Source organism: Ahrensia kielensis DSM 5890, from assembly GCF_000374465.1.
In the GTDB taxonomy this organism is placed as follows: domain Bacteria; phylum Pseudomonadota; class Alphaproteobacteria; order Rhizobiales; family Rhizobiaceae; genus Ahrensia; species Ahrensia kielensis.
The window spans coordinates 175,127-290,469 of the sequence record NZ_KB894528.1 but is presented as its reverse complement, the minus strand read 5'-3'; the positions used below and the strand labels follow the sequence as shown (position 1 = coordinate 290,469).

101 protein-coding genes (1 of these 101 cut by a window edge) are annotated in these 115,343 nt (G+C 48.4%); 44 read left to right on the top strand and 57 right to left on the bottom strand.

Features of this window, described 5'->3' with window-relative positions; translation table 11 throughout:
• The 3 genes in view from C504_RS0101330 to rsmA are tightly spaced (at most 12 nt apart) and all read left to right on the top strand, a layout consistent with a single transcriptional unit that may run on beyond the window.
• A protein-coding gene (locus C504_RS0101330) for a SurA N-terminal domain-containing protein (protein ID WP_018687495.1) crosses the window boundary here: on the top strand, positions 1 to 47 show its end. The gene continues 904 nt to the left of window position 1, outside the view; the window shows 47 of its 951 coding nt (coding positions 905-951); its start codon lies off the left edge, out of view; the stop codon is at positions 45 to 47.
• A gap of 12 nt (positions 48 to 59) precedes the next feature.
• On the top strand, positions 60 to 1,100 hold the full coding sequence (gene pdxA, locus C504_RS0101325) for a 4-hydroxythreonine-4-phosphate dehydrogenase PdxA (protein WP_018687494.1): 1,041 nt from the start codon (positions 60 to 62) through the stop codon (positions 1,098 to 1,100).
• The gene (gene rsmA, locus C504_RS0101320; protein ID WP_018687493.1) at positions 1,093 to 1,935 is read left to right on the top strand and encodes a 16S rRNA (adenine(1518)-N(6)/adenine(1519)-N(6))-dimethyltransferase RsmA; all 843 of its coding nucleotides are present in this window, start codon (positions 1,093 to 1,095) and stop codon (positions 1,933 to 1,935) included. The genes pdxA and rsmA overlap by 8 nt, the downstream gene beginning before the upstream one ends.
• Here rsmA and gmk read toward each other — a convergent pair whose 3' ends face one another.
• The 7 genes from gmk to fabD form a co-directional block, all read right to left on the bottom strand.
• On the bottom strand, positions 1,936 to 2,595 hold the full coding sequence (gene gmk, locus C504_RS0101315; protein WP_018687492.1) for a guanylate kinase: 660 nt from the start codon (positions 2,593 to 2,595) through the stop codon (positions 1,936 to 1,938).
• Positions 2,596 to 2,605: 10 nt separating this feature from the next.
• Entirely contained in the window at positions 2,606 to 3,508 is a 903-nt protein-coding gene (locus tag C504_RS0101310) for a YicC/YloC family endoribonuclease (RefSeq protein ID WP_018687491.1), read from the bottom strand.
• A 42-nt stretch (positions 3,509 to 3,550) separates the two neighbouring features.
• Entirely contained in the window at positions 3,551 to 4,759 is a 1,209-nt protein-coding gene (mltG, locus tag C504_RS0101305; RefSeq protein ID WP_018687490.1) for an endolytic transglycosylase MltG, read from the bottom strand.
• Positions 4,760 to 4,882: 123 nt separating this feature from the next.
• Positions 4,883 to 6,151 carry a beta-ketoacyl-ACP synthase II gene (gene fabF / locus C504_RS0101300; RefSeq protein WP_018687489.1) on the bottom strand — a complete coding sequence of 423 codons (1,269 nt, stop codon included), beginning with the start codon at positions 6,149 to 6,151 and terminating at the stop codon, positions 4,883 to 4,885.
• A 52-nt stretch (positions 6,152 to 6,203) separates the two neighbouring features.
• A complete protein-coding gene (locus C504_RS0101295; protein ID WP_018687488.1) occupies positions 6,204 to 6,440 on the bottom strand; it encodes an acyl carrier protein in 237 nt (78 codons plus the stop codon).
• A gap of 121 nt (positions 6,441 to 6,561) precedes the next feature.
• A complete protein-coding gene (gene fabG / locus C504_RS0101290; RefSeq protein WP_018687487.1) occupies positions 6,562 to 7,299 on the bottom strand; it encodes a 3-oxoacyl-[acyl-carrier-protein] reductase in 738 nt (245 codons plus the stop codon).
• Between the two features lie 19 nt (positions 7,300 to 7,318).
• On the bottom strand, positions 7,319 to 8,266 hold the full coding sequence (gene fabD, locus C504_RS0101285) for an ACP S-malonyltransferase (RefSeq protein WP_018687486.1): 948 nt from the start codon (positions 8,264 to 8,266) through the stop codon (positions 7,319 to 7,321).
• Between the two features lie 250 nt (positions 8,267 to 8,516).
• On the opposite strand from fabD, the gene C504_RS0101280 reads away from it, so the two are divergent.
• Together C504_RS0101280 and C504_RS0101275 are read left to right on the top strand one after the other, a co-directional pair.
• Complete coding sequence (locus C504_RS0101280) at positions 8,517 to 10,325, top strand: methyl-accepting chemotaxis protein (RefSeq protein WP_026317116.1); 1,809 nt, start codon at positions 8,517 to 8,519, stop codon at positions 10,323 to 10,325.
• Between the two features lie 191 nt (positions 10,326 to 10,516).
• Entirely contained in the window at positions 10,517 to 10,783 is a 267-nt protein-coding gene (locus C504_RS0101275) for a hypothetical protein (RefSeq protein ID WP_156815819.1), read from the top strand.
• 13 nt (positions 10,784 to 10,796) lie between these two features.
• Here the strand turns inward: C504_RS0101275 and C504_RS16985 are convergent, their stop codons facing one another.
• A complete protein-coding gene (locus tag C504_RS16985; RefSeq protein ID WP_041951477.1) occupies positions 10,797 to 11,708 on the bottom strand; it encodes a nucleoside hydrolase in 912 nt (303 codons plus the stop codon).
• A 307-nt stretch (positions 11,709 to 12,015) separates the two neighbouring features.
• Between C504_RS16985 and rpsF the strand changes: the two genes are divergently transcribed.
• The 9 genes from rpsF (at position 12,016) to C504_RS0101225 (ending at position 20,527) form a co-directional block, all read left to right on the top strand.
• Positions 12,016 to 12,423, top strand: coding sequence for a 30S ribosomal protein S6 (gene rpsF, locus C504_RS0101265; protein WP_018687482.1), 408 nt, complete (start codon positions 12,016 to 12,018; stop codon positions 12,421 to 12,423).
• Positions 12,424 to 12,425: 2 nt separating this feature from the next.
• Entirely contained in the window at positions 12,426 to 12,674 is a 249-nt protein-coding gene (rpsR, locus tag C504_RS0101260; protein ID WP_026317115.1) for a 30S ribosomal protein S18, read from the top strand.
• A 163-nt stretch (positions 12,675 to 12,837) separates the two neighbouring features.
• Positions 12,838 to 13,800: a YybS family protein gene (locus C504_RS0101255; RefSeq protein WP_018687480.1), complete on the top strand. Its 963-nt coding sequence runs from the start codon at positions 12,838 to 12,840 to the stop codon at positions 13,798 to 13,800.
• A 24-nt stretch (positions 13,801 to 13,824) separates the two neighbouring features.
• Entirely contained in the window at positions 13,825 to 14,448 is a 624-nt protein-coding gene (rplI, locus tag C504_RS0101250) for a 50S ribosomal protein L9 (protein WP_018687479.1), read from the top strand.
• 189 nt (positions 14,449 to 14,637) lie between these two features.
• Positions 14,638 to 16,161 carry a replicative DNA helicase gene (locus C504_RS0101245; protein ID WP_018687478.1) on the top strand — a complete coding sequence of 508 codons (1,524 nt, stop codon included), beginning with the start codon at positions 14,638 to 14,640 and terminating at the stop codon, positions 16,159 to 16,161.
• A 102-nt stretch (positions 16,162 to 16,263) separates the two neighbouring features.
• A complete protein-coding gene (gene radA / locus C504_RS0101240; RefSeq protein ID WP_018687477.1) occupies positions 16,264 to 17,670 on the top strand; it encodes a DNA repair protein RadA in 1,407 nt (468 codons plus the stop codon).
• A gap of 99 nt (positions 17,671 to 17,769) precedes the next feature.
• Complete coding sequence (locus C504_RS0101235) at positions 17,770 to 18,294, top strand: CvpA family protein (protein WP_018687476.1); 525 nt, start codon at positions 17,770 to 17,772, stop codon at positions 18,292 to 18,294.
• 5 nt (positions 18,295 to 18,299) lie between these two features.
• On the top strand, positions 18,300 to 19,766 hold the full coding sequence (gene purF / locus C504_RS0101230) for an amidophosphoribosyltransferase (protein ID WP_018687475.1): 1,467 nt from the start codon (positions 18,300 to 18,302) through the stop codon (positions 19,764 to 19,766).
• An 11-nt stretch (positions 19,767 to 19,777) separates the two neighbouring features.
• Positions 19,778 to 20,527, top strand: coding sequence for an SDR family NAD(P)-dependent oxidoreductase (locus C504_RS0101225; protein ID WP_018687474.1), 750 nt, complete (start codon positions 19,778 to 19,780; stop codon positions 20,525 to 20,527).
• A 66-nt stretch (positions 20,528 to 20,593) separates the two neighbouring features.
• On the opposite strand, the gene pssA is transcribed toward C504_RS0101225, so the two are convergent.
• The 4 genes from pssA to C504_RS16980 form a co-directional block, all read right to left on the bottom strand.
• A complete protein-coding gene (gene pssA / locus C504_RS0101220; RefSeq protein ID WP_018687473.1) occupies positions 20,594 to 21,433 on the bottom strand; it encodes a CDP-diacylglycerol--serine O-phosphatidyltransferase in 840 nt (279 codons plus the stop codon).
• 12 nt (positions 21,434 to 21,445) lie between these two features.
• Positions 21,446 to 22,144: a phosphatidylserine decarboxylase gene (locus C504_RS0101215; protein WP_018687472.1), complete on the bottom strand. Its 699-nt coding sequence runs from the start codon at positions 22,142 to 22,144 to the stop codon at positions 21,446 to 21,448.
• A 73-nt stretch (positions 22,145 to 22,217) separates the two neighbouring features.
• Complete coding sequence (locus C504_RS0101210) at positions 22,218 to 24,110, bottom strand: ABCB family ABC transporter ATP-binding protein/permease (RefSeq protein WP_018687471.1); 1,893 nt, start codon at positions 24,108 to 24,110, stop codon at positions 22,218 to 22,220.
• Positions 24,111 to 24,211: 101 nt separating this feature from the next.
• A complete protein-coding gene (locus C504_RS16980) occupies positions 24,212 to 25,843 on the bottom strand; it encodes a LysM peptidoglycan-binding domain-containing protein (protein WP_018687470.1) in 1,632 nt (543 codons plus the stop codon).
• A gap of 140 nt (positions 25,844 to 25,983) precedes the next feature.
• On the opposite strand from C504_RS16980, the gene C504_RS0101200 reads away from it, so the two are divergent.
• Positions 25,984 to 26,568 (top strand): LOG family protein, encoded by a 585-nt coding sequence (locus C504_RS0101200; protein WP_026317114.1) that lies wholly within the window; start codon positions 25,984 to 25,986, stop codon positions 26,566 to 26,568.
• Positions 26,569 to 26,581: 13 nt separating this feature from the next.
• On the opposite strand, the gene rarD is transcribed toward C504_RS0101200, so the two are convergent.
• The 7 genes from rarD to C504_RS0101160 form a co-directional block, all read right to left on the bottom strand.
• The gene (gene rarD, locus C504_RS0101195; RefSeq protein WP_041951476.1) at positions 26,582 to 27,490 is read right to left on the bottom strand and encodes an EamA family transporter RarD; all 909 of its coding nucleotides are present in this window, start codon (positions 27,488 to 27,490) and stop codon (positions 26,582 to 26,584) included.
• 95 nt (positions 27,491 to 27,585) lie between these two features.
• Positions 27,586 to 29,217, bottom strand: coding sequence for a citramalate synthase (cimA, locus tag C504_RS0101185; RefSeq protein ID WP_018687466.1), 1,632 nt, complete (start codon positions 29,215 to 29,217; stop codon positions 27,586 to 27,588).
• Entirely contained in the window at positions 29,214 to 30,179 is a 966-nt protein-coding gene (gene pip, locus C504_RS0101180) for a prolyl aminopeptidase (RefSeq protein WP_018687465.1), read from the bottom strand. Before pip ends, cimA begins: the two co-directional genes overlap by 4 nt.
• The gene (locus C504_RS0101175; protein WP_018687464.1) at positions 30,176 to 30,562 is read right to left on the bottom strand and encodes a VOC family protein; all 387 of its coding nucleotides are present in this window, start codon (positions 30,560 to 30,562) and stop codon (positions 30,176 to 30,178) included. The genes pip and C504_RS0101175 overlap by 4 nt, the downstream gene beginning before the upstream one ends.
• A gap of 67 nt (positions 30,563 to 30,629) precedes the next feature.
• On the bottom strand, positions 30,630 to 31,085 hold the full coding sequence (locus C504_RS0101170; protein ID WP_026317113.1) for a GFA family protein: 456 nt from the start codon (positions 31,083 to 31,085) through the stop codon (positions 30,630 to 30,632).
• 9 nt (positions 31,086 to 31,094) lie between these two features.
• Positions 31,095 to 32,495: a cysteine--tRNA ligase gene (cysS, locus tag C504_RS0101165; RefSeq protein ID WP_018687462.1), complete on the bottom strand. Its 1,401-nt coding sequence runs from the start codon at positions 32,493 to 32,495 to the stop codon at positions 31,095 to 31,097.
• A 365-nt stretch (positions 32,496 to 32,860) separates the two neighbouring features.
• The gene (locus C504_RS0101160) at positions 32,861 to 33,619 is read right to left on the bottom strand and encodes an SOS response-associated peptidase (RefSeq protein WP_018687461.1); all 759 of its coding nucleotides are present in this window, start codon (positions 33,617 to 33,619) and stop codon (positions 32,861 to 32,863) included.
• Positions 33,620 to 33,712: 93 nt separating this feature from the next.
• Here C504_RS0101160 and C504_RS16975 point away from each other — a divergent pair, with 93 nt between their 5' ends.
• The 9 genes from C504_RS16975 to C504_RS0101115 all read left to right on the top strand — a co-directional run bounded on the left by C504_RS16975 (position 33,713) and on the right by C504_RS0101115 (position 39,369).
• Complete coding sequence (locus C504_RS16975; RefSeq protein ID WP_018687460.1) at positions 33,713 to 33,934, top strand: hypothetical protein; 222 nt, start codon at positions 33,713 to 33,715, stop codon at positions 33,932 to 33,934.
• Between the two features lie 195 nt (positions 33,935 to 34,129).
• Complete coding sequence (locus C504_RS0101150) at positions 34,130 to 34,552, top strand: NUDIX hydrolase (protein WP_026317112.1); 423 nt, start codon at positions 34,130 to 34,132, stop codon at positions 34,550 to 34,552.
• A 158-nt stretch (positions 34,553 to 34,710) separates the two neighbouring features.
• On the top strand, positions 34,711 to 35,079 hold the full coding sequence (locus tag C504_RS0101145; protein WP_018687458.1) for a TIGR02301 family protein: 369 nt from the start codon (positions 34,711 to 34,713) through the stop codon (positions 35,077 to 35,079).
• Between the two features lie 111 nt (positions 35,080 to 35,190).
• Positions 35,191 to 35,454 carry a hypothetical protein gene (locus C504_RS0101140; protein WP_018687457.1) on the top strand — a complete coding sequence of 88 codons (264 nt, stop codon included), beginning with the start codon at positions 35,191 to 35,193 and terminating at the stop codon, positions 35,452 to 35,454.
• Positions 35,455 to 35,604: 150 nt separating this feature from the next.
• Positions 35,605 to 36,321 carry a hypothetical protein gene (locus tag C504_RS0101135; RefSeq protein WP_156815817.1) on the top strand — a complete coding sequence of 239 codons (717 nt, stop codon included), beginning with the start codon at positions 35,605 to 35,607 and terminating at the stop codon, positions 36,319 to 36,321.
• A gap of 100 nt (positions 36,322 to 36,421) precedes the next feature.
• Positions 36,422 to 37,264, top strand: a complete 843-nt coding sequence (gene ygfZ / locus C504_RS0101130; RefSeq protein WP_026317111.1) for a CAF17-like 4Fe-4S cluster assembly/insertion protein YgfZ — start codon at positions 36,422 to 36,424, stop codon at positions 37,262 to 37,264.
• Positions 37,257 to 37,883, top strand: a complete 627-nt coding sequence (locus tag C504_RS0101125) for an HD domain-containing protein (RefSeq protein WP_018687454.1) — start codon at positions 37,257 to 37,259, stop codon at positions 37,881 to 37,883. Before ygfZ ends, C504_RS0101125 begins: the two co-directional genes overlap by 8 nt.
• Entirely contained in the window at positions 37,883 to 38,419 is a 537-nt protein-coding gene (locus C504_RS0101120) for a tyrosine phosphatase family protein (RefSeq protein ID WP_018687453.1), read from the top strand. The genes C504_RS0101125 and C504_RS0101120 overlap by 1 nt, the downstream gene beginning before the upstream one ends.
• A gap of 17 nt (positions 38,420 to 38,436) precedes the next feature.
• Positions 38,437 to 39,369, top strand: coding sequence for a mechanosensitive ion channel family protein (locus C504_RS0101115; protein ID WP_245555087.1), 933 nt, complete (start codon positions 38,437 to 38,439; stop codon positions 39,367 to 39,369).
• 47 nt (positions 39,370 to 39,416) lie between these two features.
• Here the strand turns inward: C504_RS0101115 and nadC are convergent, their stop codons facing one another.
• The 3 genes from nadC to nadA are packed head-to-tail and all read right to left on the bottom strand — an operon-like array spanning position 39,417 to position 42,911.
• Entirely contained in the window at positions 39,417 to 40,289 is an 873-nt protein-coding gene (gene nadC / locus C504_RS0101110) for a carboxylating nicotinate-nucleotide diphosphorylase (RefSeq protein ID WP_026317110.1), read from the bottom strand.
• A 4-nt stretch (positions 40,290 to 40,293) separates the two neighbouring features.
• Positions 40,294 to 41,844, bottom strand: coding sequence for an L-aspartate oxidase (locus C504_RS0101105; protein ID WP_018687450.1), 1,551 nt, complete (start codon positions 41,842 to 41,844; stop codon positions 40,294 to 40,296).
• Positions 41,841 to 42,911 (bottom strand): quinolinate synthase NadA, encoded by a 1,071-nt coding sequence (nadA, locus tag C504_RS0101100; protein WP_018687449.1) that lies wholly within the window; start codon positions 42,909 to 42,911, stop codon positions 41,841 to 41,843. The genes C504_RS0101105 and nadA overlap by 4 nt, the downstream gene beginning before the upstream one ends.
• 216 nt (positions 42,912 to 43,127) lie before the next feature.
• On the opposite strand from nadA, the gene C504_RS0101095 reads away from it, so the two are divergent.
• A complete protein-coding gene (locus tag C504_RS0101095) occupies positions 43,128 to 45,113 on the top strand; it encodes a PhoX family protein (RefSeq protein WP_018687448.1) in 1,986 nt (661 codons plus the stop codon).
• Positions 45,114 to 45,249: 136 nt separating this feature from the next.
• Positions 45,250 to 46,485: an MFS transporter gene (locus C504_RS0101090; RefSeq protein ID WP_018687447.1), complete on the top strand. Its 1,236-nt coding sequence runs from the start codon at positions 45,250 to 45,252 to the stop codon at positions 46,483 to 46,485.
• Between the two features lie 175 nt (positions 46,486 to 46,660).
• On the opposite strand, the gene recO is transcribed toward C504_RS0101090, so the two are convergent.
• The 11 genes from recO to dapA form a co-directional block, all read right to left on the bottom strand.
• Positions 46,661 to 47,395 carry a DNA repair protein RecO gene (recO, locus tag C504_RS0101085; RefSeq protein WP_018687446.1) on the bottom strand — a complete coding sequence of 245 codons (735 nt, stop codon included), beginning with the start codon at positions 47,393 to 47,395 and terminating at the stop codon, positions 46,661 to 46,663.
• A gap of 18 nt (positions 47,396 to 47,413) precedes the next feature.
• Positions 47,414 to 48,346: a GTPase Era gene (era, locus tag C504_RS0101080; protein WP_018687445.1), complete on the bottom strand. Its 933-nt coding sequence runs from the start codon at positions 48,344 to 48,346 to the stop codon at positions 47,414 to 47,416.
• Positions 48,343 to 49,077 carry a ribonuclease III gene (gene rnc, locus C504_RS0101075; RefSeq protein ID WP_018687444.1) on the bottom strand — a complete coding sequence of 245 codons (735 nt, stop codon included), beginning with the start codon at positions 49,075 to 49,077 and terminating at the stop codon, positions 48,343 to 48,345. Before rnc ends, era begins: the two co-directional genes overlap by 4 nt.
• Positions 49,074 to 49,817 carry a signal peptidase I gene (lepB, locus tag C504_RS0101070; protein ID WP_018687443.1) on the bottom strand — a complete coding sequence of 248 codons (744 nt, stop codon included), beginning with the start codon at positions 49,815 to 49,817 and terminating at the stop codon, positions 49,074 to 49,076. The genes rnc and lepB overlap by 4 nt, the downstream gene beginning before the upstream one ends.
• Before the next feature lie 96 nt (positions 49,818 to 49,913).
• Complete coding sequence (acpS, locus tag C504_RS0101065) at positions 49,914 to 50,318, bottom strand: holo-ACP synthase (protein ID WP_018687442.1); 405 nt, start codon at positions 50,316 to 50,318, stop codon at positions 49,914 to 49,916.
• A complete protein-coding gene (locus C504_RS0101060; protein ID WP_018687441.1) occupies positions 50,315 to 50,947 on the bottom strand; it encodes a DUF2062 domain-containing protein in 633 nt (210 codons plus the stop codon). The genes acpS and C504_RS0101060 overlap by 4 nt, the downstream gene beginning before the upstream one ends.
• A gap of 182 nt (positions 50,948 to 51,129) precedes the next feature.
• A complete protein-coding gene (locus tag C504_RS0101055; RefSeq protein WP_018687440.1) occupies positions 51,130 to 53,385 on the bottom strand; it encodes a RelA/SpoT family protein in 2,256 nt (751 codons plus the stop codon).
• Between the two features lie 108 nt (positions 53,386 to 53,493).
• Positions 53,494 to 53,868 carry a DNA-directed RNA polymerase subunit omega gene (gene rpoZ / locus C504_RS0101050; protein ID WP_018687439.1) on the bottom strand — a complete coding sequence of 125 codons (375 nt, stop codon included), beginning with the start codon at positions 53,866 to 53,868 and terminating at the stop codon, positions 53,494 to 53,496.
• 159 nt (positions 53,869 to 54,027) lie between these two features.
• The gene (locus C504_RS0101045; protein WP_018687438.1) at positions 54,028 to 54,483 is read right to left on the bottom strand and encodes a GAF domain-containing protein; all 456 of its coding nucleotides are present in this window, start codon (positions 54,481 to 54,483) and stop codon (positions 54,028 to 54,030) included.
• Entirely contained in the window at positions 54,483 to 54,962 is a 480-nt protein-coding gene (gene smpB / locus C504_RS0101040) for an SsrA-binding protein SmpB (RefSeq protein ID WP_018687437.1), read from the bottom strand. The genes C504_RS0101045 and smpB overlap by 1 nt, the downstream gene beginning before the upstream one ends.
• Before the next feature lie 25 nt (positions 54,963 to 54,987).
• Positions 54,988 to 55,884, bottom strand: coding sequence for a 4-hydroxy-tetrahydrodipicolinate synthase (dapA, locus tag C504_RS0101035; RefSeq protein WP_018687436.1), 897 nt, complete (start codon positions 55,882 to 55,884; stop codon positions 54,988 to 54,990).
• Positions 55,885 to 56,147: 263 nt separating this feature from the next.
• Between dapA and C504_RS16970 the strand changes: the two genes are divergently transcribed.
• Together C504_RS16970 and C504_RS0101025 are read left to right on the top strand one after the other, a co-directional pair.
• Entirely contained in the window at positions 56,148 to 58,178 is a 2,031-nt protein-coding gene (locus C504_RS16970; RefSeq protein WP_169385070.1) for a lytic transglycosylase domain-containing protein, read from the top strand.
• 87 nt (positions 58,179 to 58,265) lie between these two features.
• Entirely contained in the window at positions 58,266 to 59,162 is an 897-nt protein-coding gene (locus C504_RS0101025; RefSeq protein ID WP_018687434.1) for an alpha/beta fold hydrolase, read from the top strand.
• A 189-nt stretch (positions 59,163 to 59,351) separates the two neighbouring features.
• Here the strand turns inward: C504_RS0101025 and C504_RS0101020 are convergent, their stop codons facing one another.
• Both C504_RS0101020 and C504_RS0101015 read right to left on the bottom strand, forming a co-directional pair.
• Positions 59,352 to 60,368 (bottom strand): porin, encoded by a 1,017-nt coding sequence (locus C504_RS0101020; RefSeq protein ID WP_018687433.1) that lies wholly within the window; start codon positions 60,366 to 60,368, stop codon positions 59,352 to 59,354.
• Positions 60,369 to 60,742: 374 nt separating this feature from the next.
• A complete protein-coding gene (locus C504_RS0101015) occupies positions 60,743 to 62,158 on the bottom strand; it encodes a helix-turn-helix domain-containing protein (RefSeq protein ID WP_018687432.1) in 1,416 nt (471 codons plus the stop codon).
• A gap of 154 nt (positions 62,159 to 62,312) precedes the next feature.
• On the opposite strand from C504_RS0101015, the gene C504_RS0101010 reads away from it, so the two are divergent.
• From C504_RS0101010 to C504_RS0100995, 4 genes are read left to right on the top strand one after another with little or no spacing between them, the layout of a single operon-like run.
• Complete coding sequence (locus C504_RS0101010) at positions 62,313 to 63,845, top strand: acyl-CoA carboxylase subunit beta (RefSeq protein WP_026317107.1); 1,533 nt, start codon at positions 62,313 to 62,315, stop codon at positions 63,843 to 63,845.
• Positions 63,846 to 63,856: 11 nt separating this feature from the next.
• Complete coding sequence (locus C504_RS0101005) at positions 63,857 to 65,848, top strand: acetyl-CoA carboxylase biotin carboxylase subunit (protein WP_018687430.1); 1,992 nt, start codon at positions 63,857 to 63,859, stop codon at positions 65,846 to 65,848.
• Complete coding sequence (scpA, locus tag C504_RS0101000) at positions 65,845 to 67,992, top strand: methylmalonyl-CoA mutase (RefSeq protein WP_018687429.1); 2,148 nt, start codon at positions 65,845 to 65,847, stop codon at positions 67,990 to 67,992. Before C504_RS0101005 ends, scpA begins: the two co-directional genes overlap by 4 nt.
• A 36-nt stretch (positions 67,993 to 68,028) precedes the next feature.
• Entirely contained in the window at positions 68,029 to 69,948 is a 1,920-nt protein-coding gene (locus C504_RS0100995; protein ID WP_018687428.1) for a propionyl-CoA synthetase, read from the top strand.
• A 26-nt stretch (positions 69,949 to 69,974) separates the two neighbouring features.
• Here C504_RS0100995 and C504_RS19050 read toward each other — a convergent pair whose 3' ends face one another.
• Positions 69,975 to 70,085 (bottom strand): porin, encoded by a 111-nt coding sequence (locus C504_RS19050; RefSeq protein WP_425393368.1) that lies wholly within the window; start codon positions 70,083 to 70,085, stop codon positions 69,975 to 69,977.
• A 509-nt stretch (positions 70,086 to 70,594) separates the two neighbouring features.
• On the opposite strand from C504_RS19050, the gene C504_RS0100985 reads away from it, so the two are divergent.
• The 8 genes from C504_RS0100985 to fumC all read left to right on the top strand — a co-directional run bounded on the left by C504_RS0100985 (position 70,595) and on the right by fumC (position 80,852).
• Positions 70,595 to 72,193 (top strand): ABC transporter substrate-binding protein, encoded by a 1,599-nt coding sequence (locus tag C504_RS0100985; RefSeq protein ID WP_018687426.1) that lies wholly within the window; start codon positions 70,595 to 70,597, stop codon positions 72,191 to 72,193.
• Between the two features lie 74 nt (positions 72,194 to 72,267).
• Positions 72,268 to 73,278, top strand: coding sequence for an ABC transporter permease subunit (locus C504_RS0100980; RefSeq protein WP_018687425.1), 1,011 nt, complete (start codon positions 72,268 to 72,270; stop codon positions 73,276 to 73,278).
• A gap of 2 nt (positions 73,279 to 73,280) precedes the next feature.
• Positions 73,281 to 74,189 (top strand): ABC transporter permease subunit, encoded by a 909-nt coding sequence (locus tag C504_RS0100975; protein WP_018687424.1) that lies wholly within the window; start codon positions 73,281 to 73,283, stop codon positions 74,187 to 74,189.
• A gap of 2 nt (positions 74,190 to 74,191) precedes the next feature.
• Positions 74,192 to 75,181 (top strand): ABC transporter ATP-binding protein, encoded by a 990-nt coding sequence (locus C504_RS0100970; RefSeq protein WP_018687423.1) that lies wholly within the window; start codon positions 74,192 to 74,194, stop codon positions 75,179 to 75,181.
• Complete coding sequence (locus C504_RS0100965; protein WP_018687422.1) at positions 75,181 to 76,146, top strand: ABC transporter ATP-binding protein; 966 nt, start codon at positions 75,181 to 75,183, stop codon at positions 76,144 to 76,146. The genes C504_RS0100970 and C504_RS0100965 overlap by 1 nt, the downstream gene beginning before the upstream one ends.
• Positions 76,147 to 76,461: 315 nt before the next feature.
• Positions 76,462 to 77,346, top strand: coding sequence for a formyltetrahydrofolate deformylase (purU, locus tag C504_RS0100960; protein WP_018687421.1), 885 nt, complete (start codon positions 76,462 to 76,464; stop codon positions 77,344 to 77,346).
• A 126-nt stretch (positions 77,347 to 77,472) separates the two neighbouring features.
• Positions 77,473 to 79,302, top strand: coding sequence for a dihydroxy-acid dehydratase (gene ilvD / locus C504_RS0100950; RefSeq protein ID WP_018687419.1), 1,830 nt, complete (start codon positions 77,473 to 77,475; stop codon positions 79,300 to 79,302).
• Between the two features lie 152 nt (positions 79,303 to 79,454).
• Positions 79,455 to 80,852, top strand: a complete 1,398-nt coding sequence (fumC, locus tag C504_RS0100945; RefSeq protein WP_018687418.1) for a class II fumarate hydratase — start codon at positions 79,455 to 79,457, stop codon at positions 80,850 to 80,852.
• A gap of 28 nt (positions 80,853 to 80,880) precedes the next feature.
• On the opposite strand, the gene C504_RS0100940 is transcribed toward fumC, so the two are convergent.
• The gene (locus C504_RS0100940; RefSeq protein ID WP_026317106.1) at positions 80,881 to 81,774 is read right to left on the bottom strand and encodes a LysR family transcriptional regulator; all 894 of its coding nucleotides are present in this window, start codon (positions 81,772 to 81,774) and stop codon (positions 80,881 to 80,883) included.
• A gap of 98 nt (positions 81,775 to 81,872) precedes the next feature.
• Here C504_RS0100940 and C504_RS0100935 point away from each other — a divergent pair, with 98 nt between their 5' ends.
• Positions 81,873 to 83,369, top strand: coding sequence for a CoA-acylating methylmalonate-semialdehyde dehydrogenase (locus C504_RS0100935; protein ID WP_018687416.1), 1,497 nt, complete (start codon positions 81,873 to 81,875; stop codon positions 83,367 to 83,369).
• 156 nt (positions 83,370 to 83,525) lie between these two features.
• Here C504_RS0100935 and C504_RS0100930 read toward each other — a convergent pair whose 3' ends face one another.
• The 3 genes from C504_RS0100930 to C504_RS0100920 form a co-directional block, all read right to left on the bottom strand.
• Positions 83,526 to 85,088 carry a sulfatase family protein gene (locus C504_RS0100930; RefSeq protein ID WP_018687415.1) on the bottom strand — a complete coding sequence of 521 codons (1,563 nt, stop codon included), beginning with the start codon at positions 85,086 to 85,088 and terminating at the stop codon, positions 83,526 to 83,528.
• A complete protein-coding gene (locus tag C504_RS0100925) occupies positions 85,085 to 86,977 on the bottom strand; it encodes a TRAP transporter permease (RefSeq protein ID WP_018687414.1) in 1,893 nt (630 codons plus the stop codon). The genes C504_RS0100930 and C504_RS0100925 overlap by 4 nt, the downstream gene beginning before the upstream one ends.
• Positions 86,978 to 87,047: 70 nt before the next feature.
• A complete protein-coding gene (locus tag C504_RS0100920) occupies positions 87,048 to 88,052 on the bottom strand; it encodes a TAXI family TRAP transporter solute-binding subunit (RefSeq protein WP_018687413.1) in 1,005 nt (334 codons plus the stop codon).
• 114 nt (positions 88,053 to 88,166) lie between these two features.
• Between C504_RS0100920 and C504_RS0100915 the strand changes: the two genes are divergently transcribed.
• Positions 88,167 to 89,075 carry a LysR family transcriptional regulator gene (locus tag C504_RS0100915; RefSeq protein ID WP_018687412.1) on the top strand — a complete coding sequence of 303 codons (909 nt, stop codon included), beginning with the start codon at positions 88,167 to 88,169 and terminating at the stop codon, positions 89,073 to 89,075.
• Between the two features lie 39 nt (positions 89,076 to 89,114).
• On the opposite strand, the gene C504_RS0100910 is transcribed toward C504_RS0100915, so the two are convergent.
• Complete coding sequence (locus C504_RS0100910) at positions 89,115 to 90,389, bottom strand: ribulose-bisphosphate carboxylase large subunit family protein (protein ID WP_018687411.1); 1,275 nt, start codon at positions 90,387 to 90,389, stop codon at positions 89,115 to 89,117.
• Positions 90,386 to 91,750, bottom strand: coding sequence for a four-carbon acid sugar kinase family protein (locus C504_RS0100905; RefSeq protein WP_041951523.1), 1,365 nt, complete (start codon positions 91,748 to 91,750; stop codon positions 90,386 to 90,388). The genes C504_RS0100910 and C504_RS0100905 overlap by 4 nt, the downstream gene beginning before the upstream one ends.
• Positions 91,751 to 91,880: 130 nt before the next feature.
• Between C504_RS0100905 and C504_RS0100900 the strand changes: the two genes are divergently transcribed.
• On the top strand, positions 91,881 to 92,708 hold the full coding sequence (locus C504_RS0100900) for a phosphogluconate dehydrogenase C-terminal domain-containing protein (protein ID WP_026317105.1): 828 nt from the start codon (positions 91,881 to 91,883) through the stop codon (positions 92,706 to 92,708).
• 83 nt (positions 92,709 to 92,791) lie between these two features.
• The gene (gene nanR / locus C504_RS0100895; RefSeq protein ID WP_018687408.1) at positions 92,792 to 93,517 is read left to right on the top strand and encodes a transcriptional regulator NanR; all 726 of its coding nucleotides are present in this window, start codon (positions 92,792 to 92,794) and stop codon (positions 93,515 to 93,517) included.
• A 5-nt stretch (positions 93,518 to 93,522) separates the two neighbouring features.
• Here nanR and C504_RS0100890 read toward each other — a convergent pair whose 3' ends face one another.
• The 15 genes from C504_RS0100890 to C504_RS18865 form a co-directional block, all read right to left on the bottom strand.
• The gene (locus C504_RS0100890; RefSeq protein ID WP_018687407.1) at positions 93,523 to 95,256 is read right to left on the bottom strand and encodes a D-apionate lactonase family protein; all 1,734 of its coding nucleotides are present in this window, start codon (positions 95,254 to 95,256) and stop codon (positions 93,523 to 93,525) included.
• Positions 95,253 to 96,269, bottom strand: a complete 1,017-nt coding sequence (locus C504_RS0100885) for a Gfo/Idh/MocA family protein (protein WP_018687406.1) — start codon at positions 96,267 to 96,269, stop codon at positions 95,253 to 95,255. The genes C504_RS0100890 and C504_RS0100885 overlap by 4 nt, the downstream gene beginning before the upstream one ends.
• Before the next feature lie 9 nt (positions 96,270 to 96,278).
• A complete protein-coding gene (locus C504_RS0100880; RefSeq protein WP_018687405.1) occupies positions 96,279 to 97,340 on the bottom strand; it encodes an ABC transporter permease in 1,062 nt (353 codons plus the stop codon).
• Positions 97,340 to 98,881 (bottom strand): sugar ABC transporter ATP-binding protein, encoded by a 1,542-nt coding sequence (locus tag C504_RS0100875; RefSeq protein WP_018687404.1) that lies wholly within the window; start codon positions 98,879 to 98,881, stop codon positions 97,340 to 97,342. The genes C504_RS0100880 and C504_RS0100875 overlap by 1 nt, the downstream gene beginning before the upstream one ends.
• The gene (locus tag C504_RS0100870; RefSeq protein ID WP_018687403.1) at positions 98,878 to 99,528 is read right to left on the bottom strand and encodes a DUF2291 family protein; all 651 of its coding nucleotides are present in this window, start codon (positions 99,526 to 99,528) and stop codon (positions 98,878 to 98,880) included. Before C504_RS0100870 ends, C504_RS0100875 begins: the two co-directional genes overlap by 4 nt.
• A 68-nt stretch (positions 99,529 to 99,596) precedes the next feature.
• Positions 99,597 to 100,544 carry a D-ribose ABC transporter substrate-binding protein gene (locus tag C504_RS0100865; protein ID WP_018687402.1) on the bottom strand — a complete coding sequence of 316 codons (948 nt, stop codon included), beginning with the start codon at positions 100,542 to 100,544 and terminating at the stop codon, positions 99,597 to 99,599.
• Between the two features lie 421 nt (positions 100,545 to 100,965).
• Positions 100,966 to 102,405, bottom strand: a complete 1,440-nt coding sequence (locus C504_RS18215; RefSeq protein WP_018687401.1) for a GGDEF domain-containing protein — start codon at positions 102,403 to 102,405, stop codon at positions 100,966 to 100,968.
• A 396-nt stretch (positions 102,406 to 102,801) separates the two neighbouring features.
• The gene (locus C504_RS0100855) at positions 102,802 to 105,870 is read right to left on the bottom strand and encodes an efflux RND transporter permease subunit (protein WP_018687400.1); all 3,069 of its coding nucleotides are present in this window, start codon (positions 105,868 to 105,870) and stop codon (positions 102,802 to 102,804) included.
• Positions 105,871 to 105,881: 11 nt separating this feature from the next.
• Positions 105,882 to 106,925 (bottom strand): efflux RND transporter periplasmic adaptor subunit, encoded by a 1,044-nt coding sequence (locus tag C504_RS0100850; RefSeq protein ID WP_018687399.1) that lies wholly within the window; start codon positions 106,923 to 106,925, stop codon positions 105,882 to 105,884.
• Positions 106,922 to 107,377 (bottom strand): MarR family winged helix-turn-helix transcriptional regulator, encoded by a 456-nt coding sequence (locus C504_RS0100845; protein WP_156815815.1) that lies wholly within the window; start codon positions 107,375 to 107,377, stop codon positions 106,922 to 106,924. Before C504_RS0100845 ends, C504_RS0100850 begins: the two co-directional genes overlap by 4 nt.
• 159 nt (positions 107,378 to 107,536) lie before the next feature.
• Positions 107,537 to 109,249 carry a glycoside hydrolase family protein gene (locus tag C504_RS16960; RefSeq protein ID WP_018687397.1) on the bottom strand — a complete coding sequence of 571 codons (1,713 nt, stop codon included), beginning with the start codon at positions 109,247 to 109,249 and terminating at the stop codon, positions 107,537 to 107,539.
• Positions 109,250 to 109,275: 26 nt separating this feature from the next.
• On the bottom strand, positions 109,276 to 110,457 hold the full coding sequence (locus tag C504_RS0100835) for a beta-barrel domain-containing protein (RefSeq protein WP_018687396.1): 1,182 nt from the start codon (positions 110,455 to 110,457) through the stop codon (positions 109,276 to 109,278).
• Positions 110,454 to 112,613 (bottom strand): type I secretion system permease/ATPase, encoded by a 2,160-nt coding sequence (locus tag C504_RS0100830; RefSeq protein ID WP_018687395.1) that lies wholly within the window; start codon positions 112,611 to 112,613, stop codon positions 110,454 to 110,456. The genes C504_RS0100835 and C504_RS0100830 overlap by 4 nt, the downstream gene beginning before the upstream one ends.
• The gene (locus C504_RS0100825; protein WP_018687394.1) at positions 112,610 to 113,995 is read right to left on the bottom strand and encodes a TolC family protein; all 1,386 of its coding nucleotides are present in this window, start codon (positions 113,993 to 113,995) and stop codon (positions 112,610 to 112,612) included. The genes C504_RS0100830 and C504_RS0100825 overlap by 4 nt, the downstream gene beginning before the upstream one ends.
• The coding region (locus C504_RS18865; protein WP_018687393.1) for an Ig-like domain-containing protein at positions 113,995 to 115,343 on the bottom strand (1,349 nt) is incomplete at its 5' end. The genes C504_RS18865 and C504_RS0100825, both read right to left, overlap by 1 nt.

Below are 115,343 nucleotides of genomic sequence, written 5' to 3'. Positions count from 1 at the left end.
AATATTTGGATGAATTGCGCAAATCTGCTCGTATTCAAAAACGCTAAGAAAGCGTACAATTGACCGACATTCACGCAACAACAGCGGGAGAAAATCCCAAGCCGCTCGCTGTTAGCTGCGGCGAACCGAGCGGTATTGGACCTGATGTTATTTTGGCCGCATGGACCATGCGCCAAGAACAGCAGCTCCCACCATTTTATGTTCTGGGAGATGCTGCGCAACTGGCTGCACGCGCTGCAATGCTTAAACTTGATGTGCCAATTCAAGAAACAAGTCCGCAAGACGCTTTGTCATATTTCTCATCCGCACTGCCGATTGTGCCGCTCTCATCAGCCCTTTCTGAACACCCCTGCGTTGCATTGCCGAGCAATGCTGCCGGTGTCATTGAAGCCATAGAGCGTGCGGTTGCAGATACGGTCAATGGTTTGGCATGCGGCGTTGTCACCGCTCCTATCTCTAAAAAACCGCTTTATGATGCAGGATTTAAACATCCGGGCCACACTGAGTTTTTAGCGGAACTTGCTCACAAACATTATGGCCAAACATATCTTCCTGTGATGTTGATTGCCGGGCCGCAGCTCCGTACCATACCCGTGACAATTCATATTGCGCTTAGCGACGTACCAACAACCTTGACGAAGGAAATGATTGTCGAAACAGCTGTCGCAACCGACATGGATTTAAAGGCACGTTTTCAGATTGCGCAGCCAAGGCTTGCCATATCCGGCCTTAACCCTCACGCGGGCGAAAATGGTGCCATGGGCCGTGAAGATATTGAGATTGTAGAACCTGCGGTAAAGGAACTTATAGCCCGCGGCATCAATGCTTTTGGCCCATTGCCTGCAGATACGATGTTTCATGCAAGCGCACGCGCTACCTATGATGTTGCTCTTTGCATGTATCATGATCAGGCGCTTATTCCGGCCAAAGCGCTCGGCTTTGATGATGCTGTGAATGTGACGCTTGGTCTTCCTTTTATTCGCACCTCACCCGATCATGGCACAGCATTTAGTCTTGCTGGCACAGGGCAAGCAAAGCCGGATAGCTTTATCGCGGCATTAAAAATGGCAGGACAAATGGCGGCATCATCAAATGTCTGAAGCTCTAGCAATTGATGGTTTACCGCCGTTACGGCAAGTTATTGATAGCCATGGTTTAGCGACTAAAAAATCGCTTGGGCAAAACTTCTTGCTTGATCTAAACTTAACCGGACGCATTGCGCGCACTGCCGGTGATTTATCTGAACTGACAATCATTGAAGTTGGCCCTGGTCCGGGCGGGTTAACCCGCGCCCTACTTATGCATGGCGCAAAGCAAGTGATCGCCATTGAGCGCGATAGCCGCTGCCTACCCGCTCTCGCGGAAATTAGCGATCATTATGGCGATCGGCTTAAAGTGATTGAAGGCGATGCATTAGAGGTCGACTTGGCTTCACTTGCCAGTGGCCCGACTGCGATTGTTGCCAATCTTCCATATAATATCGGTACACAATTGCTGGTAAATTGGCTGAGTGGGCCTGTATGGCCGCCTTTTTTCCAATCGCTGACGCTGATGTTTCAGCGCGAAGTTGCACAGCGCATTGTGGCAACGGCAGGCGATAATCATTTCGGACGTTTAGGCGTTTTAGCAGGGTGGCGTTGCCATTCTGAAATTGCTTTTGATGTTTCACCGCAAGCATTCTGGCCGCCGCCCAAAGTGACATCTTCTGTTGTGCATTTAACACCGCGCCAGCAACTTATTGAATGTGACGGTGCGGCATTAGAGATGATTACACGTCATGCCTTTGGTCAGCGACGCAAAATGCTTCGTCAAAGCTTGAAGCCAATTGGCGGGATTGCGTTACTCGACCGTGTCGGTATCGACGGTACAAGGCGCGCAGAAACACTCGAAATTGAAGAGTTTTGTGCGCTTGCAAATGCTTTCAAGCAAGTTTGATCAGTTACCAATCAACGTCGTTATAAAATCGTACATGCCGGGCCTGCGCGTGCGGCGAAGCCGCTCTGCAACGACAATCGAGCGTACCTCGCCATAGGCTTTCGCCAAATCATGATTGACGATAACAAAGTCGTAATCGCGCCAATGCTCTATTTCGGCTGCAGCATTGACCAAACGCTTTTCAATAACCGCTTCATCGTCCTCAGCACGGCGATGTAGGCGATCTTTCAATTCTGCCATGCTAGGCGGCAAAACAAATACGGAAACGACATCAGAGCGCATTTTACCGCCGAGCTGTTCTGCGCCCTGCCAATCAATGTCAAACAGCATGTCACGGCCTTCGCGCATTGCTTGTTCGACCGGCTCACGCGGCGTGCCATAGAAATTTCCGTGAACTTCTGCCCATTCGAGCAGATCGTCATTCTCGCGCATTTTCAAAAACTGGCGTTCAGAAATGAAATGGTAGTGTCGTCCATCAATTTCGCTGGCACGGCGTGCACGCGTCGTGACACTCACTGAAAGTTCTATGCCTGATCCATCGGCAAGCAGATTACGAGCGATTGAAGATTTTCCCGCACCAGATGGCGACGATAAAACCAACATCAATCCGCGCCGCGCAATGCCATCTTCCAGTATCATTGTTTCAGAACTATCACTCATATTATTGCCATTACTGTAGGTTTTGAACTTGTTCGCGGAACTGATCATTGACTGATTTAAGCGACAAGCCAATTGCCGTTAAGGTTGCTGATGCCGACTTTGAACAAATTGTATTTGTCTCGCGGTTAAATTCCTGTGACAGGAAATCCAGCTTTTTACCAACTGCCCCGCCCTCGCTTAAATATTTTTCAGCAGCTTTAACATGAGCCGCTAAGCGGTCAATCTCTTCGCGAATGTCGGCTTTAGTAGCGAGCAAAGCAGCTTCTGCCGTTAAACGCTGAGCGTCAATTTCAACACCGCTGAGCGATAAAAGCTGATCGACTTGTGCCTTTAAGCGCGCATGTATTTGTTCTTGTCCATTTGCTTCATCATCGCGGGCATCTGCGGTGAGTTTTGCTATGTGCTGTAAGTGTTCTGACAAAATCGATTTAAGGGAATCGCCTTCAGATTGGCGCATGGCAACAAGCTGCTCCAATGCCATATCGGCTGCCGCGCCGACAGCTTGTTCAAAAGCTTCTTGCTCTTCGCTCGTTGCTGGAGCAAGCACTTGATCTTCCGTAATGATAACGCCGCGCATTGCTAAAATTGCATCGGTCGTTGGTGCAGCAAGACCATGTTCAACCGCTAAAGCACGCCCCTCTTGAGCGATTGCACTAAACAATTCACGATTAATGACGGGACCATTACCAGACTTTGCCGTATCGACGCTTATTGAGACCTGCAAATTACCGCGTGCGATAAGCTTGGCAATCCGCTTTTTGATCTGCGCCTCAACAGCTTCCAGCCCAGATGGTAAGCGCGTACGAACGTCAAGGTTTTTGCCGTTCACCGAGCGCATGTCGCAGATCACGGTTCGATTACCGACTTGTACCGAGCCCGAACCAAAGCCGGTCATGGATTGCAAAGCACTCATCTTTTCATCTCCGGCATTCAGTTAATTTTAGCAGCAAACATTTTAGTTGGAATCGGTCTGCGCTTCCCTGCGTTGTTTTTCAATCTCACGCCATTTAGCAACATTCTTATTGTGCTGTTCAAGCGTGCTTGCGAACACATGGCCACCTGTACCGTCTGCAACGAAATACAAATCTTCCGTTTGCGCAGGGTTGGCGACTGCCTCTAGTGCGGCGCGGCCAGGAATTGCGATTGGACCGGGCGGTATGCCGTCAATCGTATAGGTGTTGTACGGCGTCGGTTTTTCGATATCTGATTTATAGATAGGGCGATCTTCTGGACGCCCTTGTCCGCCAAATATACCATAGAGAATTGTCGGATCTGACTGTAAGCGCATGCCTTTGCGCAGGCGGTTGATAAACACAGCTGCAACGCGCGGACGCTCTTCTGCAACGCCAGTTTCTTTTTCAACGATTGACGCAAGCGCTACGAATTCATTGATATCAGCGATTGGAAGATCTGGCGCTCGTTTTGCCCAGACTTGCTCAATCAGCGTTTCCTGCTGTGCTTGCATCCGAGCAATAATCTCAGTGCGTGTCATACCGCGCTGAAAACGTTGGGTGTCTGCAATCAGCATGCCCTCTGGTGGCAATTCAGCAGGCATATCTCCAACAAGGGTTTCATCAGCAGCAATTTTTTGTGCCGCTTGGAAAACTGTGTTGCCTTCAACAATGGTGAGCGGGTGCAAAATAGCACGGCCACTGACAAGTGTTTCCATGACTTTTTTCATGGACGCGCCGCGGGGAATTTCAAACTCCCCTGCTTTCAATGCTTCTTCATTGCCATAGGCGCGCAAGCCCCATTTGAACACTTCAGCATCGGAAATGATGTTACGGCGATCAAGACCATTGGCAACCTGCGTCATGCTTGAACCGCTACGCACCGTATAGTTCATCGCCTGCTCAAGCGGTCCTGCTTTTTCAAACTGGACTTTTCCATAATAGAAAACACCCGCCAAAAGCACGAGCGCTAGAACGAATGTCGAGAAAAGAAAGTGGAAAAATACAACGACTTGGCTGCGCGATGTTTTTGCACGTTTGCGCTTAGGCGGTTCAAAACCGGGTTGGGCTTTAATTGCCTGACTGGCTGATTGCGGCACGGTGCGAGAACCACCATTAGCGCCAACGGGATCGTCAGCTGGTTGTTTCGCTTTATTATTGGTGCGGCCGAACTTTACATGATCGTTCACATTCACGCCCTTCAATGAATTCATATTCTAACAATGACTCGTCATAATTCGAGTCGTTCGTAATAGAATAGATAGCCTGAGTTAGCTGTTGATAGAAAGGCAATGTGGCGGAAAATCGCCCTTAATTGCACTCATCAAACAGAACTTTTAACCTTCGTAGCGCTTGAGTACCAGCGAAGCGTTGGTGCCACCAAATCCAAAAGAGTTGGACAATGCAACGTCAACTTTTCTCTCGCGCTTTTTATGTGGCACAAGATCAATCTTGGTTTCAACCTCGGGGTTATCCAAATTGATGGTAGGCGGAACAACTTGATCTCGGATAGCCAAAGCACAGAAAATCGCTTCAACGGCACCTGCTGCGCCTAATAGATGACCAATCGACGACTTCGTCGAGCTCATGGATACATTTTCGGCATGCTCACCAAGCAAACGCTCAACAGCGGCAAGTTCAATCGTATCGGCCATTGTCGATGTGCCATGCGCATTGATATAATCAATGTCAGATGGCTCAAGCCCTGCACGTTTTAGCGCAGCGCGCATACAACGTTCCGCGCCATTACCATCTGCAGATGGTGCCGTGATATGGTACGCGTCACCTGACATGCCGTAACCGACAATTTCAGCATAGATTTTTGCGCCGCGTGCCAGTGCATGTTCTAGTTCTTCAACCACAACAATGCCTGCACCCTCGCCCATAACAAAACCGTCACGGTCTTTATCATAAGGGCGCGATGCTTTTTCTGGCTCATCATTTCGAGATGTGGATAAAGCGCGACATGCAGCAAAACCAGCAAGGGAAATGCGGCTAATAGGCGATTCAGTACCACCTGCGACCATCACATCTGCATCGCCTAAAGCGACCAAACGGCTAGCATCGCCAATAGCGTGAGCACCTGTAGAACAAGCTGTAACAACCGAATGGTTAGGACCACGAAGTTGGTGCTTGATTGAAACGTAACCGCTCGCAAGATTAATCAAGCGACCCGGTACAAAAAATGGAGAAAGACGTCGTGGGCCGCGCTCTTTGAGCACAATACCGCCCTCAACCATGCCTTCAATGCCGCCAATACCCGAACCAATCAAAACGCCAGTGGCGTTACAATCATCATCCGTTTCAGGCTTCCAGCCGGCATCGGCCAATGCTTGATCGGCAGCAGCAATTGCATAGACAATAAACTGATCGACTTTGCGCTGTTCCTTGGGCTCCATCCAATCATCTGCATTATACGTACCGCCGGTGCCATCACCTCGCGGCATAACACAAGCAATTTTTGCAGGCAGATCATCTGTCTCAAAAGTATCAACACGCTTTGCAGCGCTTTCACCATTGAGCAGGCGGGACCAAGTACTATCGAGTGATGCGCCCAAAGGCGACACCATTCCAGCACCGGTAATAACAACGCGTCTTAGGGACATATCACAAATAGGGCCGGAACTCGTTAAAGCACCGGCCTCTCAAAAAACGCAATTAAGCGTTTGCTTTTTCGATGAACTTCACGGCGTCGCCAACAGTGAGAATTGTCTCAGCAGCATCGTCAGGAATTTCAACGCTAAACTCTTCTTCAAAAGCCATAACAAGCTCAACAGTGTCCAAGCTATCAGCGCCAAGATCGTCGATGAAGCTAGCTGCTTCTGTCACTTTGTCCGCGTCAACACCTAGGTGTTCAACAACAATTTTCTTTACACGTTCTGCGACATCGCTCATTTCAGAGTCCTCGAATTTTTAATTTCTGTTCAAGTGTGACTATCCGTACCGCGCAAGCTAATCAAGCAATTTTAGCACAGTACCGACAATTTTCTTCAGCTTTATTGCGTATGAATACGCATTAAATCATAGCCATTCCGCCGTTTACATGCAGGGTTTGCCCCGTCATATAAGCTGCCTCGTCACTCGCCAAATATGCGACAGAAGCGGCGATTTCGTCCCCTTTTCCCATGCGTTTCATCGGAATCGCACCCATAATCGCATCTTTTTGCTTATCGTTGAGCTTCTCTGTCATAGCACTTTCAATGAAGCCTGGAGCAACACAATTGACGGTGACATTTCGTGTTGCAATTTCTTGTGCCAATGACTTGGAAAAACCAATTAGACCTGCTTTTGACGCGCAATAATTGGCCTGACCTGGGTTGCCAGTTACGCCAACAATAGACGTGATATTGATAATTCGGCCGAATCGACGGCGCATCATCGGGTGTGTCAAAGCACGTGTTAGGCGAAATACAGACGACAAATTGACGTTGATAACATCATCCCAATCGTCATCTGACATGCGCACGAACAAACCATCGCGTGTAATGCCGGCATTGTTTACAAGAATATCAACACCCTCAAGTGTCTCCTCAGCTTTAGCTGCTAAGGCTGCCACTTCGTCCTTATTGCTAAGGTTAGCAGGCATCACATGTGTCCGGTCGCCCAGATCATCAGCGAGAGCTTTCAGCTTCTCCTCACGTGTGCCGTGAAGTGCGACAACGGCGCCTTGTGCATGCAAAATACGCGCGACAGCCTCGCCTATTCCACCAGATGCTCCAGTAACAAGTGCTTTACGACCAGAAAGATCAAACATGTAATATCCCTAATTATTGTTAGGCGTTCGTTTCTAAAAACGCTTCTATATCGGCAGGTGTGTTGATGGCAACGCCAGCAAGATCACGGTTTATTCTACGCGCAAGGCCCGTAAGGACTTTACCGGAGCCTATTTCAGCAAGCGTTGTTACGCCATTGGCACCGAACCATTCAACAGTCTCCCGCCAGCGCACCTGCCCTGTGACCTGCTTAACCAAAAGGTCAGTCAACACGGCCGGATCGGTTTCTGGCGCTACATTAACATTGGTTACAACAGGCACAACGGGTGCATTTGCAGTGACTTCTGCCAGCGCCTTTGCCATAGCTTCAGCGGCAGGCTGCATGAGTGCACAATGGAATGGTGCAGATACTGGCAATAACAATGCTCTTTTAGCACCAGCCTCTTTTGCAGCTTCAGCGGCTGTTTCAACAGCAACTTTAGAGCCGGAGATGACCAATTGACCGCCACCATTATCATTGGCGATCTGGCAAACGCCTGATGTTGCTGATGCGGCATTTGTGCAAATTGCTTTCACAGCGTCATCTTCAAGGCCGATGATTGCAGCCATTGCGCCCACACCGACAGGTACAGCCGCCTGCATCGCGTTGCCTCTAATGCGTAGTAAACGTGCCGTATCAGCCAGTGAGAACGTGCCAACGGCTGCATGAGCGGCATATTCGCCAAGCGAATGCCCCGCAACGAATGAAACTTTGGATTTCAAATCAAAGCCTTTGGCCGCTAAAACACGGGCAACAGCCACAGAAACAGCCATAAGTGCAGGCTGCGCGTTGGCGGTGAGTGTCAATACATCCTCTGGCCCGTCAAACATTGTCGCAGAAAGCTTTTCACCAAGAGCCTCATCAACTTCATCAAAGACCGCTTTTGCCTCGGTGTAAGTCTCAGCAAGTTCTTTGCCCATACCAACGGCTTGGCTGCCCTGCCCTGGGAATGTAAATGCGAGTGTCATGAATAAGTGCTCCACTGGTTTTGGCGGTCAATGAGGATATGGTGAAGGATTGTCAAGGTTTCGGCATATCACCAAGTGCAATTTACTTCTTCACAAAGCGCTAAATTTGTTAACTTTTTAACACAATTTTAAACGAAAACAGTCCAACTGAAAGCGTCGACGATTGTCCTCAATCGCTACATGAGTAGCTCGACCGCCATCAGGCATGTTTTTGCATTTAACGCCTGACATTTAGGTCAAGACATTGAAAATCAGTAACATTCGCATCTCAACTCAGCTTTTTTGCTTAGTATTTGGGTTGATTGCAGCATTCTCCATATTGCAATTCGTTCAAAGCAAAGCTGCCTCTGAAGAACTTCGCCAAGAGCGCTTCCATTTATTAAGCAGCCAAACTCAAAGCGCGATTTCCATATTACAATATTATTACGACCTATCGCAGGCTGGCGAAATGGCGGAAGAAGAAGCGCGCGCTGCGGCTTACAAAACAGTTTCAAATATTCGTTTTGAGCCAGACGGATACTTTTTTGGCTTCGACAGCGACACCAAAATGATCCTGCACGCCAACCCAGCGACGGTCGGCAAGGATTTTAAGGGTATTACCGATAAAAATGGATATGCTTTTGCTGACGCGATGATGGACATTGCACGAAACGGTGGCGGCATCACAACATATCATTGGCCAAAGCTTGGTGAGCCTGACAATATTGTCTTTGAAAAAGCCAGCTACAACGCTGAATTTGCACCTTGGGGCATTGTTCTGGGTACAGGCGTTTACACAGACGATTTGAATGCTCAAATCTGGGCTGATCAAATGACGTCCATCATTGCAGATTTAGTTATCCTTATCCTTGGGCTTGTTGCTGCATATTTTCTAATTCGCGGCATAACAAACCCATTGAAAAATGTGCATGATGCGATGCAAGCGGTAGCGGCAGAGAATGTAGATATTGACGTTCCTCACACCGAGATGAGAAACGAAATTGGCATGATGGCAAATGCAACTCAGACTTTGAAAGAAAAGGTCATTGAGCGCCAGCAGCTAACACAAGCGAAGATCGAGCAAGACGCCCTCATTAATTCTGAGCGTGAAAGCAACACCAACGCCACCAAAGCAGAAGCAGAACGCCAAGCTAATGTTGTAAAGACAATTGGCGCGGCTCTAGCACAGTTGGCAAATGGCGATCTTTCCACGCGCTGCGAGGCGCTTGGCGGTGAATATGAAACGCTTCGCCAGAACTTTAATAATGCGATGGAAAAGCTTGAAGCCGCTATGGCGAATATTCACCAGAAAGGCAGCGATCTTGATGCTACTTTCTCTGCGATCAGCCATTCGTCTTCTGAGATGTCAACGCGCACAGAAAGCCAAGCAGCGAACTTGGAAGAAACATCAGCTGCCCTCACCGAGCTAACTGAATCTGTTAGCAGTGCTGCGACGGACGCTAAAAATGTTGCTGGCCGTGTTGATGAAGTCAGCAATGATGCTGCCCGTTCAAATGCAGTTGTCGACAAGGCAATTTCTGCAATGAGCAGTATTGAGAAATCATCTGCGGAAATCACAAAAGTTATTAGCGTGATTGATGAGATCGCCTTCCAGACCAATTTGCTTGCACTTAACGCTGGTGTTGAAGCAGCGCGTGCCGGTGAAGCTGGTCTTGGCTTTGCCGTTGTAGCTCAAGAAGTTCGTGAGCTTGCACAGCGCTCTGCTGCTGCGGCAAAAGAGATTAAAGGCCAGATCCAGCAATCAACAACACAAGTTAAAGAAGGTGTTGGACTTGTTGGTCAGACAGGCGAAGCCTTGAAGCGGATTTCAGATCAAATCAATGAGGCCAATCAGCTCGTAGCTAAGATTTCGGTTTCTGCCAGCGAGCAATCAACAACGCTTCATGCCATTTCTGAGGCTGTTAATGAGATCGACTACGGCACACAGCGAAACGCTGCCATGGCCGAAGAGTTGACAGCAACAGCGGGTGGATTGGCGCAGGACACCTCTGAGCTCATGTCTATGATCCAGCAATTTAAGCTTACACAAAAACGCGACGAAATGCGTATGGCAAGCTAGATACGAATATAACTCCCAGTTGCACTTAAACAGCAAGCACTTTGCCTCCCCCTATTGTTAAAATAGTGGGAGGTCTTTTTTTTTAAATAACACCTGTTTGAATATTGTGCTCAGCCCCAAAAATGCCGTAATTGAGGCAATCATTTAAGCGTCCAATCCCATTTCGGTGATTGCTAATAGGGCTTCAATCCGTGACGACACAAATCATTACCCAAACGGGCGCACCTGCAAAATTTACCTTCGATCTCATATTGCGAATATTTGGCGGCTTTACATTTATTGCCAGTCAAATTTTCTGCGCGGCAGCAGCAATTGTCTTTTGTACAGCCGGTCTCTTTCACTTAAGCACGAAGGCGACAATGATTGAATCTGCGATCATCGCGGTGCCGACACTTATATTATGCGCACAAGTGTTCATGATGGTCGTGCGTGCAGAACGAGACCCAGACAATAACTAAATTCACGGCTGGATTAGTCCAACCGTGAAATTTCAGTTTTGAGTGTTGATAGCGCCCATGGCGCATCAATATTCATCGCGATGGCAACAGGCTTGCGGTTTTCATCGGCAATGGTTGCGCCGTAATTTGTTTCATCCAAGCTCACGCGCAAACCGGAACGGTGAAAGTCAAAGCGCTCAGGGTTTGTGCAGCACAACACGGCTGCAGCGTCATGCATGGCGCATCCATCAGCATTGACCACATCGCGGTAGAACTGCAGGTAGAACGGCGTGATGCGGCTAATAAAGCCCCCAATTTTCGGCGACTCTTTCGCAAGCGCTATAAAGTCGTCCGACTTCATCAATGTCTGCATGGTTGCATTCAAGCCAACCATTTTGATCTCTAAATCGGATGCAAAAACCTCATCTGCAGCACGTGCATCATGAAAAATATTGGCTTCGGCATGTTCTGTAATATTGCCGGCATGCTCAAATGCACCGCCCATAAGGACAAGTTCTTTAAGATTGGAAGCAAAAGAATCATCCAACCGCAGAGCGTCGGCAATATTTGTTAATGGCCCTATCGCGCAGACCGCGAGCTCGCCTTTGTTTTCGCGCGCCATACGCACCAAAAACGCGGCAGCGGTCTCATCAATATTGGCACCGATCTCAGGCACATCAATAATATCGCCAAAACCTTCGGGCCCGTGCACATGCGGTGCAGGTTCATATGCTTCTTCGCCATAAGGCAGGCTGGCGCCCTGCGCCACGGGCACATCAGCGCCCAGCAATCCAGCTAAATAGCGTGCATTGCGGCTCGACTGCCCCACAAATGTGTTGCCAAATATTGTCGTTAGGCCGACAAGCTCAATGTCCGGCATGGCATGTGCAAGCGCTATCGCGATCACATCATCAACGCCTGGATCTGTATCAATAATCATTTTCATGCAGCGCTGTTATCGCTATTTATAATCTGTTACAATCTGGTTTTAGAAATTGCGCCTATTTCAGCGCGCAAGACTTAGCGCTCTCCCCTTGCACTACGGTATAAAAACTGTATAAGGCGGCCATTGCTGATCAGCCGGGGGCTGAACGGAGGGTGGCCTTTTGGCTATTGAACATTGATTGTGTTCGCCTCCCGTGTTCCCGCTCTCGACCCATACCGAGATCAAAGCACCTTTCCTACCACATTTGTGGCGGATCTGGTTGCGGAGGCTTCGCGCTGAACAGCAGCAACGAAAGGAAAGGCATAAAATGGCTTTATACGAGCACACATTTCTTGCACGTCAGGATATTTCTGCGCAGCAAGTTGAAGAGCTAACACAACACTGGAAAGGTGTTTTGGAAGCAAACGGTGGTACAATCGGCCGTGTTGAAGGCTGGGGACTGAAATCTCTTCAGTACCGCATCAAGAAAAACCGCAAAGCACATTTCGTGATCATGGACGTTACTGCACCTGGTGCAGCTATTCATGAACTCGAGCGCCAAATGCGCATTCATGAAGACATTCTTCGCTACATGACTATTAAAGTTGATGCGCACGAAGAAGGCCCTTCAGCAATGATGAAACGCGGTAGCGACCGTGATGATCGCGGCCCACGTGGCAATGATCGTGGTGACCGCCCTGCACGTGCTCCGCGCGAAGACAAAGGTGATAACTAATCATGATAGATATTAATCAGCTTCCTACACGTCGCCCGTTTCACCGTCGTCGTAAGACATGCCCGTTCTCTGGAGCAAACTCTCCAAAGATCGATTATAAAGACGTGAAATTGCTTCAGCGTTACGTTTCTGAGCGCGGCAAAATCATTCCTTCACGCATCACAGCTGTGAGCATGAAGAAACAGCGCGAGCTTGCAAAAGCAATTAAACGCGCACGTTTCCTTGGTTTGCTACCTTACGTAGTAGGCTAATATACTATTGCTCGGCGGCTTGCCGCCGAGCTTTTCTCTTGTGTGTTCGGCACTCACGAGAAACACAATAATCACACCGCCTATCTGCTTCGACCAAACAGATATGCGAAAATTCCGAGTTGGGGTGACATCACCTCTAACTGCTCGATAGCAGGACAGCGAAATGAACATTAACGGCCAAGACATTATGATTGGGTTGATCGCAGGTGCTGCGACAGCTTTGTTGTGCCTTGGTGTTGCGACCGGTTCAGGTCTATCCATTCTGCTTTATCTGCTCTCTGCTGTTCCGATTATGGTCGCTGGCCTCGGATGGAGCCTTGCTGCATCAATCATTGCGACCTTTGTTGCGACGATCGCGGTTTTTGTCATTGCAAATGAAATGACAGCGCTGTTTGTTGTTTTGACCACCGCCCTTCCCGCTGCAGCTTGCGCCTATTGGATGACGCTTTCACGTCCAGCAGAAGAAATTGGCGGCCCACAGGGCAAGCTTGTCTGGTTTCCATTTGCCGACGTCCTATTTCGTATGTGCCTGATGATTGGCGCAGCTTTTATCATTATTGGTATCGCCATTAATTATGGCCCAGAGCTTATGAAACCTGTTCTTGACGAACTTGTTGCCAATCTTCAGATCAACAATCCTGATTTTGCATTTTCACCAGAAGCGCGCACTCAGTTTGATGCAGCGATTGTGGGCATGATGCCATTCATGCAGCCCTTAATGTGGACCTGCGTGATGATTGGCAATCTTTACATTGCGATAAAAATTACGGCGACCTCTGGTCAGCTAAAGCGCCCATCAGATGATTTCCCAACAGCTATGCGGATGCCAAAGCCGTCGCTTATCCCCTTTGGCATTGCTGCTTTACTTTCATTGATTGGCGGCGCTGCAGGCCTTGGTGCCAGCGCGATTTTGGGCGGCCTAGCAGCTGGCTTCATGCTTTCGGGCTTTGCACTATTTCATGCCTATTCACGCGGCCGCGCATGGCGCCCATTTGGCATGTTTGTTTTATATTTTGCGACGGTACTCACAATGTTACCGCCGTTTTTAATGTTCTTGATTGGCCTGTTTTCGCTCGCGCGCAATATGCCGATTTCCAATCCACCTCATAACAATTCAAATGAATAGATAGAACGAGAAAGGTTCAATATTATGAAAGTTATTCTTCTTGAACGTATCGCCAAGCTTGGCGCTATTGGCGACGAAGTTACTGTAAAGCCAGGTTTTGCACGTAACTTTCTTTTACCAACAGGCCGTGCACTACGCGCAAACGCAGCAAACCGCGAAGTGTTTGAAGCACAGCGTGCCGAAATCGTTGCACGTAACGATGAGCGCAAAGGCGCTGCTGAAGAAATTTCAAAAGGCCTCGACGGCAAAACATTCGTGTTTGTTCGCTCTGCTGGTGAAACAGGTCAGCTTTACGGTTCTGTTTCTACACGTGACATTTCTGAGTTTCTTGCGGCAGAAGGCCATAAAGTTTCTCGCAACCAAGTCGATCTTAAAACACCAATTAAGACAATCGGCCTTGTGGAGATTTCGTTGACACTTCACCCAGAAGTCGAAACAACGATCACACTTAACATTGCTCGTACAGCTGATGAAGCTGAGCGTCAGGAAACTGGTGAAGATCTTTCATCTGCTGATGCGATCTACGGTGAAAACGATGAGAAATTCGAATCACTTGCTGACTTCGAAGATGAAGATGATGATCGTCCACGTCGCAAAAGATCAAATGATGTTGCTGAAGAAGCCGCACCAGAAGCTGATTCTGAGTAAGCTTTAAAGCCTTACAACAAGCCCGCTTTGTTTATGCAGAGCGGGCTTTTTTGTGCGCTTTTCACGTCAACGAAAAAAGCCGATTAACTTTTTTGCCTGTGAATAGCGTGAATAATGTGATGTAGCCAAAAACTCACAACCAAGACCTCAATAAAGCAGCTATAGCTTTAGCTCAATCAGGAGAGAATCATGGCAGACCCAGCGCGCAAACAAAACGCGGCAAATGACGATTCATCGCCATTATACCGTGAAGCGCCCGGCAACATTGAAGCTGAACAGGCGCTTTTAGGTGCTGTTTTGGTCAACAATGATGCATTCTACCGTGTTTCTGACTTTCTAAAGCCTGAGCATTTTTACGAGCCGCTACACCGCCAAATTTTTGAAGTTGCAGGCCAGCAAATCCGTATGGGCAAAACGTCCAATCCGGTGACGATCAAAACATTCTTGCCTGCCGACGAAAAAGTGGGTGACATTACAGTTGCGCAATATCTTGCGCGTCTTGCCGCCGAAGCGGTGACGATTATCAACGCCGAAGATTATGGCCGTGCGATCTATGATCTTGCTATTCGCCGCGCGCTGATCGGTATCGGCGAAGATATGGTGAATATTGCTTTTGATGCACCGGTTGAAATGCCGCCCGGCGAACAAATTGAAGATGCTGAACGCCGCCTGTTCGAACTGGCTGAAACAGGCCGTTATGATGGTGGCTTCCAGCCATTCAATGACGCGCTTCGCACCGCTATTGATATGGCAAATGAAGCCTATATGCGCGAAGGAAAACTGTCCGGTATTTCAACAGGATTGAAAACACTTGATGCCAAGATGGGCGGTCTGCAACGTTCCGACTTGATCGTTCTTGCTGGACGTCCAGGTATGGGTAAAACATCGCTTGCAACCAACGTGGCGGCTAATATCGCGGCGGCTTATCGCGGCGAACAACAGGCCGACGGATCCATGAAAGCCGTTGATGGCGGTGTCGTTGGCTTCTACTCTCTTGAGATGTCAGCCGAGCAGCTTGCGACACGTATTTTGTCTGAAGTGTCGGAAGTGTCCTCTTCAAAAATCCGCCGCGGTGAAATCACCGAAGCCGAATTTGAGCAGTTGGTTACAACGTCGAACCAAATTCAACGTATGCCGCTCTATATCGACCAAACGGGTGGTATTTCTATTGCCCAGCTTGCTGCGCGTGCACGCCGCCTTAAACGTCAACGCGGTCTCGATGTTATGATCGTGGACTATATTCAGTTGATGTCAGGTTCATCGAAAAATTCTGGAAACCGTGTGCAGGAGATCACCGAAATCACGACCGGCCTCAAAGCGCTGGGCAAAGAATTAAACGTGCCTATTATCGCTTTGTCCCAGCTTTCTCGTCAGGTGGAAAGCCGCGAAGACAAGCGCCCTCAGCTTTCCGACCTTCGCGAATCGGGTTCTATCGAGCAGGATGCGGACGTTGTGCTCTTCGTGTTCCGTGAAGAATATTATATCCAAAACATGGAACCGCGCCGTTCGCCAGAAGATTTCCGAAATGATATTAAAAACGAAGAATATATCGCTTGGGAAGAGAAGATGAACAAAGTGGCCGGCACGGCGGACGTTATCATCGCCAAGCAGCGTCACGGACCGACCGGCACTGCGCGTCTATCCTTCGTGCCGCAGTTTACCCGCTTTGGCGATCTTGCTGAAGACGATCACGTGCCAGAACAATATGAATAGGCGAATGCTTCGAACATATTGTTTGATATGGCATTAGCAAATTGACGATTATGGCGATAACTGCAATAAGAACGTACCAAGAACATAGGTGCGCGAAACTGCATGGCTAAAAAATCTAAAACCGCATTCATTTGTCAGAACTGCGCCACCACGCATACGCAATGGCAAGGTAAATGCGAAGGCTGCGGCGAATGGAACACAATCGTTGAAGACAATCCTTTAGCGGGCATTGGTGGTGGACCCGGCCGCGCGCCTAAAAAGGGACGTGTTGTGCCCCTCGCCTCGCTGGATGGCGAAATCGAAGAAGCGCCACGCATTATCAGCCGCGTTGCTGAGCTTGACCGTGTTACCGGTGGCGGTTTTGTTCGCGGCTCCGCCGTTCTGCTCGGCGGTGAGCCTGGTATTGGCAAATCAACACTTCTCATGCAGGCCGCAGCTGCTTTATCCCGCGCAGGGCATAATATTGTTTATGTGTCTGGTGAGGAAGCCGTTGCACAGGTTCGCTTGCGTGCAAAACGGCTCAAAGCCAATGAGACACAGGTGCTGCTTGCAGCAGAAACCAATGTCGAAGACATTTTAACAACGCTCAACGATATGGAGAAGCGTCCTGATCTGGTGATTATCGATTCGATTCAAACCATGTGGACAGACAGCGCCGACTCAGCTCCCGGCACAGTCACACAGGTGCGCCAGTCCGCGCAGGCGCTTATTCGTTATGCAAAATCCACAGGCGCAACCGTCGTTATGGTTGGCCATGTCACTAAAGAAGGCAATATTGCTGGACCGCGCGTTGTTGAACATATGGTGGATGCCGTCATCCAGTTCGAAGGCGATGGCAGCCATCAATATCGTATATTGCGTGCGCTCAAGAATCGCTTCGGCCCGACTGATGAAATCGGTGTTTTTGAAATGATGCAATCGGGCCTACGCCAAGTTGCCAATCCATCTGAGTTATTTCTGGGCGAACGGGCCGATAATGCACCGGGCGCAGCGGTCTTTGGCGGCATGGAAGGCACGCGGCCTTTATTGGTTGAAATACAGGCATTGGTTGCGCCAACGTCGCTCGGCACACCGCGCCGCGCTGTTGTTGGCTGGGATTCTGCGCGTCTTTCAATGGTCATTGCTGTGCTGCAAGCACATTGCGGGGTGAACCTTGGACAGCACGATGTTTACCTTAATGTTGCTGGCGGCTATCGCATTTCTGAACCTGCGGCCGACCTTGCGGTTGCCTGTGCATTGATTTCTTCACTTGCTGGACTTGCTTTGCCGACTGACTGCGTCTATTTCGGCGAGATTAGCCTTTCGGGCTCGATTAGACCGGTGCCCCATGCGGGCCAAAGGATAAAAGAGGCCGAAAAACTGGGTTTCAAGTCGGCAGTTTTGCCAAAAGGAAGCTCGGATGTACCTAAACGCAACGATGAAAGCATTTTTGCAGCGGAAAAACTTGTAGATCTGGTCGTAAAGATTGCAGGCGGCAAAACACTATCCTATGAGAGTGATGAAAAATAATGGACGAAACGGGACATGTTTTGGTCATTCGGAATTAAGGGATAATTTGGTCGGGCCTTTAATATTAAGAAACCGATCTTTTTACGGGAATAGCATTCAATGCCAATAACACTCCTTGACGGCCTTTTTATCGGCCTTGTTCTTCTTTCAGCTTTACTGGCAATGGTACGCGGATTTTCTCGCGAAGTTTTATCAATCGCCTCTTGGGCAGCGGCTGCTGTTGCTGCGTTTTTCTTCTACAAGCAACTTGCGCCAACCGTTGATAATTACATTGGCAATGAGTTGATTTCGCAGCTTGTCGCAGCTGGCTTAATTTTTATTGTCACGTTGATTATTGTGACCGTGATCACGATGCGCATTGCTGATATGATTATTGATAGCCGCGTTGGCCCACTTGACCGCACACTTGGTTTTGTATTTGGCGCAGCACGTGGTATCGTGGTTGCAGCTGTTGCAGTTTGGTTTATCGACTTTTTTGTCGGCGGCGCCCAAATTGGCTGGATTGATAATGCCAAATCCAAACCATTCCTTGATACGGTTGCAAACCGCATGATCAACCTCCTGCCAGAAGATATAGACAGTATGATCTCTGGCGAAAATGATTCACAAAATACGGATACTTAGCTATCATGACACATGAATCCGACCACGAAGCAGACGATCATTTTCACGACGAATGCGGCGTGTTTGGCATTTATGGCCGCCCCGACGCAGCATCGTTTACAACCCTTGGTCTGCATGCGCTTCAGCATCGTGGCCAAGAAGCTGCTGGCATTGTTACCCATGACAACGGCCAATTCCACATTGAACGCCATGTCGGGCTCATTGGTGATACTTTCACCAAGCCCTCTGTGATTGAACGCCTGCCGGGTGATAAATCAATCGGGCACACGCGCTACGCCACCACGGGCGATTCATCGCTGCGCAATATTCAACCGCTTTTTGCCGAACTTGATGGCGGCGGCTTAGCTGTTGCTCATAATGGCAACATTACGAACGCGCTAACCGTACAACGCGAATTGCAACGCAAAGGCGCTATTTTCTCTTCAACGTCAGATACAGAGACCATTCTGCATCTTGTCGCGATGAGCCAGAAACAAGATATTCTTTCCAAATTCCAAGAAGCTATTGTGCAGCTTGAAGGCGCATTTTCGCTGGTTGCGTTGACAGCCAAGAAGCTTATTGGTTGCCGTGATCCACTCGGTATTCGCCCGCTTGTTCTTGGCGATTTAGACGGTTCATGGATATTGGCTTCCGAAACATGCGCGCTTGATATTATGGGTGCACGGTTTGTACGTGATGTAAAACCTGGTGAATTGGTCTGCATCACAGATAAAGGCATTGAGAGCTATTTCCCCTTCAAAGTTGAAGAGGAAGTCAAGCCACGCTTTTGTATCTTTGAATATGTTTATTTTGCGCGCCCTGACAGCAATATCGAAGGCCGCAATGTGTATGATGTACGCAAGCAAATCGGTGTTGAACTTGCCATTGAAGAGCCTTGTAATGCTGATATCGTAGTCCCTGTACCCGATAGCGGCGTACCTGCGGCGATTGGCTTTGCGCAAGGCGCTAATATACCGTTCGAACTTGGCATTATCCGCAACCATTATGTTGGCCGCACATTTATTCAGCCAACCGATGCCATTCGTCATATGGGCGTGAAGCTTAAGCACAATGCAAACCCGTTTGTCCTAGAGGGCAAAAGTGTCGTGCTGGTTGATGATAGTATTGTTCGCGGCACAACATCTAAAAAGATCGTACAGATGGTTCGCGAAGCCGGTGCGCGTGAAGTGCATATGCGTATTGCTTCTCCGCCAACCATGTCTCCATGTTTTTACGGTGTCGATACACCGGAGAAATCCAAGCTTCTTGCATCGCGGATGAGCATTGAGGAAATGGCCGAATTCATTCGCGTCGATTCGCTTGCGTTCTTATCCATTGACGGGCTTTACCGCGCCGTTGGCGAAGCAAATCGCAATGCGGACGTGCCGCAATTCTGTGATGCTTGCTTTACGAACCAGTACCCTACCCGCTTGCTCGACCACGATGGTCCAGACAATGTGCGTAAATTATCGCTGCTAGCAAATAATAATTAATCGGTGCTTTCATGAGTCTTGTCAAACCTGATTTATCGGGCCGTTTGGCCTTAGTTACAGGCGCGTCGCGCGGTATTGGTTACCAGCTTTCTCTTCAACTGGCTGAAGCTGGCGCAGAAGTTATTGCCGTTGCACGCACAGTTGGCGGGCTTGAAGAACTTGATGACAGCATCAAGGAAAAAGGCGGCAAGTGCACTTTGGTGCCACTCGACCTGAAAGACCTTGAAGGTATTGACCGTTTGGGCGGTGTGATTGCAGAGCGCTGGGGCAAACTAGATATTCTCGTTGCCAATGCGGGTGTGCTTGGCACGATTTCTCCTGTTGGCCACGTTAAGGCCAAAACATTTGACGAATTGATGACGGTCAACCTCAATAGTGTATGGCGTCTAATTCGCACCACGGACCCTCTATTGCGCCTGTCTGACGCTGGACGTGCAATCTTGCTGTCGTCAAGCGTTGCACATTCTGCACGCGCTTATTGGGGACCATATGCGGCCTCTAAAGCCGCTGTAGAAGTTTTGGGGCGCACATGGGCAGCTGAAGCTGAAAAAACACCGTTGCGCATCAACAATGTAAATCCGGGTGCGACGCGCACCCATATGCGTGCACAAGCAATGCCCGGTGAAAAAGCCGAAGATTTGCCGACAGCGCAGGAAACTGCGTCTAAAATTATTGGTTTGGCGTCACCAGAGCTTACTCAAACTGGCATGCTCTGGGACGTTCCCACACAAAGCTGGCTGAACTATAATCTGCCGTCTTAGACACTTACCGTATTCTTTTTGAGTTGCCTTAACGCTGTACATCGCTCGATATGCAGCGCTTCAGCTTTAGCGGTCAGTTTTCTCGATTTGATCTGCGTGCTCTGCGGCATGCTTTCGCCCATCTTTGCGATACATATGCACCGAGTACGGCAAGAATGCCAAATAGGCACATGCCGATAGCGTAAGCGTTGTCCAAGTGAAGTTTGCCAATGCGGCAACATATAAAACCACAATCAACATCATCGGCATAACGGCGGATCGTGCGATACCGCCGACCGTTTTCGCACTCCAAACCGGTAGGTTTGAGACCATCAGAAAACCAATTACGATGGTGTAAACGGAAACGAATGAGGCTGTGATCCAATCCGCTGGAAGCCCAAGAAACCCAATATAAACAGGCAGCAGAACCAATAAAGCGGCGGCGGGCGCAGGTATGCCAGTAAAGTAAGCCTTTTGCCATTTAGGGCGCGCATGATCGCCGAGTGTTATATTAAACCGTGCAAGGCGTAATGCGGCCGCGATCACATAGATCAGCGCGGCAATCCAGCCAAATTGTTTGGTTTCATCAAGCACATAAATATAGAGAATCAATGCAGGAACGCAGCCAAAATTGACCACATCGGCAAGCGAATCCATTTCAGCGCCAAACTTTGACGATGCTTTTAAAAGACGCGCTATACGGCCATCTAATCCGTCGAGCAAAGCGGCCACGAGCATAAGCCCGATAGCGGCTTCAAAACGCTGTTCAAACGCCATGCGAACTGCCGATAGGCCTGCACATATAGCAAGCACGGTTACAATATTCGGCACTAAATAACGCAGCGGGATTTCACGCAAGCGCTTGTGTTGATTGTCTTTGTACTTATCTGGACCATCCGGCTCAAACGGCGGAAAGGCATCATCCATCGACATCTATCATCAACCTTTGCGCGTTACGCGCAGTTTATACTCACTGCCAAAACCAGCCAGAACCGTTTCGCCGGCAATCGCATTTTGGCCAACTGCAACCTGAGGCACAGCGGATTTCGGCAAATAAATATCAAGTCTTGATCCAAATCGAATGATACCGAAACGTTCGCCGGCAGCGATCTGCTCACCTTCATTGGCAAAACATAAAATGCGCCGTGCAATCAATCCAGCAACCTGAACTGTCGCTATCTGGCCGTGCGGGCTTTCAATCACCAAACCATTGCGCTCATTTTCGCGGCTCGCCTTATCAAGATCAGCATTAAGAAACTTGCCGGGTTTATAAGCAATTTTGGAAATCTCTCCGCGCACTGGCGCACGATTAACATGGACAGAAAAGACATTCATGAAAACAGAAATACGGGTCCACTCGTCGTCGCCTAATCCTAGTTCTTCTGGCGGCACAACCGGACCAATCGCCGAGACAACACCGTCCGCTGGGCTGACAACAATATCATCATCGAGCGGCGTGGTGCGCTCTGGGTCTCTAAAGAAATAGGTGCACCAAGCGGTCAGCACGAGACCGACAAAAAACAACGGCTCCCAGATCATGCCCAGCACAATCGTCATCAAGGCAAATATGCCAATAAACGGCCAGCCTTCTTTGTGAATTGGGACAAAGACTTTTTGAATACTGTCTACCAGACTCATTTTATAACGCTCTAACGGTTTCGTTTATTTCATGTAATACAGACGCCGTGCAGCGTCTGTTTTCGAATATGGCTCAGCTATCGCTTGTTTTTTTGCGTAACACAACACCGAGTTCATCGGTCTCCTGCGCTTTACGCAAGCGTTGTTCTGCTTCGGTCGCTTCCATCTGGCGCTCCCACATTTTAGCATAAAGACCGTCTTTAAGCGTCATCAACTCGGCATGACGGCCCCGCTCTGCGATCAAACCATCGCGTAGAACGATGATTTCATCACATTTGATGACTGTGGACAACCGGTGCGCAATAACCAACGTGGTGCGACCTTTTGAAACTTCATCCAGTGAATCCTGAATTTCCTGTTCGGTTGCCGTATCAAGCGCAGACGTTGCTTCATCCAAAATAAGCACTGGCGGCGCTTTTAGAATTGTTCGCGCAATCGCTACACGCTGCTTTTCACCGCCCGAAAGCTTCAAACCACGTTCACCCACCATTGCATCAAAGCCTTCTGGCACGGTGCGAATGAAATTGCCGATCTGGGCGAGTTCAGCTGCTTTAAGAACCTCTTCTTGGCTCGCATCAGGGCGGCCATAACGAATATTGTAGGCCAGCGTATCGTTGAATAGCACCGTATCTTGCGGCACCATGCCAATGGCTGCGCGCAGGGATTTTTGCGTTACATTGCGAATGTCGCGCCCATCAATGGTGATAGCGCCGCTTTGAACATCATAAAATCGAAACAGCAATCTTGATAGAGTTGATTTACCCGCCCCAGAAGGACCAACAATCGCAACGGATTTTCCCGCAGGCACTTCGAATGAAATACCCTTTAATATGGGACGGTTTGCATCATAAGCAAAATGAACATCTTCAAATTTTATCGTACCGTCTTTAATGACTAAAGGCTCGGCATCCGGTGCATCTTCTACTTCAGCAGAAACATCGAGCAGATCGAACATCTGTTCAATATCAGTCAGACCTTGCCTAATTTCGCGGTAAATAAAGCCGATGAAATTGAGCGGAATGGAGAGCTGCATCAACATTGCGTTGATAAATACAAAGTCACCAATTGTGCGCTCGCCTGCAATGACAGCGCTGGCTGACATCCACATCATGACGAGCATGCCGATACCAAAAATGACGCCCTGCCCGAAGTTTAACCAGCCGAGCGATGTCCAAACACGTGTTGCAGAACGCTCATAGCTGGCCATAGATTTGTCGAAGCGTTCAGCTTCCATTTCTTCATTGCCAAAATATTTGACAGTTTCAAAATTTAGCAGAGAATCGATGGCCTTGGAATTGGCATCCGTGTCGGAGTCATTCATGTCGCGCCGGATTTGAATACGCCAATCCGATGCGATGATTGTGAACCATGAATAGCCAAAAACAGTAAAGGCCGTTACGGCAACATATTCCCAGCCATAGCTGAAACCGAAGATCGCCGCGACAAGTGCAAATTCTAATATTGTCGGCAACGTATTGAGAATCGTGAAGCGAACAATTGCTTCAATGCCCTTTGTTCCGCGCTCAATAATGCGCGACAACCCGCCGGTGCGCCGCTCAAGATGAAAACGAAGCGAAAGGCGGTGCATGTGCTTAAATGTTTTATGGGCAAGCTGGCGCACCGCATATTGGCCAACGGATGCAAAAAGCGCATCACGCAATTGCTGAAAGCCCACATTGACGACACGGAAAACATTATAAGCGATCACCAACATAATGGGGCCAAGCAAAATGGCTGGAACCCAACTATCGACAGGGAAATCCAACTCACCGTTGAGCGCATCGGTTGCCCATTTGAAGCTGTAGGGAACCAGCATCAAAATGAGTTTAGAAATGACCAAATAAAACGCAGCCCATAGAACACGTCGTTTGAGATCGGGACGATCCGTTGGCCACATATATGGCCACAGATTCGCTATCGTTTTGAACGTGCCGCTATTATCGGTCGTTACCGTTTTATCTGCCAAGAGAAAATGCCTTTAGTCATGTAAATTGGTGCAGCAAAAATCCACTGCTCGAATAATTTGGGTATGTGCGCACTCAAAGCAAGGCGTGCGTCACATGATTTTTAATTCTCAGTTGCTTCAGAGGATTCTTCGTTTTCTGGTAATGCGAAGATCTGCCCTGGCCAAATCTTGTCAGGGTTTTCAATTTGATCCTCATTGGCTTTGTAGATCGTTGTATATTTTATTCCGCGTCCATATACGCGCTTTGAAATATGCCAAAGCGTATCCCCACGGCGAATGATGACGGATGTATCAACCGGTTTCAAACGTTCATTCACATTACCCGTTGCTTGAACTTCAAGTGGCGTTTCATCCGCAATAACGACTTGAACGCCATCTGTTTCAGCCTCGGATGCTACGCCATCGGCACTGTCCGCCTCAACCATTGCGCCCTTTGGGCTTGTTTCAGATGCATCGCTCATGTCGCTACTCGGCGCCTGATCATCTTCGCCTGCTGCGGTCTCTACAGGCGCGGATGGCGCGGTGCCAGCAAGCGCTTGGGGAACAGCAACAGCGGCGAGTTTTTCGCCTTCTGAACGGGTAAATGGCACAGCAGCACGGGCAACGACATCAAAACCATTTTTGCTCAACCTGTCTGCACGAATAACATAATCACCGATTGGCAGATCGCGATTGGCTTCGACGAGAAAACGCCCATCACTATTTGCTAAATCCTCGCCCAGTATAATTTCATTGGCATAAACGCGAATACGCGCGCCAGCATCCGTTGCGCCAGCGACGAAAACTTTTGCGCCATCAATTTCAACAGCTTCAATGCGAACCACTTCACCTGCTTTTTGCTGAGGCGCTACCTCTTCTGATTGCATCGTAGTTTTTACTTCTGCAGGTTCATCTATTGAAGATGCCGTTTTTTCGGCTTCATTGTCTTTGACAATTTCATCATCTGTTTTGGGTTCAGCCTGCGTTGGGGTCTCAACCACTTGCAATGATTGCCCTACTTCCGATTTTGTAATCAATCTTGATGGCGCGCCTGGTGCTTCAACCAAAGCTAAAACGTCAGTGCTGCCTTTTTCTGGAATGGAGACAATCGCCGTTTCAAGCGATGTTGCGACAGTGCCGTCGTCTCGCGTAGTGCGCAGCACAATTGTATAATCGCCTTGCTTTAGCGGTTCATCGAGAATGGCAACAAACTCACCTCGGTCGTTTGATTTTGTAATCGCCAGAGATTTGGAGCCTGCTACGATTTCCACATCAGCGTTACTGGCTGCAATACCAGCGATCACCATGTCGCCATTGGGTTCAACACGCAGAATATCGAATGTCGGCACAATATTTTCTGATGCGGTTTCAACAGGTGCTGCGGGCTCAGCAATGGTTTGTTCGGCTTCCGGCGCTGCAGCGACTTCCTCAGACGCGGCTGTATCTATTTCAGCTTTCGCATCTTGCGGCGCTTTAGCACTTGGTGAGGCCTCTTCGCTCTCAGCAGCAACCGAAACATCATTCACCTCTGGCGAAATTTCAGCTAGCGCTGTGCTTTCCTCAGCTTCGGGAGCCACAGTTCGATCGCTTTTTGGTGCAGCGTTTGATTCGCTTTGTGGCGTTTCAGTTGATGTGGCAACCGACTTAAATGGTTCTAGCAATTTGTTAGGATCGCCCAGATAACCAGAAGCGACCAGTCCGGTTATCCCGACTATGCCTGCAAATAGCCAAACGCCAATGCTTTCCTTACCCATGTAACTGCCCTAACTTATTATTTGCTGCGAACAATCGCGCATTTATTCATTAAATGTCTATCCTTTAAAGGCGCAAATCGCAATTGCCTCAACGATATCAGAGACCTTGACCCTGAATGGTCTCTAAGACAAAACACGGCATGAAAAAAATAAACTCCATTTGCGTCTATTGCGGCTCGTCATCGGGTGTCGACAGTAGTTTTGAAGCCGCCGCCCGAAAGCTTGGCAAGTCTATGGCCGAACGTGACATTCGCCTTGTCTATGGCGGTGGCACTCATGGTTTAATGGGTGCTGTTGCAGGCGGTGTCATGGAAAATGGCGGCAAAGTCACCGGTATTATTCCTGAATTTTTGATGTGCCAAGAACGCACGCCCGATGCGATGGATCAGATTGATGACTTCATCGTGACGCAAGACATGCATACGCGCAAACAGCTTATGTTTGAGCGTGCCGATGCATTTATTACTCTACCGGGCGGTATTGGCACTTTGGAAGAAGTTGTTGAGATGATGACATGGGCACAGCTCGGCCGTCACAACAAACCCATTGCGCTTGCCAACTTGAGCGGTTTTTGGAACCCATTTATAACTTTGATTGATCATATGGCCGAGGGCGGTTTCCTACATTCGCAAAATAAAATCAAACCGCTTTTGATTGATAATATCGATGCGATTGTGCCTGCAATCATTGATGCAGCCGCTGCAAAAGAAACGGCTGCAAATTAAGATTGAACGGTATTTACTTGGAAGCTTTAAACAGTGACCATGTATAAAGCGCGAGCCCCATCCAGATAAAGCCAAATGCAATGGCCTGAATGCTTGAGAACGGTTCGCCAAAGACGAACACAGCCGTTAGAAAGATCATCGTTGGCGCAATATATTGCAAAATACCCATCGTGGTATAGCGCAGCTGTTTTGCACCAAATGCATATAGAATCAGCGGGATCGCTGTCACTGGGCCTGCAAAGATTAACAGCCCCATATCGCCAAATCCGGTTTGGCCAAAATGTCCCTCACCGCTTGCGGTAATCCAAGCTATGACAATCATTGCAGGGATCGCGAGGATAATAACTTCCAGCAAAAAGCCTTGTGTGGGGCCAATGGGCAGTGTTTTGCGCAAATAGCCGTATATACCAAACGAGCAGGCAAGCGCCAAGGAGACCCACGGCAAACCGCCTGCGCCAAAGGTGAGAATACCAACAGCAATAACGGCACATGCAACGGCGGCCATTTGGAGCCTTGTAAAGCGCTCGCCAAGCAAAATCACGCCCAACAATACGTTAATCAACGGGTTGATATAATAACCAAGAGCGCCTTCAATTGCGCGACCTTCCGCGATAGCCCAAACATAAATACCCCAATTTATGGAGATTAATGCGGCTGTTATGCATGCCATAATCAAAGTGCGCGGACTTTTAAGCGCGGCCACGAGATCGTCGGTACGTTTAAGCCATAGGACAATAATTCCAGCGACGGGTATCGACCACAATACGCGGTGCGCAACGACTTCAACAGCGGGCATATGCCCGACCATTTTCATGTAGAGAGGCAAAAAGCCCCAAAGAACATAGGCACTTATGGAAAAAGCAAAGCCAGCGAGGGGTTCTCGTGGTTGCTTGTTCGTCTCATGGGGAAAGGTTGGTCGCATTTAATTGCCATATCCAATTTTATGCCATTATGCATGACAAAAATTGACATGGTTTCAAAACAAATATCGATCACAGCTTTATGAAACGAGCCGCCCTATTCCGCTGCGGCCACACCGGCCGTGCCTCTGTTCTTCATAAGCTTGAAATTAATTGAATCCATAAGCGCGACAAAGGAAGCATCGATAATATTATCGCTGACACCTACGGTCCACCAGCGCTTGCCGGTAACATCGGTCGATTCAATCAAAACACGGGTTATCGCCTCGGTGCCGCCATTTAAGATGCGTACCTTATAATCCACCAGTTCCAAGTCCTGAATTTCCGCCTGATATTTGCCAAGATCTTTGCGCATTGCCAAATCCAGCGCATTCACCGGTCCATGGCCTTCTGACACGCTCATATGTTGGATGCCATCAACCGTCACTTTAACAACGCCTTCTGACACGGTAATCATCTGCCCTGAAGCGTTATGGCGGCGTTCGACACCAATTCGGTAGCTATCAACCGTAAAGAAAGACGGCACTTCGCCCAATGTGCGCCGCGCCAAAAGCTCAAAACTAGCATCAGCACCTTCATAGGAATAGCCCGATGCTTCGCGCTCTTTGACGATGGAAATGAGCGTATCAAGGCGCGAATCGTCTTTGCTCACATGGATGCCGCGGCGCGCCAGAACATTGAGGAAGTTCGATTTTCCGCCTTGGTCAGAAACCATCACGCGGCGTGTGTTGCCGATCTTATCTGGTTCGACATGTTCGTATGTGGCCGGCTCTTTTAACAGCGCAGATGCATGAATGCCGGCTTTTGTTGCAAAGGCTGACGCGCCAACATAAGGCGCTTGACTTGCCGGAGCACGGTTAAGCAACTCGTCAAATGAGCGTGACAAATGCGTCAGCTCACTGAGTTTGTCTTGTGTGATCGCAGTCTCGAAACGCTCCGACCATTTGTCCTTTAATGCCAGCGTGGCAATTAAAGTCACAAGGTTTGCGTTACCGCAGCGCTCGCCCAGCCCATTCAGCGTTCCTTGAATTTGGCGCACACCTGCATCCACGGCCGCCAATGAGTTTGCGACGGCCTGTTCGGTATCGTTATGCGCGTGTATGCCCAATTTGTCGCCGTCGATGCCTGCAGCAATGACCGCTTTTACGATGCTGTAGATCTCGCTTGGTTGTGTGCCGCCATTTGTGTCACACAGCACAATCCAGCGCGCACCTGCCTCATAGGCAGCTTTAGCACAGGAAATCGCATATTCAGGATTGGCTTTATAACCATCAAAGAAGTGTTCGCAGTCGATATAGGCTTCTTTGCCAGCATTAAGTGTTGCCTCAACAGACTGCGTAATATTGTCGATATTCTCTTCATTGGTGCAACCAAGCGCAACGCGGACATGATAGTCCCATGCCTTTGCAACAAAGCAGACAGCATCGGCGTTTGAGGCAATAAGCGCGGCCAATCCGGGGTCATTTGAAGCCGAAACGCCTGCCCGTTTGGTCATGCCGAAGGCAACAAATTTAGCCTTTTGCGTGCGTTTTTTGGTAAAAAAGTCCGTATCTGTTGGGTTTGCACCCGGATAGCCGCCTTCGATATAATCAATACCAAATGCATCAAGCATATTGGCAACATTGATTTTGTCTTCAACGGAAAAATCGACACCCGGCGTCTGCTGACCATCGCGCAGGGTTGTATCGAAAAGATAGATACGTTGTTTGTTGTCTGCACTATGCGTCATTGAACTGTCTTGCCTGCGAAACGATCTGTTGCTCGGATGAGTTGGTCCAAAATACCTGGTTCTGAAAATGCGTGTCCTGAACCCTCGATCAAGTGAAAATCAGCTTTTGGCCATGCCTTATGCAGTTCCCACGCAATACGCGCCGGACATGGCATGTCATAGCGGCCATGAACAATCACGCCATCAATATCAGCTAATTTATGTGCATCACGCAGCAATTGGCCTTCATCTAACCAGCCGCCATGCACGAAAAAGTGGTTTTCAATACGCGCAAACGCCAAAGAAAATTGGTCTTCGTGGAATTTGTCGCTGGTTGATGGTTCTGGCAAAAGCGTAATTGTTTCGCCTTCCCATGCGCTCCACGCTTTTGCGGCAGCAAGCTGTTCTTCGCGATTATCGCCGACGAGGCGCTTGCGATAAGCCTGCATCATTTCACCGCGTTCAGCTTCTGGAATTGGCGCGCAGAAGCGCTCCCATTTTTCGGGGAACATTTCTGAAACGCCGAATTGATAATACCAATCCAGTTCAGCGCGGGTGAGCGTGTAAATACCGCGTACAACGAGTTCGCTCACGCGGTCTGTGTGTTTTTCAGCATAAGCAAGCGCCAAGGTTGAGCCCCATGAGCCGCCGAAGACGAGCCATTTATCAACGCCGATCATTTCTCTGAAACGCTCAATGTCGGCAACCAAATGCCATGTGGTGTTGTTTTCAAGTGATGCAAAAGGTGTGGATTTTCCGCAGCCGCGCTGGTCGAATAAAATAACATCGTAAAGCGCTGGATCAAACAGCCTTCTATGAACAGGGCCAAACCCGCCGCCTGGTCCGCCATGGAGAAAGACCGCAGGCTTTGCGCCCTTGGTTCCCACGCGTTCCCAATAGATCGAATGGCCGTCTTCTGTTTCTAAATAACCACTGTCGAAAGGCTCTAGCTCTGGATAAAGTGTACGTAAATCGCTCATCATGTTTTCGCCTTGTGACATACTGCTTCAATATTGTTGCCTTCAGGATCGAGCACGAAAGCACCGTAATAATTTTCATGGTAATGCGCCCGTATTCCAGGCGCGCCATTGTCTGAACCACCAGCCTTGAGCGCTGCCTCATAAAAGGCATCGACAGCTGCGCGGGTGGGCGCTGCAAAAGCAAAATGCACAGGTGGTTTTTGTGCCTCGCCTTCGCTGAGCCAGAATTGTGGGCGGTGCGTGCCATAGCCAACGACACGTTTGCCATCGGTAAATTCTATTGGCACTTCGGCAAGCATTGAGATGCTAAGAGGCGCAAATGCCTGATCATAGAATGAAACCGCTTTGCTGATGTCTGCTGCGCTTATGCCTGAATGATCAATCATGTTTTGCCCTCACCTTGCTGATGAATCTAGTAAATCAGGATGAGAATGAGTGCAATGCAGCTTGTCGCTACTTCTGCGGCCAATCCTTGGTATCGTGATCGGGGTGCTGATTGGAGACAACGCCTGCGTTCCATTGTGCATTTTCTTCAAGCTGCATCGGTTCGACTTCCGGCAGTTCAAAGAGCCCAATAGTGGCACTACATCTTTGTGAAAAATTCACCTGAACTTGCGGCGGCGCCATAGACGGGTCGTCCAATGTTCCGATTGCAAGCTCCATCCCGCCTTCAAACTCGTAAGTCAGCGGCGTTCCGCAATTGCCGCAAAACCCGCGCCAATTGCGGTTTGAAGAATGAAAGTGCTTTGGCTTTCCGCGCGTCCAAACGACATTATTTGCCGAGACGAACGGCGCGAAAAAACTACCGAATGCTTTTTGGCACATTCGGCAATGACAGATGGATGCTCGCCCTAAACTATCGGCTTGATACCGCACGGCACCACATTGGCATCCACCTGTAATTTTCATATCACGCCTCTATCGTTTGATTTCCCATGTCGTCACGCGTTCGCCAGTTTCTGAGTCTTTTGAATCCTTTAGCTGGATTCCTTGAGACAGGAGTTTATCACGAATACGGTCTGCCTCGGCAAAGTTTTTATCGGCGAAGAAGGCAAGGCGTTCCGTGATTGCTGCTTCAACAACAGATGCATCAACATCACTTGCCGGTGCGGTGCGGCTTAAACCCAACATCTCAAGCGCTGCACCAAGTGCATCACCTGAAAGACTATTGAGTTTTGCAATCGCCTCAGAACTATTCAAGTCATCCGTAAGAGCATTGATAACGGTTTTAATATCGCCGGAATCATCGCCCTCAGCAACCTTGCGCCAAAGCTTAGCTAAAACTGAATCCGCCTCCTCCAAGCGCTTGATAGAAAAGTCAATTGGCTCGCGGTAATGCGTCATCAGCATCGCAAGGCGCAGCACTTCGCCTGGCCATTTGCGCCCCCCGAATTTTTCCGTGTGCAGCAACTCATAGATCGTCACAAAGTTGCCGACAGACTTCGACATTTTTTTACCTTCAACCTGAAGGTAGCCGTTGTGCATCCAGACATTGGCCATTTTTTGCGTGCCATGCGCACAGCAGCTTTGGGCAATTTCATTTTCGTGGTGCGGGAAAATCAGATCTAGGCCGCCGCCATGAATATCGAATGTTTCGCCAAGATAGGCTGCGCTCATCGCAGAACATTCGATATGCCAGCCCGGGCGACCATGAATAATTTCGCCGTTAAACGTCGCATCCCAGCCCGGTTCATTTGCGCTCGACTCTTTCCATAGGACAAAGTCGCCTGCGTTTTTCTTATGGTCTTTGGCTTCGATGCGTGCGCCCGCTTGCTGGTCTTCAAGCTTACGGTTTGACAATGCGCCATAGTTATCCATCGAAGTCACATCAAAAAGCACCTCACGCCCCTCGCCGCCCGTTGCGATATAGGCATGGTTTTTATCAAGGAGGTTTTGGATAAGCGTTGCCATGTCTGATTTGCCATCAGCGCGCGGCAATACAAATTCTGTTGCACGTGGCTCAATCGTTGGCGGCAAGCAGCCAAGCGCTTCCACATCTTTGTGAAACTGGTTTGCGGTTTTTTCCGTGACGTTGCGAATGGCTTCATTGAGCGGTAAATCAGGAAAATCGCGCAATGCCCGCGCGTTAATCTTGTCGTCAACATCCGTGATATTGCGTACATATGTAACGTGCTTCTCGCCATATTTATGGCGCAGCAAACGATAGAGCACATCAAACACGATAACCGGACGCGCATTACCAATATGCGCATAATCATAAACCGTTGGGCCGCAGACATACATGCGCACATTTTTGGCATCGATTGGCTCAAATGTTTCTTTGCTGCGTGTGAGCGTATTATGTAGGCGCAAGTCCATAAATTGATTCCAGTGTTCTATTGTTCGCTGATGATGCATAGCGAATAAAATGTCAGGCTTTGAATAGCATTGATTGGAAATGCTTCAAGCATCACGCAACAATCAAGCCTATTTTATGGGTTAAATATTGCAAATTACGCTCCCCCACCTTCAGAATTATTAAAACTTTTATCCGTGTTTACCAATTAATAAAAAAAGTTAATTGCCTCTCTAGGCAGTGCGTAATTTTAGGTTTACCAAAAGTAATCCCGCGTAAGCGGGAGCCAGGTATCCAGCGATGAGTTTGCGCCCCATTTTCATCGCTACGTTATTTTCCCTCGGACCAGGGGAGGTATCAAACGGATACCTGGTCTTTATTCTCACCGTCAAAATAATGAACCTTGGGAATCGTCGATCGGCTTGGGCTTTTTCTTTTGCGTAAAATCTTTCGGTGTTACATGTTTTTGATTTTCAGGGCTGGTATTTGAAACCTTATTGACCAAATCTGAAACGGCAATTGCTTCAAAGAAATCCTCATCTGGCGCACGCAATAAATCTGCGATGTGCCGCGGCTCTTGCGTTCGGCAATCAAGCCAGCGCTTAAAGTCTGTCTCTGCTATCGCAATCGGCATCCGGTGATGAATGGCTTGGAATTGTTTATTAGAAGGCGCTGTTAAAAACGCAGCCGTATCAATTTCCGCACCGTCTTTATTCATATAGGTTTCGGCCAATCCGGCAAAGCCAATTAGTTCGCCATCTTTTGGTCGTACCCAATAGGCCTGACTTTGGCCTGTTTCTTTGTCGCGCTGCCATTCATAAAACCCTGATGCCGGTATCAATATACGCCGATGCCGCATGGCATTGCGAAAGGACGCTTTTGTTGCAGCCGTTTCACTGCGTGCATTGATAAGCAATGGAAAGTCGCTTGGGTCTTTTACCCAGCTTGGCAAAAGCCCCCACCGCATCAATAGCGCATCTTGCTCTGGCAAATTTGAACCTGCCATGCGTAGCAAGCCTGCCGATATCGTCATGATGGGCTGTGTCGGTGCAATATTATAGCGCGGCGGAAAATTCTCGACGCCTGCCACCGAAAATACATTTTCCAACGCGTCAGAACTATGGGTGAGTGAAAAGCGTCCACACATAAGTTTTCAATCCGTAACCATTTGCTATCGCGCCAAGCGCAACCAAAACCAAGCCAATGCATTTTCACAGTACAGCTATAAAGGAGACGAACAATGAAACGCTTATTACCAACTATGGCAGCTGCCGCTGCAATGCTAGCCGTTGCTGCTTGTTCCGAAGATGGCGACACCCAAACAGGTGCAGACACAACGAACCCTACGATTGAGCAAGAAAGCACTGGCACAATCGATAATGACACAGCTGATGACATTCAGATGAAGCCTGCACCTGATGCGGAAGTTGCACCTGTAGAGCCGTCAACGACACTGCAGTAATATCATAAACGCCCTACAGCAAGATGTGGCCTTCCCCTAGCCATATCCTACTGCCCAAAGCCAATGGTGCTCCCATCACCATTGGCTTTTTATTTGCGCTCATATGCTTGTGACAGATACCCCACATTGGAAAAAAGATTAGCAGGGTATAGAACCGCTAAGATTATCAATGTTTCAGATTGTCGGTTCAATTATATGAGTGAAAAAATCCCGCAGCTTGCCGTTTCAATTGCCGTTCGGCATGCCGACAATGGTTCGTTTTTATTGGTGCGCCGTGGGCGCGCGCCTTCAAAAAACCAGTGGGCATTTGCAGGCGGCCGTGTTGAATTTGGTGAAACCTTAGTGGCAGCAGCGGCGCGCGAGTTACGTGAAGAAACTGGTTTAACGGCTCAGAACATTGCTTTCTTTGAGCCTGTTGAAATTATCAGTCATGAAGACGGGGCCGCATATCATTATGTTTTATGCGTGCACACTGGGTCAGCACGCGGCACACCGATTGCTGGTGATGACGCTGCTGAAGTGCGCTGGGTGCAACTTGAAGATTTTGCCGGACTTGATGTCACGGATTCAACATTAGATTTTGCAAAACGTATCGCGAAACAGCAAGCAAGCAATTGAGTTTTAAGGCGTGTAAACGCAAATATTTGATCTAAAAGTGCAACTATCTCAAAAATAATGCTTTTTTCTGCCTTTATTCCGTGGAACAAGACCCGCACTCAAATTTGGAGGTTCGATCAAAATTGCAACATTTAGTGCACCCAAGCTGGTTTAGGCATATGGCCGCATTTATGTTGGCAATCGTGCTCGGCGTTGCGTCACCCGTTACGGCCTCGGCGCAATCTGGTGCTGCGCCTTATGACGAGCGCCTATCAAGACTATCCGAAGTGCTGGGCTCCATCCATTATTTGCGCAATCTATGCGGCGATGTTTCCAATGATTGGCGCGAACAGATGGAAACGCTTTTAAAGGTTGAACGCCCTGCCCCGAACCGTCGGGCGCGCTTAATATCAAGCTTTAACAAGGGCTACCGGACTTTCGACAGCGTTTATACGGCCTGTACACCGCAAGCAATTGAAGCGGTTGACGCTTATATGAGTGAGGGAAAAACACTGGCCATCGAGATTAACAACCGCTATGCGCAGTGACGTTTACCAAGAGTAAATCTAACCGTTCATCGACCGTTACATTAACGTTTTTTGTGTTATTGTGCATTTTAAATATTAAAGAGTTTGGGCATTTGCCCGTGAGTTAGCGTTATGATTACCGACGAAAAATTAGCAGAACTTGACGAAGTTATCGCCAATGAGAAGCGGGTTGCGGCCCGTGAAGTGCATAATGAAGCTTGGGCGGACGGCATTGTCGAAGGTATTGATGCTGCTATTCTTGCCGAGACAGCGATTGCAACGGCACTCGAAGAAATGATCCGCACTGAAGGCGAAGAAGCGGCTCTGGAATTGGCTGACACGCTTAGAGACCGGATTTTGTCAGGTGAATTTTTGCCATATCGCACGATCCAGTAAATCGAGCGCTCATTTCTTGCTGCCTGTGTTATCTATTTGCAATGATATAAAATTTTGAGCGACAACACTGAGTGATCACAGTGCGTTTTGAATGAAACTCCGCTACAATTACTTTTCGGCGATATCTACGATTCTCGAACTGGCAAGAATGTGCAAAACACTCTGAAAACCCAAACGATCATTATTCTTATCATCAGTGCGGCTTTATCATTGTTCGCGCTTGGTGCTTTTGCGCAAGAAGGCAGCGGCAAAGCGCCCCCTTCTTTAATGATCCCCCTGCCTGATCCTATACCGAGAAGTTTCGACCCCAATAATCCTTTGAATTTTGAGCCTCCAGCGGATGAAAATCCTGTCCGCAATCCGGCGCAATCTCAAACAGGTTTTGGCGACGCCGATCAAAAGATTGAAATTCTGTACGACGTTGAAGAATTGCCCTTCGCTGTTCGTCGCATGCGCGAATTAATTATGGATGCAGCGCGTTCGGGCGATCCCGAAAAACTTAGAACCTTGATTGGCAATGGCGCCAACATTACCCGCCTATCGCTCACCGATATTGAAGGCGACCCAATCACTTATCTTCAATCGGTTTCTGGCGACAAAGATGGCCATGAAATTTTAGCCATATTGCTTGAAGTTATGGAAGCTGGTTTTACGCGGCTTGATGGCGGCACGGATAATGAATTGTATGTCTGGCCCTATTTCTACGCTATTCCCTTGCAAGATTTAACGCCGCCGCAGCGCGTTGAACTGTTCAAGCTGGTGACTGCCGGAGACTATGAAGACATGGTGTCCTTTGGGGCATATATTTTTTTTCGTGTCGGTATTACACCAGAAGGCCGCTGGCTCTTTTTCGTAGCGGGCGATTAAATCTAATTGCGAAACGCCGCGCTTAATCAGGCCTTTTACCTTGCCGATGAGCGGCGCGCCCCTTAACTAAAAGCCATCTGATTTGCTTAAGGATAATACTGTGCCGAATGTTGTTTTAGACGAACGAACACTCATCACTTTTGATGGCCCCGATGCCACTCATCTTTTGCACAATGTGCTGACCTGCAACATCGAGAGTTTAAATACAGGCATTGCTCAAATTGGTGCGCTTTTGACACCGCAGGGCAAAATTATGTTTGATTTTCTCATCAGTAAGACTGGCGACAATGTCTATTTAGTCGACATTGAGACAGGCAGCGCCGCGGCATTTATCCAGCGTATGAAAATGTTTCGGCTGCGCTCTAAAGTGGAAATTACTGAATCAACTGAATCACTTGTGAGCATTTCATGGGATGATGATTCAAGCGCTTCAAGTGACGCTTTACGCGACACACGGTTCGCTGACATGGCTGTTTACCGCTCTTATAAATCGGGCATCGCTGCAACTGATCGTACTGAGTGGGATGCGCTACGCATACAACAAGGCGTTGCTGAAAGTGGACGCGACTTTCAACTAGGTGATGCGTTTCCGCATGATGTTTCACTGGATCAAAACGGCGGTGTCGACTTTAAAAAAGGCTGCTATATCGGCCAAGAAGTGATCAGCCGCATGCATCACAGAAAGACCGCACGCAGGCGCATACTCATTGCAAAGACAGACACGGATTATGGTGAGGCGACCGATTTGGTTGCGAACGATAAGCCAGTTGGCACGCTGGGTACGAAGATCGGCAAAAGCGCGCTTTCTTTGTGCCGTATTGACCGTGTTAAAGACGCAATCGACAACGGCCATATGATCAAAGCTGGCGATGCAAATGTTGAGCTTACGATCCCGCCATCCGTCTCTTATTCATGGCCAAGCGAAAGCGACAAAGATGCCTGACCAACAAACGGCACCCAAGCGTGCTTGGCAACGTATGCTCTCAGGCCGCAGGCTTGATCTGCTTAATCCATCGCCCATGGATGTCGAAATTGCCGACATAGCACATGGTCTTGCTCGCGTTGCGCGGTGGAACGGACAGACATATGGCAGCCATGCCTTTTCTGTTGCGCAACATTCGCTGCTGGTAGAACAGATTGTTGAGCGAACAGCCAAGGATGCGACACCTGCATTGTTGCTAACGGCCTTACTGCACGATGCGCCAGAATATGTGATTGGCGACATGATTTCACCGTTCAAACAAGCAATTGGTGCTGGTGGATATCGGGCCGTTGAAAACCGCCTCCAAGCGGCAATAAATTTGCGCTTTGGGTTGGCTGGAAACACACCTGCCAAAACCAAGAAAATAATCAAGCGTGCTGATTATATAGCTGCCTTTTACGAGGCGACACGGCTTGCAGGTTTTGACACGGATGAAGCTGCGACCTATTTTGGCAGACCGGAAAATGTAACGCCAGACGGCCTTGTGCTTGACCCTATGCCAACGGACGAAGCGCAAGCTGCATTTTTGGCCCGCTTTGAAATTTTAGCTGCACAATTCAACCCTAAGAGAAAAAGCTGATGTCTTATTTTGCGGTATGTCCCCTATCCAAGGTTAAGCAAACGGTTGAAACGCATAAGGCAAGCCACGTCTTGACGGTATTGTCGGATGAGCAAGACGTGCCGAAACTGAAGAATATCGCATCTGGCAATCATAAAGCGCTCGGTTTTAATGACATTGCATCACCGCTTGCAGGCCACATCATGCCAGAGGAACAAGATGTTCGCGAAATTATGATGTTCATGCATGGGTGGGATCAAAAAGCGCCAATGTGCATCCATTGTTGGATGGGTGTTTCGCGTGCGACCGCATCGGCATATATCGGCGTTTTAACGCTGAACCCTGGTGTTGATGAAGTAAAGCTTGCCAATGCACTGCGCTGGGCTGCCCCTTTTGCAACGCCCAATCCTGCTATGATTAAGATTGCCGATGACATTATGGGGCGCTCAGGCCGTATGGTCGATGCTATCCGTACAATTGGACGGGGCGCAAATGCCTATGAAGGCACACCTTTTGTCTTTCCTCTTGAGCCAGCTGACCTATATCCAACTTCATAACGGGTATGCGTGGCACAATGGAACTTATTCTTTTGCCACCCCGTTGCCGTATGGCAGATTACAAAAAGAATATTGAGGGCCAAAACGACATGGAAGAATTAACGAATAACTTTGCTGAACTCAGCACTGGCATGGAGGCTTTGATTGCGACTGTTGGCGGTTTGGTCGTCAAATATACCTTTTCCGTAATTGGTGCCATTTTACTTTTGCTTGTTGGCTTCTTTATCGCTGGTCAGGTTCGAAAAGCTGTGTATTCCGGTATTAAGCGCACAAAAAATGCCGATGAGACACTTGCGCGGTTTATTTCAAAAGTTGCGCGCTATGCCATTCTAGCGGTCGTCATCATTATGGTTCTGTCGCAATTTGGTGTGCAGACAGCCTCGATAATCGCTGCGCTTGGTGCAGCTGGTCTTGCGATCGGCTTAGCCTTGCAGGGCACGTTGCAGAATGTTGCTGCAGGATTAGTTTTGCTATTTCTGCGCCCTTTCCGCGTGGGTGATTACATCGACTGCGGAAGCTTTGACGGTATTGTTGAAGAAATCGGATTGTTTGCCACTGAATTTAAAACACTGGACGGGCTCTACCGCCTAGCGCCAAATTCCGAGGTATGGGGATCACCGATCACCAATTTCTCACGCTTGCCAATTCGCCGTTTCGACCTTTCTATTGGCATCGGCTATGAGGACGACATTGATTTGGCGATGAAGACAATGCGTGACATTATCGACAATAATGCGGACGTATTGACCGATCCAGAACCGTTCTTGTTTGTTGATTCACTTGCTGACAGCGCCGTTGGTGTAACCTGCCGCGTTTGGATAAAAACACCTGTTTGGTATCCAACAACACGTCAGCTCACCAAGGATGCTAAACAGGCATTTGATAAGGCTGGTCTATCAATCCCGTTCCCGCAGCGTGATGTTCATCTTTACAAAGAAGATGCAGCTTAGCGGCGGCCTAAGACCTAAAAAGAAAGGCACCCTATGGTGCCTTTTTATTAGCTTAAAATAATATCGAGGCCGATATCCATCGTCGGCGCCGCCATCGTGATTTTCGAAGTTGAAATGTAATCAACGCCGGTTTCTGCAATTGCTTTGATGGTGTTGATATTCACATTGCCCGATGCTTCGAGCTTTACTGTGCCATTATTATCTTTGCGGTTGATCGCAACAGCTTCGCGCAATTGATCATTCGACATATTGTCGAGCAGAATTACATCCGGCTTTGCTTTTAGCGCATCCACCATTTGGTCCAAATTATCGACTTCGATTTCGATTTTGACCATATGACCGACATAAGCGCGCGCATTTTCTACAGCTTTTGCTACACCGCCAGAGACGGCAATATGATTATCTTTAATCAAGATTGCATCGTCGAGGCCATAACGGTGGTTAATGCCGCCGCCGCAGCGAACCGCATATTTTTCAAAACTACGCATACCGGGGATCGTTTTGCGCGTGTCAGCGACCTTCGCGTTGGTATGGGCAATCTGTTCTGCAAATTTTGATGTGTAAGTTGCAATGCCGCACATATGCATAAGAAAATTAAGCGCCACGCGCTCTGCAGATAGGATCGCACGCGCATTACCACTGATTGTTGCCAGCGCATCGCCCGGTTTTACAGCATCGCCATCTTTGGCCACGACTTCAAATTTCAGCTCATCATCCATCATGCGAAACGCTGTTTTGGCAAACAAAATACCGGAGACATAACCATGATCACGGCTTGCCATGACAGCTGTTGCGGTCGCACTTGATGCAATCGTAGCATTGGTGGTGATATCACCGGCACGCCCTAAATCTTCTAACAAAGCTGCGCGCACGGCTTCTTCTACCATCAATCTAGGTAGGTGCGGAGAAATGACATGCATCGTATCAATCCTTATAAAATTCGGTGATGATGGCTTGGGCTTGTTCGAGTTTGAGCAATGTACGCCGTTTCCAGCTTTCATTTTCGGTTGGAAAATCTGTGCGCGCATGGCCGCCGCGACTTTCTTCGCGGTTTAGCGCTGCTATGCACATGAGTTTTGCCGTTGTCACAACATTGCTAAAGCGCAGCGAATGGCTATCTGATTCAAGCTCCAAAAGCCGCACAAGTGCTTCTTTCATGCCTTCTTTATTGCGCAAAACGCCCATATTGGCGCTCATGGTTTCACGCAGTGCGGCCATATTCGGATGTTCAGCTTCTGTCAGATGTTCATCTGTTTCAACCGAACCTTCTTGCCAGTTAGAGGGCGCATCAAAACTCGCCTCTGCCTTTAACGCATCGGCAATACGCGCAGAAAACACGACAGCTTCCAGCAGTGAATTTGATGCAAGACGGTTCGCACCATGCGCACCAGTGGACGTACATTCACCGCAAGCCCAAAAGCCTGGCAGTGATGAGCGCCCATCCATATCTGTCCATATACCACCCATAAAATAATGGGCAGCAGGTACGACCGGTATCAACTCTTTGGATGGGTCAATGCCAGCGTCGCGGCAATAATTCCAAACTGTTGGAAACTCATTTTCAAAATCATGGATCGCTGTGCGGCAATCAAGATACGCGCCGCGCCCAGCCTGCACTTCCGCAAAGATGCCGCGTGCCACCACATCACGTGGTGCAAGTTCCGCATCTTCGTGCAGTGGCAGCATGAAGCGTTCGCCATTGCCATTTAACAGGTGAGCGCCGTGTCCGCGCAATGCTTCGGTTGCAAGCGGTGCTGGATCTTTGCCCACATCAATGGCCGTTGGGTGAAACTGGACAAACTCCATATCAGCCAATAACGCACCAGCGCGTGCTGCCATGCCAATGCCGCCGCCGCGCGCTTCAGTGGGGTTTGTTGTTACTTGATAAAGGTGCCCAACGCCGCCCGTTGCCATGACCACATTCGAGCCTTCAATGACAATGGGGTCGCCTGCACCTGCCGCATCACGTGCAACAACACCCGTAACCACATCATTTTCGACGGTAAGGTCTTCGACGACATAACCTTCAAGCACGCGAATAGATGGTGTTTTTTCCACCGTCTGAACCAAGGCTTGCATGATCGCACGTCCAGCACGGTCGCCCGACACGCGCACAATACGGCTTTCGGAATGCGCAGCTTCACGGCTAACCTGTAACTTGCCTTCCAAATCACGGTCAAATGGCACACCGAATTCCAACAGATCGTGGATGCGGTCTGCCGCTTCGCCTGCCATCATTCGCGCGACTTTTTCGTCGACAATACCATCGCCAGCGATCAATGTGTCTTCGACATGTTTGTCTATGGTATCGCCCTGCCCGACGGCGGCGGCGATGCCCGCTTGCGCCCAAGCAGATGAAGCGCCCATACCAATTGGCGCCGCAGCAAGCACGGTTACAGCGCGCGGCGCTAATTTGAGTGCACAGAAAAGGCCAGCTAACCCGCCGCCAATGATAAGGATGGGTTTATCGGTCACTGATTTAAATTCACCATACGTTCAACGGCTTGCCGCGCACGATCCGCCGTTAATGGATCAACATGAATTTCCTCTTTCATCTCCAGCAGCGCATCCAAAATCTTCGGCAGCGTGATACGCTTCATGTGCGGGCAAAGATTGCATGGCTTGATGAATTGTACATCAGGCGCGGAGCTTTCAATATTGGATGCCATTGAGCACTCTGTCACCAGCAGCACTTTTGGTGGGCGCTTATCGCGCACATAATTGATCATACCCGATGTTGAGCCTGCATAATCAGCAATGGCAACAACAGAAGGTGGACACTCTGGATGCGCTATAATCTGAATTTCAGGGTCGGCTTCTTTATAGGCAAGCAATTCCTCAGCGGTAAAACGTTCATGCACTTCACAGTGCCCTTTCCAAGTCAGAATTTTGACTTTGGTTTGCGCCGCCACATTTTGTGCAAGAAACTCATCTGGAATACACAGAACGCGGTCAACGCCGAAGCTTTCGACAACAGCTACAGCGTTTGATGATGTGCAACAAATATCGCTTTCGGCTTTTACATCAGCAGACGTGTTCACATAAGTAACAATTGGCACGCCGGGGTAGCGTTCACGCAGTAGCCGTACATCAGCGCCTGTGATTGATTCTGCCAGCGAACAACCGGCCTTCATATCCGGAATAAGCACAGTTTTATCAGGATTAAGCAGCTTGGACGTTTCGGCCATGAAATGAACGCCGCACTGCACGATGATATCCGCATCGACCATCGTGGCTTCTTTTGCCAATTGCAGACTGTCGCCGACAATATCAGCAACACAGTGGAAAATATCCGGTGTTTGGTAATTATGGGCTAAAATGGCCGCATTACGCTCTTTTTTCAGCTTATTGATCGCATAGACGTAAGGCGCATAAACAGGCCACTCAATGGCCGGAATGTGCTCTTTTACCAATTCATAAAGATGCGCGGTTTCGCGCTCAACCTCTGCATTCCACTCCAAATTTGGCCGTGGTAGCACGCCGTAACGCTCAGCTGCTGTCTTACCGCCAGTGCTGGCATTCGATGTTGAAACAGAGGTCATCGCCTACTCCCTTAATCGCGCATTTTGCGCTCTGTATAGGACATATCCACTGATATGGGGCTCTGCAAGGTATGAGCGGTAATATTCAACCTTATGCGCGATAAGAATCGCTATCTTTTACCTACTATATTGATCACTTTTCTGCCTGTCATGAAACTGATGTATATCCCGCTCTAAGCTGCGGCCCTTCCTTTCACATAATTTATAGGTGCCGCTATGAATAAATATATCAAGCTTGATGACGAGATTAAAACGCCAACAGACATTCGCGAAGAAAGCGAAGATGTGGGCCGCAACACTTCCGATAACCCTACCATGGGAGATATTATCAACCGCCGTCTTTCACGCCGCGGATTTTTGAGTGGATCACTTGCCGTTGCCGCTATTAGTACAACAGTTTCACCGATCGCATTACTTGCTGCATCAGAAGCGCGCGCTGCCACAACATCATTCGACTTTGAAGAGATCATGGCTGGTGTTGATGAAAAGCACTATGTCGCAAAAGGCTATGATGCAGACGTGTTGCTGCGCTGGGGCGATAAAATATTCGCCGATTCTCCTGAATTTGACCCAATGAACCAAAGCGCGGAATCTCAAGCGAAGCAATTTGGCTATAACAATGATTATGTTGGCTTTATTCCGCTTGAAGGCAGCAGCGATCATGGTATTTTGGTGGTCAATCATGAATATACAAATGCTGAATTGATGTTCCCGAACTGGGCAACAATTGGCAAGGACGGTGAAGGCAAAGATAAAGTGAACAATGGTGCGTTCACTAAGGAAATTGTCGACATTGAAATGGCCGCACATGGTGGCACGGTCATCGAGATCAAAAAGACAGATGGCAAATGGGCACCCGTGCTCGACAGCAAGTATAATCGCCGCATTACTGCGACAACCGAAATGTTGATTTCTGGTCCTGCGGCAGGCCACGAACGCCTACAAACAAATACTGATACAAGCGGCACAAAAGTGTTCGGCACACTCAACAATTGTGCGGGCGGTGTGACGCCTTGGGGCACATATATTATGGCTGAGGAAAACTTCCACGGTTACTTTGGCGGCAGCCTGCCAGAAGGTCACCGCGAAGCTGCTAATTACGAACGCCTCGGCGCTCCTGCTGGCTGGTATAGCTGGGCCGAACACCATGAGCGTTTTGACGTTTCAAAAGAGCCAAATGAAGCAAACCGTTTTGGCTGGATCGTTGAAGTAGATCCGATGGACCCAACTTCTATGCCGGTAAAGCGCACAGCCCTTGGTCGTTTTAAACACGAGGGCTGCGAAACAATTGTCAATCCGGTTGATAACCGCGTTGTTTCATATTCCGGTGATGATGAGCGTTTTGACTACACATATAAATTTGTCTCTAACGCAAAATTCAATGCTGAAGACCGCGCGGCAAACAAAGATATTTTGGATGATGGCGTTCTCCATGTTGCCAAATTTAATGAGGATGGAACCGTTGACTGGATGCCGATGATATTCGGTGAAGGCCCTTTAACGGCGCAAAACGGCTTTGAAAGCCAAGCCGATGTGCTGATTGAAACACGCCGTGCAGCCGATCTTCTTGGCGCAACGAAAATGGACCGTCCTGAAGATGTTCAGCCAAATCTGTCCAAAGGTACCGTCTATGTGATGTTGACCAACAACACACGACGCAAGGCGGGCGATGAGAATGCTGCCAACCCACGTGCAGATAATGCCTTTGGCCATATTATCGAAATCACGGAAACAGGTGGCGACTTTGCCTCAACCAAATCCACATGGGAAATCTTGCTCAAATGCGGCGACCCAAAAGTGGCTGAAGTTGGCGCTTCATTCCATCCATCAACAACCGATAATGGCTGGTTCGGCATGCCGGACAATTGCGCGGTTGATGCTGAAGGCCGTTTGTGGGTTTCCACAGATGGAAATGACAAAGAAAAAACCGGACGTACGGATGGTCTGTGGGCGGTTGAAACTGAAGGTGAGCTGCGCGGTGCATCAAAGCTGTTTTTCCGCGTGCCTATTGGCGCTGAAATGTGCGGTCCAGTGTTTACACCCGATGATGAAACACTGTTTCTTGCAGTGCAACACCCGGGCGATGACGGGCTTGCAACCTTTGAAAACCCTGCAACACGCTGGCCTGATTTTAAAGACAACTTGCCAACACGGCCATCGGTTGTCGTTGTTACCAAACAAGGCGGCGGTAAAATCGCTTAATTGAGCATAATGTGCTTTGAAGGCGGCTCTTGTTTGGGCCGCCTTTTATAAATAAAAAATTCTCACCTGAGCTAACAATTTTATTGAATTGCGTCTTGCACGGGAAAAGTACAATTTCGCCGCTCAGGAGATTCCCATGCATTCATCAACCTCGCCTGCTAAATCCGATTACCCTTGGCTCATTATTGCATCTGGCTGTCTTATTGCGGCTATGACCTTCGGGCCACGTTCTGCAATGGGGTTCTTTCAGCTGCCTATGCTTGCCGACACTGGTTGGAGCCGCTCTGATTTTGGGCTCGCCATGGCTTTGCAAAACCTCATGTGGGGCGTTGGCCAGCCGTTCTTTGGTGCAATTGCAGATAAATTCGGCACATGGCGCGTTTTGGCACTTTCCGGCTTCATCTATGCAGCAGGTTTGCTGCTCATGGCTTCGCCTGAAAGCCTTTGGTATTTGCATTTGGGCGGCGGCGTCATGGTGGGGCTTGGCATTGCATCTGGCTCATTTGGTATCGTGCTGGCTGCCTTTGCGCGCAATGTTACGGCTGAACAGCGCAGTTTTACTTTTGGTTTAGGAACTGCAGCAGGTTCTGCGGGCATGTTCATTTTTGCGCCCTACTCACAGGCACTGATCAATCATTTTGGCTGGTCGGACTCATTGCTTATTTTATCAGCAATGATGCTTATCATTCCGATACTCGCCATACCGCTACGCGGTAATTCATCTTCTGGCACACAGAAGCAAAAGGATGTGGCCCAATCAATCGGTGCGGCATTGCGCGAAGCGTTTTCGCATCAATCATATATTTTGCTTGCAGCAGGCTTTTTTGTCTGTGGCTTCCAAGTGGCGTTTATTACGGCCCATTTTCCCGCTTACATTGGCGATATCGGTATTGAAGCAAAGTTTGCGGTGCTTGGCCTCGCCTTAATCGGGTTCTTTAATATTATTGGCTCTTTAGCATCGGGAATTATCGGGCAAAAATACTCCAAGCCGATTTTTCTTGCCTTGATTTATATCGGTCGCTCAATCGCTGTGACTGCATTTTTACTGCTCCCGCAAACAGGCACGTCTGTTGTTATTTTTGCCAGCGTTATGGGGCTGTTGTGGCTTTCCACTGTGCCGCCGACCAACGCGCTCGTCGCGATTATGTTCGGGACGCGGTATCTTGGCATGTTGGGCGGTATTGTCTTTTTCTCACACCAAATCGGATCATTCCTTGGCGTTTGGCTGGGCGGCTATTTTTATGACATTTATGGTTCATATGATCCCGTTTGGTGGCTGGGCGTTATACTTGGACTTTTTGCAGCACTTATACATTGGCCAATCAAAGAAACGGCTATCGAAAGAGAAAATATAGTTATCCCAGCAGAATAAATTAATTTTCGTCATAAAGTTGCCATATAATATTCTTACACTATATTTAAGTTGGATGATGGCAGCCCATATATTTGTCAAAGGCACTCAATCCCCAAAGTGCCTCTAGCGCAGCCCTCGCGCTTTATCATCCCAATTTGGCGGCCAAGTTGGCCGCCTTTTTTCTGTCTTGAGTTTAAGCAGCTGGCCATTTTTTGGATGCCGCATTCAAAAAGCCAATGCGCGATTCCGGTGGCTTTACCCCTCTTGGATAATAAATATCGCGGTCAAAGAAATAGCCCAACATATGAAAAGCATCCGCTAAGTCACTGATTGAGCATTCACGCTCACTGCTTTTCATCAAAAACTGCGGCAAAGGAAGCAGCTTGTCTTTCCAAGGCTCCCCCGCCTCTGCGCTCACCGCTTGCCCACTTTTAGGCGATATATAGATCAGATTTTCGCGCACACCGCTGCCTGCACACCGTGACAGATCAAGCCCAAAGCCAAGCTCATCCAGCAAACGCATCTCGAATTTGACCATCAAGGGGCCTGCAATTTCCGGCTTATCTAAATGTTCCAGAAGTACTTCGAGCGCGCCATACATCGCCTCATGCGGATCACGCTCAGGCAGCAATCGCAAATGGCTGCCCAGCAATTGTATCGCGTTGACGCCCAAAGCGCTTTCCATCAACCGCGCTGCGGTCATTTGCAGCGGTTCAATTTGATAAGTGCCAAGATGCTCATCAATGCGAGCACGCCAAACCGCTTCAACTCTATTTCCAGGTTGAAGAAAAGGCTGCATTCTGCGGGATCTACCGCCGCGCACAAGGCCCAAATGGCGGCCATGTTTAGGCGTCATAAGTTCAACAATGAGACTTGTCTCACCGTGCTTTTTACACCCTATGATAATGCCTTCGCCGCGCCATTCCATCCGGCTTAACCTATAGCATTAATCGTGGAAATCGAGCCCCATTTCGCGGTAACGCGCAGGGTCGTCGCCCCAGTTTTTGCGTACTTTAACAAATAGGAACAGATGAACTTTCTGTTCCGTTAGCTCGGTAATTTCTTTACGGGCTTGCATCGAGATGTTTTTGATCGCCTCACCCTTATGGCCCAGCACAATCTTCTTTTGGCTGTCGCGCTCAACATAGATCGTTTGTTCAACTCTTACAGAACCATCGGGCTTTTCTTCCCAAGCTTCGGTTTCAACAGTTGTTGCATAGGGTAATTCCTGATGCAGACGATCATAGATTTTCTCGCGCGTGATTTCAGACGCAAGAATTCGCATCGGTAAATCAGACACCTGATCTTCAGGATAATACCAAGGGCCTTCCGGCAATGCTTTTGCGAGTGCATCCAGTACACTTTTACAGCCATGGCCTTTGAGCGCTGAAACCATGAAAGTTTGATCGAACGAAACACGTTTATTCAGCTCGGTTGTCAGCGCCAACAAATCCGGCGGATCGATCATGTCAATTTTGTTTAAAATCAGCCACTTAGGTTGGCGAACTTCTGAAAGTGATTCAATGATACGCTCTTCGTCGTCGCGTATGCCTTTGCGGGCATCAATCATCACAAGTACGATGTCGGCATCATGCGCACCAGTCCAAGCCGTTGACACCATTGCGCGGTCTAGCCTGCGCTTAGGCTGGAAAATACCTGGCGTGTCCATGAAAACAATCTGCGTATTTTCATGCATGGCAATGCCGCGAATAAGCGTACGTGTTGTTTGGACTTTGTGGGAGACAATCGAAACTTTGGAGCCGACCAAGCGGTTCAACAAAGTTGATTTACCTGCATTGGGCGAACCTATGAATGCAGCAAAGCCTGACCTAGTTGCAGGCTTATCTTCGCTCATTGTTACGGGTTGATCTTCACTCATTTTGAAACGCCTTTGGTTTCAGGTTTCCATACCGCTTCGCGGCGAAGTAATTTTTCAGCTGCAGCTTGTTCAGCAAGGCGCTTAGACCGCCCTTCGGCTCGTTCAGCCTTAAGCTTACCAACCTTAACCTCAATCACAAATACCGGTTCATGATCCGGTCCTTCGCGAGAAATCTCAGTATAGGCTGGCACTGTCTCGTGGTATTTGTGTGACCACTCTTGCAATTCCGTTTTAGCATCGCGCCGTGCTGCGGCAACATGCGCGGCACGTGGCTCCCAATAGCGATTAATAAACTGCCGTGCCGCAGGTATTCCACCATCAAGATAAATTGTTGCAATGAGCGATTCGACCACATCTGCACGCATATTTTTCTGGCGCTCAGACTGTAGATCGCGCACATCTGCGCCAGTGCGAATAACTTCGTGCAATTTCAGCTCGTCAGCGATCTCTGCTAAGGTTTCAGCATTGACTAGCGCGTTAAGGCGCACTGAAAGTTCGCCCTCATTGGCTTCGGCAAAACGTGCAAACAGCATTTCGGCAATACAAAGCCCCAGCACACGGTCGCCTAAGAACTCCAGACGCTCATAATCCTTGCCGGTGCGATGCTGCGCACTGGAATGCGTCAATGCACGATCAAGACGCACGATGTCTTTAAACTTATGGCCCGTTAGCTCTTCAAGCTTTTCAAGCTTTTGAGAAGATACAGTTCCTGCAGGTGCGTTATTCGTCATTCTGCCGCCGACTTAAACAAACGATCACCTCGTACAGATGACGGCCAGCGCCAAATCTCTAATGGTGAAGCGCCATCAGCAATCGAGAAGAAGATATAGTTGGCGCGGCCAACCAAATTTTCCATTGGTACGAAACCAACGCTAAAGCGGCTGTCAGATGAATTATCGCGGTTATCGCCCATTGCGAAGAAATGATCTTCCGGCACGGTAAATTCGCGCGTGCTATCGCCTGCTGCACCTTGTGTAAGGTCTAGCGTGGTATATGTCACACCATTGGGCAAAGTCTCACGGTAAACATCAACCGCACGGTCTTCCTCGGTAATATCAACATCTTCGATTGTACCGATTTTCTCGCGCTCAACAGCTGTACCATTTATGAAAAGTACGCCCTCCTTCATTTGCACCTTATCGCCAGGCAAACCGATAACGCGTTTAATATAATCTAGGCTTGGATCAGGCGGGAACTTGAAAACAGCGACATCGCCGCGTTTCGGCTCACTGCCCCAGATACGGCCTTCAAACAGATCAGGGCTAAATGGCAAAGAATGTTTTGAATATCCGTATGCCCATTTGGTCACAAACAGATAATCGCCTTCCAATAAGGTTGGCCGCATAGAGCCAGATGGAATTGAAAACGGTTGAAACAATAACGAACGGATCACAACCGCCAAAAGAAGGGCCTGAACGATAACGGAAATTGTTTCGCCAATACCGCCCGGTTTTTTCTCAGTTTTTGCCAATTTTATATTCCGATTCTTAGATCATAGCGTCATAATTATGATGCGCGTCATAGACCTATCGCGGCTTGCTCGCAATCCCAAGATGACAAACCGTCATTATGACGCTGCAGGAAGCGCCTCGATGATCACAAATGCCTGTGCAAGTGGATAATCATCAGTGATTGTGATGTGGATATGAGGCACATGCCCATCCGGCATCAAGCGCAAAAGTTGCGCTTCAGCACCATTGGTCAATTTCATTGTTGGCTTACCACTGGGCAGGTTTGCGACGCCCATATCGCGCCAAAACACGCCTCTTGATATCCCTGTACCCAGCGCTTTTGACATTGCTTCTTTTGCAGCGAACCTTTTGGCATACGACGCTGCGCGCTGTTGCCGTTTGTCAGATTTTTTCTGCTCAATTTCCGTAAAAACACGATTGGTGAAGCGCTCACCATGTTTTTCAAGGGTTTTCTCAATCCGGCGAATATCAATTAAGTCACTGCCAAGCCCGATAATCATGACGAAGCCTCAGCATTTGCCGAGTGAACCGCACTTTGCTTCGACTTTTCGTCTGCGCACTTTGCAAGCTCTTGCGTTTTTGCCTGCGCTTTTACTATTTTCTTTGAAAGGCGGCGCTGCTGAAAAGCGGCCGTTGCTTTGCGAAGCGGAAAATAAAACAACGCGCCAGCGACGATACCCATCGGTACACCACCAACAATCATTGGCAAAATATAAGGATCCCAAACAGCTTTAAAGCCATATGCTTTTAACGTGTGGAGAAAGCCTTCAGCGCCTGAAGAAATCTCGACTGACCGGCCCAAGATCATACGGCCGAGCTCTAATGTTGCAGCCCAAATAAACGGAAATGTAATCGGATTACCGACAGCGGTTCCAAGTCCTGCCGCGATAAACGATGCGCGTAGCAACCAAGCCAGCGCAAACGACAAGACAAAATGAAAGCCCATGAACGGCGTAAAGGACGCAAACACACCTATCGCAAATCCAAGTCCGATAGCGCGCGGTGTCGCGCGGATTCGCATAACACGCTTCCAAACATAACGGCTGGAACGCGCATGGTTACGGCGCGGCCAGAGATAGACGCGCAACCGCGTCCAAAACCCGTCCTGTTTTCGCCGTTTGAACAGCATGAAAGTCCTACCAATGCATTTTGGGCAACGCAGCCAACAAAAACCACCTGTTGCCGCCCCTCACTCTTGAGCTAGCACAAAGTCGTTTAATATGTGTTGCAGATCGATCTTATATTGACCTTATCCTATGAAATTCGGGCGGCAATTTGTCCTGCCTAAATAGTATGAAGTCTATACGAGGCTTAAGAGTGTCGACGTTCTGCCGTGCTAACGGCAGGTGACGCTCTTAGCTGCGATAATAAACGGTTCAAATGTTTGACATCCCAAACTTCCAGATCAAACAACATCTCTGTAAAATCTGGTGCTGTGCGAGCCATCGACATTGTGTGAATATTTGCATCATTATCAGCAATAACTTTGGAAATTTCAGCCAATGAACCAGGTGCATTGATCGCAGTTACAGCTGTTTGAACTGGAAAACGCTTACGGTTGGTCTGATCAATGTCCCAGCGCACATCAATCCAACGTTCCGGCTGATCATCATAGGCAGCCAAAGCAGAGGACTGAATCGGGAAAATCGTAATACCTTTTCCTGGTGTGGCGATGCCTATAATTCTATCGCCTGGAACGGCACCTTCGGCCGTAAAGCTGACAGGCAAGTCGCCTGCTGCACCTCGAATAGCCAATGTGCGATCTTTGGATGCATTGTCGCCCTCTTCTGGATCGGCGGCCTCAGGAAACTTGAACATCATGCCATTGGCATCAGACAAGTTGAACCAGCCTTCACCCAACAATTCAGCATTGGGCGCTGCATCATCATCGGATTGGAAGTCACGAAATACAGCTTTTAACACCTTTGTAGAGGATAGCTCGCCTCGCCCAACCGCTGCCAGCAAATCATCAACTTCACTAAAGCCAAGCGCTTCTAATCCGTCCTTAATAATCTCGCGCGAATACGGTTTTGCTGCACGCTCAAATGAACGGTCGAGAATTCGATTACCTAACCCAGCATATTGCTTGCGCACGGCCATGCGGGTTGCACGGCGAATGGCAGAACGTGCCTTTCCTGTGACAACGATACTTTCCCATGCTGCTGGCGGCGCTGCCGCTGCTGACCGGATAATATCAACTTCATCACCGCTTTGTAGCTGTGTGACCAATGGCATAATGCGCCCGTTGATCTTTGCGCCAACGCAGGAATTCCCCACATCAGTATGCACCGCATAAGCAAAATCGACAGGAATAGCGCCGCGCGGCAATGCAATTAAGCGGCCTTTTGGCGTGAAACAAAAAACCTGATCGTGAAATAGCTCAAGCTTCGTATTTTCCAGAAACTCTTCTGGGTTATCGCCTTCTGAAAGCGCCTCAATCGTATGGCGAAGCCAAGAATAAGAATTAGTATCTTTAAAGGCAGAAAGCTCTTTCTTCGATTGGGTTTCGCCTTTTGCATTTTCTGCGCCCAAGGGCTGATCTTTGTAAATTGCGTGGGTAGCAACGCCAAATTCAGCAACTTCGTTCATCGCGACAGAACGTATCTGCAGTTCAACACGCTGTTTTGACGGACCGACAATCGTTGTGTGTAATGAACGATAATCGTTGGATTTCGGCGTTGAAATATAATCCTTGAAACGACCCGGCACCATTTTCCACTTGCGATGCACGATGCCCAGCGCTCGATAGCAATCGTCTTCATTCTCAACAATGATGCGGAAACCGAAGATGTCAGAGAGCTGTTCGAATGAAAGACCTTTGGCCTCCATTTTTCTAAACACGGACCAAGCTTTTTTCTGGCGGCTCTTAACAGAAGCATGGATGCCATTATCTGCGAGCAGGTTTTTGAGCGTTGAAGAAATTTCAGCCAGTGTTTCCTTATTAAACTCAGCAAGCTGCGTTAGGCGCTGACCCACAGTGCTGTAGCCATCTGGATTAATATGCTGGAATGCAAGGCTCTCAAGCTCTTCGCGCATATCCTGCATACCCATGCGGCCAGCAAGCGGCGCGTAGATATCCATTGTTTCTTCTGCAATGCGCAATCGCTTGTCAGGGCGCATGTGATCGAGCGTGCGCATATTATGCAGTCTGTCGGCTAATTTTACCAACAGCACACGCACATCATCTGAAATTGCGAGCAGTAGTTTGCGAAGATTTTCGGCTTGTGCTGCCTTTTTAGACATCAAATCAAGACGGCCAATTTTGGTAAGGCCTTCGACAAGACGCGCAGTATCTTCGCCGAACATCTCCTCAATCTCAACGCGCGTTGCGCTCGTATCCTCGATTGTGTCGTGCAGCAGCGCGACTGCTATCGTGCTTTCATCCATATTCATGTCGGTCAAAATGGCCGCAACTTCGAGTGGATGAGAGAAATATGGATCGCCAGAAGCCCTCGTCTGGCCACCATGTTTGTTCATGGCGTAGACATAAGCCTTGTTGAGCAGTGCTTCGTTCACATCGGGCTTGTATCGCTGCACGCGTTCGACAAGCTCGTATTGACGCATCATAGGGTAGTATTGCTCCAACAAAAAATACGCGGTGCCTAATGGTCACCGCGTATAGTATATAAGCCTCTAATTAACAGGCTATAAAGAGCTAATTTCAGATAATTTGAATTAGTTGTCGTCAGATTTTTCTGGCGGCACAAGACCTTCAATACCTGCAAGCAATTCTTCTTCACTCATGGAGTTAAAAGTAATCTGCTCAAGCGGTTCACCATCACCAGATGGTTGATCCACGACTTCTGCTTCTGGTTCATCAACTTCAACATGTTTTTGAAGCGAATGAATCAGATCTTCTTCAAGATCACCAGGGGACAATGTTTCATCTGCGATTTCGCGCAGAGCAACAACTGGGTTTTTATCATTATCGCGGTCGATAGTGATTGAAGCACCTTGAGAAACCTGACGTGCACGATGTGCAGCAAGCAGGACGAGATCAAAGCGATTTTCAACTTTATCGACGCAATCTTCGACGGTCACGCGGGCCATTTAGCGTTCCTTTTCGTCGTTTGAACGGGAAATTAGTTGCCCCGCTATACAGAACTCATAATACAAACGCAAGAATTAGAAACATCGCAAACACAGAAAAGCGGTCTTTGCGCGTCTAACACCTGAATTGCATGTCATCTTAGCGATTTTATGCGGCGCTTAAGCTTCAAAAACGCTTTTTAGAATCGCTTCTAATGCGTGCTGATCATTTTTATTAAAAGCGGCAGACTGATTGCTGTCGATATCAAGAACACCAATGAGTTTTTTGTTTTTATCAAAAACAGGAAGCACGATCTCGGATTTCGTTGTTGATGAACAAGCAATATGCCCTGAGAATGCTTCAACATCATCCACAAGCTGCGTTGTCTGCGTTTTGGCAGCTGCGCCACAAACGCCTTTATCAAAAGGGATCACAAGGCAGCCGTGACCGCCTTGATAGGGGCCAATCTTCAACAGATTAGGTTCAACAACGCGGTAAAATCCCGTCCAGTCGAAACGATCATCCGAATGATGCAGCTCACACGCAAGTGTCGCCATCAACGCCACTTCATCTGTTTCGCCATGTGTCAAACTTTCAATAACCTTGGCCAGATAATCGTAATCGACAACCGCCATTAGTTATTCTCTTTCAGAATGCGTGATTTTTCACGATTCCAGTCGCGCTTTTTCGCGGTTTCGCGCTTATCCGCAACGTTTTTACCTTTTGCCAAAGCTATTTCCAGCTTAGCGCGGCCGCGATCATTAAAATATAATTTTAACGGCACGATCGTCATGCCTTGACGATCAACACCATTTGCCAGTTTGACAATTTCTTTTTGATGCAGAAGCAATTTGCGGCGGCGGCGCGGTTCATGGTTGAACTTATTGGCTTCTAAATATTCAGGTACATGCGCATTAATGAGCCACATCTCACCATTTTCGTAAGACGCGTAACTCTCGGCGATGTTTGCCTCGCCGTTTCTCAAGCTCTTTACCTCTGTGCCATGCAACATAATGCCGGCTTCAAAAGTTTCATCAATCGCAAAATCGAACCGTGCTCTGCGGTTCTCAGCGATAAATTTTCCTGACGATTTTTTCTTTTTTGAATTGCCCATGATGATTAAATGCGAACGATTGTTCTCAATTCAAGAGACCAGCATGACGCATCGCATCATCAATTGCCATTTGTGTCGATTTTTCAACCGCTAACATTGGTGAACGCAAATGGTTTTCGACTTTGCCAAGCTTTGACAGAGCATATTTTGTGCCTGCAACACCTGGTTCCATAAACAATGCTTTGTGCAAAGGCATCAAGCGATCTTGGTACTCAAGCGCTTTTACATAATCACCAGCAAGCGTTGCTTCCTGAAATTCGCAGCATAGGCGCGGCGCAACATTGGCCGTTACAGAAATAGCACCAACGCCGCCATGTGCATTATAGCCAAGCGATGTCGCATCTTCTGCTGAAAGCTGAATGAAATCCTTGCCGCAGACCATGCGCTGCACTGAAGCGCGCTCCATTGAGCCGACAGCATCTTTAACACCCCAAATATTGGCAAAATCATGCGCCAGACGGCCCATCGTTTCTGGCGTCATATCAACCACAGAACGCGCTGGAATATTATAGATGAAAATCGGAATCTTCACAGCCTCTGCCATCGCAGCAAAATGTGCGTATAGGCCACGCTGAGTGGGACGATTATAATAAGGTGTTACGGCTAGAATGCTGTCTGCCCCAGCTTTTTCAGCGTGAACAGCAAGCTCTACAGCCTCAACAGTGTTGTTTGAGCCAGCGCCTGCCATTACAGGCACACGGCCTGCAACATGCGCGACAACCAGCTCTGTGACACGTTTGTGCTCATCATGGGAAAGCGTTGCGCTCTCACCAGTCGTGCCAACAGGCACGATTACCTTCGTGCCCTCTTCGATCTGCCAATCAACAAAGGCGCGAAGCGCTGTTTCATCCACGGCACCTGATGCATCAAAAGGTGTCACTATAGCTGTCATTGAGCCACGATAGCTTTGACGGTCAGTCATTCTAGTCTCCCAGCGTTATGCTGATTGTTTATGTTGCGCTTTTGGACCTAGAATTAGCGTAACGCAAGTATCTGCAGCGCGCTCCATAGATTTTTCCAGTCGAGGCACTTTTTACGCCACATTATCGTTACCAAATTTTAACCATAGATTTACGCGAATCTTCGAGTTTTGGGATGTTGCGCCCAATTGCTGACACTGTACTTTGCTCCAAGGACAAAATGAACCGTCAATTAACTTCGTCAAAAATTATACACGGCGCGCTGATGAGCAGCGGCGCAGTCGCTATGCTTGTTTTCGGCGTTTATATGTTTTTGCCCTCCGATGACCCCATTGATCAAAGCAACACAGGCGCAGTAATCTCTACAGGCTTAGAAGAAGACAAAGTCGCATTGAACACAAAGCCTGATGCACCGGCCATAATTAATAGCTCAACTGTGCAGCTTAAAACCGGACTAGATGCATTAAAATCGGGCGATATTCTTGCGGCAATAAAAACGCGCGATGAACTGCCTGAAGCAGATATTGACCGTGCTTTACTGAGTTGGCTGATTGCAACATCAGGCCACAAAGACGTGCCTGCCAGTGAGATTCGAAACACACTGGAAAAGCTCAAAGATTGGCCAAGCCAGACGACAATGAAGAGCAATCTTGAGCGCGCAATGGCGCAAGATCCGCTGTCTCTCATGCGGCTTCGTTTAACAATGGGCGATGAAGCCCCCCTTACCTTTCAAGGGGCTTATGCATTAGCGAAAACATATCAAGCCACCGGCAATATTGAAAAAGCAAGGGCGCTGCTGCTGCCATTTTGGCATGACACTGTTTTAAGCGCCGGCGACGAAAGCCACATATTGGAAACATTTGGCGATGTACTCACAAAGCGTGATCACGAAATTCGCTATTTTAATATGATGGTTCGTGACCGCATTAGCTCAGGTGCGCGCATTGCACCATTTTTGGATTATGGCGATATTCACGACGCGTGGACTGCGGTTATCCGCCGGCAAAAAGCTGCCCGTTCTAAAATTGATAAAATCACTGAAAACAACCAAAAAACAGTTGCTTACACTTATCTTAAAACAGAGTTTTTAAGACGTTCGGATGAGAACAAAAAAGCGATTGAGCTTTTAAAATCCATGCCGAAAACGGCAGAATTTACCATCAACGCCGATGCTTGGTGGGATGAGCGGCGCATAATTTCGCGGCAAATGCTAGAAGATGGCGATCCGCAAACGGCCTATGATCTGGCATCACAGCATGAGGGCGGCGCTGAAACGACGCAAGTTGATGCTGCTTTTCACGCTGGATGGTACGCGCTGCGCGGTCTCAAGAAACCCGAACTTGCTGTTTCTCATTTTGAGAAAATAATCGAAATTGCACAGGGCAATATTTCGAAAGCCCGAGGCTATTATTGGCTGGCAAGATCTTTGACAGATCAAGAAAAATCCAAGCAAGCTTACCAAAAGGCAGCAACATACAACACCACGTTCTACGGACAGTTAGCAGCCGACCATTTGGGGCAGCCTTCAGCGCTTTCTGGGCGCCCAATTACGCGCGATAAAACCGTTGATGCTCAGATACTTAAAGCCATTGACCGCCTGATTGAGCTTGGTGAAACAAACCTCGCACGCAAAGCCTATGTTGCGCTTGGCTGGTCCGCTGACGACACCTCGCTTCTTGCTTTGGCAGCAGCACACGCCTCTGACAATCAAGATTATTATGCAGCCTTAAAACTGGCCAAAGCAGCTGACTGGCGCGGGCTGGACATGGGCTCTTTAACCCATCCGCTTGGCGCAATTTCTGATGCAACAGGGCTTGAAGCAAAGGATCACGCCCTTGCCTATGCGGTTGCGCGGCAAGAAAGCGAATTCAACATAGGTGCGGTTTCAAGCGCTAATGCGCGGGGCTTATTGCAAGTTCTTCCTGGCACAGCAAAGCAAATGGCTGCGGCAGAAAAGATGGCCTATGCGCCTGAAAAATTGACGCAAGATGCAAATTATAATGCGCGACTTGGGGTTGCTTATCTCAATAGCCAATTCCAAAAATTTGATGGCTCCTACATTCTCACCTTTGCCGCTTATAATGCGGGACCGCGCAGGGCCGAAGAATGGATGAAGCGTTTTGGTGATCCACGCGGTAAACCTTTATATGAGGTGATCGACTGGATTGAGGCCATTTCCTATCCAGAGACACGCAATTATGTTCAGCGCTTGATGGAAAATTTGCAGGTTTATAAAATGCAACTCGGGCAGAAAACTTCCATTGCACACGATTTGCGTTTTGGAACAAATCCATAAGAATATGTGCTCAATCGCTGCATAGACCTACAATTTGCAAGATATTCGCCCTATGGTCGCATCAAATTCTCATTAGGACACTTTCGGATGACCAATTCTGCCGTTCAATGCCACATTGAAAGCCGTTTTTACACGAGCCGCGACGGCTTGCGGCTTCATGCGCGGGATTATGTGCCGTTTGATGCGGCGCATGAGGAAAATCTTCCGGTTATTTGTTTGCATGGCTTGAGCCGAAATGCGCGGGATTTCGATCTTTTAGCCAAGCACCTCGCCTCACATCCGCAAACGCCGCGCCGCGTTATTGCTTTTGATTATAGAGGCCGCGGCCTGTCAGAATATGACAAGAACTGGTCAAACTATAATGTGCTGATGGAAGCCGAAGATATTGTTAGCGGCTTAAATGCGCTGGGTATCGAGCATGGAATTTTTATTGGCACATCGCGCGGCGGTCTTATCACATTTGTTCTGGCCGGCATGCGCCCAACGGCACTTAAAGGCATCGTGCTTAATGATATTGGCCCAGTCATTGATGGTGCTGGCTTGATGCAAATCCGAAGCTATCTTCAACAAGCGCCCCGCCCCAAAAATTGGAATGAAGCGATAGAGGCGCAAAAGAAGATTATGGGTAAAAGCTTCCCTGCCCTGACAGAGGAAGATTGGCTGTTTGAAGCAGAATGCCGCTATTCGCAAAAGGATGGAGTTTTATCGGCAGATTATGACCCGCATCTTGCAGATACGATGAAAGGCCTTAACGCCGGTGATCGCTTGCCGACAGCTTGGCCGCAATTTATTGGGCTTCGCCATTTGCCAATTTTGGTCATACGCGGCGAAAACTCAAATATTTTGTCCAAAGAGACGTTTGAGCAAATGAGTGCTGTTCATCCAAAGATGCAGCAGCTTCACGTTGAAGGCCAAGGCCATGCACCCATGCTGCATACGAGTGGTCTTGATGATGCCATTGCGCAGTTTTGCGCAAAAATCTGATCTCAGCGCGTTTTAGCTAAGCGACTTATCACGCTCTATTGTTTCATTAGGCTAGGCACAAGAGCCTGATGAAAGCTGCGGACATGAATCTCTATCTAGAAAATTAAGCCGCACACTTTTCTAAAATACAAGACACAAAAAACCCGGCAGTTGCCTGCCGGGTTTTTCGTTCAAATCTGAAAGGTCAGATTAGAATGCGCGTGTGAAGCGAATACGGCCATCAACTTCACCGTCAACATTGTCGCCGTTGGCATAACGAATACGAGCGTCAACATCGAAACCAGATACGATCTCGTAGTTTACACCAGCACCAACGATGTAACCATCGTTAGAAGTTCCCAACCAATTCATACCATAGTTAAAGCCTGCACGTGCAGATAGTTTTTCTGTCAAGTCTGCAGAGATGTCGGCACCAATTACATGCTCAAAGTTAGCAAGGTATTCTGCTCCTAGTGCATCATCATCAGAGTATTGGTAACCAAGACCAATTGTTGCTGCACCGAAGTCGTAAGAAGCATAGATCTTACCAGTCAAAGCCTCAGCTGATTCGTTATATGCAAGACCAGCACGTACACCGAACTGCCCAACTGAACCATCAACATCCAAAACAACGTCTGGCATATAGTCGCCATCACCAGCTACATCTTCTTCAAGAGCAAGAGTGATGCCGAAGCCACCTGCGTTTGCTGTGTATGCAACCATACCAACTTCGCCTGGGCCAAAGTTTACGATACCATCGCCATCAGCACCAAAACCCCAGTCCCACCATGAAGCGTTCTTACCGATTGTAAGACCTGCAAGCTGGATAACAGCGTGGTCAATATGGATACCAGCGCCACCCAGACGAGGGTCTTGATCATAACCGATACGGACGCGTGAATAAAGTGGGCCGAGCTCTGTGTCGTTCCAAGCTTCAACGTCTAAACGAACTTCTGAACGTTTATTCCACTCATTAGCAAGGTAACCGTTATTAAGTACGCCACCGTTGTCATTCTCTGTAAGGTTCATTTCGTAACGAACATAACCTGAGAATTTCAAGCATGTTTCTGAACCAGGAATGTAGAAGTAGCCAGCGCCAGCTGCGTCACATACGCGTACGTATTCAACAGCTTCTGGCTCAGGAATTACAACTGCGTCAGCAGCACGTGCGCCTGATACAGCTACGAGAGCTGCTGCAGAACCGAGTAGTAGGCTCTTAATGTTCATAATTGACCTCCAGTCAAATAAGTTAAAACGGGTCTGGTATATCACAAGGACGTTTGTCCCATCCCCAATGTGTAAGAAACAAACGTCTGCCCGTTTCTTGATGTTGAACATACTCATGGTTTGGCGCAGAGCAATATCGTTTGTCGTTCCAGTGGGCCTTCACGGTGTGTTCAATTATGCTTGTTGCAAAAAAGACACGATTTCGTCAACGAACTGTTCACGAAGATTTACAATACGTTAACAAAAGGCCGCTTCCGTGTGAATCAGAGCGAATCTGTATGAGAATCGCTCTGATTTTGGCCCATTCACTAAAACAAAGATCAAACTGTAATAATTCAGGCGCGTTTCGAAGCTGCGAGCGAACCAGCAAGCGGTTAGAATGTATAGGGTATTGTTACACGCTCGTTCAAATCCACGCTGAGCGGATGCTGCAATGGCGGCACGGCGCGCTGATGGCAATCTGAACGCGGGCATATGCGGCAAGATATTCCAATTGGGTCAAAGGCTGATTCTTTGCCCACCTCCAAACCATCTGCATAAACCAATTGAACGGCATGTTTGATCTCGCACCCCAGCGCTAAAGCGTAACGCGGCGCAGGAACATTAAAGCCAGCGCCTTGATTGGTCACTTCTGTTGCAAGACATAAATAGCGCACACCATCGGGCGTTTCAGCCTTTTGCCGCAATATACGGCCCGGCGCTTCAAAGGCTGCATGGGCATTCCAAAGCGGACAAGTCGAACCAAAACGCGCAAACTGTAACTTCGTCGCGCTATGGCGCTTTGTGATGTTACCGGCTTGATCCACACGGGCAAAGAAAAACGGCACACCTTTGCGCCCAGATCTCTGCAATGTGCTGAGGCGGTGCGCGACCTGCTCTATGCTTGCACCAAAATGACGCGCCATAATGTGTAAATCGTGACGAACCTCGACAGCAAAGCCTGCAAAGCGCTCATACGGTAATAAAGTCGCGCCAGAGAAATAATTGGCCAAGCCGATGCGGCATATATCGGCAGCTTCCGGCGATCTGAAATTCGCCTGCTGGGCAATGCGATCGAGATTTGGCGCTTGCTCAAAGAAAGCGATCTGGTGCGCCATTTGAAAAATCCGCGATGATTGGCTCTGCACATTACTTAATGTCAGCAGTTTTTGCGCAGGATCATAACGGCGGATTGGCGCGTTATGGCTCACATCGTCACTTATATATACACGCACTTGATGTTGATCGAACAAATATTGAGTGAGCGCCTGATGCATATCGCGGTCAATTTTGGATAGTGTTTGCGCCAGCGCCTCACCTGCCCGATCAAGGCTGTCTATATAGTTGTCATTATAATGGAAGAAATCGCGCACTTCTTCATATGGCGTTAATTCGCTCAAAGCGCCGGAGCGCTCCAATGAATCATCAATTTGCGCAAGCCGTTCGCCAGCACGCCGCAATGCCTGATGCATATTAAGGAATGCACGGGCCACAATGGGCGATGTTTGCGAAAAGGTTTTCAAGTCACGTGATGATAATTGCTCTGCTTTGAAAAGCGGGTCGGCCAGCGCTTCGAGCAGATCAGCCAACAGGCGATCGCTGTCATTGTCTGATAAGGACGCAATATCAATGGAGAACACTTCTGCCAAACTGAGCAGCACAGAAGCTGTGACATGGCGCTGGTTGTTCTCAATCTGGTTGAGATAGCTTGTCGAAATCGACAGCCTTGCCGCCATTTCAGCCTGTGTATGGCCATGCTTGTCGCGCAGAGACCGAATGTTTTGACCGATAAAGAGTTTGCGTTCGCGCATTATACTTTTTTACTTTTGAAAGTTGCAACTTTGATAAATTATATTCTTACACTAATTTACTCCTTACAATATGACAAGCTTGCCTTACTGATAGTGAAAATCGAAATGGCGCTAATGTTTAAGCACGCGTCTTTATAGCCGGAGCAACCTGATGATCTCAGAAACGCTAGACCAATTGGAAGCAAAACGTGCAGAAGCGCGTCTTGGCGGCGGGCAGCGGCGCATTGATGCACAGCACGCCAAAGGCAAGCTAACGGCACGCGAACGCCTCGATGTGCTTTTCGATGAAGGCTCATTTGAGGAATACGACACTTTAAAGTCTCACCGCTGCACAGACTTCGGCATGCAAGAGCAGCAAATTCCAGGTGATGGCGTCATCACCGGATGGGGCAAGATCAATGGCCGTCCCTGCTATGTGTTTAGCCAAGACTTTACAGTGTTTGGTGGCTCCTTATCTGAAACCCACGCAGAAAAAATCTGCAAGGTCATGGATCTGGCGGTTCAAAACCGTGTGCCAATCATTGGCCTTAATGATTCTGGCGGCGCGCGCATTCAAGAAGGTGTCGCATCACTTGGCGGCTATGCGGAAGTTTTTTGGCGCAATGCGCAAGCCTCCGGTGTTATTCCGCAAATTTCGGTCATCATGGGGCCCTGTGCGGGCGGCGCGGTCTATTCACCTGCAATGACTGACTTTATATTTATGGTCAGAGATACAAGCTATATGTTTGTCACCGGACCAGATGTGGTCAAAACCGTTACCAATGAAATTGTGAGCGCTGAAGAACTGGGCGGCGCATCAACACATACGAAGAAGTCTTCTGTTGCCGATGGTGCCTTTGACAATGATGTGGAGGCGCTTTTGGAAGTGCGCCGTCTGTTTGATATGTTGCCGCAATCATTTGACAGCGCCCTGCCCGTTTTACCGACGACAGACAGCGAAACCCGCATTGAGACAAGCCTCGACACGCTGATACCGGAAAATCCGAACCAGCCTTATGATATGCACGAAGTTATTCGCAAAGTGGCTGACGAAGGCTCGTTCTTTGAGATTCAAAAAGATCACGCAGGCAATATATTGTGCGGGTTTGTTCGTATTAATGGCTCAACGGTTGGCGTAGTTGCCAATCAGCCAATGGTGCTGGCGGGCTGTCTGGACATCAACAGCTCTAAGAAAGCAGCGCGGTTTGTGCGCTTTTGCGATGCGTTCAACATTCCGATTTTGACACTTGTTGATGTGCCGGGCTTTTTGCCAGGTGTCGGACAAGAACATAGCGGCATTATTAAACATGGCGCAAAGCTGCTGTTTGCCTATGCGCAGGCAACGGTTCCGCTGGTCACTGTCATCACCCGCAAAGCCTATGGCGGTGCTTATGATGTGATGGCCTCAAAACATATTCGCGCGGACATAAACTATGCTTGGCCAACGGCTGAAATTGCCGTGATGGGCGCAAAAGGTGCATCGGAAATTATTCACCGTGCTGACCTTAAAGATGCCGATAAAATGGCGGCGCACACCAAGGAATATGAAGATCGCTTTGCCAATCCGTTCATCGCCGCACAGCGCGGCTTTATTGACGAAGTTATTATGCCGCATTCGACGCGCCGCCGCGTTGCCCGCGCCTTTGAAATTCTCAAAGGCAAAAAGGTGACTGGCCCTGCCAAAAAACACGATAATATTCCGCTCTAAGGGTACGACACATGTTTACTAAAATTCTCGTTGCCAATAGAGGCGAAATTGCCTGCCGCGTTTTCAAGACTGCGAAAGCCATGGGCATTAAAACTGTCGCCGTTTATTCAGATGCCGATAAAAACGCGCTGCATGTGCAGATGGCGGATGAAGCCGTGCATATTGGTGCCGCGCCTGCATCGCAGAGCTATCTCATTATTGATAAGATTATTGAGGCCTGCAAACAGACGGGCGCAGAGGCTGTTCATCCAGGTTATGGCTTTTTGTCCGAACGCGCTGAATTTGCCGAGCGCTTAAAAGCTGAAAATATCGCCTTTATCGGCCCGCCTGTGAACGCGATTGAAGCCATGGGTGACAAGATCACCTCTAAAAAATTGGCGCAGGAAGCAGGTGTTTCTACAGTTCCAGGCCATATGGGCCTGATCGACGATGCTGACCATGCAGCAACGATAGCTGCTCAAATCGGTTATCCGGTTATGATTAAAGCCTCTGCTGGCGGCGGCGGCAAAGGCATGCGCATCGCATGGAATGATGCTGAGGCGCGCGAAGGTTTTGACCGCTCAAAATCAGAGGCTGCCTCCTCATTTGGCGATGATCGCATTTTTATCGAAAAGTTCGTTGTTCAACCGCGCCACATTGAAATTCAAGTGTTGGCCGATACGCACGGCAATTGCATCTATTTGGGCGAACGCGAATGTTCTATTCAGCGCCGCAACCAAAAGGTCATTGAAGAAGCGCCCTCACCGTTTTTGGATGAGGCTACACGCAAGGCAATGGGCGAGCAATCTGTCGCGCTTGCCCAAGCTGTTGGCTATGCAAGTGCTGGAACGGTGGAATTTATCGTCGATAAGGATCGCAATTTCTATTTCCTCGAAATGAATACGCGGCTGCAAGTCGAGCATCCCGTCACAGAACTTATCACCGGCGTTGACTTAGTGGAGCAGATGATCCGCGTTGCCAATGGCGAAGAGCTCGCCCTTGCCCAAGAGGACGTGAAGCTTAACGGGTGGGCAATTGAAAGCCGCCTTTACGCCGAAGACCCTTACCGCAACTTTTTGCCTTCTATCGGCCGCCTGACACGCTACCGCCCGCCTTTGAGTTCTTCCGCAGGTGTAGATACCATCGTGCGCAACGATACGGGCGTTTATGAAGGCGGTGAGATTTCCATGTTTTACGATCCGATGATCGCGAAGCTTTGCACATGGGGAAAAAACCGAGAAGCCGCCGTTACCGCCATGTCTCATGCGCTTGACGCATTTGAGGTTGAGGGCATTGGCCACAATTTGCCGTTCTGCGCTGCCGTAATGAAACATGAACGCTTTAAGAGCGGCAACATCACCACCGCCTTTATCGAGGAAGAATATCCTGACGGGTTTGAAGGCGTAACACCCAATGACACTGAATTAAAAGCGTTAGCCAGCATTGCTGCCGCCATGAAATTGAGCGATGAACGCCGCATTGGCACGCCTATCAAGGCGAGCGGCGATAATGATTATGTGGCTGTTATTGACGGTCAGCACATCAAACTCGCGGTGCAAGCAATCGACACGCATTTCGAAATTGCTTTGTCTGAGGATGGCACCAAGTGCCAAGTTCACATTGATTATACGCCCGGCATTCCGCTGGTCAGAGCCAAGGTTGATGAAACGGACTATATAATAAAGACAACGCCAATTACGGGCGGTTACAGATTGCGGGTGCAAGGCCTTGACTTGAATGTCAAAATTTACACGCCGCGCATTGCGGAACTTGCATCCCTAATGCTGGAAAAACTGCCGCCGGACACGTCCAAATTGCTACTCTGCCCTATGCCCGGTTTGATCGTAAAATTGAACGTCAAAGAAGGCGACAAAATCGAAGAAGGCCAAGCATTGGCCATCGTTGAAGCAATGAAAATGGAAAATGTTCTGCGTGCAGAAAAAGCCGGAATAGTTTCAAAAATACCTGTGGCCGTTGGCGACAGTCTTGCGGTTGATGAAGTGATCATGGAGTTCGAAGGATGAGCGATAAAACCAAGGTCGACGATCAATATTGGAATGCAATCGCGGAAAAAGAGTTGAAGGGCAAAAGCCCGACATCGCTTAACAAAAAAACGCCTGAAGGCATCACGATCAAGCCGCTTTATTTGCCGTCCGACGTGCCGGAACAGGCCGCCCGCGACTTACCGGGCTTTGAGCCCTATACACGCGGCGTTAAAGCCACCATGTATGCGGGCCGCCCGTGGACTATTCGCCAATATGCGGGATTTTCAACGGCCGAAGAATCCAATGCTTTCTACCGCAAGAACTTAGCCGCAGGACAAAAAGGTTTGTCGGTTGCGTTCGATCTTGCAACGCACCGCGGCTATGATTCCGATCATCCACGTGTTTCTGGCGATGTTGGCAAGGCTGGCGTTGCGATCGATTCTGTTGAGGACATGAAAATCCTCTTCGACCAGATTCCGCTGGATGAAATGTCTGTCTCTATGACGATGAATGGCGCGATCATTCCGGTGCTGGCGATGTTCATTGTTGCAGGCGAAGAACAAGGCGTTGATAAAGCTGTTCTGTCGGGCACTGTGCAAAATGATATTTTAAAAGAATTCATGGTGCGTAACACTTATATATATCCGCCAGAACCATCGATGCGGATTGTTGCCGATATTATTGAATATACGGCCAATGAAATGCCGAAATTCAACTCGATTTCAATTTCCGGCTATCACATGCAAGAAGCTGGTGCGACCTTGGCACAAGAGCTTGCCTATACGCTGGCCGACGGCATGGAATATGTGCGCGCAGCAACGATTAAGGGACTGGATGTTGACCGCTTTGCGGGCCGCCTCTCCTTCTTCTTCTGCATCGGCATGGACTTCTTTATGGAGGTCGCAAAGCTGCGTGCTGCACGCATGCTGTGGTCGCGCATCATGACTGATTTTGGAGCGCAAGATCAGCGCTCCAAGCTTCTGCGCACACATTGCCAAACATCTGGCGTATCGCTCACCGAGCAATCACCGCATAATAATATTATTCGCACAACGATTGAAGCGATGGCCGCAACTTTGGGCGGCACGCAAAGTCTGCACACCAACTCGTTTGATGAAGCGATGGCGCTGCCCACAGAGGCATCGGCGCGTATCGCACGCAATACGCAACTTATTTTGCAACATGAAACCCGCATGACGGATGTGGTCGATCCGCTCGGTGGCTCTTATTATGTTGAGGCGCTGACCAAACAGCTTGCCGACGAAGCATGGAAACTCATCGAGGAAGTTGAAGAGCTTGGCGGCATGACCAAAGCAGTCGAGCAAGGTCTGCCTAAGATGCGCATTGAAGAGGCTGCAGCACGGCGCCAAGCGCGTGTGGACCAAGGCGAAGACGTTATTGTTGGCGTCAATAAATATGTCGTTGAAGACGAAGAACCAATCGACATTTTGCAAATTGATAATACCAAGGTGCGCGTTTCACAAATTAAGCGTCTTACCCAAGTGAAGAAGTCACGCAACCCGAAAGCGCTGGAAAGCGCCATCCAGAACCTAGAAGACGTTGCAAAATCTGGCAGAGGCAATTTGCTGGAAGCTGCCGTTGAAGCTGCACGCGCACGGGCAACACTTGGCGAAATTTCAGATGCGATGGAACGTGCATTTGACCGTCATAAGGCCACTACGCGTATCATCGCCGGCATTTACGCCGATGCCTATAAGGATGATGCCGAATATAAAGCAATCCAAAGCCGTATCAAAGATGTGGCAGATGACAAAGGCCATGTGCCGCATATTCTTGTCTCCAAAATGGGACAAGACGGGCATGACCGCGGTGCAAAAATCATTGCCACAGCATTTGCCGATATGGGCTTTAAGGTTGATCTTTCAGACATGTTCGAAACGCCGCAAGAAATTTGCGACAAAGCCATTGCCTCTAACGTTGATGTGATTGGTGTTTCGTCACTTGCTGCGGGTCATATGACGCTTATTCCTGAGCTCATTGAACTGCTGAAAGCTAAGGGCCGCGACGACATTATGGTCATTTGCGGCGGTGTTATTCCAGAGCAGGATTACGCATTTTTGCGCGAAGCTGGTGTGGCTGAAATCTTTGGCCCGGGCTCGAATGTTTTGGATGCGGCCAATGCTCTGCTTTCGCAATTAGTCGGATTGCGGCGCAACCGCTGACCTGACAGTCTTAGACGATGCCTTGGGAGGGGTAATATGAGCGCGACATCAAAATATGCCGAGATTTACGGCGCGTGGCAAAAAGATCCGCAAGAATTTTGGAAGCAAGCCGCCGCTGGCATTGATTGGTTTAAACCTGCTGACAAAGTGTTCGATCCTGATTTGGATATTTATGGCCGCTGGTATGTCGGCGCGACATGCAACACTTGTTATAATGCTGTTGACCGTCATGTTGATAATGGACGCGCCGATCAAGCTGCACTGATCCATGAAAGCGCCTATAGCGGCAAAAAGACAGTTTGGACCTATGCGCAATTGCGCGACGAAGTGCGTGCGCTGGCGGCAACATATCGTGATTTGGGTGTCACCAAAGGCGACCGCGTTCTCATCTATATGCCTATGGTGCCAGAGGCCGTTGCCGCGATGCTTGCGTCGGCACGGCTTGGCGCTATTCACACCGTTGTTTTTGGCGGCTTTGCGGCCAATGAACTGGCAACCCGCATCAATGATTGTGAACCCAAAATTATTATCGCTGCCTCGTGCGGTGTCGAGCCGAGCCGTATCGTCGAGTATAAACCGCTTGTCGATAAAGCGATTGAGATTTCCGATCATAAACCGGACCACTGCCTCTATTTGCAACGCGATGAACATGTCTGCGATCTAACGGCAGGGCGCGATTTAGACTATAGCGAACTGGTGAGCGCACACCGCGAAGCACAAACGCCGATCCCTTGTGAAGAAGTCGCAGCGACTGACCCGCTTTATATTCTCTATACATCAGGCACGACTGGCCAACCCAAAGGTGTCGTGCGTGATAATGGCGGCCATATGGTTGCGATGAAATGGTCAATGGATGCCGTTTACGGCATTAAACCTGGCGAAGTCTTTTGGGCAGCTTCTGATGTGGGCTGGGTCGTTGGCCATTCTTATATTTGCTACGCACCGCTTCTACACGGCGCGACAACATTGATGTTTGAAGGCAAACCTGTCGGCACATCCGATGCCGGTGCTTTTTGGCGCGTTATACAAGATTATAAAGTCGCCGCTTTGTTCACAGCACCAACCGCCATTCGTGCAGTTAAAAAGGAAGATTCAAAAGGCGAGTTTATAAAAAGCTATGATATTTCGTCGCTTCGCACTTTATTTTTAGCGGGCGAACGCGCCGATTCTGATACGATCGAATGGGCTGAAAAAGCGCTTGGCGTTCCAGTGATCGACCATTGGTGGCAGACAGAAACAGGCTGGGCAATGGTAAGCAACCCCATTGGTTTAGGTGCCCTGCCCGTCAAGATCGGTTCTCCAACGGTCACAATGCCCGGTTATGACATTCGCGTATTGGATGATGCGGGGCATGAGGTCAGCCATGGTACGCTTGGCAATATCGTTGTGAAACTGCCTTTGCCGCCGGGGTGTATGCCATCCTTATGGAATGGTGAGCAGCGCTTCCGCGAGGCTTATCTTAATGAGTTTCCGGGTTTTTATAAAACATCTGATGCCGGATACATGGATGAGGATGGCTATTTGTTCATCATGGCGCGCACCGATGACATTATCAATGTGGCCGGACACCGCCTATCGACTGGCGCGATGGAAGAGATCATTGCCAAACATCCTGATGTTGCTGAATGCGCGGTCATCGGTATAGCAGACACACTCAAAGGTCAGGCTCCTGTAGGCTTTTTGATTACCAACACTGGCACTGAGCGCTCTGAAAGTGAAATTGAAGCCGACGTTATCAAAATGGTACGCGACGAGATTGGTCCGGTTGCTGCGTTTAAAATTGCACTGACAGTGCCGCGTTTGCCCAAAACACGATCTGGAAAGATATTGCGCGCAACCATTCAAAAGATTGCCGATGGCGAAACATGGAAAATGCCTGCGACGATTGAAGACCCAACAGTTTTAGATGAAATAACCATTGTTTTAAAATCACGAAGAATCGGCAATTTTGGTTAAGTGATAAAAGCTAAACGGAATTTTCGTTAATTGTTTTTGACGTTAATTTCATACTGAACATGGCCTGAGATACGAATACATGTCTGTGTTCCGGGGATAAATTTGAACCCGGGACCAGCCATTTCACAGCTCTGCACGTCATCATTTTCAAGTTCAGGATCAGCAATAATTTGACTTTTCAAGTCAATTGGCTCGCCTGCATAAGCAACATTTATCAAAATGCAGAATATTGAAATAATTATACTGATCTGTTTCAAAACTTTATTCTCACCATCACGATATCACCACACCAATATACCAATCTTTACAACACGACATTTACGTTAAAATAACAGTGCATTTAAACGCTCATCATTATTGCATTCCTCGCAACCGCTAAGCAGCATGGGAACTTGTCTAAAATACGATACAAAACGTATTTTCATCGTTTGATCGCCAAGCTTAGACAGAAACGAACTTGGATAAATATACTCAATAAAAGCGAACAATCAGAACAAACGACCTAATACGGAGCACAATATAGAAATTTAATTGTGTGAAAGTTCAAAAAAAGACAATTGCTATAAGACAGATGAGGTGCTTACATAGCCTCTTCATGACTGGAGTATAACCAGATCAGAAATTTAATTGGAAGGAATTAAATAGCATGAAACGTTCAAATTTGCTGTTGCCAGCACTCTTAGCCACGACGATGCTTATGGCAGGTGCCGCACAAGCCAAAACTTTGGTTTACTGCTCGGAAGGTTCGCCAGAGGGTTTTGACCCTGCGCCCTACACTGCCGGCACGACATTCGATGCATCATCAAAACCTCTTTACAACCGACTTGTTGAATTCAAGCCAGGCACTTCTGAAGTACAGCCTGGTCTTGCTGAAAGCTGGGAAGTTTCTGAAGATGGCATGACTTACACATTCAAGCTTCGTCAGGGTGTTAAGTTCCACACAACTGAATTCTTCACACCAACACGTGATTTCAATGCTGATGACGTGCTGTTCTCATTCAATCGCCAGCTACAAAGCGACCACGCTTTCAACCAATATACTGCTGGCATTTCTTGGGAATATTTCAACGGCATGTCTATGCCGGACCTTTTGAAGTCTGTTGAGAAAGTTGATGACTATACAGTGCGGTTTAACCTGAGCCGTCCTGAAGCGCCAATGGTTGCAAACTTGGCGATGGATTTCGCATCTATCCTTTCAGCAGAATATGGCGCGCAGCTTGAAGAAAGCGACACAAAAGACATGCTTAACCAGCAGCCGATCGGCACTGGTCCGTTCCATTTTGTTGCTTACCAAAAAGATGCTGTGATCCGTTATGGTTCACATGATGAATATTGGGCAGGCAAGCAGCCAATCGACGATTTGGTTTTTGCGATTACAACAGATGCTTCTGTTCGCCAGCAAAAATTGCTCGCAGGCGAGTGTCACGTGGCACCATATCCAAACCCAGCTGACTTGGATTCATTGAAAGCTGCAGAGAACATCAAAGTTGAAGAGCAAGAAGGCCTTAACGTTGGCTATCTCGCTTACAACACTCAGGTAGCGCCTTTTGACAATGCAAATGTTCGTAAAGCGCTTAACAAGGCGATCAACAAGCAAGCAATTCTTGACGCCGTATTCCAAGGCGCTGGTAAAGCTGCAAAGAACCCGCTGCCACCAACCATGTGGTCATACAATGATGCCGTCGAAGACGACAGCTTTGATCCTGAAGCGGCAAAAGCTATGTTGGAAGCTGAAGGCGTTAAAGACCTGAAGATGAAAATCTGGGCTATGCCGGTTCAACGTCCATACAACCCGAATGCACGTCGTATGGCTGAAGTCATGCAAGAAGATTTTGCTAAGGTTGGCGTTGAAGTTGAGATCGTTTCCTATGAATGGGGCGAATATCTCGACCTTTCAAAAGACAAAGACCGCGATGGCGCCGTTCTTCTTGGTTGGACAGGTGACAATGGTGACCCAGACAACTTCCTAGCCGTTCTTCTTGGCTGTGATGGTGTTGGTGGTTCAAACCGTGCACAATGGTGTAACGATGAGTTTGAAGCTTTGATTCAAAAAGCGAAAATTGTATCGGACAAAGCCGAGCGTACAAAACTCTACGAAGAGGCACAGGTTGTCTTCAAACGCGAAGCACCGTGGGCGACAATTGCGCACTCAGTGGTCTTCATGCCTATGTCAACAAAAGTAAGCGGCTATGTGATGGACCCATTGGGTGGTCACTCGTTTACGAACGTTGATATTGCTGAATAATCACCCTTTCCTTTAGTTATTGGATTGAACCGCGCTTTATCTTTTAGATAAGGCGCGGTTCAAATTAGCTGCTCATGTTTGGTTTCTTACTAAAACGCTTCGGCTTGCTCATCCCCACTTTTTTGGGTGTGACCTTGGCCGCCTTCTCATTTGTTCGTATTTTGCCCGGTGACCCAGTCTTACTGATGGCCGGCGAGCGTGGTGTCTCTCCTGAGCGCCATGCCCAGCTGCTTGAGCAGTTCGGCTTTGATAGACCGCTCTACGTACAATATTTCGATTATCTTTTCTCCGCTCTTAGCGGCGATTTGGGCCAGTCTCTGGTGACAAAAAAGCCAGTGTGGGACGAGTTTTTTACGCTTTTCCCTGCAACCTTCGAATTATCCATTTGCGCGATTATATTTGCGCTCGTGATTGGACTGCCGATTGGTATGCTCGCTGCAATTAAGCGCGGTACATGGTTCGACCAGTCCTTGATGGGCGCTGCTCTAGTTGGCTATTCAATGCCGATTTTCTGGTGGGGCTTGCTGCTGATCATTCTATTCTCCGGCACACTTGGCTGGACACCGGTATCAGGGCGTATTTCACTGCTTTACTATTTCCCGAATGTGACGGGATTCATGCTGGTTGACTCGTTTTTATCGGGCCAAAAAGGTGCATTCAGCTCTGCCCTATCCCATCTCATTTTGCCAACGATTGTGCTTGGAACAATACCGCTAGCGGTTATTGCACGCCAAACACGCTCTGCCATGCTTGAGGTGCTTAATGAGGACTATGTCCGCACGGCACGCGCCAAAGGCTTATCGGCAGCCCGTGTTGTGGGTGTGCATGCTTTGCGCAATGCCATGATCCCCGTGATCACAACAATCGGCCTGCAGGTTGGTGTTTTGATGGCAGGTGCCATTTTGACTGAAACAATCTTTTCTTGGCCAGGCATTGGAAAATGGTTGATCGATTCTATTTCGCGGCGCGATTACCCTTCTGTGCAAGGGGGACTTTTGATGATCGCTGTCATTATTATGTTCGTAAACCTCGTTGTTGATCTACTCTACGGTCTGATCAACCCACGTATTCGGCATAAGGGTTAATCATGACAGATCAAGCTATAACCACAGATCCTGAGCTGGACGACAACCATCAATCCGGGTTGGCCAGCTTCTGGTTTTATTTCAAAGAAAATAAGGGTGCCGTGATTGGCCTCTGCTTCTTCTTGGCAATTTGTTTTATTGCTCTTTTTGCAGATTTCATCGCGCCACACGCACCCAATCAACAATATCGCGAATTCTTCCTTGTGCCGCCTGTTTGGCAAGAAGGTGGAACATGGCAGTTTTTACTGGGCACAGATGCCGTTGGCCGCGATATGTTATCACGGCTTATTCACGGTAGCCGTTATTCGCTATTCGTTGGCATAATTGTTGTTGTCGGCGCTGTTTCGGTTGGTGTGACAACGGGCTTAGTTGTTGGCTATATTGGCGGCGCACTAGATACACTTGTCATGCGTTTGATGGACATCATCCTCGCATTTCCAAGTCTCTTACTGGCGCTTGTTCTTGTTGCCGTATTAGGGCCAAGCCTGACCAATGCGATCATTGCAATCGCGATCATTCAGCAGCCACATTATGTTCGCTTGACCAGAGCAGCAGTGCTTGGGGAACGTGAAAAAGATTATGTAACGGCGGCGCGTTTAGCCGGTGTTGGCCCAATCAGACTTATGTTCCGTACTATTTTGCCAAACTGTATGGCCCCGCTTATTGTTCAGGCAGCGTTGTCGTTCTCGACAGCAATTCTTGATGCTGCAGCACTGGGCTTCCTTGGCATGGGCGCACAGCCTCCAACGCCAGAATGGGGTACTATGCTTGCTGAATCGCGCGAATTTATCTTGCGTGCATGGTGGGTTGTAACCCTGCCCGGCCTTGCCATTCTTATGACAGTGCTTGCTATCAACCTGATGGGTGACGGTCTTCGCGACGCACTTGATCCAAAATTGAAGAGGTCCTGATTATGGCACTTCTTATAATAGAAAATCTAAGCGTAGAATTTGCCACATCTGGCGGAACATTCCGTGCCGTTGATAGATTGTCGTTGTCAGTACAATCAAATGACATTCTGGCAATTGTTGGCGAATCTGGCTCCGGAAAATCCGTTGCTATGATGGCTGTCATGGGTCTCTTGCCTTGGACTGCTAAAGTAACCGCTGACAAACTGGACTTTAACGGTATCGACCTGCTCAATTTGAGTGCACGTATGCGTAAAAAGGTGATTGGCAAAGATATTGCCATGATCTTTCAAGAGCCTATGTCGAGCCTTAACCCTTGCTTCACTGTCGGGTTTCAGCTCGCCGAATCGTTACGCATTCATATGGGCATGAACCGTTCAGAACGCAAAAAACGCTCAATCGAATTGCTTGAACTCGTCGGCATTCCTGCCCCTGAAAAACGGCTGTCTGCATTCCCACACCAGCTTTCTGGCGGCATGAGCCAACGCGTCATGATCGCAATGGCAATTTCGTGTAATCCCAAACTTCTGATTGCCGATGAGCCAACGACAGCGCTTGATGTGACAATTCAAGCGCAAATTTTGGACTTGCTGGTTTCATTGCAATCCGAGACCGATATGGGGCTGGTACTTATCACTCATGATATGGGTGTTGTTGCAGAAACCGCAGACCGTGTTGTTGTGCAATATGCTGGCCAAAAGGCTGAAGATCAGCCGGTGAAAAAGCTGTTTGCAGAACCTCACCATCCTTATACATCGGCGTTGCTTGCAGCGCTGCCGGAACGAGCAACCTCGCGGCTTTTGCCATCTATTCCCGGCGTAGTACCGGGGCAGTTTGACCGCCCGAAAGGCTGTCTGTTCTCACCACGTTGTGCATTTGCAACTGATCTGTGCCGTACCGTTGAACCAAAGCGTGCAAGTGCCGATCTCGGCCACGCTCTTTGTCATTACCCATTGGTCAATGGCGAACCTACTAAAAATCAAAAGGTATCGTGATGAGTGATGTTGTTCTACGCGCACGCGACTTGAAAAAGCACTATAATGTTGGTGGTGGCCTGTTTAAATCGCCAAACATTGTCAAAGCGCTTGATGGTGTTTCATTCGAATTAAAACGTAATAAAACACTGGCCGTCGTCGGTGAATCCGGCTGCGGAAAATCCACCTTAGCCCGCTTAGTAACAATGATTGAAGAACCAACGGAAGGTTCACTTCAAATCAAAGATACTGAGCTTGCGGGTGCTTCTGCCGAAGCTCGAAAAGCATTGCGCCCTAAAGTTCAGATCGTGTTTCAGAACCCTTATGGTTCGCTCAACCCACGGCAAAAAATTGGTGATGCTCTAACAGAGCCGCTCTCCATGAACACGGATTTACCGAAAGCTGAGAAGCGCGATCGTGCAAAAGATATGATGGCAGCGGTAGGTTTGCGGCCTGAACATTACGACCGCTACCCGCATATGTTTTCAGGTGGCCAACGTCAGCGCATCGCGATTGCACGCGCATTGATGCTTGATCCTGAAATCTTGGTGCTTGATGAGCCGGTTTCGGCATTGGATGTCTCAATTCAGGCGCAGGTGCTCAACGTTTTGAGCGAGCTGCAAGAGAAATTGAACCTTGCCTATCTGTTTATCTCGCATGATTTGTCAGTGGTAAAGCACATTGCAGACGATGTGATGGTTATGTATCTGGGCAAGCCAGTGGAAAAAGCATCACGCGAGGAATTGTTTTCTGACCCGCGTCATCCCTACACACGGGCGCTTTTGTCAGCCACCCCAATTCCTGATCCAACACGCGAGAAAACACGTGAGGTGCTGAAAGGCGAACTACCCTCACCGATCAACCCGCCAACAGGCTGCGCCTTTCATCCGCGCTGCCCAAAAGTTTTTGATCCTTGCGCAAGCAAAACACCGCTGCTGGTCGGCCCAGGCAGCCGTAAGGTCGCTTGCCATTTGTACAATGACTAAAGATTAAATCACTGCGGCACCACTGAGATCATAGCGATTAAATTGGTGCCGCACTGAACACGCCTCGATAACATCTGCACGAAATGCGTTTTATGGCCAGCACATGACGTAATCGAACATGCTTGGATTACGAAATCTGCACACCAATAGTTTGAGAAAATGGCCCTATCGTTCGTTTAGTTTTTGCTCAAACATTAAGACCAATAAATTCATATGAATCTTGAATTTGCTTTTGCAGGAAGTAAACAACGATAACCGATTTCTAAATAAGACAACCACCGCGCTGCCAATTCGCCACACTCAGGATGACCTTTAATGAAAAATCTAATTTTAACTGTTCGCTGTGAAAGCAAGCGCGGGATCGTAAGTGCTACTGCTGGCTTTTTAGCTGATATGGGCTGCAACATTGTTGATAGTTCGCAATTCGACGATCTTTCGACGAAAGCATTTTTCATGCGCACATCATTTATTCCTGAAACTGGGGCGACGCTTGAAAAGCTCGAAGAGGCTTTTAAAGCCGTTGCCGACGAACACGGCATGGAATTTGAGTTCTTCGATCCTGCAAACAAAGTCAAAACCGTCATTATGGTTTCGCGCTTTGGACATTGCTTGAATGATATTTTATATCGCTGGCGCATTGGCGCATTACCAATTGATATTGTTGCCGTCGTTTCCAACCATCGCGACTATGAAAAGCTCGTATTGGATAATGATTTGCCGTTTCATCACATTTCCATCAAAGATGGCGACAAGAAAGCTGCTGAAGACGAGCTGATGGACCTTGTTGAGAGCACGGGCGCTGAACTCATCGTTCTTGCGCGCTATATGCAGGTGCTTTCCGATACGCTTTGTCAAAAGATGTCTGGTAGAATTATCAACATTCACCATTCCTTCTTGCCAAGCTTTAAAGGCGCCAATCCCTATAAGCAGGCTTTCCAACGCGGCGTGAAGCTAATTGGCGCAACAGCGCATTATGTAACAGCTGATCTGGATGAAGGCCCGATTATTGAACAGGACACTGCACGCGTAACACATGCGCAAAGTGCGCCGGATTATGTTGCCATTGGGCGCGATGTTGAATGTCAGGTGCTTTCACGCGCGATCCATGCTCATGTGCAACAACGTACATGTTTAACTGGAAACCGTGTTATTGTGTTCCCTGCAAGCCCGGGCGCATATGCATCTGAACGCATGGGATAATGATCAAAGCTGCATTGGAAACAATGCCGCATCCTGACTTGCAACAAAGCGAACACTTGCGGGCTAAAGCTGTCTTGCGCTGGCCTTTGCCTTGTGGTTTTTGTGTTTGCAATAAGGAGATTTAAAATGCCCGCTTACAAATCCAGAACCTCGACGCATGGCCGCAACATGGCTGGGGCGCGTGCTCTATGGCGCGCAACAGGCATGGGCGATGATGATTTCGGCAAACCAATCATTGCAATCTGTAACTCTTTCACACAATTCGTGCCTGGACACGTGCATTTGAAAGACCTTGGCCAATTGGTCGCCCGCGAAGTGGAAAAAGCTGGCGGCGTTGCTAAAGAATTCAACACGATTGCTGTTGATGATGGAATCGCCATGGGGCATGACGGCATGCTTTATTCGCTGCCTTCACGCGAAATCATTGCCGACTCCATCGAATATATGGTCAATGGTCACTGCGCCGATGCGATGGTTTGTATTTCCAACTGCGACAAGATCACGCCCGGCATGTTGATGGCAGCATTGCGCCTTAACATTCCCGTTGTGTTTGTTTCTGGCGGCCCAATGGAAGCTGGTAAAGTTTTGCTTGGTGAAGACGAACATGCGCTTGATCTGGTTGACGCAATGGTTGCTGCAGCCGATGACAATGTTTCACAAGAAGATCTTGATAAGATCGAGCGCTCCGCCTGCCCGACATGTGGTTCTTGCTCTGGCATGTTCACAGCCAACTCTATGAACTGTCTGACAGAAGCACTTGGCCTGTCGCTGCCGGGCAACGGCTCAACATTGGCAACGCATGCGGACCGCGAACAGCTGTTTTTAGAAGCTGGACGCCTCGTGGTCGACCTTGCACGGCGTTATTATGAAAAGGATGAAGAGCAAGTTCTTCCAAGAAACATTGCAACATTTGAAGCTTTTCAAAATGCAATGACACTTGATATCGCAATGGGTGGTTCAACCAACACTGTGCTTCACCTACTTGCGGCTGCCCATGAGGGTGAAGTCGATTTCAAAATGTCGGATATTGATGCCTTATCGCGCAAGGTTCCAGTTCTTTGTAAAGTTGCACCAGCAAAAGCTGATGTTCACATGGAAGACGTGCACCGCGCGGGTGGCATCATGTCAATTCTGGGCGAGCTAGAGCGCGCAGGCCTGCTTGACACTACGGTGGGGTCTATTCACTCGGCCAACTTAGGCGAAGCAATTGAAAAATGGGATGTGATGCGCAACAAAGATAAGCGCGTTGATGAATTTTTCCGTGCAGCGCCGGGTGGTATACCGACCCAAACTGCCTTCTCACAGTCTCGGCGTTACACAGAGCTTGATACAGACCGCGAAGGCGGCGTTATCCGCAATGCTGAACATGCCTTTTCACAAGATGGTGGCCTTGCCGTTCTATTTGGTAATTTGGCCGAAGAAGGCTGTATCGTCAAAACAGCCGGTGTTGATGATTCAATCCTAAAATTCTCTGGCCCTGCTCACATTTTTGAAAGCCAAGATGATTCCGTTTCAGCTATTTTGACTGGTAAAGTCAAAGAAGGTGAAGTTGTGCTGATCCGTTATGAGGGACCGCGCGGCGGTCCCGGCATGCAGGAAATGCTGTATCCAACATCATATCTTAAATCAAAAGGTCTTGGAAAAGCCTGTGCGCTCGTCACTGATGGTCGCTTCTCTGGTGGCTCGTCCGGCTTGTCGATTGGCCATGTTTCTCCAGAAGCTGCTGAAGGCGGATTGATTGGACTTGTCGAACAGGGCGATCTGATTGAAATTGATATTCCGAACCGGACAATCAATCTTGCGGTTGATGATGCTATTCTTGCTGAAAGACGCATCGCGCGTGAAAAAGAAGGCTGGAAACCCGTTAAACCACGCAAGCGCAAAATTACGACAGCGCTTAAAGCTTACGCCGCATTGACGACATCTGCTGCTAAAGGCGCGGTACGACAAGTATAATATAGGCAGGCGCCGAAAAGCGCTGCGAGCAAATATTGACCTTGCCCTTATGGGGCAAGGTTTTCTTTTTCATGCATTTTGCCAACGAAAAAATCTCTTATCTGCCACATTGCTTCTGTTAGGATGGTCCTGTGACTACAAAGGAGATCATCATGCAGAAAGAAACCCGTACCGAAACAGATTCTTTCGGCTCCTTAGAAATCCCCCATTACAAATATTACGGAGCGCAAACAGCCCGCTCCTTGCGCAATTTTCCTATTGGCACGGAAAAGATGCCCCGCCCGATCATTCATGCTCTTGGCATTATCAAACAGGCAGCAGCTCGCGTGAACACCGCGCAAGGCAAGCTAAAGCCAGAGATTGCCAATGCGATTGTAGAAGCATCGAGCGAAGTTATCGACGGTGTGCTTGATGATCATTTTCCGCTGGTTGTCTGGCAGACCGGTTCTGGCACGCAAACAAACATGAACGCCAATGAGGTGATTGCAAACCGCGCCATTGAGATTCTTGGCGGCAAAATAGGCTCCAAAGATCCGGTTCATCCCAACGATCATTGCAATATGAGCCAATCTTCTAACGACACTTTTCCAACAGCGATGCACATTGCCGCTGCACGCGAGATCAACGCTACGCTCATTCCTGCACTTTCACACCTGCATTCAGCGCTGGAGATAAAAGCGCAAGAGTGGTCTGACATTGTGAAGATTGGCCGCACACATACGCAGGATGCAACGCCGTTGACGCTTGGCCAAGAGTTTGGCGGTTATGCAGCGCAGGTCAAAGCTGGCATTAAGCGCATAGAGCAAACGATGGGCGGCCTCTATGAACTCGCACAAGGCGGCACAGCTGTTGGCACGGGCCTTAATACAACCGAAGGCTTTGCAGAAGCATTTGCCATGGAAGTCGCAACGATCACCGACTTGCCGTTTATAACAGCGCCCAACAAGTTTGAAGCATTAGCGGCGCATGATGCCTATGTTTTCACCCATGGCGCACTCAACAGTGTTGCCATGTCCTTGTTTAAAATCGCCAATGATATTCGTTTTTTAGGGTCCGGTCCGCGTTCAGGCCTGGGTGAATTATCCTTGCCAGAAAATGAGCCCGGTTCGTCAATCATGCCGGGCAAGGTAAACCCCACGCAGTGCGAAGCCTTAACAATGGTTTGCGTGCAAGTTCACGGCAACAACGCGGCGATGTCTTTTGCTGGCAGTCAGGGCCATTTTGAGCTTAATGTTTATAAACCGCTCATGGCCAACACCATGCTGCAATCTATAGCGCTGCTTGCCGATGCATCACGAAGCTTCACCGACCGCTGCGTCATTGGCATTGAGCCCAACCGTGAGAACATAGAGAATCTCATGCAGCGCTCTTTAATGCTTGTCACCGCACTTGCGCCGCAAATTGGTTATGACAAAGCCACGGAAGTCGCAAAGAGCGCGCATAAGAATGGCACCACATTAAAAGAAGAGGCCGTGCGGCTGGGCTACGTTACCCAAGAAGAATTCGACACATTGGTAAAGCCTGAAAAAATGATTAGCCCGTCACGTTAGGTGGCGGCCAGTTCAGATTTCGCGCCTATTAAAGCTTGGGACGCTCAAACGGTATCGAGCTTTGCTCAATCGCATTTCTTAGAAATGTAGTCCCCGCTTTAATACGCGCGATACCATGCAAATCTTCGTGGTGCGCCATCCAATAGGAGCGCGTCACGCGCAGTGCTGGCAAGACTGGAACCAAATCCGTATCGGAGGCCGCCAGATAATCGTGCAAAATACCAATGCCTGCCCCTGCCCTTACAGCCTCCATCTGCCCTGTGGCGCTTGATATTTCCAAAGATGATTTCCACTTGCTTGAAAATTCATTTTCAAATGCAAGTTCAGGCGAATAAACCAAATCAGCCACATAGCCGATCAAGCGGTGATCTAATAAATCAGCGGCACTTTCAGGTCGCGCGAATTCACTCAAGTATTCTTTGCTTGCATAAAGGCTAAGGGAATAGTCCGTTAGTTTTTGCGCAATCAATCGGCCGGTTTTGGGCTGCCCAATAACGATTGCAATATCGGCCTCACGCTGCGAAAGCGAAAACATGCGTGGTACTGGTACAAGCTGCACGTTCAATTGTGGATGTTCGCGGATCAAGCCATAAATGCGCGGCGCGAGAAACGACACACCAAAACCATCAGGCGTTCCAATGCGCAATGTGCCTGATATTTGCGGCGAATCCACCTTCAAATCCGCTTGAGCTTGTAGATAGCCTGCCTCAATGATATCCAGCGAGCGCAAAAGCTTCTCGCCTTCATGGGTCAATTGGCAACCATTTGTGCGCCGGATCAAAAGACTAACCCCCAACGATTTCTCAAAGCTAGCCATACGGCGGCTCAAGGTGGCCTGATTGATGCCAAGCGCTTTAGACGCGGCAAGCATTTGCCCTGCTCTGGCAATTGCCAGAAATAACCGTCCATCATCCCAGTTCATGCGCAACCCCTTATGCGTTTTTGCATAACGAGTTTGATTATTATCAAATTTCAATGAAATTTTCTACATGCAATAACAAGTTCAAAGGAGAATTACCCATGAAAACGATTTCGCATTATATTGACGGAAAACCATATGCTGGTAACTCAGAACGCACACAGCCTGTGTTCAACCCAGCAACGGGCCAAGTTGGCTCACAAGTAACACTTGGCACACCGCAGGACATCGACACAGCAGTTGCAGCGGCAAAACGCGAATTCCCAGCTTGGTCAAAAATGCCTGCGCTACGCCGTGCACGTATTCTAGACAAGTTCAAAAACATTCTTTGGGAACGCATGGATGAAATGGCAGAAGCCATTACATTGGAACACGGCAAGACATTTGACGATGCTAAAGGCGAAGTCACACGCGGACTAGAAGTCGTTGAATATGCGACCGCTGCGCCGACACTTCTAAAAGGCGACTTTTCTGAAAATGTCGGCTCTGGCGTTGATAGCTATAACGCACGCCAAGCACTCGGTGTTGTTGCTGGCATTACACCGTTTAACTTTCCGGCAATGGTGCCAATGTGGATGTTCCCCGTTGCACTTGCTTGCGGCAACACATTCATCTTGAAGCCATCAGAACGCGATCCATCCGCCTCTTTGTTGATGGCACAATGGCTGTCAGAAGCTGGTCTTCCAGATGGCGTATTCAACGTTGTTCAAGGTGACAAAGAGGTCGTCGACGCGATCCTTGCGCATCCTGATGTGAAAGCGATTTCATTCGTTGGTTCAACGCCAATCGCGAAATACATTTACATCACGGGCATCACGAACGGCAAACGGGTTCAAGCGCTTGGCGGTGCAAAGAACCACGCAATCATCATGCCTGACGCCGATATGGATATGGCCGCAAATGCAATCATGGGCGCAGCCTATGGTTCTGCTGGCGAACGCTGCATGGCAATCTCGGTCATCGTTCCCGTTGGAGAAGGCACAGGCGACAAAATCGTTGCTGCGCTCAAGCCAAAAGTTGAAGCGTTGCAAGTTGGCCCTGGTCTTGATTCAGAAAGCGAAATGGGTCCGCTTGTCACAAAACAACATCAAGAAAAGGTTCTATCCTATATTGATGCGGGCGAAGCTGAAGGTGCAAACCTTGTTGTTGACGGACGCGGTTTCAAACAAACGAAACAAGGCTATGAAGACGGCTACTATGTCGGCGGCACACTGCTTGATAATGTAACAAGCGACATGTCTGTCTACCGTGATGAAATCTTCGGCCCTGTTCTTTCAGTTGTGCGCAAAGATACTTTTGCAGACGCGGTCGATCTTATTCATGGTCATGAATATGCAAACGGCACTTCGATCTTCACACGTGATGGTGAAGCTGCTCGCAACTTCGCACAGAACATTGAGGTCGGTATGGTTGGTATCAATGTGCCTATTCCAGTACCAATGGCGTTCCACTCATTTGGTGGTTGGAAAGCGTCTATTTTTGGTGATCACGCGATGCATGGCGCAGAAGGCGTGCGGTTCTACACACGCATCAAAACAACGACCATGCGCTGGCCAAAAACACTTGATGCCGAGTTTAAAATGCCAACACTTGGCTAAACTTACATCATTGTGAATTACTAATCGTACTGCTTAAATTGAGCGGTGCGATTTCCTTTGGTGGTATACACATACATGCAATAGAAATATAAACACATCTTTCATAGAAACGATTTCTCTGTGTAAGAAAATGCTCTTACGCCCCGATAAATACGATCAGGCGCGCATAATTGCACGTGGACTTTCATCCATATTCACCGTCAGCATCTCGCTTAAGCGGTACAATAAATCACTTTTAATGGCGGCATGTTGGCTACTATCCCAAAGATTGTGTAGATGATGGGGATCGTTTGCCGTTGAATAAAGTTCGCCAAAATCTTCGTTTGCATAGACAGTAAGTCGGTATTGCGGTGTGTAAATCGTTCTGGTTCGAGCAGCCTTACTCAACCCCATTCTTGGACCGTTATCATTAAATTCTATAAGAACAGCATCGCGGCCATCTTGGGTTTTAATGTCGTTTAGAAGGTCTCTTCCTTGCATTCCGAAATAAGGGGTCACACCTGCTCTATTGAGTATTGTTGTCCCTATATCAACACTGCTCGCCAGCGTCTCAGTCTCACCTTTCGGTCCACCAAATGGGTCAGCCCAAATAAATGGCACGTGATGAATTGATTGTCGTATCCAAGGCCCCTTAAGCAATAAATTGGCATCGCCGAGATAATCGCCGTGGTCGGACGTAAATATGACGATAGTATCTTCATCTAATTTTTCCTGCGACAGCGTGTCGAGTATGTGGCCAACGGAATCATCGATCATGGCAATCATACCCGCTGTCAACGCCATCGCTTCTTTACAATGCTGATCGGTCGCAGCGATTGCCTCTTGAGGTGTTGCAGGCTTTTCACCTTTTAGCAGCTGATCTTGAGTGTATTGAAGTGGGAATGGTGCTTCAGCGAAATCTTCATATCGCGTCGTCAGCTCAAACTCATCAGGATGATATTTATCCCAATAATCCCCTGGTGGATTGAATGGGTGATGCGGATCAGGAAATGACACGAATAAGAAAAATGGCTTATCTTCATCGCGGCTATTTTCAAGCCATTCGCAGGTTCGGTTTTCAATATAGCGCGTGGGATATAATTCGGTAGGCAGCCGCGTGCGCTTGGCCTGCTCACATGTATAATTGTGAGGCAGTTGGTTTTCTGGATCACATAATTCTTGCCAGTTAGGTGCTTGCTTTCGAAGCCATTGGATATAATGCCCCCCCGCAGTATCGCCATGACCTGTGACCATATCGATATAGTCATAACCATAATAAGGAACAGGAAAGTCTAAAGTGTCTGCTTCTTCGTAGTGGTTTGGGCTTTCAATATCGAGACCAGAAAAATCCTGTTTCCAAGCTTCAAGAGCAGGTGCATCAGAATTTGGATCGCTCACACGGGATAGCTTAGCGCCTGTAAATGGCTGCAAATGTGATTTACCAATCGCTGCGGTTTGATAACCACCCTCTTTAAGCATCTCAACAAATGTCCGCGCCTTGGGAGACAGCGCACATCCATTATATTTTAACCCATGAACACTTGGGTATCGCCCGGTTAAAATGCTTGCTCTATTGGGCATGCAGACAGGCGCTGCAGTATGAAATTCTGTAAAACGAACCCCACGTGCGGCAAGTCGGTCAATGTTAGGCGTTTTTAATACCGGATGGCCTGCACATCCCAGCCAATGAGCACAATGCTGATCGGTGACAATAAAAACAAAGTTAGGTTGTTTTGTCATTTGGCTATCGCATCTGAATTTAATGATTTGGGCGAATAGTATCGGCGCAAAATGAATGCGGCGCCGAGCAATAATGCGATCCATGGGATAATCGGTTGACCAGAAATCAACACAAGACCCAGAACCAATGTAGTCAATCGTTCAACCCGTGATAAAGGCTGACGGTCAACCCCGATCAGCGCACTGCTGACGAGATACATTGCAAAGGATAAAAAGACCAATGCGATTATAATCTCAAAAAATGGCGGAACAGGACCGCTACCGCCGAGCGTCAGCGCAGGGTTATAAACAAATGCAAATGGCAAAAGAAAAATCATCGCACCAACGCGCGAGCTCTGCACTGACGTTTTTATAGGTTTACCGCCAGCGATTGCAGCTGCGGCATAGGATGCAATCGCCACAGGTGGCGTGATAACCGATGCGACACCAAAGGTGAAAACGAACATATGTGCGGTCAAAAGGTCGAGCCCCATTTTCTGAAGCGTAGTCCCCATTACCGCAATAATCGCGATATAGGCTGGTAAAGTTGGCATTCCCATGCCCAACACAATGCAGCCAACTGCAGAAATCATAAGAGCGATAATAAGCGCGTTACTTGCAGCATCAAGCAAAAGTACGGAAAGTTTAGATGGCAGCCCTGTTGCAGAAAGCGTTGCAACGACTACACCAACAATGGCCGTTGCGCTGATTAACCTTGCAACGGTAACACCGCCATTCGACAGAGAAGTAACCAGTCTTGCAGGCGATTTCCTCACATCCTCATTAATGAAGCTGAGCGGAATAAGCAGAAAGATAGCGCTGATTGATGCGCCTGCAGGCGACATGCCGCGCAACAATAACCATACGATGGTTGCCAGCGGAGCAAAAACAAGAATGAGGTTTACCCAGTCCTGTGTGCGTGGCACCGGCGTGTCTTCGACGGCAGTAACTTTTATTTTAAGACGCTGAGCTTCAAAGCTAACAGTAAGAAATAGGCTCGCATAATATGCAATCGCTGGGATGATAGCCACCTTCATCACAGTTACATAACTGACGCCAACAATATCAGCCATGATGAGTGCGGCTGCGCCCATTATAGGTGGAAGAATTTGACCTCCCGTTGAAGCCGCGGCCTCTACAGCACCTGAGAATTCGGAAGAGAACCCACGTTTTTTAATCATCGGAATAGTGACGACACCTGTGCCAACGACATTGGCGACAGCGCTGCCAGATACTGCACCAAAAAGCGCAGATGACGCAATTGCCGCATATGCTGGACCGCCGCGCATACGCCGCATGTAGTAAAATGCTATGCGTATCATTGAGCTGCCAGCGCCTATGCCTTCAAGGACTGCGCCCAGCACAATAAAGGGAAGAACAGTTGTCGACACAACACCTAAAATATTACCGAGAATTCCCTGGTCTATGCTGTACCAAAGATTGCCTGAAATGATTTCTGTCAGATCGCCCGTGCCTGTTCGCATGACACCGGGCCAATACTGACCTGTCGTCAAATAAAGCGCGGCCAAAGCGCCTATGATGGCAATAGGAAGTCCCCACAGCCTCAAACCCAAATACAAGGTCACAGCTAAAGCTGCGAGCGAAATCCACATTTCACGGTTTGAGAAAAAGAAAACAGAATCTTCTAGAATGAGACCAATACGATAGCTATCCCAACATGCATAGCTCGTCAAAGCTACACAAATCACGGTCATAATCGAGTTGAATTTTGATGGGCGGTTCATCCAGATTACCGTCAGGACACCCATGACACAAAGCCAGTAAAGGAACGGCCGATACCATGCCAGTTCAAACGGTCCAATCCGTGGAAGCACATCGTAAGTTGGCATAACATTCACCAAGCCAACCAACGTAATGAGCAGCCCAATAGCGTAGCTTATGTATTTCATCGCACGAACCTTGCTTCAGGACAGCTATTGTTTGCGCTCCAAACAGAGCGCAAACATCAATCAATTCAGATCACATAAGGTCTTCTGGGATATTGATCCCTTTTTCCTTATAATAGCGAATTGCACCCGCATGTAATTTTGCAGTTATCCCGAACAAAGGCTTACTTTCATCTTGAGACTTTAGAAGCGCATTGGATTGTTTCATCTCTGGCAAAGCATCAAAATAAGCTTTCGTGAGATTATATGCAGCCTCCTCAGACATCGATGCATTCGTAACAATCATCATGGATGTTGCCGCGGCATCAATGGAATCGGTGCTGTTCACCACCGCATCACCATATGTCCCCGATGGTATGTTTACGCCGGTCACGCCGGATTGATTTTCGTAGGTCTTCCACGAATCCGTTTCTGTCAAACCTTCGGGCAAGCCTAGAAGGCGAACTGCACGTTGAAGGCCAAGCTCCGTAATGCTTTGAGAGCCAACAGGAAAATATGCGACATAGACATCATACTGACCGTCTTGAAATCCTTGAGTCGCTTGCCCCCATGGCAACTTGATAGCTTCATAATCTACGTCTGCCTTCAAACCAGATGCAGCTTCGATCATGCCTGTTGTTTGCCCCGCAGCCGCGCCCGCTGGTGGTCCAATAAATACGCGTTTGCCGCGTACATCTTCCCAATTTTTAATTGAGCTGTCTGCCCAAACTGTTGGATGCATAGTGCTGCCTTGAAAAGCAAAAAGTGCGCGCACATTTTTCGCTAATTCCATCGACTGCTCAGCATTGGAAGAATACGGCCCTTTGCCAGCTTGCATTGATTTAAAAGCAGGTGGTGGAGTGACCGCGAGGTCCAATTTTCCGGCCCCCACTTTTAATACTGATTTAGTTAGCACTTGGTCCAACACAACCTGCAAGTCATAGCCAGCTTTTGATGCGTAAGGTGCAAATGATTGTGGAATCAGGCCTGTTGTTGAGGCTGAGCCTCCAGCCTCAATGCTTAACGTTTGTGCGGATACTAATGTAGAAGATACCGCTAATGTTGCAGCTACTAACAGCGATTTGACGACATATTTCATAAAACTCTCCCAAATTTCCTGCACTCCCGATGCAGATCAGATTTAAATGCTTGCATAAAATCTAGCTATAAGTAAAATTTATATTTTAACGTTAGGTATACGTATTATTTAACTATGGAACCAAAGCTACTTAAAGATCTGGCAATTGTTGTAAAAACGGGATCGATTTCACGTGCCGCAGAAAGGCTGGGCATTACCCAACCAACAATGACACGTTCAATTAAGCTCCTCGAAGATAAAACGGGCGAAGCTGTATTAGAACGTACTCGCCATGGTGTGCGCCCAACACAGCTGGGATTAAGATTGGCAGAAATTGGAAACCGCATAATCGACGAATCTGAAAACGCCAATGCGATGATTGACCAGTGGAAATCTGGTTACCGATACGAAGTACGTATTGGGGTTGGCCCGCTTCTACAATTCACAGTTATGGCTGAATTTGTACAAAAATTAGAACATAAGCCAAATCACGTCATTCATTTTAAAACAGGTTCTGCATCCATGCTTTTGCCAGAACTGCAAAAAGGCACGCTTGATCTTTTGCTTGCACCAGCAATGCTTGATTTGGATCAAGCAGGCACAAATCGGGAAACTGTTTTTAGTGACGAAATTCGCGTTGTTGTTGGTAAAAAATCCAAATTCTATGGTGTTAAACGTCTTGTCAGTATGGAAGAATTAAGCGGCGAAAATTGGATTATGTCTGGTGCAGGTGCAGGTCTTTTTATGCCGCAAAATCCTGATGGACTTACCATTCAACCGAGCATGATATTTACAGGTGCGGTCGACCTCGTCGTGCATATGCTCAGGACAACAGATGTCGCCGTGCGCCTGCCCACACGGCTACTTTTATTGAGCGGAGCAATCGACGACGACAATGTATTGAATATTGCCGAAACTCCTGAACTTAGGGATATCGCCGTTTGGTGGCGCGCAGAATCATTGCGTCACCCAGCCGTTCAATCGACATTCGACTCTCTATGTAGATATTATAACACCCTCGATAGCGGTAATGCATCGCCTTAGATTTGCGAAACCATCTTTGCTAACAATAAGGCAAAAGCACTAGGTGAATGGCCCTGCAATTTTAGGTTTTGGAAAATTAGCGATTGCCGCGTGAAGCGGCGTATTTGGTTTTGCATACTGCTCAAGAGGAATGCCTAGACGAGCGGCTTCTGCTGCATCCCGAAGGCTTGTTACGCCATCCGCAGCCCCACCCGGATGGCTCATGATCCCGCCGCCCACACAATATATAAAATCATCATTACCAAGAATTTCACGAGCAGGATCAAGCTGCCAGATAGTTTGGCCTGAAGAATAAACAGGCATGGCAAGATGTTCAGGACCGCCATTATTGGAAATCGGTTGCTGCACAGATCGCGCGGCATGCGCTACAACGTCATCGCTCTCAGTGAATTTATTGGCAAGCCCATTGACGTGAAGATGATCCGCTCCGGCAAGACGCCATAGTTTTTGCATTACATCAAAACTAATACCTATGTCAGGAGAACGAGACATAAGCCCCCACCCTGCACGATGCCCATGGATCAACACTTCACTACGATCACGCACAGCGCGCAATCCTGTCAATCCGACAGACTGAACGCAAACCATTGCACAGGTGGCCTCAACGTTTTTCATTGCATCGAGATTACGCCACATCTGATCAATCTCATCGGTGATATTGACGGCATATAAAACCTGTTTGCCTGTCTTATCACGATAATCATTTATAACGCGCATCACCGCTTCAAGCCGTTCATTAAACGGGCAATTGGGGCCATTTGCTTGGAGTTCATCATCCTTGATGAAATCAATTCCCGCTTCGACCAGTGTTTTGACCAACGACGCCGTCTCCGATGGCGTGTAACCGACACTTGGCTTGATAATCGTGCCGATGAGAGGACCTTTATGCCCCTTCATAAAGTTACGTGTTCCTGCAGCGCCAAATTGCGGCCCAGGATTCTGATTTGCAAAGTCTGCAGGCAGATCGATATTAACAAGTCGAATCGCTGATAGCTGAGCAAGTTCAAAAAGATTGCCAGCTAAAGTCGACAAAAGATTTGGTAGAGATGTCCCTAAATTACCCAGTGGCCAACTTATTGTGACCAAACCACGCTCATAGGTACCGCCTGTTTTTCGGCTAGGTAAAGACGGTTCTTTCGCGGTGCTTGTCTGAATAATTTGCTCAACCCGCGCGCCTGATTTTTCGCGAAACTCATCGGTTTCAGCTGCCAATCTGACAAAAGTGCCTGTCGATTGTTCACCTGCAAGCACATCGGCGGCATGCACCAAGCCAACGGGCGTTTCAATGTCGTAAGTTGCAAAGATGCGCTTCATCGCATTCCTCCTCCGTCGCGTATCCAGCCAAAATAATCAGGACTACCCATCTGCCCACCTTTAAGTGCAAGTTCTAAACCATCCATCGCTCCCTCTGCATGTGCCTTAAAAAGCGAAGCACCTGGAATAGTGGGAGCCAGAGCCGAAAGAGCAAAAATACCGAGCTGCTGTGTGGCATAACCAGATGTATCACCGCCCGAAATGACAGCGCGTCTGATGCCGCTTTTCTCTAGAATACCGCCCAGCGCATCCCCCAAAGAACGTCCGATATTTTCATTAACCTCAGACATGCTTTTGTTAGAATTCAAAACTGCTGTTTTAAAATGCTCAACAGCAGGATCATCAGGCCCCTGTGCTGTAAATATCAAAGGATCTTTGCCTGTTGAAATAGCATCAAGGCTCACGCTAATAATGCGATCAATCTCGCTCTGTAGAGTTTCTGCACTGCCGCAGGCCTTCGTTGCATCAAAGCGAATGCCTGCAAAACCATTAGCGCATGACCAAGCGATCTGCTCTGCTGTGGTTGGAGAAACTGAACCTGATACAGTAACCATGCCGTGCGCGCGTCCAACGCTTACAGGTGGCATTTGTCGCGGCAAAGCCCCTGTCTCGACCCAGTAGCGCACCAAAGCAAATTCGACGCCTTGAGAGCCAACAACAAATTTGTTAGTGTCGCGCTCTTCCCATATCAGCTGCCCAGCCGATGCCTCGCTCTTTGCGTCATGGCAATCCAACGTAAAGACTGAAATCATATCTGCGACGGTGGCGGCCTGCGGCGAATTGGATATAGCAATCTCTTCCAAAGATAAGCACGAAGCTGTAATGCGCTTAGACTGCGCTGCAATATGACGTGCGACATCAGACTCATGCATCGGCGTCACCGGGTGACGGGCCATAACAGGATGACGGTCCAACCGATAAACATCGTCGCCGAGACCTGCAAAAAGATGCCCAAAAACCTGATATCGTCGCATTTGTGGCGCCGCGACTAACACCGGCACAGCTGACGGTTTAATCAGGTCGGCGCCAATCTCAATGGCGCGCCCAATCGAGCCGATCGTCGGGGAAGAATCGAGTGTAGAACATATTTTATAATGAAAAATTTGAGGTTGTAGCGCTAGCAGTGACTGAAAAGCCGAAGGCAAATTGTCATCCATCCAATCGTTGGATTGCGCACGCGCTGTTGAAGCTACACCAATGGCCTGCAAATCAGGATAACGTGCAAGCTGCGCTTCTGTTGGCGTATCAAGAAAGAGCATGGCGGGCAAACCTGCAAAGGACAAAACTTCCATCACCGCAGATGCACCGGTAAAGTCATCTCCATACCAAGCGACGAGAAAGCCTTCAGGAAGTGCGGTCAATTTGAAATCCTTGTATTCACGCCAATTATCTGTAAGTGGCCCTTGACATATTGGCATACTTAGTAGCTTATCATACCAGTTGTCAAATCGATTATCTTGTTGATAAGTGAAATACGAACAGGGGTGTAATGTGACGAAAATTGCGTTGTTTGGAGCTGGTGGAAAAATGGGCGTTCGCCTGTCTAGAAATCTTGCTGCGTCAGATTTTGAAACCGTTCACGTTGAAGTCTCCTCAGAAGGGCGCGAGCGTTTAAAAGCCGAATTGGGCTTCACTTGTCAGGAGCCGGATGTTGCGCTTGATGGTGCTGATGTTATCGTACTTGCGGTGCCTGATACAGTTATAAAAATGGTCGCTGCTTCAATTATTGACAAAGTGCCGTCGGGCGCAATGATTGTATGTTTAGACGCTGCCGCACCTTTTGCAGGGCATCTACCAAAGCGGGATGATGTAACTTATTTTGTTAGCCACCCGTGCCATCCTCCTATCTTCAACGATGAAGAAACAATGGAAGGTCGCAAAGATTACTTCGGTGGAATCGCTGCAAAACAAGGCATTGTAAACGCTCTTATGCAAGGTCCAGAAGCTGATTACGCGCTGGGTGAAAAAGTGGGTAAAACAATTTTTGCTCCTGTCGCACGATCATACCGCGTAACGGTTGAACAGATGGCGTTACTAGAACCAGGTTTATCTGAAACCGTTTGCGCATCGCTGCTGGATGTTATGCGCGAAGCGATGGACGAAGTTGTGGCGCGCGGCGTACCGAAAGATGCAGCGCGAGATTTTCTGCTTGGCCACATGAATATTCTGGGGGCAGTTATCTTCGGTGAAATTGATGGCGTATTTTCTGATGCGTGCAATAAAGCCATCGAGTTTGGCAAACCAGCTTTGATGAGAGATGACTGGAAGCGCGTTTTCGAACCTGATGAAATTGCAGCCAGTATTGAGCGGATCACGTAGACTTGCCTTTATGATCTGCTTATAGCACCAGTTGACAAGTTAAAACTTGGCAATGGCGCCCACGAAAAGAGAAGCGGATTAATATGAGCAAAGTAGACAGCTCCGAAAGCAAAATTGTTCGTCTGAAACTTTCTGATCAAGTTTTTGAAAAGTTACGTGAGATGCTCGCAAGCGGTGAGCTCGCCGCAGGTGACATGGTTCCTTCTGAACGCGCACTAATGGAGCATTTTGGCGTAGGCCGTCCTGCAGTGCGCGAAGCTTTGCAATCGATGCAAAGCAAAGGACTCATCACCATTACGCATGGCGGACGAAGCCGCGTCAATGCGCTGACAGCTGGTGTCGCTTTCAACCAACTTGATGATATCGCAAAACTTTTGCTATCGAGTGAACCTGCCAATATCGACCATCTCAAGCAAGTGCGGCATATTCTTGAACTTGGAACAGTCAGGATTGCAGCACAAAAATGCACTTCTAAAGATGCCTCTGATTTAGCTGAACTTATTGAAGAGCAGCGTTCGCACCTTGGCAATGCCGAAGCATTCATGAAGGCTGACATTGCTTTTCACACACGTCTTGCATCCATGGCGGCAAACCCATTGATTCATTCGATTACGGAAATGATGCTCACATGGCTCTTTGAATATCACTCATCATTGCTTTTATGGTCTGGCCGCGAAGAAACGACATTGAAAGAACACGGCAAGATCCTTGAATTTTTGAAAGCCAACGATGTGGACGGTGCCGAGCGTGCACTAGAAGATCACCTTAATCGATCCGACTCCAACTTTTCATCGACGGCAAAAAGCTAGATTTATTATGGCTCAGCACACCACTGGTAAGGCCCAAGCTTTGCCGTGGCGTGCCCCGTCAGATTTGCTGACAGTACAACCTCCCCCACCCACAATCGTGCCGTTCCATCAGCAATCTCAGCTTTATGAACTGGTTGTCCTGCAAAAGCGGCAAGTTGTTTCAATATCTCAGCTATAGGCCAAAGCCCCTGATCTGCTACGACGCCGCGCGGGCCATAAAGTGCCGCTGGTGTCCACACAGAAACGCCAGCAGGCGCAAGCGCTGCCGCAAGGCCAATCACATAAGCTGCGCCAAACTGCGCCCGGTGACGTGGATCATCATGCGCCATGCAAATACGTTCATTATCAGGGTTTGGTATCGTGCGATTGCCATAAGGGTTTTGGCGCATGGCAATGGTCGCCGGTCCAATACGGTACGCCTTATCACCAATGATAGAGCGCATGGAGCGCGTAATGTGCGGAATAGCCTCAAGCGTTTCCATAACGGACAAATCGTCCGCGGCATGAACAATGGGGCAGAGTCCATGACTTACAAAATCAAGCATCGCTACTGGGGGACGCTTGCGATTGAGTTCTGGAAAGAAACTCACCATCCCGCCGCCACGCGCAATATTGGGAAAAGAACGCGCGGCGGCCTTATGAACAAGATCAAGCGGCGGACACTCTGGCCATTGTGACCCTGGCGGTGTGGACTGTCGATCAACGGCAGGGCAAATGAGAATACTGGACGGCGTAAACCCAGCCTTCTTCATTTGATCAGCAAGCATATTCATTTCAGGTGCTGGGTCTGTCTCGCACCGACAAATCAGCTCAAGATCAAACGCAATATCAGAGCATGCACTTTGCGCCCTCGCAAAAGCCTTAAATTGCGCCTCAGTTTCACCCAATGTTGCATCAAGGTGGCACAGTAATCTTTGAGGATTTACATAAGTAATATCGGCTGGATTGTCTGCCAGACGCAGCGCATCTTCCGGTGTCATAACCAATGCCATTTGGGGGAAGTTTACACGGTCTTCAAACGGTTGCGCCGAGATTAAAGCATCTGCTTTGCTTGGTGCCCATGATAAATTGACAGATTGCTCCAGCGTTTCGCCATCCCCAATCTCATATGGCCAAGGTTTTGCTAAAGGTCGATTGTATGTTTTAAACGACGCATCGCCCCACTGCCGTTGGTCTTCCATCTCAAATGTATCACCGCGAAGCTCGCATGCGACCAAAGCATCGCCAACCTGATGTGTGAGGCCGCTTATATCCATAAAAGGTTGCCACGGTTCAATCAAAAGCGGGAAATTTGCATCTTCGTGAGAACCATCGCTATGATCAACGTGCACAGGATAACCTGCCACATCGGTTATGGGATGCAACACAGTGAATCCTGCCCGGTTGGTTTCAAACGACCCTGTCGCATGTCCCCTCGCCGCCATGGTCAATTTTCCATCATTGGCCTCAATTGTGATTGCAACACTCAAGCGCGCATTATTGCTTGAAAATATCGCGTCGTATCGCACGTGCAACGCGCCGTTTTCTTGCGTAATTTCTTCATTGTCGATCTGCGGTATGAGTGTTCCCCAATCGCGGTTACGGACCAGAAAAGCAATGCCGCGGATAGCCTCAGCGCCATTCAGTCTGATGTGGCGTAAGGCACCATTTTCAAAAGTGAATGACCATGGCCACACCATAAAAGAGCGGCCAACAACAGGCGTTTGTTCCGTTCCAAAAAGTACCAGATTGCTTGTCATATATCTGCGAGTGAAATGGTGCTGCCTTGTGATGCCGAAAGATAGGCTGCCTCGACAAGAGCAAGCGTTTTGAGGTTATCTGCGCCCGAAGTTTCAGGTTCTTTTCCTGCTTTGATACAGTCCACAAAATGCTGCTGAATCGTCAGTACACTTTCTTGTATATTATGCCATGGCTTCTCGGCCCAGGGCAGAACAGGCGGTGAAACATCCTGTTTCTTTTCGTCTGTGGTTTGAACTGTCAATTGATACCCAGCATCCAACCGCAAAGTGCCTTTCGTACCATCAATCTCCAGCAGTGACTGCGGAAATGTTTCCGGCATGCGCTGCGTCGCATAGGAGCAATCGACCACACTTGTCGCCCCGCCCTCATGGCTCAACAACATGGTTGCAACGTCTTCGCCCTTGATGTTTTGGTTCATACGGCGGGTTGTCGCAGAGATTTTTTTTGCATCCCCGAAAAATGCACGGGAAATATCCAATATGTGAATTCCCAGATCTTCAATAATGAACCGTTCTCCTTCGGCCAAATAAGGTTGACCGGAAAACACGTCATAACCTGAACGAAAACTGACACGACCAAAAAAAGGCTCCCCAATCGTGCCAGACCGCACAACATTAAGGGCTGCTTGAATCGGTGATTGCCAACGAAAGTTCTCATGCACCATAAGCGTTTTGCCGGCTGTCTGCGCTGCCTGAACCATCGCACGCGCGTCCTGCATATTTTCAGCAAACGGTTTTTGACAGATGATGTGAACACCTGCTTTCGCTGCCATCTCCACGATAGGGCGATGGGATGCCACTGTGGTGGCCACATCAACAAAATCAAAACCGCCATCGGCAAACATTTGAGCAGCATCGCTATAGGTTCGTTCTATAGAGAACGTTTCAGCGCTTTGATTTAACCTGTCGGCATCACGGTCGCAGAGCGCCACGATCTCAACACCATCAATATCACGCCAAGCGTTAAGCTGGTTTTGTGCAAAAAATCCGCACCCTATCAAAGCGCCCTTCATCATCATCTCCTATTTGTCGATTGCTGCTTGCGCTTGAAGCGCAACGCGAGCCTGAACTCTTTGCTGCGCCTGATCAATTACGACAGCAGCAATGATAACCAGCCCTTTTATAACGGTCTGCCAGAACGATGACACACCCATCATGACCAAACCATCCGACAATACACCGATCACAAATGCGCCGATGATTGTGCCACCGATACGGCCACGGCCTCCCGACATCGAGGTGCCACCAAGAACGGCCGCTGCAATAGCATTGAGTTCGAAGGTGTCGCCTGTTGCTGGGTGAGCCGCGACCAGTTGGGAGGAAATAATGATACCGACCAGAGCCGCGCAGAAACCAGAGAAAATATAGACAAAATATTTGGTTCGATTAACTCTGATGCCAGAGAGGCCCGCTGCACGTTCATTGCCGCCCACGGCATAGATATGACGTCCCAGCGGTGTGCGTGTTGCGATGTAGGCTGCAAGTAAACCGACAACAATAAGCATGCAGATGGAGACAGGAATACCGAGTATCTCTCCTGTTCCAATCCATCGGAAAGTATCTGATCCATACTCAGCATTGCCATTTAGATTTGGAAATGTGCGCCCATCTGAGCTGAGCATTGCTGCGCCTCGCGCCACATAGAGCGTTCCAAGTGTCGCAATGAATGGAGCAACGTTGAGTGTTGTTATAAGAAACCCATTTATGGCCCCGATTGCAACGCCCACAAGTATGACAATAAGACATATTTCTAACGTGTTGAACTGAAGTGACCACCCAAGCCCAATATCAATTCCGTTAAGCAACAGATATCCTGTGACCATACCGCAAAGCCCAACAATAGAACCGACGGAGAGATCAATACCGCCTGAAACAATCACGAATGTCATGCCAATTGCAAGAAACGCATTAAGCGCAACATGCTTGGACATGATGACCATGTTCGCAGTCGATAAAAAGTTTGGGGCGTAAACTGCAAAGAACACGAACACTAAGATAAGAGCAATAAATGTACGTGCCTTGAGTAAAATCAAAAGTGCATCCGTGCTGGACGAAGATGGCGCAGCAATAGTTTGATCGGCCATTATGCTGGCTCCTTATTATCAGTAGTTGTTGTATGACCGATGGCAGATGCTTCAACCAAAGCACCATTTGTGGCTGTTTCGCGGTCGAACTCCCCTGTGATACGCCCGTTGGACATCACCAGAATGCGGTCTGAAAGGGACATGACTTCATCAAGGTCAGACGTCACAAAAATTATACCCAGCCCCTCTGCAGCAAGCTTACGCATAACCCTGAACACCTCAGCTTTCGCTCCAATATCGATGCCGCGCGACGGCTCATCCATGAGCAAAACTTTAGGCCCTGTCATCAAGGCTTTGGAAATAACAACCTTTTGTTGGTTACCGCCTGAAAGCGAAGATACAGCGTTTTCCGGCGATGCAATCTTAATGGTCATGCGTTTGACGAAATCAGCAACGGTGCTTTTCTCGCGCGCAAGGCTCATATGAAAGCCGCGCGTAAACTGCATCAAGCTGGAAAGTGTCATGTTCTCTCTGATGGATAATATTTGAACCAAACCATCATTTTTCCGATCCTCTGGGATCAACGCTAATCCGCGTTTGATGCGTCCTGCGACGGTCTTTTCGCTTAAAAGCTCTCCATCAATGAACAATTTTCCCATTGCTTGCGGATGACGTCCTATTGCGCACTCCAAAAACTCAGAACGGCCAGCCCCCATAAGTCCATATATGCCAAGTATCTCGCCGTGCTTTAATGACAACGAAACATCGTCCACCAGCAATCCGCCGCCTGAACTGCCTAAAGAGACATGCTCGGCACGAAACACTTCTTCACCAAACGGATGTTCAATTTCTTTTGCAAAATCCTTACCACTTTCGCCGATCATATTGCGCACAATCCAATCGACATCGACGCCTTCCATTGATCGGGCACCTGTGATCACACCATCGCGCAACACGGTGATATAATCGCCGATTTTAATCAGCTCTTCCAAGCGGTGAGAAATATAAACAATGCCAACGCCATCGCTTTTTAGATCGTAGATGACTCGGAATAAAATCTCTACTTCTGCAGCAGACAGCGCTGAAGTGGGCTCATCAAGAATGAGAATACGTGCATTGTGCGCAAGTGATTTTGCGATTTCGACAATCTGCTGCTGCCCAACTCTCAAATCACCAACCAGATCGTCTGGATCAATGTCTTGCTCAAGACGTTCCATCAAGGCGCGAGTGCGTTCTCTTTGCGCATTTTTGTCAATATCGATATGGCCACGTGTTTTTTCACGGGCGATAAAAATATTCTCTGCGACTGTTAAGTTTGGAAACAGGTTTAGCTCTTGGAATACGATACCAATTCCGTAGCGCGCAGCCTCTTCAGTGGTTTTGAAAGTAACCTGCTCATCGCCGACAAAAATCTTTCCATCGGTAAGCTGCTCAACGCCGGCAATGACTTTCATCATCGTAGATTTACCAGCACCATTTTCACCCACAAGCACATTTACCGCGCCAAGATGTAGATCAAAATCGGCATCACTAAGCGCGATTGTTCCTGGATAAACCTTGGTTCCATTTCTAATAGACAGACCAATTGGATGTTTCATCATGTCCCCTCGAAGGACAAAGCTGTTGGTACAATCTCAGGAGAAGCCGTGACATTTTTGAATGTGAAAATACCTTCAAAGCTAACCGTTTTACCAACAACATCACCTTCAGGAATTTCGAGCCGTTCATGCGCCATGGCATTCAGTCCACCAGCCAGCTTTGCAAATTCGATTTGATCGCGAAAATTGCTGAATATTAAAAATGGCATCGCGTCGCGTAATGCCGTGCCGCGCACCACGGGTCCAAGCTGGACGGTGACATCTGCTTTGCCGTCCGCATCGGTATCAACCTGAAGCTTAGCAGCGCGACTTTCTGTGTTGCCCTCAATAATCACACCGGAACCACTGACCGCGAAATTCCAAGGGTTTGCCTCACCGTCGGGGCGCAATCCATGTGCCTCACCTGCAGCATCAACATCTTTCGCTAAAGCTGTACGCAAGTCCGTGATCGGCACTAGGTTTTCAGCAACCGCTGACAAGACCTGTGCGTCCCAAATTTCGCGCGCATAATTCGCCATCCGAACGGCATCGGTCAGGCTGCTTTGCTCTTTTTCCGCAGAATTGGGATCAGGATTTTTTACGAGTTTACATCCACCCGTCGCAATGAGCACAGTCAAAGCCACGGCGGAATAAAAGATTGAATGACGCATGGGGCCTCTAATTAAATTGTGAAGAACCCGATAAGAACACCGGGTTCTTCAATTCGGAAGCAGAATGCCTAGTCAGCCAGAGCAAAGGTCTCAAGCTTAGAAGCATTATCGCCGTTGATTAGAACACAATCCATCAACTGCTTTTCTTCCAGCCCAGTCGAGCCTGTTCTGATATATTGATCTGCTTGCTCAACAGCCAACTGCGCCTGACGATATGCAGGCTGCAATACAGTCGCTTTAATGCCGCCTTTCAGAATGCTATCACGAACATCGTTAGAGCCGTCAAATCCGACGACGATAACATCATTACGACCAGCAGCTTCAAGCGCTGCCCAAGCGCCCATTGCCATTGTGTCATTACCGCTGATGACACCTTTGATGTCTGGATTTGCCTGAAGGATCGATTCCATTTTTTCAAAGGCTTCAGTCTGCGACCAGTTCGCTGATTGCTGTGCAACCATTACCATTTCAGGGTATTGATCGATAATATCATGATAACCTGAAGATCGAATACCAGCATTCGTATCGGCTTCTCTACCGAGTAGCTCTACATAATTGCCTTTTTCGCCCATGATTGAAACAAACTCTTCGGCGCCAAGTTGAGCACCTTGATAATTGTTTGAAACAATCTGGCTTACGGCGATACCAGCTTCTTTGATTTCACGGTCAATTAGAAATGACGGAATACCCGCATCCTTCGCCCGCTGCACAGCTGCAACAGTGGCATCAGCACCGGCATTATCCAAAATAATTGCATTTGCGCCACGTGCAATCGCAGTATCAAACAATTCAGACTGCTTGTTTGGATCATCATCGTGCACAAGAGTAATTGTTTCATAGCCCAATTCTTTTGCGCGCGCTTCAGCTCCCACTGCTTCTGCTTTAAAGAATGGGTTGTCATGGCTAGGCGTTATGATGGCAATAAGCCCCTTATCCTGCCCAAAACTAAGTGTTGTACTCGCCAAGGTCACTGCTCCCGCGAGACCTGACATAAATATGCGGCGGTTAATCTTCATTTGTATTCCTCCCTGAACATCAGTCTCACGTTTACCGCGACTGAACACTCATGACCATTTCAGATTTATGATCACATTGTCAACAGGTATGATGAGTATATATGATTGAAAATTGCGAGCATCAGACAGAAACTTCAAAATTCTTTCTGTATCCGGCATTTGCCTGTGGAGAGACTGTGCTTATATGACTTAAAGTTGAATGATCGGGAATTGCTTTGAGGTTACCTGCCGATCTTGTAGCCCCATTCAAAGGATATTTAATAAAGCGCCGGCGGAAAGTTCCATGAAAGCAACACGCTATATAATAGATACAAATATAGCACTCCATAGAGTGCCTATTTCAAGTCGTGTACTGTGCGCAGATTAGCTCAATATAGATCGATGTGATTTCGAAAGAACATCTTTACTGGCGTTTACAGGCTTAAGCGTTCTTGAGCGAGCTATAAAAAACTACATTATCTCGACCACCGTCTTTGGCTTTGTACATTGCTATGTCAGCATTTTTCAAAAGTGTCGTTGTGTCTGTACCATCAGCGGGGAAAGTCGCGCCGCCAATACTGCATGTAACCTGAAACTTTTGACCTTCAATGATAAATGGTTCGGCTATTGAGACACGCAATCTTTCAATGATCGGTGCTATATCGCTGATAGGGTTGTCTTGGTCGATCAGCAAAATAACGAATTCATCTCCCCCAAGACGTGCGACAGTATCGGAGCTGCGAACAGATGCGATCAACCGATCAGCAACAGCTTTTATAAGCGTATCACCTGCATCGTGGCCCAAGCTATCATTCACGATTTTAAAGTTATCTAAATCGATGAACAATACGGTAAGCTCCCCGCCCGACCGTTCTTTTTGTTTTATGCCTTGCTCCAACCGATCGACAAGCAATGTGCGGTTTGGAAGATGCGTTAACGCATCATGCATCGCCATAAAGTGCAATCGCTCTTCGGAGTCCTTACGGTCCGTGATATCGCGGCAAACGCCTACAATACCTATAATTTCCCCGTGTTCATCACGCAGTGGCACTTTTGATGCTGAAAACCATTTTTCGGCACCTGTAAAATCAACAACCATTTCTTCTAAATTGATGAGAGCTTCACCGGAATTTACAATCTCTTGCTCATCAGCATAGAACTTGCCCGCGATCTTTTCTTCATGGAAAGCGAAATCCGTTTTCCCTATAAGGTCGCTTGGTATACGGCCCAAATCAGCAGCAAGGGCACGATTGGTTATGACAAAGCGACTTTCGGTATCTTTTACGAACAAATAATCTGGCACTTGGTCTATCATCGCTCGGAATAATACACGTTCGGCCTCTAGGGCACATTCATTGTGCTTACGCTCTGTAATGTCTTTCGCGATGCCGATTAGCCCAATGACCTTGCCATTGTCATCCTTCAACGGGACTTTTGATATTTGTATCCATTTTGTGTCGCCACTAGCGTCAATGAATTCCTCATCCACATCGCTCATAGGCTCACCACCGGCCATAATTTCTTGCTCGATGTCGTGTATTCGACGTGCTTCGTCATCACCGCGCAAGTCGAAGATCGTTTTACCGTATAATTCTTGCGCGCTTTCAAGCCCATAATAGCGCGCCATAGCCTCGCTACCAACAAGAATACGACCGTTGGTATCTTTAGCAAAAACGAGATCTGATATCTGATTAATAATAGTATATAATAGCTTGGCATTTGAAAGAACAGCGTCGTCAGCACTACTCAATCTTTGCAAATCTTCCTGTGCTCTGGCGTGAGCATTTAAAAGTTCGCTGAAAGGCACATCAGTATTTTCAAACGCGCTGTGCTCATGATGTTCTGACGACTCTTTCAAAGCCTTATTGATCGCCTTAACCATCAATCCACCTCCCAAAAACTACCCCTAGGTAAGAGCAATTGACAAAGCTTACAGGATAAAACTTTCTACAGCATTAATGGGTATTATCGGCAAAATTCTAAATTAAAACCGAATGAAACAAGGTTAATTTAAGCACATTAAAAAGACGACGTTTGTTTAAATTTGGAACACTTAGAAAGTCTTGTTTAAACCAACTAAGTTCAAGTTTTAGACTGCTAGCTTGCCTGCTGCTATGGATCTGTACGAGATTTACAAGCACTTGGTTTATTTAGCACCAAAGATTTTATAGCGAGATGACACTATATTTGTACAGCTAAGGGGGAATATCCATTCCCCCTATGGGCTTTAGGAAGCAACATTAAATTGCTTCGCGTCAATTTCAAAGTCTAGCTTTCATCAAGCTGGCACTGCGTCCTCGTTCATATTCGCCTTGGCTATGCTCTTCGCTTCGGACCGTGCGAAGAACAGATAATAGAAGACCGGCGCTGCAATCAGCGTCAACACGCTGGCAAAAGCAAGTCCGCCCATAATTGTTACCGCCATCGACACAAAGAATGCGTCACTGAGAAGTGGCAACATGCCTAGGATTGTCGTCGCTGCCGCCAGAACAACAGGCCGCAAACGCGAGACACAGGCCGTGACAATTGCTTCACGCAGTTCCACGCCTTCTGCCCTCACAAGATCGATTTCCTCCACCAACACGATACCATTTTTAATCAGCATGCCTGACAATGATAGAAGCCCGAGAAGTGCCGTAAAGGTGAATGGCAAACCAGTGCCCAAGAGACCCAAGGCAACGCCGTTTACTGACATAGGCACCAACAACCAAATGATAACAGGCTGTTTGATGGCGTTAAACAATAGAACCGATATGAGCACCATAATCAAAAGGCTGAGGGGCAATTGCTTGCCAAGACTTTGTTGCGCTTCGGTTGAGCTTTCATATTCGCCGCCCCAATCGAGTGAATAACCGGCAGGCACTTCAATCGCTTCAACCGCTGAACGGATGGTGGCGAACACTTCTGCTGCTGTGCGTTCAGACGGAATATCTGCACCGACCGTGAGCGTTTCCAAACGGTCGCGACGATGCACGAGCGTATTTTGCACTTCATATCCCAAACCATCGATCACTTGTTCAATGGGTAGAAAATGATTGCCAGTTTCAGACCAAACAGGTTGATCTCGCAAATGGCTGGTTGCTTCGCGCGGCAGTCTTACAGTGATTGGGATCAACCTTTCACCTTCGCGGTAAACGCCGCCTTCAATACCTTCGGTTGCAAAGCGAAGTGCACCTGCAACATCGTCGCGGCTAATGCCTGCACTTTGCGCACGATCGGTCGCATAGATTGGGCGCACCACAAGTTCTGGCTCACGCCAGTTCGTACGAGCATCCAAAATATCAGACGACGCGGCTTCCATGACCTCAATCACCTGTTGGCCTAGATCACGTAATACTGCCGGATCTGAGCCAGATACACGCACTCCAATCGGATCTCCGCCGCCTGGACCAAAGACAAGTCTACGTGTGCGGAATTCACCCTGAGGCAAGTTCTCACGGCCAAAACGTTCCAAATCAGCGCTTAAAGCTGGAATTGTACTAATGTCTTGGGTGCGAATGATCATATGCCCATAACTAGGGTTAGGCTTTTCAGCCGAATAGGTCAGCATGAAACGGGTCGCACCTTGGCCCGCATAAGTGGTGTAGGAGACAACCTCATCTCGCTGCGCTAACCACTTTTCAATGACAGCCAAATCGCGTGATGTCTCGTGTACCGTGCTGCCTTGAGGCAATTTATAATGCACAAAGAACAGCGGTGTGTTGGAGTTAGGGAAAAACTGCTGCTTGATCTGACCAAAGCCTGCAAAACAGACAACGGTAATGCCTATCAACGCAACAACCACAAGCCAGCGTGCCTTGATTGCAGCATGCAACGTGGTAGCATAAGCACGAAAGAGTGGACCATCATAAGCCCCCGCGCCGCCTGCCGTGCCGCGCTTGAATAGATAGTGTCCCAAAAGCGGTGTCACTGTGATTGCCAACACCCAGCTCAATAAAAGCGAAATGCCAATGACAGCAAACAGCGAGAACATGAATTCACCTGTTGCATCAGGGCTAAGGCCAATACCGGCAAAGGCCATAATACCAATAACTGTCGCGCCGAGCAGTGGAATTTGTGTTTTTCCTGCCGTCTCATCGGCCGCTTGCTTGGAGGACTGACCACCCAGCATGGCAATTTGCATGCCTTCGGCAACAACAATCGCATTGTCGACCAACATGCCCATGGCAATGATAAGTGCGCCCAGCGATATGCGCTCCATCTCAATGGCAAAAATTGCCATGAAGAATAGCGTACCAACCACAGTTAGCAGCAATGTTGCGCCAACAACAATTGACGCACGCCACCCCATGAACATTGCAAGAACAGCAACCACGATAGCCACAGACATGGCTAGATTTATAAGAAATGCGTTCGATGCTTCCTCAACAACAACATGCTGCTGATAGATTGGCTTTAGCTCAACGCCCGCCGGAATTTCATCAAAAAGAACGTCCAGTCTTGCATCGACACGATGGCCAACTTCGACAATATTTTCGGTCGAAAGGCCAGCCACGCCGAAACTAAAGGCTTCTTGGCCGTTATGGCGCAAAATCATTGAGGGTTGCTCAACGCGGCCACGGTGAACCTGTGCAACATCATAGAGATTAAGAATATCTCCGCCAACGCCGATCGATAGGCCTGAGATTTCAGACACAGTGCCAGAACCATCTGGCGCTTCAATCAGCGTGCGGTGTCCGCCCTCGTCAACAGACCCTGCTGGTGCTACAGAATCGGCCTGCGCAACCGCGCCGACTACAGCCTGTGGCGGCACGTTTTTGGTCGACAAAAGTGCGAGGTCAGGCTCAATAAAAATCGCCTCTTGCGGCAAGCCAGCTAGATCAACGTCCGCGACACCTTCGACGGCCAGCAATTCACGCCGCAACCATGTTGCAAGGCGGTAAATTTCGGCATCAGAATATCCCGGTGCAGTGACAGCATAATAAAGCCCGAAAACATCACCAAAACCATCATTGACACGCGGCTCACCAACGCCAGATGGCAAATCGCGGGCAGCATCGCTCACTTTAGCTCTTAGTTTGGTCCATATGCCAGGTAGTTCCTCACCATCATAAATCGATTTTACCTCGACTTCGATAATAGAATTGCTCGGCTGGTTGATTGATTTGATGGTTTTGACTTCACCCATCTTCTGAATCGCAGATTCAAGCGGCTCAGAAACTTCTCGCGCCACCTGCTCGGCTGAAGCGCCTGGGTAACTCGTTGAAATTACTGCTTGTTTAATGGTAAAGGCCGGATCTTCAAGACGACCCAGAGAAGAAAACCCCCAAAGCCCTCCAAACAAACAGCCAAGGATAACGAGCCATGTCAGGATCGGTTTTTCTATTGATGCGCGCGCGATGTTCATACTCGTATTCCTTAATTCGGAAAGCCGGAGAAACGACGAACCGCTTGTCCGTCATCCAGCATGCTCGCACCAGCAGCAACGATTTCTTCGCCTTCTGATAATCCGTCTGTGACAAGAAATTTTCCGTCATCAGCAACTTCAATCTTTACGGCACGCGCAACAACGCGCGCACCAGCATCCGTTTCTTCAAAGACCATAACTGAAACGGAACCATCTGGTGCAGACACAAAGGCAGACGTTGGCACAGCAAGGCCAGTTCCCTTACTTTTCTCTCGAGCAGAGACCGTGACCGATGAGCCTGGCATTACTTTCGGCGTGTTTTCAGCATCGAAAGAGAGCGTGATTTTGAAGCTTTGACCAACAGCGGTTGCATCTGTTGCAAATTCGCGAAGTTTAAGCGGATATGTTGTTGAGTTGCCTGGAAAACTTGCATGAATTTCCAAGTCTTTATCATTGCCGCTACGCTGGAACAAAATTTCAGGTACTTCCACCTCTACACGCAACTCTGACATATCATGCAGCCGCACAACCGGCGTTCCAGCAGCAACGGTGGTATAATTCGCGACCAAGCGTTCGGCGACCAAAGCATCAAAAGGTGCATTTAACGTCGCTTTCGACAATGCTCGCTCTGCATCTTTTAGCGCGACAGCCGCGAGGCCCGCAGCGGTGGTCGCATCATCCTGTGTGGCTTGGCTCACCGTTGAACGGCTAAGTCGTTTCAATCTATCAAGGTCGCGCTTTGCTTGAACATCGCGAAGGCGCGCTTGTTCTAGCGCCAATTCCAATGGCTCTGGATCAAGCTTTGCGACAAGTTCTCCAGCGGGAATAGTTTGCCCTTCAAGAACGGAAAATTCGACCAATTGACCTGCCGTTTGAAAAGCAAGATCAACAGTTTGAAGCGCAACGACCTGCCCGTAAAATTCACGTGTGCGGCCTTGCTCAGGCTGCGAAACGCTGATGAGTTTAACAGGCCGTGCTGAGGGTTCTTGTGCCTGCGCGGACACAGGCAGCGTCGTAATAGCAAGGAGTAATGCAAAGGTTGATAAAATTTTCAAAAGGGTAATCCTTTAGGTCGGCCTTCGGCCATGATGTGGTTGCGGACACGGAGCAGTAACTCTCCAAAAATTTTAAGATCTTCTTCAGGCAAACCCGTTGCTTCTCGAACCGCTGTCTCGACCCGATCAAGCAATTCAGCCCGTGTCTTGTGACCGAGCTTCGTCAACTCTAATAACCACGCACGACGGTCATCTGGATCGCGGTGACGTTCTATAAAGCCACGCTTTTCAAGATCGTCAGCTAATGCCGTTAAAGTTGAAGGAAGGACCTGAAGATTTTTTGCCATGTCGCCAATACGCAGTGGCTTGGAAAGCTTCACCAGAAACATACGCTCTAGTTTAGACAGTTCAGGACAGCCGCCATCTAAACGTTCATGCAGTGACCAATAAAGGGTTGCGACGCTGAGAATCATTTCACCGCGCGTTATGTCTGAATCGTTATTGTCCGGCATGGCCAAATTCATTTTCACTATGAGTTGAGCCGCCTATATAATTCATAAAATGAAACATTCAACCCATGAAATAAGATGAAATCATTTTGTGATGTGCAGAGCCTGTATGATGTGTCTGCGGATAGATTAAAGTGCGGGGTTCCCTCCCCCGCATTTTGCTTATGCCTGCAATTCAACAGCCTTATTATGCGTATTAATGAGTTCAACGAAGGCGTCCCGCTCATCAAGATAAGCTCTATAGGCAATCAGTCCTGACAGATAATGTTCTACATCATCAATCCGCACTCTGAACCCATGATGGCGGATGAAAAAGCTTCCTGTAATGCGTGCAGGATTGCGAAAATGCATCGCAACTTCTGGAAAAAACACGCCATTTGCTAAATATTGCGCACGTTTTTCCATCGCATCGACGAAGCCATGAAGATCAAGCCTATCTAATGTTTGGCTCAAAGAAGGATCGCTCAGCGCCTGACGAATTAACAATCGTGTCGCGCAACATAGCTCAAGCAGTGTCGGGAATGTCGTTATGCGTTCTGCAATGAAACCGAGATAGTCCTTCACATTTTGCACACCGAAACGAAAATAAGCAGGGTCAGGATCATAACGAGCCAATTCGCTCGTACAATATGCAAGCCAGTGATCGTTATATTGCCAATAATCGTTTGCTATATATGTCTTAATAGCCACACGCACGGCATCTAACCATTTTACGTCGCCTGTCGCTTGATGAAGACGCATCAGCGCAAACGCAGCCTCGCCATCATAATAGACCGTTCTGCGTTGCTCTTTCAGCTTAAGGGTACTGGCATGGAGCACATGGTTAAAGCCGCCATCATCACGGGCCATCGACAAGATGCCTTCGCCAAGCTGTGTGGCAAGCGGCAGGTACTGCGTTTGACCTGTCGCTTCGACATATTTACAAATTGCCAGAATCGTAACGGCATTGCCGCCCAGCTTAATCTCATCGCCGAGATCAATAAGATAAGCGGGTCCATCCGAACCTTGCGGCCTGACAATATTTTCTGTTTCAATATAGTTTAGCGATCGTTCGACCGCATCGCGCAAGCTATCCGTTTTTAAAAAGCTATAGGCTTCACACAGCGCATAAGTGCTGCTGGAATGACGGAGCGTATTATAATGGTTGATGGCACGATCAAAGCAAGGAAACCAGCCGTAATTAAACCGCCCTTTTTCATCAACCTCACCGGCAAGATAATCTGCCCCATTACGGATCAAATTTTCGATCTGGTCAACATCATTCATGTCAAAGGCGCGTCGCCCCGTATTTAAACCGCTTGGCAAAAGCTGGTGCAGGCTTTGCTTTTCTCTATCGTAAAATAAGCCTTCACTATCAAACAGATAAATCATTTCCGCAGGAGCTGGAGATTGGAAGGTTTGACCAAATCGGCGTTTCCAGAAAATTTGAAAATTGTTCAAATTCACAGCGCAATGATTCACTTTTCCGCCATTATACAGCAAGCCGCTGGCATTGATTTCAGCCTCTGTAACGGCGTGCTGAAACATGGGATCAAAGGCGAGCCCCTTGCGGCTGTAATTTCGCTTAACGGCACTCAGCGCTGAGGTATAATCAGTATACTTCATCTGCTTAACGGAGGTTACCCAATCCAGACGCAGATATCTTTCGGTGAACTTTTTTTGCAACGGTTCACTGTTCAGTTTTTCAGTAAGCGCGTCGAGATTATCGGCGCTCACGGTGCTGACGCGAGCGCGTTGTTTGCCATCGGTTGAAGAAACAAAAACCACGTATTTTGGATAAGGTGAAGGAAGAGGTGAAACCTTATCCTTGAGGCTATCTATGATCTGTTCGAGCGAACTATTATCTATACGCGTAGCGCCACCATCAGGTTGCATATTTGTTCATTCCTTCGCTCAATATGTCATCGTTCACGCAAAGCTTCTGATGCGCGGTTAAAAGGTTTCACCAAATATTGGAGTACTGTTTTTGATCCCGTATGAATATCAACAGCCGTTACCATTCCCGGCGTTATAGGATAGATTTGGCCTGCCTTGTTCTTTAGCTCAAAATTCTCGCTTCTCACAAAAACACGGTAATATAGTCGTTCTGGATCAATTTCATCTCTTATCGAGTCAGGAGAAATTGACAGAACTTCGCCTTCTAAAGTGCCATAGACTGAATAATCATATGCCGTAACTTTGACTGTTGCTGGCAGCCCCGGGCGAATGAATGCAATATCGCTCGGCTGAACGCGGGCCTCTACCAGCAACTCATCATCAAGCGGCACTATTGTCATCAATTGGCCATTTGGCGGGACAACGCCGCCGACTGTTGAAACGGTTATATCTTTCACGATACCGCGCACTGGCGATCTCAATGTCACGCGGGTGAGCTGATCTTGTCGTCCGCGCAATTCTGCAACAAGTGCACCGGCTTCGGATTTAACGGTGCTCAACTCTTCACGCGCGCGCACATAATAGTCATGTTTAATATCATCTTCGCGTATATTCAGATCGACAATTTCACGGTTGAGCCGCAACAGCTCAATACGTGACGATGCGCCGATCTTTCGCAGGCGAGTCATTGTTGCAAGCTCCTCCTGCATAAGTTTGCGAGACTCCTCAATAAGACGAAGCGAGGTTTGAAGGCTCGTAAGGCGCGCCTCATAAAGCGCTTTCTCGGTTTGCACCAAATCAGGGTAGGCCCGTAAACTAGGTTCGAACGCTAAAGGCTTATTGTCAACTTCAGCATTCAGGCGAGCAATACGCGCTTGGTGCGCCTGCAGGTTCACTGTAATTTCTTCAACGGCCGCTTCCAGCCGCGTTGGATCAAGTCTTACAAGGACCTCGCCTGCTTCGACAACTTCATCGGCACGCACATTAAGTTCGCGCACAAGCCCGCCTTCAAGCGACTGTATTACCTGCTCATTACGAATAGGAATAACGATCCCATCTGCGGTGGTGACTTCATCAAGTGTTGCAAAATATGCCCACGCAATACCAACTACGAAGACAATAGCAATAAGCCGAATAATCCAGTGATGTTGCCTAACATCGAGGCTTTCTTCAAAATCGGCAACATTGTGAGAAGCATGACCAATCATTTGTCTTCTCCGCGCATCTTGGCAAGAATATCTTCCCGTGGGCCATCGAGTATGATGCGCCCCTTGTCCATCACGATCAAGCGATCAACCAGCTGCAAGATGCGGTGTCTGTGCGTGGCAACGATAAGCGTGCTGCCTGCTGTTAGCTTTCCAAGCTCATCAATGAAGCCTTTTTCAGTCTTATCATCCATCGCCGATGTTGGTTCATCCAGCAGCATGACTGACGAGCGACGAAGCATAAATCTGGCTAAAAGGATCGACTGTTTTTGTCCTCCAGAAAGACCAATTCCGCCTTCCAAAATCTGATGATCCCAGCCGCGCTCGAAACAACTCAAGAACGCCTCACCGCCGGCCATTTCCAAAGCAGACAGCATGTCGTTTTCCGATGCTTCAGGACATCCCAATGAGAGGTTCTCGCGCAAAGAGCCGTAAAACAGGCGTGCATTTTGCGACAGGTAAGAAATGTCACGTCGCAAGTCAGCCGGATCAATAACTTTAACAGACAAAGAATCGATACGAAGTTGGCCCGATGCAGGGAAAAGTTGACCGGACAGCGCCTGCAACAATGTCGACTTTCCTGCACCATTTCTACCAACCAGCCCTATTCTCTCACCGGGCGCAATGCATAGTTTTTTCACAATCAAAGCTGTTGCCAAATCAGACCGATATTTGAATACAGTGTCTTGGAACTCGTAGTTTCCCCGAACGCGCGCACAAGTAACGCGGCTCTCTTCATCCGGGTGATCAACAGGCATTTTCATGATTTTATCCAGCCCTTGAGCGCCGCTACGGGCCTGCTGCAAGCGGGAAAGAACGGCTGATACTTGGGCCATTGGCGCGATCATTCGTGCGCCAAGGATTGAAGCGCCGACGAGTGTACCAGTGGTGATTTCGCCAACCATTACCATCGGCGCACCGATAGCAACCGTGACGGCATAAACGCTCTGCTGAACGATCTGTGTCCATGATGTAAGTGCACTAACAATTCGTCGCTCAGATGTTTGAGCGATAGATGTTGCCTGCGATGTCTGCTGCCAAATACCTTCAAAACGGTCTTCGGCTTGCATGCTTTTTATATCTTCGATACCTTGAATGGTCTCGACAAGGATTGCATTGCGTAATGCGGCTTCACGTTGAGTATTCTGCGCTGATTTTCGAAGCTTCGGCTGTAGCAACACCCCAGGCAATATAATAGCTAGTAATGCGCAGATTGGGATCAAAACCAATGGCCCTGCGATCCACCAAAAAATCGCTGTAAACAATAAAAAGAACGGCAAATCCATAAGGACACCAACCGAAGTTGATGTCATGGCTTCGCGCATCGTGTCGATGTCGCGTATCTGAGCGATAAAGCTGCCTGTTGATTTTGGACGGTGATCGTTTCTTACCCGCAGTGCATGGCCAAAAACAGTCTCAGACAAACGCAATCCTGCATTACGGCCCAAAACATCCAGCAATATTGTGCGTGATTGTTTTAGGAAAAACTCGAAGAATAGAGCGAGAACAACACCGCTAAAAAGAACGGCCAATGTTGGGTAGGACTGAGCAGGAATGACACGGTCGTAAACCTGCATTGAGAAAATAATCCCGCTTAGCGCAAGCATATTGATCATAACTGACGCTGCCATGACCGACCCATATGGTGCCAGCTTTGGAAACAATGTTTTGCGCAGCCAATTCTCTTTGACGGGCGCAATATATGCATCAATGCGTGCATCTGGCAGGCTACGGCGCGGTCGCACTAGAAATGTGCGACAATCTTTATCAATTAATTCTGCTATGGGCTTTTCATTGCGATAGGCTTGCCCTCCCTCAAACCGTCTGAACGCGGCAATGCTATTGTTTGTGATCGCGTCAATGACAACAATGCCACTATCTTTAGTCGCGACAAGAATTGGAGAGTGCAGATTGTCGAATTTTGTCGCATCCAGTTGGAGTGGATGAAGAACCAGCCCAAGCCGGTCAGCGATATCATTTACCCCCAGCCGTGTCCCTTGATTGTCATCCCATTCCAACGCAATGCGGATTGTTTCTTCTGAAAAACTTAAACCAAAATTGCGTGCTATCGACAACAAAGCAGGCAGTGACGAGCGGCTATCCGCACTCGGTATATGTCGCGATCTGTTTTTGGCAGCTTTAGCAGATGATAACTTCATTGTTTAAGCGCCAAACCATGAAGAAAAGAGTTCTCCACTCCAAGAAAGCGACGTGTGCGTCCCTCTGCAGCCAAACAGTTTATTTTTTCAATTGCGAGTTCTTTTCTCGTCAATTCAATATCAAGAAGGTTTTGGTGATACTCTTCCTCAGCATCCAAAACGTCATCAATCGTCTTCGTTCCGAGCTCTAAAAATTGATTTAGGTAAAGCTTACGTGTTTCATCAAGCAAAGCAGATTGAGACAGCAACGCCTTGGTGATGACTTTTTGTGTTTTAACAGCATCCAACGCCCTTGCCTGATCGCGCTGGGCCTCTGAGCGTGCACCGCGCAATGAAGCTTCTGCAGCGGAAACGCTTCTTGAAGCTGCTTTAATGCGAGATTTAACCGCGCCACCTCTAAACAAAGCTCCTTCAAGACGCAGTGTCATCCCAGAATTATTGTTGGATGCATTGCTAAGATCGTAGCTTGTGGATGCCTCAAGAGACAATGTAGGCATTCTCTCGGTTTCAGCATTTTTAGCATCGAGCTTTGCCACTCGCAATTCCATTGCGGCGCGTTGTACAGACGTCAATGTATCGAATTTTATTGGGTCTTCCCCACAGGTTAGGCTAGCTATATCAAGACCTGACTCTGATGAGCCAATATCAACACCTGTTTCGGATTCAATGTCACGGCTGCTGCTCGAAAGCGCCAGTTTTGCACGTATCAGCAATGTTTCAGCTGTTTGTACCCTGCGCTTTGCTTCGATCAGATCGTTACCGTCCATTACACCTTCTGCTGAACGCCTTTTGACAAGATTGCCAAGCTCGACCATGCGTGCCAGCCGGTCATTCCCCAGTTTCAATTGCTTGCTCTGGCTTTCAAACTCCGCCAGCAGGCGAAGCATCTCCGTTAGATCAGAATCCACAGCATCAAGAAAGCTAAGATGAGCCAATTGCGCCTGATGTACGTCGCGCGAAACGCCCCGATCTGTGCGACCAAAATCGTAGAGCATCTGCGATCCCTTCAACGTGAGTTGCGGGCTTGCGCTACCAGATCCAATAAGGTTCGAAGCCACACCAACGGAAACCTGCGGGAAATATTGCGCTTTTGCTTCTTCTACATTCGCAAACCGCACCCTCACCTGTTCTGCAGCTTCTACAATTGCAGCCTGACTGTTCAATGTGGAAACCACAATGGGGGTTAAATTAGGCTCTTTGGCTACATCTCTGACGCGCAGCGGAGCTGATGCGTTCTGGGTTCCCAATTCGGGTGAGATTGTCATCAACTCACTTGTCGTTGCATTTACGCAAGACGCGAGAGCTAATGACATAACGACCAAAACACTGGAGGTTAAACAGCCACCCTTTGATGGTTTATCGCGTGATCCTTTATCCATCATTAGATCACGCTCGATCCGAGGATGCCGTCTTCAAGCTCATCCAATGTGTGAACGATATCGATTAATGTGACTAAAGCTTCAAGATTGCTTTCTCCATCTGGATCGACAGAAATAATTGTATTTCCGTCCACCTCTTCAACAGAAACGTATAGATCTAACGTCTCTGATGTCGCATCAGGAATAAGGTTCGAAAGATCGACGGCATCACCTTCGGCAAGATTGAAGTTCTCAATGGTATCACCTAGTCCATCAAGGAAATCATAGCTGACAACATCCGCACCTTCGCCGAACACATATTCTTCGGCCGTTGGCGGTGCGCTGCTGGCGCTGGAACCTTCTGCATCTCCATTTAAGTCGAAATCAAGTGAGATATCGAGATTTGCAGTCGATGTCGCTCCGCTAGGCGCTTCGATTGTATATTCGAAGCTATCAACAGCACCATATGGACCGGTAAAGTTGGGATCTGCCTCATAGGAGTAACTACCATCAGGATTTATGGTGAGTGTTCCATGATCTCCGACAATCTGAGAACCAGTGGTAACGCTCGCACCATCGACCATGGAGACAACCGTGCCTACAGGAACAGTATCAGCACCACCGTCGCCATTTCCCAATATAACATTTCCGGAGACTGAACCGCTTACTTCAGATGGTGCTCTGTAATCCGTTAGTGTGTTGGTGTTTGTTTCGACAGTAATTGTGGTTCCTACGCTGATATCTAGCAGGCCACCATTATTGCCGACGACAACATAATAAGTTGCTCCACCAGATAACTCATATGTTGGAGTAATATCGGCTTCCCAACCAGCACCACTTCCCAATAAACCTCCCGGATCGTATTCAAGCCAGTTATCAACGCTATAGGCCAATGTAGCTTCTGTGCTGCCTTCTTCTAATTTATAAACAAAAAGATCGAGGTCCTTGTCGGCACCAACAGAAAGACTAAGTCCCTCTTCCCCACGACCATCAAAACTAACTTCTTGGGATGTATTGGTTGCGACATTAAACGTGAATACTGCGTTTGTTGAAAGCACTGATAACTGCACAGCACCAACTGCACTTATATCCAGTAAGCCCCCTGCATTTTCCGATAGCGGAATCTGTGCAGTTACGGTTGGCGTTACTTCAAGTTCAAGCGACACCTGATCGTCGAAGCCCTCAATATCGGCATCAGCATCAGCATCAGCATCAGCATCCGCATCAGCATCTGCATCCGCATCGGCATCGGCATCGGCATCGGCATCAGCATCTGAATCGGCATCCGCGTCCGCGTCGGAATCGGCATCGGCATCGGCGTCTGCATCGGCATCGGCATCCGCGTCCGCATCGGCATCGGCGTCAGCATCGG

What these genes read in the sequence shown, in the direction of transcription:
- radA (WP_018687477.1), top strand. Translation starts at nt 16,264, where the DNA reads ATGGCTAAAAAATCTAAAACCGCATTCATTTGTCAGAACTGCGCCACC.
- C504_RS0101200 (WP_026317114.1), top strand. Translation starts at nt 25,984, where the DNA reads ATGAAAAAAATAAACTCCATTTGCGTCTATTGCGGCTCGTCATCGGGT.
- gmk (WP_018687492.1), bottom strand. Translation starts at nt 2,595, where the DNA reads ATGAGTGATAGTTCTGAAACAATGATACTGGAAGATGGCATTGCGCGG.
- C504_RS0100925 (WP_018687414.1), bottom strand. Translation starts at nt 86,977, where the DNA reads ATGAAATACATAAGCTACGCTATTGGGCTGCTCATTACGTTGGTTGGC.
- C504_RS0101310 (WP_018687491.1), bottom strand. Translation starts at nt 3,508, where the DNA reads ATGAGTGCTTTGCAATCCATGACCGGCTTTGGTTCGGGCTCGGTACAA.
- C504_RS16970 (WP_169385070.1), top strand. Translation starts at nt 56,148, where the DNA reads ATGAGCAGCGGCGCAGTCGCTATGCTTGTTTTCGGCGTTTATATGTTT.
- C504_RS0101020 (WP_018687433.1), bottom strand. Translation starts at nt 60,368, where the DNA reads ATGAACATTAAGAGCCTACTACTCGGTTCTGCAGCAGCTCTCGTAGCT.
- C504_RS0101120 (WP_018687453.1), top strand. Translation starts at nt 37,883, where the DNA reads ATGTCTTATTTTGCGGTATGTCCCCTATCCAAGGTTAAGCAAACGGTT.
- C504_RS0100870 (WP_018687403.1), bottom strand. Translation starts at nt 99,528, where the DNA reads ATGCGTCATTCAATCTTTTATTCCGCCGTGGCTTTGACTGTGCTCATT.
- C504_RS0100885 (WP_018687406.1), bottom strand. Translation starts at nt 96,269, where the DNA reads ATGAAGGGCGCTTTGATAGGGTGCGGATTTTTTGCACAAAACCAGCTT.
- C504_RS0101150 (WP_026317112.1), top strand. Translation starts at nt 34,130, where the DNA reads ATGAGTGAAAAAATCCCGCAGCTTGCCGTTTCAATTGCCGTTCGGCAT.
- rplI (WP_018687479.1), top strand. Translation starts at nt 13,825, where the DNA reads ATGAAAGTTATTCTTCTTGAACGTATCGCCAAGCTTGGCGCTATTGGC.
- C504_RS16985 (WP_041951477.1), bottom strand. Translation starts at nt 11,708, where the DNA reads ATGAAAATGATTATTGATACAGATCCAGGCGTTGATGATGTGATCGCG.
- pssA (WP_018687473.1), bottom strand. Translation starts at nt 21,433, where the DNA reads ATGGATGATGCCTTTCCGCCGTTTGAGCCGGATGGTCCAGATAAGTAC.
- rpsF (WP_018687482.1), top strand. Translation starts at nt 12,016, where the DNA reads ATGGCTTTATACGAGCACACATTTCTTGCACGTCAGGATATTTCTGCG.
- purF (WP_018687475.1), top strand. Translation starts at nt 18,300, where the DNA reads ATGACACATGAATCCGACCACGAAGCAGACGATCATTTTCACGACGAA.
- recO (WP_018687446.1), bottom strand. Translation starts at nt 47,395, where the DNA reads ATGGAATGGCGCGGCGAAGGCATTATCATAGGGTGTAAAAAGCACGGT.
- fabG (WP_018687487.1), bottom strand. Translation starts at nt 7,299, where the DNA reads ATGTTTGATCTTTCTGGTCGTAAAGCACTTGTTACTGGAGCATCTGGT.
- C504_RS0101115 (WP_245555087.1), top strand. Translation starts at nt 38,437, where the DNA reads ATGGAACTTATTCTTTTGCCACCCCGTTGCCGTATGGCAGATTACAAA.
- C504_RS0100915 (WP_018687412.1), top strand. Translation starts at nt 88,167, where the DNA reads ATGGAACCAAAGCTACTTAAAGATCTGGCAATTGTTGTAAAAACGGGA.
- C504_RS16960 (WP_018687397.1), bottom strand. Translation starts at nt 109,249, where the DNA reads ATGCAACCTGATGGTGGCGCTACGCGTATAGATAATAGTTCGCTCGAA.
- C504_RS0101045 (WP_018687438.1), bottom strand. Translation starts at nt 54,483, where the DNA reads ATGGCGGTTGTCGATTACGATTATCTGGCCAAGGTTATTGAAAGTTTG.
- C504_RS0101255 (WP_018687480.1), top strand. Translation starts at nt 12,838, where the DNA reads ATGAACATTAACGGCCAAGACATTATGATTGGGTTGATCGCAGGTGCT.
- C504_RS0100970 (WP_018687423.1), top strand. Translation starts at nt 74,192, where the DNA reads ATGGCACTTCTTATAATAGAAAATCTAAGCGTAGAATTTGCCACATCT.
- C504_RS0100875 (WP_018687404.1), bottom strand. Translation starts at nt 98,881, where the DNA reads ATGATGAAACATCCAATTGGTCTGTCTATTAGAAATGGAACCAAGGTT.
- C504_RS0101215 (WP_018687472.1), bottom strand. Translation starts at nt 22,144, where the DNA reads ATGAGTCTGGTAGACAGTATTCAAAAAGTCTTTGTCCCAATTCACAAA.
- fumC (WP_018687418.1), top strand. Translation starts at nt 79,455, where the DNA reads ATGCAGAAAGAAACCCGTACCGAAACAGATTCTTTCGGCTCCTTAGAA.
- dapA (WP_018687436.1), bottom strand. Translation starts at nt 55,884, where the DNA reads ATGACTGACCGTCAAAGCTATCGTGGCTCAATGACAGCTATAGTGACA.
- rsmA (WP_018687493.1), top strand. Translation starts at nt 1,093, where the DNA reads ATGTCTGAAGCTCTAGCAATTGATGGTTTACCGCCGTTACGGCAAGTT.
- C504_RS0100980 (WP_018687425.1), top strand. Translation starts at nt 72,268, where the DNA reads ATGTTTGGTTTCTTACTAAAACGCTTCGGCTTGCTCATCCCCACTTTT.
- C504_RS0100825 (WP_018687394.1), bottom strand. Translation starts at nt 113,995, where the DNA reads ATGATGGATAAAGGATCACGCGATAAACCATCAAAGGGTGGCTGTTTA.
- mltG (WP_018687490.1), bottom strand. Translation starts at nt 4,759, where the DNA reads ATGAATTCATTGAAGGGCGTGAATGTGAACGATCATGTAAAGTTCGGC.
- C504_RS0100985 (WP_018687426.1), top strand. Translation starts at nt 70,595, where the DNA reads ATGAAACGTTCAAATTTGCTGTTGCCAGCACTCTTAGCCACGACGATG.
- C504_RS0100995 (WP_018687428.1), top strand. Translation starts at nt 68,029, where the DNA reads ATGAGCGCGACATCAAAATATGCCGAGATTTACGGCGCGTGGCAAAAA.
- C504_RS0100910 (WP_018687411.1), bottom strand. Translation starts at nt 90,389, where the DNA reads ATGAAGCGCATCTTTGCAACTTACGACATTGAAACGCCCGTTGGCTTG.
- C504_RS0101170 (WP_026317113.1), bottom strand. Translation starts at nt 31,085, where the DNA reads ATGAAAATTACAGGTGGATGCCAATGTGGTGCCGTGCGGTATCAAGCC.
- C504_RS0100880 (WP_018687405.1), bottom strand. Translation starts at nt 97,340, where the DNA reads ATGGCCGATCAAACTATTGCTGCGCCATCTTCGTCCAGCACGGATGCA.
- C504_RS0100965 (WP_018687422.1), top strand. Translation starts at nt 75,181, where the DNA reads ATGAGTGATGTTGTTCTACGCGCACGCGACTTGAAAAAGCACTATAAT.
- C504_RS0101140 (WP_018687457.1), top strand. Translation starts at nt 35,191, where the DNA reads ATGATTACCGACGAAAAATTAGCAGAACTTGACGAAGTTATCGCCAAT.
- C504_RS0101005 (WP_018687430.1), top strand. Translation starts at nt 63,857, where the DNA reads ATGTTTACTAAAATTCTCGTTGCCAATAGAGGCGAAATTGCCTGCCGC.
- C504_RS0101090 (WP_018687447.1), top strand. Translation starts at nt 45,250, where the DNA reads ATGCATTCATCAACCTCGCCTGCTAAATCCGATTACCCTTGGCTCATT.
- smpB (WP_018687437.1), bottom strand. Translation starts at nt 54,962, where the DNA reads ATGGGCAATTCAAAAAAGAAAAAATCGTCAGGAAAATTTATCGCTGAG.
- C504_RS0100865 (WP_018687402.1), bottom strand. Translation starts at nt 100,544, where the DNA reads ATGAAGATTAACCGCCGCATATTTATGTCAGGTCTCGCGGGAGCAGTG.
- ilvD (WP_018687419.1), top strand. Translation starts at nt 77,473, where the DNA reads ATGCCCGCTTACAAATCCAGAACCTCGACGCATGGCCGCAACATGGCT.
- C504_RS0101015 (WP_018687432.1), bottom strand. Translation starts at nt 62,158, where the DNA reads ATGCGCGAACGCAAACTCTTTATCGGTCAAAACATTCGGTCTCTGCGC.
- C504_RS0100855 (WP_018687400.1), bottom strand. Translation starts at nt 105,870, where the DNA reads ATGAACATCGCGCGCGCATCAATAGAAAAACCGATCCTGACATGGCTC.
- C504_RS0100835 (WP_018687396.1), bottom strand. Translation starts at nt 110,457, where the DNA reads ATGATTGGTCATGCTTCTCACAATGTTGCCGATTTTGAAGAAAGCCTC.
- C504_RS0100930 (WP_018687415.1), bottom strand. Translation starts at nt 85,088, where the DNA reads ATGACAAAACAACCTAACTTTGTTTTTATTGTCACCGATCAGCATTGT.
- C504_RS0101060 (WP_018687441.1), bottom strand. Translation starts at nt 50,947, where the DNA reads ATGCTGTTCAAACGGCGAAAACAGGACGGGTTTTGGACGCGGTTGCGC.
- C504_RS0101055 (WP_018687440.1), bottom strand. Translation starts at nt 53,385, where the DNA reads ATGATGCGTCAATACGAGCTTGTCGAACGCGTGCAGCGATACAAGCCC.
- C504_RS0101025 (WP_018687434.1), top strand. Translation starts at nt 58,266, where the DNA reads ATGACCAATTCTGCCGTTCAATGCCACATTGAAAGCCGTTTTTACACG.
- cimA (WP_018687466.1), bottom strand. Translation starts at nt 29,217, where the DNA reads ATGACGCATAGTGCAGACAACAAACAACGTATCTATCTTTTCGATACA.
- C504_RS0101235 (WP_018687476.1), top strand. Translation starts at nt 17,770, where the DNA reads ATGCCAATAACACTCCTTGACGGCCTTTTTATCGGCCTTGTTCTTCTT.
- C504_RS0100830 (WP_018687395.1), bottom strand. Translation starts at nt 112,613, where the DNA reads ATGAAGTTATCATCTGCTAAAGCTGCCAAAAACAGATCGCGACATATA.
- fabF (WP_018687489.1), bottom strand. Translation starts at nt 6,151, where the DNA reads ATGTCCCTAAGACGCGTTGTTATTACCGGTGCTGGAATGGTGTCGCCT.
- acpS (WP_018687442.1), bottom strand. Translation starts at nt 50,318, where the DNA reads ATGATTATCGGGCTTGGCAGTGACTTAATTGATATTCGCCGGATTGAG.
- C504_RS0101095 (WP_018687448.1), top strand. Translation starts at nt 43,128, where the DNA reads ATGAATAAATATATCAAGCTTGATGACGAGATTAAAACGCCAACAGAC.
- nadA (WP_018687449.1), bottom strand. Translation starts at nt 42,911, where the DNA reads ATGACCTCTGTTTCAACATCGAATGCCAGCACTGGCGGTAAGACAGCA.
- C504_RS0101160 (WP_018687461.1), bottom strand. Translation starts at nt 33,619, where the DNA reads ATGTGTGGACGCTTTTCACTCACCCATAGTTCTGACGCGTTGGAAAAT.
- C504_RS0101125 (WP_018687454.1), top strand. Translation starts at nt 37,257, where the DNA reads ATGCCTGACCAACAAACGGCACCCAAGCGTGCTTGGCAACGTATGCTC.
- C504_RS0101225 (WP_018687474.1), top strand. Translation starts at nt 19,778, where the DNA reads ATGAGTCTTGTCAAACCTGATTTATCGGGCCGTTTGGCCTTAGTTACA.
- rpsR (WP_026317115.1), top strand. Translation starts at nt 12,426, where the DNA reads ATGATAGATATTAATCAGCTTCCTACACGTCGCCCGTTTCACCGTCGT.
- pip (WP_018687465.1), bottom strand. Translation starts at nt 30,179, where the DNA reads ATGATGAGCGATTTACGTACACTTTATCCAGAGCTAGAGCCTTTCGAC.
- rnc (WP_018687444.1), bottom strand. Translation starts at nt 49,077, where the DNA reads ATGACGAATAACGCACCTGCAGGAACTGTATCTTCTCAAAAGCTTGAA.
- era (WP_018687445.1), bottom strand. Translation starts at nt 48,346, where the DNA reads ATGAGTGAAGATCAACCCGTAACAATGAGCGAAGATAAGCCTGCAACT.
- fabD (WP_018687486.1), bottom strand. Translation starts at nt 8,266, where the DNA reads ATGACACTCGCATTTACATTCCCAGGGCAGGGCAGCCAAGCCGTTGGT.
- C504_RS0100890 (WP_018687407.1), bottom strand. Translation starts at nt 95,256, where the DNA reads ATGACAAGCAATCTGGTACTTTTTGGAACGGAACAAACGCCTGTTGTT.
- C504_RS16980 (WP_018687470.1), bottom strand. Translation starts at nt 25,843, where the DNA reads ATGGGTAAGGAAAGCATTGGCGTTTGGCTATTTGCAGGCATAGTCGGG.
- rpoZ (WP_018687439.1), bottom strand. Translation starts at nt 53,868, where the DNA reads ATGGCCCGCGTGACCGTCGAAGATTGCGTCGATAAAGTTGAAAATCGC.
- C504_RS0101295 (WP_018687488.1), bottom strand. Translation starts at nt 6,440, where the DNA reads ATGAGCGATGTCGCAGAACGTGTAAAGAAAATTGTTGTTGAACACCTA.
- scpA (WP_018687429.1), top strand. Translation starts at nt 65,845, where the DNA reads ATGAGCGATAAAACCAAGGTCGACGATCAATATTGGAATGCAATCGCG.
- rarD (WP_041951476.1), bottom strand. Translation starts at nt 27,490, where the DNA reads ATGCGACCAACCTTTCCCCATGAGACGAACAAGCAACCACGAGAACCC.
- C504_RS0100845 (WP_156815815.1), bottom strand. Translation starts at nt 107,377, where the DNA reads ATGCCGGACAATAACGATTCAGACATAACGCGCGGTGAAATGATTCTC.
- C504_RS16975 (WP_018687460.1), top strand. Translation starts at nt 33,713, where the DNA reads ATGAAACGCTTATTACCAACTATGGCAGCTGCCGCTGCAATGCTAGCC.
- C504_RS0100975 (WP_018687424.1), top strand. Translation starts at nt 73,281, where the DNA reads ATGACAGATCAAGCTATAACCACAGATCCTGAGCTGGACGACAACCAT.
- C504_RS0101245 (WP_018687478.1), top strand. Translation starts at nt 14,638, where the DNA reads ATGGCAGACCCAGCGCGCAAACAAAACGCGGCAAATGACGATTCATCG.
- C504_RS0101175 (WP_018687464.1), bottom strand. Translation starts at nt 30,562, where the DNA reads ATGATTGATCATTCAGGCATAAGCGCAGCAGACATCAGCAAAGCGGTT.
- C504_RS0100920 (WP_018687413.1), bottom strand. Translation starts at nt 88,052, where the DNA reads ATGAAATATGTCGTCAAATCGCTGTTAGTAGCTGCAACATTAGCGGTA.
- nanR (WP_018687408.1), top strand. Translation starts at nt 92,792, where the DNA reads ATGAGCAAAGTAGACAGCTCCGAAAGCAAAATTGTTCGTCTGAAACTT.
- C504_RS0101145 (WP_018687458.1), top strand. Translation starts at nt 34,711, where the DNA reads ATGGCCGCATTTATGTTGGCAATCGTGCTCGGCGTTGCGTCACCCGTT.
- C504_RS0100940 (WP_026317106.1), bottom strand. Translation starts at nt 81,774, where the DNA reads ATGAACTGGGATGATGGACGGTTATTTCTGGCAATTGCCAGAGCAGGG.
- purU (WP_018687421.1), top strand. Translation starts at nt 76,462, where the DNA reads ATGAAAAATCTAATTTTAACTGTTCGCTGTGAAAGCAAGCGCGGGATC.
- cysS (WP_018687462.1), bottom strand. Translation starts at nt 32,495, where the DNA reads ATGGACTTGCGCCTACATAATACGCTCACACGCAGCAAAGAAACATTT.
- C504_RS18215 (WP_018687401.1), bottom strand. Translation starts at nt 102,405, where the DNA reads ATGGTTAAGGCGATCAATAAGGCTTTGAAAGAGTCGTCAGAACATCAT.
- C504_RS0100935 (WP_018687416.1), top strand. Translation starts at nt 81,873, where the DNA reads ATGAAAACGATTTCGCATTATATTGACGGAAAACCATATGCTGGTAAC.
- nadC (WP_026317110.1), bottom strand. Translation starts at nt 40,289, where the DNA reads ATGCATGTCATTTCTCCGCACCTACCTAGATTGATGGTAGAAGAAGCC.